This window comes from Achromobacter mucicolens (assembly GCF_902859725.1).
Classification (GTDB): Bacteria; Pseudomonadota; Gammaproteobacteria; order Burkholderiales; family Burkholderiaceae_B; genus Achromobacter; species Achromobacter mucicolens.
On the sequence record NZ_CADIJP010000007.1, the window covers coordinates 54,807 to 167,259 of the forward strand.

The following is a 112,453-nucleotide window of genomic DNA, read 5'->3' on the forward strand; positions in this document are numbered from 1 at the left end:
CGGCGTGAGCGCGAACGAAGACAGCGCGCCGGGATTCATGCCCAGCTTGCGTGCCTCGGCCACGATGGCCGTATCCGCATATTCGGACGGCAGCCGCACCGTCAGATGCAATCCGCAGTGCCCGCCCAGCACCTCGTGTTCGATCCCCAGATGCAGGGCCAGCGCCTCGCGCAGCGCCGACTGGCGTTCGCGGTACAGGCGCCGCATGCGGCCCAGGTGGCGTGAGAACTGGCCGTTTTCGATGAAGGCTGCCATGGTGAGCTGCTCCAGCCGGTGGCCGCCGCGCTGCATCTCGATGATGGACGGCATGGCCTCGCGCGCGATGGCCTCGGGCAGCACCAGAAAACCCAGGCGCAGGGCGGGGAACATCGTCTTGCTGAACGTGCCCACATACAGCACCGGGGCGTCCGGCAGCAGGCCCTGCATGGCGGCGATCGGTTCGCCCTGATGGCGGAATTCGCTGTCGTAGTCGTCTTCGATGATCCACGCGTGCGCGCGCCGCGCGCGTTCCAGAAGGTCGAGCCGGCGCGTCAGCGACAGCACCGCGCCGGTGGGATATTGGTGCGAAGGCGTCGTCTGGATCAGGCGGGGCGGCTGGCGCGCCCAGGCGCTTTCGGGGATGACGATGCCATCGGCATCCACGCGCATGGCCACGACATTCAGGTCGCCCGCATGAAAGGCGGCCTTGGCGCCGCGATAGCCCGGATCCTCCAGCCAGGCCGTGTCGCCCGGATTGGTCAGCAGTTGCACGCACAGCGCCAGCGCGCCTTGCGCGCCTTCCGTGATGACGACGCGCGAGGCGTCGCAATGCACGCCGCGCGAAACGCGCAGGTATTGGGCGATGGCCTCGCGCAGGGCGGGCTCGCCCGCCGGATCGCCATAGCCCAGCGCGGCGGCGGGGGCAGCCTGCAGCGCGCGGTCCTGCGCGCGGCGCCAGGCATTCAGCGGGAATTGGGTCAGTGCGGGCGTGCCGGGCGTCATCGGCAGCGTGGCGTCCACGGCATGGCGTGTGGAGACGATGCGGGCCAGGCGCCGGGCGGTCGCCGGGGCCTGCGTGGGGCTGGGCACGGACTGGCGGGCGGCGTTGCGGGCCGCGGCCGACAGCGGCGCCACGCGCGTGCCCTGGCGGTCGGCGATCACATAGCCCTCGGCCGTCAGTTGCTCGTAGGCGATCAGGACCGTGTTGCGCGAGATGGCCAGGTCCTCGGACAGCGCGCGGGATGACGGCAGCTTGCCGCCAGCCGGAAGCTGGCCGGCCAGGATGGCCTGCTTGAGCCGCTGGATGAGCTGGCGCTGGCGCGGCAGCGACCCCGGGCCGCGTACAAGCGGACTGGAAAGCAGTGAAGCATTGGCGGCGTCGCCCAAGGCAGATTCGGTCATGGCCCTATTAAATTCCCGGTTCGTGGCGCTTTTTATGATGCCACGGTTCCGATATCGTGAGGCCCTGGGTGTTGCGCCCGCCACTGTCGGCGGCGCGCCCTGAACCGATCTCCGAGGCACCGCCCGCATGCAACCGCGCACCAACGATTTCCAGCAACCCATCGGCCCGGCGCTGCCCGGCTGGACAACGCGGCCACGTCCGCCGCTCACGCCCGCCGTCGGCCGCTATTGCCGCCTGGAGCCGCTGTCGGCCGAGCGCCACGCGGCAGACCTGTACCAGGCGTTCAGCCAGGCACCCGACGACAGCGACTGGACCTACATGGGCGTCGGCCCCTTCGCGGACGAGGCCGCCTACCGGTCGTTCGCCGAAACCGCGCAGTCCACCCCGGATCCCATGCACCACGCCATCATCGACCTGGCCACGGGCCGCGCCGTCGGCACGCTGGCGCTGATGCGCATCGACGCGCCCAACGGCGTCATCGAGGTCGGCTTCGTGTCCTATTCGCGCCAGCTCAAGCGCACCCGCATTGCCACCGAAGCGCAGTTCCTGCTGATGCGCCGCGCCTTCGACGAACTGGGCTACCGCCGCTACGAATGGAAGTGCGACAGCCTGAACGCGCCGTCGCGCGCCGCCGCGCTGCGCCTGGGCTTTACCTTTGAAGGGATCTTCCGGCAGGCCACGGTCTACAAGGGCCGTAGCCGCGACACGGCGTGGTTCTCGATCATCGACAGCGAATGGCCCGCGCGACGCGCGGCGTACGAGCGCTGGCTCAGCCTGGACAACTTCGACGCCGACGGCAAGCAACGCCAGGGCCTGGCGGCGCTGGTCGCGGCCGAAGCGGCCGCCGTCGCGGGCACCGAGGCGGACAGCAATCGGCGTGGCAACGGCGCAGGAGACTCGGCCGCGTGCGCCTGATTCCGGTGGCACTGGCCCTTTTCTGGGGGCTGAACTGGCCGGCGGTGAAGATCATTCTGTCCATCTTCCCGCCGTTCACCTTGCGCGTGCTCGGCCTGGGCAGCGGCGCGCTGCTGCTATTGCTGCTGGCGGGCGCCAAACGCTTGCCGCTGTTGCCGCCGCGCAGCGCGTGGCCGGGGATCGTGGTGGCCGGCGTCCTGGCCGTGGCCGTCTTCAACCTGGCCGTGGCCTGGGCGCAGCTCAGCACCAGCACGTCGCGCGCGGCGGTGCTGACCTTCACGATGCCGATGATGTCGGCGCTGCTTGCGTGGCTGGTGCTGGGGGAGCGCCTGGATCGCCGCCGGGGTCTGGCGCTGCTGTTGGGCGCCTGCGGGGTGGCGGTGCTGGCCTGGCCGGTGCTGCAAGCGGTGTTCGCCGGCAACGACGTGGCCGCCGCCAAGGGGCTGGTGTTTCCGCTGGTGGCGGCGTTCGGGTGGGCGGCCGGCACCGTGTATCTCAAGCGCTGGCCGGTCGCGGGCGACCGCATCGTCATCACGGCGTGGCAGCTCGTCGTCGGCGCCAGTTGCGCATTGGCCGGCGCGCTGATCGCCGGCGAGTCCTTTCCCACGCGAGGCTGGACCGCCAGCGTCGCGGGCGCGCTCTCGTTTCACATCATCCTGGGCACCGCGGTTGCGTATTGGCTGTGGTTCGTGCTGAGCGAGCGCGTCAGCGCCACCGTCGCGGCGCTGACCACGCTGATGGTGCCGGTCGTGGGCGTGCTGGGCGCGATGGCGCTGGTGGGCGACCGCCCGGGCGCGTCGGACTGGTGGGGATTCGCTTTCGTGATGGCCGGTGCGGGGCTGATCGTCCTGAACCTGGGTCAGCGGCGCGCCTGACCGGCGCCTTCGGGCGGCGACGGCATCCACGTGCCGTGCAGCCCGGCGGGTACGCGCCGCGGCAGGCGAACCTGCGCGACAGGACCGGCGGCCAGGTCGCGGGCGTCCAGCACGATGAACCGGCCCCCGGTGTCGTTTTCCGCATGCACGAAGCTCAGGATGTAGCCGTCCGCTTCACCCGTGCCGGCCGGGTCGGCCGCAAACACCGGTTCGCACGCGGTCTGCCCGGCGGGCAGCCGGAATACGGACTTTTCACCCGTCTGCAGGTCGTAACGGGCAAAGGCTTCGAAGGCGCCGGGCTGCGGCGTTTCACCTGGACGCGGGTCGCGCAGGCCGGCATAGCAGAAGCGGGCGCGCCGCCCTAGCCACGCATCGTTGACCCGGCCGAACTCGCAGGGCTGATCGTCCAGCGTCTGATCGTCCACGCCTCCGCTGTCCAGGTCGATGCGCAGACGGTGCATCTCGAGCCGCTTGCGCGAGTTGGGTCCGTAGCCGTCGTGCCAGGGCAGCACCGCCTCGATCACATTGCCGTCCACGCAGGCATTGGCGACGTGCCAGTTGAAAAAGGGTTCCGCTTCGATCCACCGGATCTGCGCCGCGTCGTTGCAGTCGCGCGGCACGAGCAGCACGTGCGTGCCGCGTTGCGGCTCCCAGGCTGGCGCCGCGGGTCCGCGGCTGAAGTCGAACACCAGCGGGCAGACGAACGCGACCACGTGGGTGGCGGTCAAGCCGATGTCGTGGACCAGCGCCGGCCAAGGCGACGCGAAGGACACCTGGCGGTCCACTTGGCCGGCGGCGTCCAGCCGCATGTATTCCAGTGTGCCGGCCATGAGGTCGTAGTTGATCGCCAGCATTTCCCCGGTCAGCGGATCGACCTTGGGATGCGCCGAGAACGCGCCTGTGAGCTTGCCCTGGAACGTATTGGGACCCAGCGTGCCCAGCGCGTCGTTCACTTCGTAGGGGCTTCCCCCTTCGTATAGCGCGTGGATCCGCCCGGCGTGGCGCAGCACGTTGGTGTTGGCCAGGTTGGCTTGCGGGGGCGGGCCGAACGTCGGGTTGTACAGGCGGCGTCCGGCGTCACGTTCTTCCCGAAGCTCGGCGGTCAGCACCCAGCGGTTGCGGTAACGCGCGCGGCCGCCGTCCAGGTAGAGCGCGTGGATCATGCCCGTGCCGTCGTAGGGATAGGCGTAGCCCGGTCCCGGTTCGAATTGCGGGTTGGGGCCGTTGCGCATGAAGACGCCGGACAGGCCGGCGGGCAGGTCGCCTTCAATGGGCAGGTTCGCGTCGTCGCGTTCGTCAAAGACCGGTGCGAACGCACGGGACAGGGCGGGGATGTCGCTGTGCCAGGGTTGCATGGGGACTCCAGGCCGTGGCCCCGCGCCGGGGGGGGGGGGCAGCAAACGTCCGGGGCGGGAAAAGTCCGTTATATCCGCCTGGACCACCGGGTGAAAGCCGAGTTAACCATGATGGCCGGTTCAACCATGAGGCGCGCCGCCGCGCCGCCTGCGCAGCCGTTCCCGCACCATTTCCGCGCCGCTGACCAGCGTGATCCCAGCCAGCACCATCACCGCGCCGATCACGAATCCCGCATCCAGCGGCTCATCCAGGATCAGCACGCCAAAGCTCACGCCAAAGAGGGGCGTCATGAAGGACAGGATGGACAGGCGCGAGGCAAGATACCGGCGCAGCAGCCAGAACCAGACCAGGTAGCTGGACAGCGCCACGACTACCGACTGGAACGCGACGCTCAGCACGGCGGCCTGGGTATAGCGAATGCCGTGATGGCCGGTGGCCACGGCGAAGGCCAGCAGGCCCACCGCGGCCACGGCCATCTGATAGAACAACGTCTTGGCGGGGGCGGCCTCGGATAGCGCCGTCTTGCGGATCGCGACCGTCGTGGCGCCCCACAGCAACCCGGCCGCCAGTCCCATCGCATCGCCCAGCAGCATGTTGCGGGCGCCCTCGTGGACGGCGGGTTCGCCGCCCTTGACCAGGAACGCGACCGCGATGCCGCAGAAGGCCAGCGCCACGCCTGCCCATTGCAGCGGTTTGAGGCGCTCTTCGGGCAGCAGCCAGTGCAAGCCGAGCGCCGCGAAGATGGGGGCGGTGTATAGAAACACCGCCATGTGCGAGGCCGTTGTGTAGACCAGACCCTGCGCGACGAACAGGAATTCGCCCGCGAACAGCAAGCCGACGATCAGGCCGGGCAGGATGGTGCCGTCAGTGAACGCGCGCCCGCGCTCTGAACGCCACACCACCACCGCCAGCACCAATGCCGCGAACGTCGATCGCAGCCCGATCTGCATGATGGGGGCGATGTCATCGGCCACCAGCTTGATGGCAATCTGCTGAAAGCCCCAGCACACGCACAGCGCCAGCATGGCGCTGGTGGCCAGCGTGTCCAGGGGAAGGCGTTGCGGCCTTGCGGCGGCGACGCTCACGGCAGTTCAGCGGGGTAGCTGTCCAGCGCCAGCCCGATCTGCTGGCGCAGGTCCCATTCGGCCAGCGTGGATTGCACCGGTCCGTAGAAGGCGCCGTCGCGGGCGACGAACATGGCCGGCAGATGGAAGACCTCGTAGCGCTCGACCAGCCCGCGGTTGTCGCCGGCATCGATCCAGCAGATGCGCTCGACCGGCAGTTCAACGGCCGGAAGCTGCTCGCGCGCCACGCGGCAGGTGCCGCAGGTGCGGCTGTGAAAGACGATGAGCGACAAACCGGGCGCGTCCAGCAGATAGCGGTCGGCGGTGCTGTCGTTGAGGGTTATCTGTTCCATGGTGTGAAGACTCTCAAGCGCCGCGCAGCACGCGATCGAGTTCCAGCACCGACTGATACAGCACGCGGGTGCCGTCCAGGAGTTGCGCCGGTTCGATCCATTCTTCGGGGCAGTGGCTGCGGCCGTTCAGGCAGGGGATGAAGATCATGCCGATGGGGCCGGTGGGCGCCATGTAGACGGCGTCGTGACCGGCGCCGCTGGGCAGGCGCATCGACGCGTAGCCCAACTGGTCGGCGGCAGCCTTGACGGCGTCCATCACCAGGGGCGAACAGTCCGTGGGCTGCGCGCGGCTGAGCTGCGTGAAGCCGGCGGTCAGGCGAAGCGCCTTCAGGTCGTCCGCCACGCCGGCCATCAGGGTTTCCGGAAAGGCATCGAGCACGGCGTTGCTGTCGCTGCGCATTTCCAGCGTCATCTCGACCCGGCCGGGCACCGCATTGGCCGCATTGGGCGTCATGGCCAGCCGGCCCACCGTGGCGACGACGTAATGCGGATTGCCGCTGGCGGCGCTGGCCTGGCGGTGGGCGGCGTCGATGATGCGGGCCGCGCCCACCAGCGCGTCGCGCCGGATATCCATGGGCGTGGTGCCCGCGTGATCGGGTTGGCCCTCGACCACGATCTGCACGCGGCGGATGCCGACGATGTTGGTGACCACGCCGATCGGCAGGTTGCGGCGCTCGAGCACGGGGCCCTGTTCGATGTGCAATTCGACGAAGGCGGCGGTCTCGCCCGCGCGGCGCAGCGGCGCATTCAGCGCCGCCGGATTGCCGCCGATGCGGGCGATGCCCTGCGCCAGCGTCTCGCCCTGCGGATTGCGCGCGGCCAGCATGTCGGCGCTGAGCTGCCCGCACAACGCGCGGCTGCCCACGCAGGAAATGCCGTAGTCGCTGGGTTCCTCGGACAGGAAGTCGATGACCTCGAAGGGATGGTCGAGGGTGATGCCGTGTTCCTGCATCGTGTGCGCGACCTCGATGCCTGCCAGCACGCCGATGATGCCGTCGAAGCGGCCGCCGCTCATGACGGTGTCGCAGTGCGAACCGGTGGCGATCGGCTTGCGCGCGGCGTCGCGCCCGGCGCGCGTGCCGACCAGGTTGCCGCCCGCGTCCAGGCGCGTGGCCAGCCCCGCGGCTTCGAACTCGCTGCGCAGCCAGGCGCGCGCGTCATCGAACAGCGGCGAAAAAGCGCGGCGCGTCCAGGGCACGTCGGGCAGGGTGAATTTGGACAGGGTGTCGACGCGCGCCCAGAGGCGTTCGGCGTTCAGGGGAGGAAAGGCGGGCGGTGTGGCTTGCGGCATGAGACTTCCAGAAGATCCGCCCTGGATTATGGCATCAATGCCATGGCATTCATGCCGCCGCGCGCCGGGCCGCGGCCTACGTTGTTCTGCGCCAGGCTGGCTCGCGCTTTTCCAGGAAGGCGGTCACGCCTTCGCGCGCTTCCTCGGTGCTGCGGATGGCCGCGATGCGTTCGACCGAGTCGGCGATCAGGGCCCCATCCAGAGGCTGGCCCGCGAAGTCCCGCACCAGCCGCTTGCTGGCCTGCACGGCGCCCGGGCCATTGGCGCACAAGGTGCGGCACAGCGCTTCGGCAGCCGCGAGCGCCAGCGCTGCGGGAACCACCTCGTGCACCAGCCCCAGCCGCAACGCGGTGGCGGCGTCAAAACGTTCGGCGGTCAGGAAGTACCGGTTGGCCGCGCGCTCGCCCAGGGCGCGGATCACATAGGGGCTGATGGTGGCGGGCAGCAGGCCCAGTCGGGTCTCGGACAGGCAGAAGTGCGCGCTGTCCGCCGCCACCGCCATGTCGCAGGCGGCCACCAGCCCCAAGCCGCCCGCGTAGGCATCGCCATTGACGCAGGCGACGATGGGTTTCGGGCAGGTCCAGACTGCGTGCAGCATGTCCGCCAGCCGCGTGGCGTCCTGCCGGTTGTCCGCGTCGGTCAGCGTGCCCATTTTGCGCATCCAGTTCAGGTCGCCGCCGGCGCAGAACGCCTTGCCCGCACCCGTCAGCAGCAGGACCCGGACCTGGGCGTCTTCCACGGCCGTCTTGACCGCCGCCGTCAGCGCGGCGATCAGCGTTTCATCGAACGCGTTGCGCATGTCCGGCCGGTTCAGCGTCAGGCGGGCGATGGGGCCATCGAGGGCCAGGTCCAGCGGTGCGTTCGGCGTCATGCGCGGTCTCCGGTGTTATTGATGATGGCTCAATCGGCGTGGCCATTTGCCTGGCTGATTCTATGGGTAAAAGCGCGATTTCGCGATACTTCGTTTGGATATATTGAGTTATCCTCAATAAAAAATCCGGAGACAGACATGAGCCAGCATCAGGGCGGCGCGTCCGCCCGTCAGCGTTACGCATCGGTATTCCGGCCGGGATTGTTCGACGGCAAGACCGTCATGGTGACCGGCGGCGGCAGCGGCCTGGGCCGATGCACCGCGCATGAGCTGGCGGCGCTGGGCGCCGGCCTGGCGCTGGTGGGGCGCAACCCCGACAAGCTGCGCACCGTGGCCGAGGAAATCGCCGGCATCTACCCCGAAGCCGCCGGCCGCATCAGCCAGCATGCGTGCGACATCCGCGACGAGGCCGGCGTTCGCGGCGCCGTGGCCGATGCGCTGGCCGCGCACGGCGGGCTGGACGGCGTATTCAATTGCGCGGGCGGGCAGTTTCCCGCGCCGCTGGACCAGATCAGCCTGAACGGCTGGAACGCCGTGGTGCAGAACAACCTGCACGGGACGTTTTTGGTGTCGCGCGAGGTCTATACCCAGCACATGCGCCAGCACGGCGGCGCCATCGTCAACATGCTGGCCGACATCTGGGGCGGCATGCCGGGGATGGGGCATTCCGGCGCGGCGCGCGCGGGCGTGTGGAACCTGACCGAAACCGCCGCCTGCGAGTGGGCGCATGCCGGCGTGCGCGTGAACGCGGTGGCGCCGGGCTGGATCGCCTCCAGCGGCATGGACAGCTACGACGAGCATTACCGCGGCGTGTTGCGCGAACTGAAGACCAAGGTTCCGCTGCAGCGTTTCGGCACCGAGGCCGAGCTGGCCGCGGCGGTCGTTTTCCTGCTGTCGCCCGCGGCGGCGTTCATCAATGGCAGCGTTATCCGCGTCGATGGCGGCGTGCCCAATGCGCGCCATTCGTGGAACCTGCAGCCGGCCGAGCGCGGCCAGGCCTACAACGGCTTTCCTCAGTACGTGCCGCCGTCGCTGTTTTCGGAAGATTGAAGGCGATGCAGCGCATTCTGGACTTCGCCCCGGAACTGCGCCAGCGCCAGCGCATCCTGGCGCGGCGGCTGCAAGGCCTGCCACAAAAAGCCCACCAGGTGGTCGGCGGTGGCCGCCACATCCACGCCCGTGCCGCGCAGCATCGCGTCCCACAGCACGTGTTCCATCGGCCCATAGACTGCCGAGCGCAGCAGACGCAGCGGCATGTCCTGGCGGATGTCGCCATCCGCCTGGCCTTGGGCCAGGATGCGCATCAGCGGGGCGGTGTAGCGGCGTTGCAGGCCGGCGTAGATCTCGCCAAAGTCGTCGTTGCGCGCGCGCCCTTCGGACAGGATGAACGCGCACAGGCCGGGCCCCTCGGCCAGCAGATGGCGCAGGTGCGTATGGACCAGGTAATGCAGTTGGGCCCGCGTGCCGTGGATATGGGGCAGGTGATCTTCCACCCGCGCGATGATTTCGTCGTACCAGTCGCTGATCACGCGCACGCAGAGTTCGCGCTTGCCGCCGAAGTACGTAAAGACGGTGGCTTCCGAAACGCCCAGGCGCTGCGCGATCTCGGTGGTGGTGGCCGCCTGGAATCCCGCTTCGGAGAACACCTGGCGTGCGACCCGCAGGATGTCGCGGATGCGTTGCTCGGACTTGGCGCTGGCCGGCGGGCGGCGCATCGGGACGGCTGGGCTATTTTCCATGCAGGCAACAGGCGAAAAAAGGGGCGGGCGGCCTGTCTGGCCGTCCGCGCGAGCGCCTATTATTGAGCGAGGGTCAACGCCGTGGCAAGGCGGGATGCAACCGGCCGCCGCGGCCCCTTCATGGCAACAACCATAATCATCAAGAGACAACCATGCTGCATAGAGCAGATTCCTACGCGCAAGTCCTGTCCACGTTCCAGTGGCAGGTGCCCGCGGCCTACAACATCGGCGTCGACGTGTGCGACAAGTGGGCGGACGGCAGCGGCCGGCTGGCGCTGATCTATGAAAAGAGCGATGGGGCGCAGACGCGCTACACGTTCGACCAGATCAAGGCGCAGTCGAACCAGCTGGCCAACAGCCTGGCGCGCTACGGCATCCGCCGGGGCGACCGCGTGGCCATCTACCTGCCGCAGGCGCCCGAAACCGCCATCGCCCATGTCGCCGCCTACAAGATGGGCGCGGTGGCGGTGCCGCTTTTCACGCTCTTCGGGGTGGACGCCATCCAGTACCGGCTGGCCAACAGCGGGGCGTCGGCGCTCATCACCGACGCCGAAGGCTGCCGCAAGCTGCTCGAGATCCGCGACAGCCTGCCGGATCTGAAAGTGATCTATTGCATCGACGGCGCGGCGGGGGGTGTGGAAGACCCGGCGGCGGCCGTCAATGCGCTGCCGTTCCAGCAAAGCCTGGCGCTGGAGGCTGACGCGTTCGACCCCGTGGCGACGGCGGCCGACGATCCGGCGGTCATCATCTACACCTCGGGCACCACCGGCAAGCCCAAGGGCGCGCTGCATGCGCACCGTGTGCTGCTGGGCCATCTGCCCGGCGTCGAGATGTCGCACGAGTTCTTTCCGGAAAATGCCGTCCTGATGTGGACGCCGGCCGACTGGGCGTGGATCGGCGGGCTGCTGGATGTGCTGTTGCCGTCGTGGCACCACGGCGTGCCGGTGCTGGCGCGGCGGTTCGAGAAATTCGACGGCGCCTCGGCGCTGGAGCTCATGGCGCGCCACGGCGTCACGCACACTTTCCTGCCACCGACCGCGCTCAAGATGATGCGCGGCTGCGAATGGCCCGAGCACGCCGGGCCGCGCGCGCTGCGCTCGGTGGCCAGCGGCGGCGAATCGCTGGGCGCGGAACTCATCGACTGGGGCCGCCGCGTGCTGGGCGTGACCATCAACGAGTTCTACGGCCAGACCGAATGCAACATGATCGTGTCCTCGTGCTCGTCGCTGTTCGACCCCTGCCTGGGCGCCATCGGCCGCGCCGCGCCCGGTCACCGGGTCGCTATTGTGGATGACGCCGGGGCCGAGTTGGCCGATGGACAAGAGGGCAACATCGGCGTAATGCGCCCGGATCCGGTCATGTTCCTGGGGTACTGGAACAACCCGGCGGCGACAGCGGAAAAATTTGCCGGCGATTATCTTCTGACCGGCGATATCGGCGTGCGCGACGCGCAAGGTTTCATCCGGTTCGTGGGCCGTAACGACGACGTCATCACCAGCGCCGGCTACCGGATTGGCCCCGGCCCCATCGAAGACTGCCTGCTCGGGCATCCCGCAGTGCGCATGGCGGCGGTGGTGGGCATGCCGGATGCCGAGCGCACGGAAATCGTGGTGGCGTATGTGGTGCTGAAAGAGGGGGTCGAAGGCGACGAGGCGCTGGTCAAGGCGCTGCAGGCGCATGTCCGCACCCGGCTGGCCGCCCATGAATATCCGCGCGCGATCCGGTTTGTAACCAGTTTGCCGACGACCGCGACGGGCAAGATTATCCGCCGGGAGTTGCGCGCCGGTTACCCGGCCTGAGCCGTCTCACCCAGTGACAATCTCCTCCATGTGGATGGGTTGACGGGTTGCCCGGCGCTGCAAGTATGATGGCGCAAACTGGATACGGCCCCACTCAATTGGGGCCGTATCACCTTTAGCCAAAGTATGGAGATAACCCCAATGAATAAGCCTTTGGACGGGGGACTGGCAGCCTTGAACGTGCCCGCGTACGTCAAGCACCGCGGACTGATCGACTGGGTTGCCAGTTTCGTCGCGCTGGCCAAGCCCGATCGCGTCGTGTGGTGCGATGGCTCGCAGGAAGAGTACGACCGCTTGTGCGAGCAGATGGTCCAGTCCGGCACCATGCGCCGGCTCAACCCCGCCAAGCGCCCCAATTCCTATCTCGCGTGGTCCGACCCGTCCGACGTGGCGCGGGTTGAAGACCGCACCTTCATCTGCTCGGACCGCGCCGAAGACGCCGGCCCCACCAACAACTGGGCCGACCCGGCCGAAATGCGCGACACGCTGAACGGCCTGTTCGACGGCGCCATGCGCGGCCGCACGCTGTACGTGGTGCCGTTCTCGATGGGCCCGCTGGGTTCGGACATCGCCCACATCGGCGTCGAACTGTCCGACAGCCCGTACGTGGCCGTGAACATGCGCATCATGACGCGCATGGGCAAGCAGGTCTATGACGTGCTGGGCACCGATGGCGACTTCGTGCCCTGCCTGCATTCGGTCGGCAAGCCGCTGGCCGAAGGCGAGGCCGACGTGGCCTGGCCGTGCAACCCCACCAAGTACATCGTGCACTTCCCCAAGACCCGCGAAATCTGGAGCTACGGCTCCGGCTATGGCGGTAACGCGCTGCTGGGCAAGAAGTGCTTTGCGCTGCGCATCGCATCCACGATGGGCCGCGACCAGGGTTGGCTGGCCGAACACATGCTGATCCTGGGCGTGACTTCGCCCAAGGGCCGCAAGTACCACGTCGCGGCCGCCTTCCCGTCGGCCTGCGGCAAGACCAACTTCGCCATGCTGATCCCGCCGCAAGGCATGGACGGCTGGAAGGTCACCACCATTGGCGACGACATCGCCTGGATCAAGCCCGGCCCGGACGGCCGCCTGCACGCCATCAACCCCGAGGCCGGCTACTTTGGCGTGGCCCCCGGCACCAGCGAGCAGACCAACTTCAACGCCATGGCCACGCTCAAGGCCAACGTCATCTTCACCAACGTCGCGCTGACCGACGACGGCGACGTCTGGTGGGAAGGCATGACCGACACGCCGCCGGCGCACCTGGTCGACTGGCAGGGCAAGGACTGGACGCCTGAAATCGCGCGCGAAACCGGCCGTAAGGCCGCGCACCCGAACGCGCGCTTCACCGCGCCCGCCTCGCAGTGCCCGTCCATCGACCCCGAATGGGAAAACCCCAAGGGCGTGGTCATCGACGCGTTCATCTTCGGCGGCCGCCGCTCCACCACCGTGCCGCTCGTCACCGAAGCCCGCAACTGGGTCGAAGGCGTCTACATGGCCGCCACGATGGGCTCCGAGACCACCGCCGCGGCCGCCGGCCAGCAAGGCGTGGTGCGCCGCGACCCGTTCGCCATGCTGCCGTTCTGCGGCTACAACATGAGCGACTACTTCGGCCACTGGCTCAATCTGGGCAAGCAGCTCGAAGCCGCCGGCGCGACCCTGCCGCGCATCTATTGCGTGAACTGGTTCCGCAAGGGTCCGGACGGCAAGTTCGTCTGGCCGGGCTTTGGCGACAACATGCGTGTGCTGCGCTGGATGCTGGGCCGCATCGACGGCCAATCCAAGGGCGTGGACCAGGTGTTCGGCGTGTCGCCCAGCTACCAGGACATCGACTGGACCGGACTGGAATTCAGCCCGGACAAGTTCGAGCAGGTCATGTCGGTGGACGAGAACGCCTGGCGCGAAGAACTGGCGCTGCACCACGAGCTCTTCGGCCAGCTGTCGCAAGGCCTGCCCGACGAACTGCGCACCACCAAGACCGAGATCGAAGGCCGTCTGGCGGCTTGAGACTGCTGGATCCGGTGGTTTGAACAAACCCGCCTGCTTTGCGCAGGCGGGTTTTTTTGCGTGCAGCGGGTTCAGCCCAGGGGGCTTAATGCGTCTTGCTGGCCGCGATGCCGTCCAGCGCCTTGGCCACGTCGTCCGGCAACTGCAGCGACGCGGCTGCCAGGTTTTCCCGCAGGTGTTTCGGGGAAGACGTTCCCGGAATCAGCAGGATGTTGGGTGAGCGGCGCAGCAGCCAGGCCAGCGCCGTCTGCATCGGCGTCGCGCCGATCCGCGCCGCGGCGTCGTTCAGGACGGACGACTGCAACGGGCTGAAGCCGCCCAGCGGAAAGAACGGCACATAGGGGATCCCTTCGCGCGCCAGGTCGTCGATCAGCGCATCGTCGGCCCGGTGCGCGACGTTGTACTGGTTCTGCACGCACACGATGTCGCAGATGCCGCGGCCCTGCGCCACCTGCGTGGGCGTCACGTTGCTCAGCCCGATGTGCCGGATCAGGCCTTGCTGCTGCAGGCCCGCCAGCACGGACAGCGGTTCCTCGATGGAGCCTTCCGCCGGGCCGTGCACGTCGAACATGGCGCGCAGGTTGACCACGTCCAGCACGTCCCGTCCCAGGTTGCGCAGGTTGTCGTGCACCGCGCGGGTCAGCTGTTCGGCCGAGAACGCGGGATTCCAGGACGCATCGTCGCCGCGCACCGCGCCCACCTTGGTCACGATCACCAGCTCATCGGAATAGGGGGCCAGTGCCTCGCGAATCAGCTGGTTGGTGATGTGCGGGCCGTAGAAATCGCTGGTGTCGATGTGGTTGACGCCCGCGGCCACGGCCTCGCGCAGGACGGCCAGCGCGGCGTCGCGATCCTTGGGCGGCCCGAAAACGCCGGGGCCGGCAAGCTGCATGGCGCCGTAGCCAAGCCGATAAACCTGGCGCGAGCCGAGGGCGTAGGTGCCGCTGTCTGCGAGTTGAGTCATGTCTGATCCTGTTTGAAATGAAAGGGGGGGCATGGGCCAAACGATAGAACTTCCATCGCCGCCTGATAAGCCAATACAATCCGCACGGCTTGTACGGAAAAATGAACAATGGCGACCGACCTCGATGACCTCAACGCCTTCGTCGCGGTGGCGCGCGCGCAGGGCTTTCGCGAAGCGGCCCGCACGGCCGGCACCAGCGCCTCGCGGTTAAGCGACACCGTGCGCCGCCTTGAGGCGCAACTAGGGGTGCGGCTCTTTAACCGCACCACGCGCTCGGTCGCGCTGACGCAGGCCGGCCAGGAACTGCTGGCCCGGCTGGCGCCCGCGCTGACGGAAGTGGAGGCGGCGCTGGACGCCGTCAACGTGTTTCGCGACAAGCCCGCCGGCACGCTCAGGCTCAATGTGCCGCTCAGCGCCGCGCGGCTGGTGCTGCCGTCCATCGTGCCGGCCTTCCTTGCCGCCTATCCCGACATCCGCCTGGAAGTCGTGGCCGAAGAGAGCTTCGTCGACGTGCTGGCCGCCGGGTGCGACGCCGGCATCCGCTACGACGACCGGCTGGAACAGGACATGATCGCCGTGCCCATCGGCCCGCGCGTGCAGCGTTTTGCGGCCGGCGCCTCGCCCGCCTACCTGGACCGGCACGGACGCCCCGCCCATCCCGAAGCCCTGATGCAGCACGCCTGCCTGCGCGGCCGGTTCCCCAGCGGGTCAATGCCGCCGTGGGAGTTCGAGCGTGACGGGGAATCGGTGCGCATCGACGCATCGGGTCCGCTGGTCGTGCAGATCGGCGGCGCGGTCGACCTGGCCGTGGATGCGGCCATCGCGGGCGTCGGTGTCGTGTATCTGTTCGAAGACTGGCTGCGCTTGCACTTCGAAAGCGGCGCGCTGGAACCCGTGCTGGAGCCCTGGTGGCCGCAGTTCTCGGGACCGTTTCTGTATTACTCCGGCCGACGGCTAGTGCCTTCGCCGCTCAAGGCGCTGATCGACTTCATCAAGGCGCAGCCGATTTCCTGAAAGGTGCGCTCGGTCTCGCCGGCCTGCGCCGTTTGATGCACAATCGCCCCATGCACCTGGATCCCGAAGACCTCGCCAAGATTACGTCCCTGACGCTCGCCCATTACGAAGAGAACGCCGATTCGTTCCAGGCCGGCACGCAGGACCACGACGTCAGCCAGAACATCGCCGCCTTGCTGCGTCACATCGACGGCGAGCCGCCCTTCGATATCCTGGATCTCGGGTGTGGACCGGGCCGTGACCTGAAGACTTTCCTGGCGATGGGACACCGGCCCGTCGGCCTGGACGGCACGCCGCGGTTTGTGCAAATGGCGCGCGCGGCAAGCGGTTGCGAGGTCTGGGAGCAGGATTTCCTGCAGCTCCAACTGCCCGCGGCGCGCTTTGACGGCATCTTCGCCAACGCCGTGCTGTTCCATGTGCCGGGGCAGGAATTGCCCCGCGTGCTGCGCGAGCTCCATGCCACGCTGCGGCCGCGCGGCGTGTTGTTCAGCTCGAATCCGCGGGGCGGCAATCAGGAAGGCTGGAATCGCGGGCGCTATGGCGCGTATCACGATCTTGAAGGCTGGCGGGCGCTGATGCAGGCCGCCGGCTTCGAGGAGCTGGAGCATTACTACCGGCCCGATGGGCTGCCGCGCGAGCAGCAGCCGTGGCTGGCGAGCGTCTGGCGGCGCGATTAGCGCCGGCTTCACGCCGGTGCTGGAAATCTGCTTCCTTTCTTGACGTCTCTCTCATGGTTGCCTCCACGCTCGTTGGCATGCTGTGCGCACACCTGCTGTGCTTTTCCGGCATGTTTTTGCTTATCAGCCGTCGTCTGCCTGGCAACAGGATGGGGATGGACTTTTTTGCCGTCGGCAACCTGCTGCTGGCGGCCGCCTACATCCTTCAACTCATCGAAGGCGGCCCCGCGTGGAGCCTCATGAGCGTCGTCAACCACTGCCTCACGCTGGCCGCCCCAATCGCCTATCTGCTGGGCGCCATGCTGTTCTTCGGACATCAGGTCCGCTTGTGGCAGCCGCTGCTGGCATTCTGTCTCGTGTACGGCATGGCGCAATGGTGGGTGCAATGGCAGATGGGCCCGGAAGCCCGCTACGCCATGCTCGCCGCTTCGGCCACGCTGCTTTTCTTTGCGATGTCGATCACGGTGCTATGCGGCACAAGAACCTTCGCCAAGGACTTGCGCGCGGAAATGATCTTCTTCGCGTGCCTGATTGGCGGGATCTGCGTGCTGAACGCGTTGAAGTTCCTGAAAATCATGGAGGGCGGCCTGGATGCGCTGCACATGGACAGCCGCTTCCAGATGATTTTCTACATCTATATGTCCACCCTCGCCACCATCGTGCCGCCGTCGATTGTCTGGCTGGTGCTGCGCCGTTTGACGGACAGCCTGCGGAATATGGCGGCGCGGGATCCGATGACGGATCTGCTCAACAGGCGCGGTCTCTCGGATGCGCTCGTCCAGTATTTCAATGGGCGCAATGCAAAGCCGGCGTATTTACTGGTGTTGGACGTCGATCACTTCAAGCGCATCAACGACACCTACGGCCACCAGGCCGGGGACGAGGTGATCTGCCATGTGGCGGGGTTGCTGCGTGCGGGCGTGCGCCGGGGTGATCTGACCGGCCGGATCGGGGGAGAGGAGTTTGTCGCCATTCTGCTCGAATCGGACGTGGCCGATGTGATGGTGCTGGCAGAGCGCCTGCGGGCCAGCATCGAGAGCCAGCCGATCCGTGTCACCGGCGCGAACGAGCGGCTGCGCTGCACCGTGACCATCGGCGTGTCGTCACGGTTTGATGGGGCGGATGCGCTGGAGGAAGCGCTGCGCGAGGCCGATGCGGCGCTCTATCGCGGGAAGGCGGCGGGGCGCAATCGGGTGGAGGTGGACCTTTCAACTCCCGGTATCTTCGCCCCGAGCGGCGCGTAGCTTCTTCCATAGCGTCGTCCGCGAAATGCCGAGGAGTTTCGCGGCCTGGCCCATATGGCCACCAGACTCCGCAATGGCTTGCTGGATCGCACGCTGTTCGGCGCCAAACCGGGTGGCGGCCAGGTCCGGCGTTTCCACGAGCTTGCTTTCCGGGAAGATGTCGCCGCTTGTTATCGTCGTGTCATCCGTCATGACCGCTGCGCGGGCGATGCGATTCTTCAGTTCGCGTATGTTGCCCGGCCAGGCGTACTCGCGCATCGCCTCTATGGCGTCGGATGACAGCGCAGCCCCGGCGGGCAACTGCTGCGCCAGCAAGGCGCGCGCCAGGTCTGGCAATGCGCCGAGCCGATGCCGCAGCGGTGGCGTCGCGATGCTGGCCACGGTCAGCCGATAGTACAGATCGGGACGAAACGTGCCTTGGGTCATTGCGGCTTGCAGGTCCGAACTGGTGCTGGACACAATCCGGCAATGCGTTTGCCTTGCGGCGCCGTCGCCCAGCGGCCGGTATTGGCCGTTTTCCAGAACCCCCAGCAGGACGGCTTGTGCTCTGGGCGTCAGTTCAGCGACTTCGTCCAGATAAAGCGTGCCGCCGCTGGCTTGTGAAAACAAGCCCTCGCGCGCGGTGCTGGCGCCGCTGAAGGCTCCTTTCACGTGTCCGAACAACAGGCTTTCCACAAGCTCCGTCGCCAATGTGGCGCAATTGACCGCGACAAATGGGCCCGCCGCGTAAGGCGAGCGCGAGTGCATGTAGCGGGCGGCACGGTCCTTGCCCGATCCCGTCTCGCCTTCGAAGAGCACCGGCAGCGAACTGGCGGCCAGGCGTTCAAGCTCCTGCGCCACCGCGAAGGTCTCGTCGTGTGTGGCGAAGGGGTTCTCGACGACGTCATCGTGAGGGCCGGCGGGTTGCGCGGCGATGACCGACCGGATGCGCGCCACCAGCGCATCGGTGTCGTAGGGCTTGGTCAGATAGTCGTTGGCGCCGGCCCCCACCAGCCGTACCGCCTGCGCGATATCGCCATAGGCCGTCGCAAAAACCACGGTGGTGCTGGCCAGATGGGGAATGAGGCGCCGGTACAGGTCTTCGCCGGAGCCGTCGGGAAGCCGGATATCGGCCAACAGAAACGCCGGCCGCATACGCGTCCTGCGAAACAGTTCGACCGCTTGCGCGCAGCTCTGCGCCCACTGCGCGGAAATGCCTTCAAGCCGCAGTCGCTGCAACAACGCGCCACCCAGCAGTTCGTCGTCTTCGATCAGCAAAACCTGTATATCGTTCAAGGCGCTTGTTCCTGTATGCCAAAGGGTAGACGCACGGAAATGCGCGTGCCGCTTGCGAGGGACGTGACGCGCAGCCCCCCTCGCATGGCTTTTATCAGATCGGCCACGATGCCCAGCCCCATCCCGTCACCGTCTGTCGGGCATCCCGTCAATGCGCGTCGTGCGGCGGGCGGCAAGCCTCTTCCGGCATCGGCCACATGCAGCGTCAGGGCGCCATCGCGGGCACGCGCGAAGACGCGCACCAGTTCGCCTGGCGCCGACGCCTGGATGGCGTTGAGCACCAGATTGAGCAACACCTGCCGGACGGCGCCCGCGGGCAGCGCGAGACGCCGCTCCTGAAGGCCTTCGCAATGAAGTTCCACGCGCACGCCGCCCCGGCTGGCTTGTGCCCCCACCATCAGGCGGATGTCGGCGATATCCGCTTCACGCAACAGCGCGTTGCCTGGCCGAAAGGTGCGAAGGCTGGCGTCCACGACGGCTTGCAGAGTTTCGACGCCGCGTTCGATGAAGCCGAGCGACTCGCTGCGAACGTCGCTGCGGTCTCCGAATTGCCTAAGCGTCTGCACGGCGGTACGCAGCCCGCCCAACGGATTGCGCACTTCGTGAGCAAGCGCCGCCGACATCCTTCCCAGCACGGCCTCACGTTCGATGCGGGCGCTGCGTTGCGTCAGCGCTTCACGTTCCAGCACGCCTTCAATCATCCAGTTGTAGGCCGACAGCAGTTGCTGCAGTTCGGGGTCCGTGGTGTTTACCGGCATGGGGCGCAGGCGATTCTCCGGGCCGGCGCGCAGCGCTTCCGTCAAGGAAATGATCGGGCGTTGAAGCCGTCGTGCCATGCCAAAGCACAACGCCGCGCCAATCAGGCTGATTGCCAATCCAACCAGGCCCAGTTCCCAGGCAAGGGCCTGCCGTTGCCGAAGAAAATCACTGACATCAAGGTTTGCCACTACGGTTCCCAGCCCGGGCCGCGTGTCGTCCAGCAAGCGCCATGTCCACACGCCTTCCGATCGCGGGCTGACAAGCGTGCCGGCGGTGTCCACAAATGATGCCAGGGGAATCGGCTCGACCTCGGGATAGCGTGCCACGTGGGCCAGGATGCGGCGATCGGCGGTGACCACGGCAAGGGTTCGATCGACCACGCCCAAGTGCGTATCCAGTGCCCGGTTGAGCACGTCGTCCATCTGCGCGGTGTCTCCGGCGCGCACTGCCGGAAGAATCGCCGCGGACAGCCCGTCCAGATAAACCTGTCCCAAATTGGCGACCTGCCTGTCGAACTGGCGTGACACGCCATGCAGCGCCAAGGAAATCAGCGCGGCGGATATCACGAGGAACAGCAACGAGACGGCAAGCGGAATTCTTGCAGTGAGGGGCAATCGGAGCATGCGGGGCGCCAGCAGGCGGAAAAGGGCGATTATGCCTTGGACGATTCGGGCATTGCAGTTGCAAGCAATGGAAAGCGAGCGGCGCGTGGACAAGATCCGTGCCAACCGCTTATTCGATGAGGAATCGTCGGCCGTTGTTCACTTTTGTGAACATGCCGTGTGAACGGCTGTTCATTCATTCACGCCAGCGTGAACGTATCTGGCCGCCGCTGCTGGTTTACCCGAATTTCGCGTGTCCAGCCGTGAAAGCGAATTGCAAGGCGTCCTTCTTAAAGTGCCTCCTCCTTCGGCTCGCGACATCCCGCGCGCCAGGATCTTTCGACAACAAACAGGGGAGCAAGCCGTGGGCAGCACCATATTTTCCAGGAAGCGCGATTTATGGGGCGGGGCGTTCATCGCCCTGTGCGGCGCGCTGACTATTCTTGAAGCGATCTCGTACAACATCGGGGAACTGGCCCGGATGGGCCCCGGTTATTTTCCGTTGATGGTCGGCTGCTTTCTGGTGGCGCTGGGCATCCTGGTCCCGCTTAGCCCAGATCCTGACGAAGTGCAGGAAGCGATGTTGGAAGAGCAATTGCCCCAGCCGACGCGGCGCGAACGCGTGCGCGGCATGGCGTGCATTGCGGGCGGCATCGCGCTGTTCATCGTCCTGGGCAGTTTCCTGGGGTTCTTGCCAGCCACTTTCGCGCTGGTGTTCGTCTCTGCGCTGGGCGATACGTCCAACTCGGTCAAGTCTGCCGCCATCCTCGCGCTTGCGATGACCGTCTTTGGCGCGGTGGTGTTTTCCTGGGCGCTGCAATTGCAGTTTCCGATGCTGCGCTGGGGTTGAATCATGGATCTTTTTGACAACGTATTGCATGGCTTTTCCGTGGCGTTGCAGTGGGAAAACCTGCTGTGGTCACTCTTTGGCGTCTTCATGGGCAACATGATCGGCGTGCTGCCGGGCATGGGCGTGCTGGCGGCCATCTCGATCCTGCTGCCGCTGACGTACGCGATGACCCCGGTGGCCGCGCTCATGATGCTGGCCGGTATTTATTACGGCGCGCAATATGGTGGTGGCATCACCTGCATTCTGCTGAATTTGCCCGGTACGCCGTCACACGCGGTGACGTGCCTGGACGGCAATCCCCTGGCCCGGCAGGGCAAGTCAGGATCGGCCCTGTTCATGCTGGTCATGGCGTCCTTCGTCGGCGCCAGCGTGGGCATCGTCATCATGATCCTGTTTTCGCCGCTGCTGGTTGAGGTCGCATTTCAGTTTGGCCCGGCGGAATATTTCTCGATGATGATGCTGGGCTTGTTTGCCGGCGCAACGCTTGCCAAGGGCTCGGCGATCAAGGGCATTGCGATGGTCTTTCTCGGGTTGTTGCTGGGTGTCGTGGGCACTGATGTCAACACGGGAACCATCCGCTTCGGCTTCGGCGTCATCGAACTGAGCGACGGCATCCCGCTGGTGGCGCTGGCGATGGGCCTGTTTGGTCTTGCGGACTTCTTTGCCAACGTCAATCGCATAGGCAAGGCCACCACCGTGGGCGCAGGCCCCAAGATGTCGGTGCGTCCGGAACCCGGCGATATCAAGAGCTCGGCCATGCCGATCGCACGCGGCAGCGCCATCGGCGCCGTGCTGGGCATCCTGCCCGGGACGGGCGCGACGATCGCTTCGTTCATGTCCTATGCCGTCGAAAAGCGCGTTTCGAAAACCCCCAAGCGCTTTGGCAATGGCGCCATTGAAGGCGTGGCGGGTCCGGAAGCGGCCAACAACTCGGCCGCGCAGACCAGCTTCATTCCCACCATGAGCCTGGGCATTCCCGGCGACTCGGTGATGGCCCTGATGCTGGGCGCGTTGATCATCCACGGCATTCAGCCTGGCCCGCAGATGGTGACCGAGCACGCCGACCTGTTCTGGGGGCTGATTGCCAGCTTCTGGATCGGCAACATCATGCTCGTCGTGATGAACCTGCCGCTGATCGGCATGTGGGCAAGACTGTTGAAAGTCCCCTACAAGTATCTTTTCCCGTCTGCGCTGTTCTTCGTGTGTGTCGGCGTCTACAGCACGAACAACAACCTGTTCGACGTGGGCATGGTGCTGGTGCTTGGCCTGGTCGGCTACCTGTTCCTGAAGCTTCGGTTTTCCCCCGCGCCGCTCTTGCTGGGTTTCGTGCTGGGTCCGATGGTCGAAGAGAACTTCCGCCGTGCGTTGCTGTTGTCGCGCGGCAGCATGAGCGTTTTCGTTGATCGTCCGATCAGCGCCGGCTTTGTCTATGCGATCCTGGCGCTTGCCGCCTGGCTGGTGTTCTCGACGGTGCGCAATCGCAAGCGCGTCCGTGAGCTTGAGCGCGTCCAGGCCAACGCCTGACCGCCAAGCGGCGAAGCGCCGATATTCGGGGGCCACTGGCTGGCCCCTTTTTTTATTTACAGGAGGGAGTGATGAAGCAACTGGGGCTGAGTCAGGACACCAACAAGGCCGCAGAGGCGCTGACGGTCGTTCGCGAGCTTCCCTTTGTGGAATTCATCGAACTGCTTGAATTCAGCCACTTGCGCTTTGACCTTCCAAAGCGCGGCTCCACGGCAACCTTGGTCGGTTCTCAGGAGTGGAATCGGCGAATCCAGGATGACGCGGCCGATCCGGGTTCGGTCTATGTCTGCACGACACTCGACGCGCTGCATCACGCCGTGCTGCCCCCGGAAGACGCCGTACTGAAAATCGACATGCCTTCAAAGAGCCGCGTGCGCCTGCGAACGCTTTCACGCCAACGCGTGCGGCCCGCGTCTCAGCCGTGCGTGCGTGTGGATTTGCAGGGACTGATACGGCGCGTTTTGGTGCCCGCCAATGCGCCTGCCCATTTGTTCGACCTGGTCAGGCATGTCGTCATGACGCGTCTCTGGGTGGAAGTTGCGCGGGTCTCGTCCGCTCGGTTCTGAAATCCGGGTCACAAACACTCATCCCTTTTTTACACAGGAACGCCAACGTGACAGAGTCCGGACTGCAAATCATCGCCGCCATTGTTTTTGCGATTGCCTTGCTGCACACCTTTTCCGCGCCGATCTTCCTGCGCCTGGCGCATCGCAGCAAACGTCATGGCGGTCTGCTGCATCTCTTGGGTGAGGTCGAAGTCGTTTTTGGATTTTGGGCGGCGATCCTGCTCATCCTGATGGCGTTGGCCGCGTCGGGCGGCTCGGCGCTGGCGTATGCCGAATCGCGCAACTACACGGAACCGGCTTTCGTATTTGTCGTGATGGTCATCGCGGCCTCGTTGCCGGTGTTGACGGTGGTGATGCGGCTTGTCGAACGCGTGGCGCGGGTCCTGCCCGTTCAGGACCAGACCGCCAAGGCGTGGCTATGCCTGGCGCTGGTCCCGTTGGCGGGATCCCTGGTGACCGAACCGGCCGCCATGACGATTGCGGCCATGATGCTGGCGCCGCAGGTCTTCCATCGCGACATGCCGGAGCGGCTGAAGTACCTGGCGCTGGGTGTCCTGTTCGTGAACATCTCGATTGGCGGCACGCTGACATCCTATGCTGCGCCGCCCGTTCTGATGGTGGCCTCGACCTGGGGGTGGGATAGCGCTTTCATGTTCACCACGTTTGGCTGGAAGGCGGCGCTGGCCGTGCTGGTCAATGCCACGCTCGTGACCGTGTTGCTGCGTCCTTACCTGCGTTCTGGGGATGTGTTGTCGACCAAGAAGGCCGCGGCCCCAATGTCGCCGGTCGTCATCGCCGTGCACTTGTTCTTTTTGGCCGCGGTCGTGTTCACCGCGCACCACCCGATCATCTTCCTGGCGCTGTTCCTGTTCTTCATCGGTTACACGCAGGCTTACAAGGGCAGTCAAAGTCCGCTCATCATCAAAGAGGCGCTGTTGGTCGGCTTCTTTCTTGCAGGGCTGGTGGTGTTGGGCGGCATGCAACAGTGGTGGTTGCAACCCATCGTGAGCGGGCTCGAACCCAACGTGCTGTTTGTGGGCGCATTGGCGCTGACCGCAATCACAGACAACGCCGCGCTGACCTATCTGGGTTCGCTCATTGACGGCATTTCCGGCCAGGCCCAGTACATGCTGGTGGCCGGCGCGGTGGCAGGCGGCGGGTTGACCGTCATCGCCAACGCGCCCAACCCGGCGGGCGTGGCGTTGCTTCGAGGCGGCTTCGCCAATGGCGCCGTCAGCATGCTGGGGTTGTTGTCTGGTGCGCTGGTGCCCACGGCCATTGCCGCTGCGTTCCTCTTTTTTCTTTGAGAAGTCGATTCGGTCCCCTTAGCGAACAAGCCCGCGCAGGGAGGGGCCAAAACGCGCAAAGCCGCACAAGAATGCGCGGCTTTGCCCTTCACATTGTGGCAACCCTTACCCCATCTGCCCATACTTTCCGGCATTGAAGTCCTGGATCGCCTCGACGATCTCCGCTTGCGAGTTCATCACGAACGGCCCATACCCGACCACGGGTTCATCAATCGGCTCCCCGCTCAAGATCAAAAACACCGCGTCGTTATTCGCTTCGACCGTGATGTCTTCTCCCTCTTTGGAGAACAGTGCCAATTGCGCATCCCGCGCGACGGATTCGCCGTTGACCAGCACCGTGCCGCGCAGCATCACGAGCATGCTGTTGCGGCCCGCGGCAACGGGGAAGGTTGCCGTCTTGCCCGCCGCCAGTTTCACGTCCCACACGTCCATCGGCGTGAAGGTCCGGGCGGGACCCGCGTGGCCGGCGTAGTTGCCGGCGATCACGCGTAGCGTGCCGGCGTCGTCAGGCAGGGGCACGACCGGGATGTCTGCGTTCAGAATGCCTTGGTAGCCGGCCGGCGCCTTCTTGTCCTTGGCGGGCAGGTTGACCCAGAGCTGCACCATTTCCAGTTTGCCGCCCGTGCGGGTGAAGGCGTGGGAATGGAATTCCTCGTGCAGGATGCCGGACGCCGCCGTCATCCATTGGACGTCGCCGGGGCCGATGACGCCGCCGTTGCCGGTGGAGTCGCGATGTTCGACTTCGCCGCTGTAGACGATGGTCACGGTCTCGAAGCCGCGGTGCGGGTGCTGGCCGACGCCGCGGGGCTGGCTGGCCGGACCGAATTCGGCGGGGCCGGCGTAGTCCAGCAGCAGGAACGGGCTGGTGTCGCGGCCTTTGTCGTTGTACGAGAACATGGAGCGCACCGGAAATCCGTCGCCCACCCAGTGGGGACGGGGGCTGGCGTGCACGCCGAGGATCTTCTTCATGGTGAGGTTTCCTGTTGCGCGGCCCCTTCGGGGCCGTTCGTCATAGGGAAGAAGATAAGGGCGGATCGGCATTCCCGGTAGTGCTCGTGATTGATAAGCACCGTTCCATGTGGCGAACGATCAATGCGGGCGAGGCGGGCGGGCCAGCGTCGCGGCGGGTATTCTTCCGGGCATGGACAAGATCAGGAATGACATCGCGGCGGCGCGGCGCGAGGCGGTGGTTACGGGATTTGCCCCGGTGGCGGGGGACGGCCCGCGCGTGCTGGTGCTGGGCTCCATGCCGGGCGTGGCGTCGCTGCGGCAGGCGCAGTATTACGCGCATCCGCGCAATGCATTCTGGCCGCTGGCGGCGCAGATCTTCGGGTTCGATGCCGGGCTGGGCTACGACGAGCGGCTGCAGGCACTGCGGGCGAACCGCGTGGCGCTGTGGGATGTGCTGCAGGCTTGCGAACGGCCGGGCAGTCTGGACGCCGATATCCGGGGCGACACGCTGGTGCCGAACGATTTCAACGCCTTCCTGGGCCGATATCCCTCGATCACGCGCATCTGTTTCAACGGCGCGAAGGCCGCAGCGATGTTCCGGCGCCATGCGTTGCCAAACCTGCCTGCGGCCGCCTCAATTCAGTTTTTTGAACTGCCTTCGACCAGCCCCGCGCACGCTTCGGCCAGCTTCGCGCAGAAACTCGCGGCGTGGGCACCGGCGCTGAAGCTTCCGTCCCCCAATTGACACTTATCAAGGCTCTATATAACTCCAAGTGATAAGTTAATTTCCGTAACACCTAAACGTTTCGGAGTTTAACGATGCACACCCCCACCAGTCCCCCGGAAACACCGCTGCCGGGCAAGCGTGGCTTTCTGAAAGGGCTGCTCGGCCTGGGCGCCGCGGCCACCGTCATTCCCATTCATGCCGACGCCGCGCCCCAGCTTAATGGCCAGCCGCCGCGACGGCCCGGCATGGCCGGCAAGCGCTACGGCATGGTTGTCGACATGCGCAAATGCATCGGCTGCCAGTCCTGTACGGTGAGCTGTTCGCTGGAGAACGTGCCGCCCATCGGGCAGTTCCGCACCACCGTCCTGCAATACGAGGTCACGCCCGACGCGGGCGGGCCGTGTTCGATGGTCATGCTGCCGCGCCTGTGCAACCACTGCGACAAGCCGCCCTGTGTGCCGGTCTGCCCGGTGCAGGCGACCTTCCAGCGCGAAGACGGCATCGTGCTGGTCGACAACGCGCGCTGCGTGGGATGCGGTTACTGCGTGCAGGCCTGTCCCTACGATGCGCGCTTCATCAATCACGAGACCCAGACGGCCGACAAGTGCACGTTCTGCGAGCACCGGCTGGAAGCGGGGTTGCTGCCGGCGTGCGTGGAAAGCTGCGTGGGCGGCGCCCGGGTGATCGGGGACATGAACGATCCGGACAGCGCCATTTCGCGGTTGCTGGCCGAACACAAGGCGGACATCAAGGTGCTCAAGCCCGAGATGAAGACCGATCCCCATGTTTTTTACATCGGCCTGCCCGATGCGTTTGTTCACCAGGTCGACGGCCAGGCCGGCGTGCGCCTGGCGGGCGGCCATTGAGCCAAGGAAGGAGACACTCATGCAAATCTCTGAACTGCTCACGCCGGTCTACGACGCTGCCTGGCTGCCTTGGGCCGTGCAGTATTTCTTTCTCATCGGCATCAGCGCCACAACCGCGCTGACCGCCGCCTTCGCGGCTTTCGGCCGGGCCGACTCCGACGCGCGCCGCCTGCTGCCGGCGGCGGTGACGGTGCTGCTGGTCAGCGCCATCGCCGCGCCGGTGTCGCTGTTGGCCGACCTGCACCAGCCCGGCCGCTTCTGGCACTTCTATGCGCACATCACGCCGTGGTCATGGATGTGGCTGGGGGCGTTGCTGCTGCCGGTCTTCGTGACGCTGGCGCTGCTGTTCTGCGCGGTGTGGTGGTGGGGCCGGATGGGGTGGCTGCGGGTGGTGGCGGCGGCGCTGGCGCTGTCGGCGCTGTCCATCCTGGTCTACACCGGCGCCGAGGTGATGGTGCTGCGTTCGCGGCCCTTGTGGCACACCGTGTTCCTGCCGGTGAACTTTGCGCTGACCGCCTGGCTGGGCGCTCTGGGCGCGATGTTCCTGGTGGGCCGCTGGCTGCCCGGCGGACTGCGCGTGCTGCCGGTGGCGATGCTGCGCCGGCTGAGCGTGACCGCGGTCGTGATGATGGCAATGGGCGCGGGTGCGTGGGCATTGCTGGGCCTCTCGGGACTCGATGCGTCTTTCGAGGCGGCGCTGCGGCTTTTCGCGGACTTTCCGATCTGGCGTCTGAGCCTGGCGGGCGCCGTCATCACGGCCTTCTGCATCGTCGCGCTGCTGCAGCGGCCGGCACGCACGCTGGCCGCGCCGCTGCCGTCGGCCGCGTTGGCGCTGACCATGCTGGGCGCGGCGTGGATCTTCCGGTGGGTGGTCTTCATGAGCGTGCAGGGCGTGCCCAAGTACGGTGCGGGGCTGTACCTGTACGACATGCCCTGGGGCAGCGATGGGCTGCTGGGCATGGTGGGCGTGCTGGGGCTGTGCGTGGCGCTGATCACCGTCGTGACCTGGGCCCTGGACATCTACCCCGCGCGCGCACGCGCCGTGGCCGCCTGAGCGCGCGCCGAGACGAAAGCACATGGATAAGAACGCAATGGACAAGCAACACAAAGACGACAAGCCCGGCGCCGCGGACGATGGCCCGGATCTGCCTCGCGACGAGGCCCGCCGCAAGCTCATGGTGCGCGGCGGCCTGGCGGCCGGCGGCATGGCGGCGTTTGCCGCGGGCTACGGCGACACGGTGGTCAAGGCGGTCAAGGGGCTGGCGCAAGGCACGGCCGGCGTGCCGACGGCGCATGCCGTGCGCGGCAACTCGCTGCCGCCGGAGTTCCGCATCGACCCGCTGACCGGTGCGCTCAGCGCCCAGCCGGGGCAGACGGTCAGCCCGTCGAGCTGTCTGGGCTGCTGGACGCAATGCGGCGTGCGGTTGCGCGTGGACACGGCAGAGAACCGCATCCTGCGCGTCGCTGGCAACCCGTATCACCCGCTGGCCACGACGCGGCCCGCGGCCATGGAGACGCCGGTGCGCGAGGTCTACGCGCAGCTGGGCGGCGACAGCGGCCTGGAAGGGCGCGCCACCTCGTGCGCGCGCGGCTCGGCCATGCTGGAACAGATGGACAGCCCGTATCGCGTGCTGCAGCCCTTGAAGCGGGTGGGCAAGCGCGGCGAGGGCAAGTGGCAGACGATCAGCTTCGAGCAATTGGTCGAGGAAGTCTGTGAAGGCGGCGATCTGTTTGGCGAAGGCCACGTGGACGGCCTGCGCGCGATCTACGACCGCGAGACGCCGCTGGACCCCGACAATCCCGAGTACGGCGCGAAGGTGAACCAGTTCCTGTTCACCGACGCCTCCAACGAAGGGCGCACGCCGCTGATCCAGCGCTTTGCGGGGCAGTCCTTCGGCACCGTCAACTTCAGCAATCACGGCTCGTACTGCGGGCAGAGTTTCCGGGTGGGGGCGGGCGCGGCGCTGGGCGACCTGAAGGGCATGCCGCACGGCAAGCCGGACTGGGACAACGCACGCTTCGGGCTCTTCATTGGCGCGGCGCCGGCGCAGGCGGGCAATCCCTTTCAACGTCAGGCCCGTCAGCTGGCCGAGGCGCGCGTGCGCCCGCAGGAATCGGGATTCAGCTACGTGGTGGTGTCGCCCGTGCTGCCGGCCTCGTCCAGCCTGTCGGCGGGATCGGGCAATGAATGGGTGCCCGTCAATCCGGCCAGCGATCTGGCGCTGGCCATGGGGCTGATCCGCTGGATTCTGGACAACGAACGCTTCGACGCGCGCATGCTGGCGCAGCCGGGCCCCGCAGCCATGAAGGCGGCGGGCGAAGCGGCGTGGACCAACGCCACGCATCTGGTGGTGGCCGAACCGGGCCATCCGCGCCTGGGCGCCTTTTTGCGTGGCGCCGATATGGGCTGGGCGCGTCCGGCCGATGCGGACGAGAAATGGGAGGACGTCTACGTCGTGCGTCTGGCGGACGGCACGCTGGCGCCGCACACGACGGCCTCGCCGGCCGCGCTGTTTGTCGACGAGCCGGTCGCCGCGCCCGGGTTGGCGGGTACGCAAGGGGCGCTGCGGGCGCGCACCTCGCTGGACCTGCTGCGCGAAGAAGCGCGCCGCAAGACGCTGGACGAGTACGCCGCGCTCTGCGGCGTGCCGGCAGCGAAAATCGCGTCCCTGGCCGAGCGTTTCACCAGTCACGGCAAGCGCGCCGTGGCCGATGCGCACGGCGGCACCATGAGCGGCGCGGGCTTTTACACCGCCTACGCCATCGCCATGCTCAACACGCTGGTGGGCAACCTGAACGTGGAAGGCGGACTGGTGCTGGATGCCGGGCCGTTTCCGCCTTACGGCGCGGGGCCGCGCTACAACATTGCCGGCTTTGCGAACAAGGCCACGCCCAAGGGCGTGTCGCTGTCGCGCAACCGCTTTCCGTACGAGAAATCCAGCGAATTCAAGCGCAAAAAGGCCGCGGGCCAGCCTGCCTATCCGGCAGCCGCGCCGTGGTATCCGGCGACGGGCGGCCTCAGTTCGGAGATGCTGGCCTCGGCGCTGTCGGGCTATCCGTACCGCGCCAAGGTCTGGTTCAACCATATGAGCAACCCGGTCTACGGCATTGCCGGGTTCAGGCACGTGGCGCTGGAAAAGCTGAAGGACCCGCGCATCCTGCCGCTGGCGGTGTCGATCAACCCCTTCATCAACGAGACCAACGCGCTGGCCGATTACATCGTGCCGGACACGGTCACGTACGAAAGCTGGGGCGTGTCGGCGCCGTGGGCGGACGTGGTGGCCAAGGCCTCGACGGTGCGGTGGCCCACCGTGCAGCCGCGCGTGGCGCGCTCGGCCACGAACGAGCCTGTTTGCCTGGAGACCTTCCTGATCGCGTGCGCCAAACGCCTGGCCATGCCGGGATTCGGCGAGGGCGCGATGTCGGACAAGGAGGGCGCCAAGTACGCGCTGGATACGCCCGAGGACTTTTTCCTGCGCGGGATGGCGAACATCGCGTTTGCCGCGGGACGGCCGGTGCCGCAGGCGAGCGACGACGACATGGCGCTGACCGGCGTCGACCGCTATCGTGACCTGCTGCAAGCCAAGCTCAAGCCTGCCGAATGGCGGCAGGTGGCCATGCTGATGAGCCGCGGCGGGCGATTTGACCGGATGGACGAGGCCTGGACGCAAGAAGGCGGCCAGACGCGCCGCACGCGCGTGGCGCACGCCAAGCCGCTGCAGGTGTGGAGCGAGGAGCTGGCGGGCTTTCGTCATGCGATGACGGGCGAGCGGTACAGCGGCTGTCCCACCTGGTACCCGACCAGGCTGGCGGACGGACGCGACATGCGCGATGCGTATCCACGGCAAGAGTGGCCGTTCCTGCTGAGTTCGTTCAAGTCCAATCTGATGAGCTCGTTGTCGATTGGCGTGAACCGCCTGCGCCAGGTGCATCCGCACAACCCGGTGTCGATCAACCGGCAGGACGGCGAACGGCTGGGCATCCGCAACGGCGATACGGTGCGCATCGTCACGCCGGGCGGGTCGGTGACAGGGCCGGCGTTGCTGCGCGACGGCGTGCAGCCGGGCGCGGTGGGCATCGAGCACGGCTACGGCCACACCGAGCTGGGCGCGCGCGTCCATGTCGTCGATGGCAAACCCATGCCGCATGATCCGGCGCTGGCCGCGGGCGTCAACCTGAACGACCTGGGTTTTGGCGACGCGACGCGGGGCCAGCACGCCAACGTCTGGATCGATTGGGTGTCGGGCGCTGCGGTGCGTCAAGGCCTGCCTGCCCGAATCGAGCGGGTCTGAAGGATGGGGGCCGGCCCGCGTGCGCGGCGGTAAGCGTCAGGGCACGACGGTGTCGGCCACCAGCGCCAGGCCGTCCGCCCGAGGCCCTACATCCGTCAGCACGCCGTTCAGGTCTCCGGGCTGGGCGGCGGCGTTGCCCGAGCGGCTGACGCGAATCTCCACACGCACCTTGCCGGCCTTGGACAGCGTGGCGTCCGGCGACATGGCGGTGCTGTCGTCCAGCACGAAGGCCCGCGGCAGGTCCGCGGCCTGCATCTTCAGGATGGCGACGGGCATGCGCGATCCTGTCATGGGGCGCGCCAGGATGAAAACGGTGTCGGTCGGGCGGACCTGATCGCGCAGGGCGTCGGCGATCCGCGCCTGGCCGGCGAGCCGGGCGGTCGTGACCGAAGCGCCGGCGGAAGGGGCGGGCGCCGTTGCGTCGCGCGCCGCTGCGCCGGGCGCCGCCCTGCCGCTTGCCGCCATGGCGCGCGCCTGCGCGATGTTCGTCTGTATCTGCCGCGTGGCCTCGGAGTCCGGGGGCAGCAGCGCGCGCAGCCGTTCCCAGTGCGTCAGCGCGTCGGCGGCGTCGCCGCGGCGCAGCGCCATCATGCCGGCCAGCGCCAGGGCCTTGGGCTGGTCGGCATCGGCCTGAAGCGCTTGCGCGACGGCGGCAATGGAGGTCTCGTCTGGCTGTCCCTGCCGCGCCGACAGCAGCGCGTCGGCCAGATCGGCCAGCACGGCGGGTTGGCCGGGGACCAGTCGCAGCACTTCCTGATACGCGGCGACGGCGTCGTTGTAGCGGCCCAGCGTTTCGTAGGAACGCGCCAGCATGTACCAGCCGTCGGCGTCATCGGGCGCGGCGCGCAGGCGCTGGGCCAGCGCGTTGATCGCCAGCGCCATGTCGTTGTCCGCCGCCTGCGCATGCGGCTCGGGCGCCTGCGACAAGGCGACGGTGGCGGCCGCGCGTGGATTGCCGAGCTGGCCGTACAGCAGCACCGCGGCCACCGGAACGGCCACCGTCAGCACGCAGGCCGCGGCCAGGCCGGCGCGCTGACCGCCCAGCCTCGCGCGCGGATCGCGGCGCATCGCCAGATCCTGCAGCAGGTCGCGCTGCAGCTCTTCGTCAGCCCGGGCGTGCGCCTGCGGGGTGAGGGCGCCGTTGGCGAGATCGCGGCGCAGTTGTTCGCGCTGCGCAAGGTAGAAGGCGCGCACGCTGGCGTCCGCCGCGGTCTCCGCGGCCGGCGTGCGGCGCAGCAGCGGCGGCACCAGACAGAGCAGGGTGGCCAAGAGCAGGGCCAGGACGATGAGCCAGAGCGTGGTCATGAGCCGGAATCCAGGAAGCGGGCGGCGCGGGCGCGTTCATCCGCAGTCAGCGGCGCACGCACGCCCGCGCGCCGCTTGAGCGTACGCACCAGCACTAGAAAGCCCAGCGCCAGCAGCGCGAAGGGGCCCAGCCAGAGCAGCCAGGTGACCGGCTTGAACGGCGGGTTGTAGCGCACGAAGTCGCCGTAACGGTCTTCGAAAAAGCGCATGATCTGCGCGTCGGTCTTGCCGTCGGCAAGCTGGCCGCGAATGAGGTTGCGCATGTCCTGCGCCAGCGGCGCATTGGATTCGGCCAGGGTCTGGTTCTGGCAGACCAGGCAGCGCAATCCATGCGCCAGCTTGTCTGCGCGCTGCTCCTGTTCGGCCGACAGCACGGCGGCGGGCGCGGCGTTGGGCGCGGGCGCGGCAAGCAGCGCGGCGGGCAGCAGCAGAAGGCTTAGCACTAGCGGCAGAAGCAGGCGGTGCAGACAGGGCGCGGCGGTCATTGCAGCGCCTCGATGACAGGTTGCAGGCGGGTGCGCCATAGCTCCGGCGTGATGAGGCCCAGGTGCTTGTAGCGGATGCGCCCGTCGCCGTCGATCACGAAGGTCTCGGGCACGCCATAGACGCCGTATTCGATGCCCACGCGCCCGTCGACGTCGCTGGCGGACGCTAGGTACGGATTGCCATTGCGCGCCAGCCATTGGCGCGCCTCGTTAGGCTTGTCCTTGTAATTCAGCCCGTAAAGCGCGATGCCGTGGCGCTGCGCAGCCTCGCGCAGCACGGGCAGCTCGTCCTTGCAGGGGCCGCACCAGGACGCCCACACATTCAGCAGCCACACCTTGCCGCGCTGCGACTCCACGTCCAGCGTCTTGCCGGGCTCCAGCAGGTCGGGCAGGCCGATGGCGGGCGCGGGTTTGTCGATCATCGCGGAAGGCACCGCGCGCGGATCGCGCGACAGCCCCTTCGCCAGGAACACGGCCATCGTCAGAAAGATCGCAAGCGGCAGCAGGTAGCGCAGCATCAATAGCCCTCCCGCGCCGCGCGGGCGGTCTCGGGCAGGCCGGCCTGCGCTGCCCGCTGTGCCTCTGCCTTGGTCTGCGCTTGCTGCGCACGCCGGTAGCGGCCGTCGCCCGCCGCCAGCAGGCCACCCAGCGCCATCAGGATGCAGCCGGTCCAGATCCAGGTCATGAAGGGCTTGACCTGGATGCGCACGGTCCAGGCGTTGTCGGCAACCGGTTCGCCCAGCGCCACGAAGAGGTCGCGGGTGAAGCCGCTGTCGATGTCGGCCTGGCTGAGCGCCATGTCCTGCACCGTGTAGTGGCGCTTTTCGGGATACAGCGTCACCACCGGCTTGCCGTCCCGCACGACGTGAAATACCGCGCGCTGCGCGGTGTAGTTGGGGCCGGAGGCCGGGCCGATGCCGGCAAACGTGAACTGATAGCCGCCGGCTTCCTGCGTGGCGCCCACGTCCACGCGCAGCTCGCGCTTGTCCTCGTAGCCGTTGGCAAGCGTGACGCCGGCGATGAAGATGCCCACGCCCACGTGCGCCAGCAGCATCCCGTACCAGGAGCGCGGCTGGCGCGTAAGGCGCCGCAGCACCTCGCCGTCGCCATCCATCAGGCGCTGGCGCGCGTGCGCCGCGGCGCTGGCGACAGACCAGGCGGCGAGCCACAGGCCCAGCACGATCATCGGCGAACCAAAGCGCGATGGCCCGGGCATTGCCAGCGGCACCAGCACCGCCGTCAGCACGCTGACCACGAAGGCCACGCACAGGCGTTTGCCCAGCTCCGGCACCTCGGCCTGTTTCCAGCGCGCGACGGGTCCCACCCCCATCAGGAAGATCGCGGGTGTCATCAGCGGCACGAACACGGCTTCGAAGTAGGGCGGCCCGATGGAGATCTTGCCCCACTCCATCACGTCCAGCACGACGGGGTACAGCGTGCCCAGCAGAACCGAACCCGCCGCGACCGTCAGCACCACATTGTTGGACAGCAGCAGCGATTCACGCGACAGCAGCGAAAAGCCGCCGCCCAGCCCGACGGTGGGCGCGCGCCAGGCATACAGGGCAAGCGAGCCGCCCACGATCAACGTCATGAACGCGAGGATGTACAGGCCCCGGCCCGGGTCCACCGCAAATGCGTGGACCGAAGTCAGCACACCCGAGCGGACCAGGAACGTGCCCAGGATGCTGAGCGAAAACGTGCAGATGGCCAGCAGCACCGTCCAGCTTCGGAATGCGCCCCGCCGCTCGGTCACGATCAGCGAATGGATGAGTGCGGTGCCCGCCAGCCACGGCATGAACGACGCGTTCTCGACCGGATCCCAGAACCACCAGCCGCCCCACCCGAGCACGTAGTACGCCCACGCGCTGCCCAGCAGGATGCCGATGGTCAGGAACGTCCACGCGGCCAGCGTCCACGGCCGCACCCAGCGCGCCCACATCGCGTCCAGCTCGCCCGACAGGAGCGCCGCAATGGCAAAGGCGAACGCCACCGAGAACCCCACGTAACCCATGTACAGCATGGGCGGGTGCACGATCATGCCGGGGTCCTGCAGCAGCGGGTTCAGGTCGCGGCCCGCCATGGCGGGCGGGATCAGGCGCTCGAACGGATTGGACAGGAACAGCATGAACAGCAGGAAGCCCACGCTGATCCAGCCCATCACCGCCAGCACCCGGCCGACGAAAGGCAAGGGCAGGCGCTTGCTGCACAGCGCTACGGCAAGCGTCCACGCGGTCAGCAGATACAGCCACAGCAGCAGCGACCCCTCGTGTCCGCCCCATACCGCCGCGAAGCGGTAGCCGGCCGGCAGGTCGGCATGGGAATTCGCGGCCACATACAACACCGAAAAATCGTTGTGGACGAACGACCACGCCAGGCAGGCGAAGGCCAGCGTCGTCAGGCCGAACTGGCCAATGGCGGCGGGCCTGGCCACGCGCAATCCGGCCTGCCAGCCGGTGGCCGCGCCGATGAGCGGCAGGGTGCCTTGCGCCACCGCGACCAGCAGCGCGAGGATCAGGCAGAAAAGACCGATTTCGGGGATCATCGCGCCTCCGCCTTGAGGGCCGGGGCATAGCCTGCCGCACCCTGCGCGCGTTGCTCCGCCTTCTTGATCGCGTCGGCGGCTTCGGGCGGCATGTAGTTTTCGTCGTGCTTGGCAAGTACCTCGGTCGCGCGGAACACGCCGTCCGTGCCCATCTTGCCGGCCACCACCACGCCCTTGCCCTCGCGGAACAGGTCGGGGAGCAGGCCCTGGTAGGTGACAGGCACGGCGTGGGCGGTGTCCGTCACCGCGAAACGCAGCGTCAGGCCGTCGGCGTCGCGGCGCAGCGAGCCTTGTTCGACCAGGCCGCCCACGCGGAAGCTACCGCTGGCGGGCGCCTCGTGCGCCACCACCTGCGTCGGGCTGAAGAAGAACACCAGGTTCGATTGCAGCGCGTTGAGCACCAGCGCGGTGGCCAGGCCCAACAGGCCAAGGCCGCCCACGATGGCGAGCGCACGGCGTTTGCGCGGGGTCATCGGCGTGGCCCTCCCGGTCGGCGCGCGCGGCGCGCGCGCCGCCACAGCGCCAGCACTTCCCATGCCATCAGCGCGATCGTGACGCCATAGGCGCCCATCAGGTAGGGTCCGTGGCCCTGCAGCGAAAAAAACGTATCCCAGTTCATGGCGCCTCCGACCGCGTACCGCGTTGCGCGCCGCCAGCCGCCGCGCTGTCCGGCGAACCGGCCGCCGGCGTGCCACCCGATAGCACGGCGCCCGGCTCGCGCTCCGCAATGATTCCGCGCACGCGCGCCAGCGCGACCGCCGCGCTGTAAAGCCAGAAGGCAGCCACCATCAGCAGCATGGCGGTCACCATGACGCGCGCCATGCTGGGGGCCGAAGTCAGGTTGATCGAGGCGCCCTGGTGCAGCGTGCTCCACCATTGCACCGAGAAATAAATGATCGGCACGTTCACCACGCCCGCCAGCAGCAGGATCGCGCCGCCGCGGTCCGCGCGCTGCGTGTCGTCGGTGGCGGCCTGCAGGGCCATGAAGCCCAGGTACAGGAACAGCAGAATCAGCTCGGACGTAAGCCGGGCGTCCCACACCCACCACGTGCCCCAGGTCGGCTTGCCCCACAGCGCGCCGGTCCACAGCGTCAGGAAGGTAAAGAGCGCGCCCGTGGGCGCCAGCGCGCGCATCATCATGAACGACAGGCGCGTATTGAAGATGAGGCCCAGCGCCGCATAGCCCGCCATCACCAGATACAGGAACATCGACATCCAGGCCGCGGCCACATGGATGAAGAGGATGCGGTAGACCTCGCCCTGCTGGCTGTCGATGGGCGCGACCACGAGGCCCGTGTACAAGCCGGCCGCGGCAAGCAGGGCGGCGCCCGCCGCGAAGAACGGAATCATCCGCCCGGCCAGCGGATAGAACAGCGCGGGCGACGCATAGCGCATCCAGCTAGACCGCGCGGCAGCGGGGCGGGGAGCGTCGAAGGTGGAGGGATTGTGCATGGATAACCTCAGTCCAGCGCCACGCGCAGCGCCGCCGATGCGCCCCAGGGGCAGAGCAGGATCGCCAGGCAAAGGCCCGCGCCCAGCAGCGACAGCTGCGGTCCCGCGCCCAGCCCGGCGTGCGTGGCCGTCACGGCGCCCGCGCCAAAGATCAGCACCGGCACATACAGCGGCAGCACCAGGAGCGGCAGCAGTGCGCCGCCGCGCAGTCCCAGCGTCAGCGCCGCGCCCAGGCCCCCCACCAGCGCCAGCGTCGGCGTGCCCAGCAGCAGGGACAGCACCAGGATGCCGATGGCGTGCGGCGGCAGGCCGAATTGCAACGCCAGCACCGGGCTGGCAAGAATCAGCGGCACGCAGGTGCTGAACCAGTGCGCGCCCAGCTTCACGCCCACCAGCATGGGCAGCGGATGCGGCGACACCAGCAGCTGCTCCAGTGCGCCGTTGTCGTAGTCTTGCGCAAATGGGCGATTGAGGCTGAGCAGGATGCCCAGGAGCGCGCACACCCACAGCACGCCGGGCCCGATTGCCAGCAGCAGCACGGGATCGGGCCCCACCGCCAGCGGGAATAGCGACCCCGTGACGATGAAGAACAGCGTCGCGCCCAGCGTGTCGGCCGGTCGACGCCAGGCCAGCCGGACTTCACGCAGTGCCAACTGAGACAACGTTGCCAGCATCCGCGTAGTCATCCATGTTCAGGGTTTGGGTGTGTTTGGCAGGGGTTGCCGGTCCGCGATGCGAGGCGACGACGGCCGCGCCGCCCGCGGCCAGATGGGCGGCAAGCGCTTCGCCCAACTGGTCCAGGCTGGCCGCATCCAGACCGGCGTCGGGTTCGTCCAGCAGCCACAGCGGCTTGGCGCCCAGCACCACGCCGGCCAGCGCCAGGCGGCGGCTCTGGCCTTGCGACAGGCGGGCGGCCGGCGTGTGCAGGCAGCCGCCCAGCCTCCACGTTTGCAGGCAGGCAGCGATCGCGTCGTCGCCATGCGGCGTGCCGGCCACGTGCAGCGCGCAGCGCAGGTTTTCCAGTGCGGTCAGGTCGCCCGACAGGCCGTTGCCGTGTCCCAGATAGGCCGTGCGCGCAAAGTGCGCCGCCGGATCGCGGCGGATATCGCCGCCCCAGCCGATGACGGCGCCGTCCAGAGGCCGCAAGAGGCCCGCCAGCATCCGCAGCAGACTGGTCTTGCCGCTGCCATTGGCGCCCTGCACGTGCAGCAGCTGACCGGCATGCACGTCGAAATCCAGCGGCGCAGACCCTTCGGGCGCCCCGCGCCGGCTGACCAGCCCGCGCGCGCTCAGCATCGGCGGCGGTGCGTCAGCGGGCCGCATTGGCGACCTCTTTGGACGCCCTGGCCGGCGGCGTCGCTTCAGAGGTCTGGCCAGGCGGTATGTGCGGCAGCGTGTGGGCGATGCCTTTGTGGCAGTCGATGCAGGTCTTGGAGCGGTCGGCCAGGTAGGTCGAGTGCATGTTCTGTGCGCGCACGCTCTGGCGGGTGAAATCCATGTACTCGTAGTTGTGGCAGTTGCGGCATTCCAGCGAGTCGTTCGCCTTGAAGCGCGCCCACTCGTGCTGCGCCAGCTCCAGCCGCTTGTCCACGAACTTCTCGCGCGTGTCGATGGTGCCGAAGATCTTGCCCCAGACTTCCTTGGACGCCTGCATCTTGCGGGCGATCTTGTCGGTCCAGTTGTGTGGCACGTGGCAATCCGAGCACAGCGCCCGCACGCCCGAGCGGTTGGTGAAGTGGATCGTGCCCTTCAATTCCGCGTACACGTTGTCGCGCATTTCATGGCAGCCGGTGCAGAATTTCTCGGTGTTCGTCAGCTCCATGGCGGTGTTGAACGCGCCCCAGAACAGGATGCCGCCGATGAATCCGCCCACGGTCAGAAAGCCCAGGCTGAAGTGCACGCTGGGCCGGCGGATGATGTTCCAGTAACGCTTGATGAGCTTGACCATGACGGGCTCCTGTCCCTCACTTCTTGTCGGGCGCCGGGGCGGAGAGGCGCTTGAGGATCACGTCGATGTCCTGGAAGTTGTTGGGGACCAGCGGCTTGGCCTCCGTTTGCGGAACGTGGCACTGCAGGCAGAAGTAGCGGCGCGGCGACACTTCGGCCAGCACGTTGCTGTCACGGTCCATGTAGTGCGTCACGCTCAGCGGCACCGCCTGCGTCTGCTCAGTGTTGACACGGGCGTGACAGGCCAGGCAGCGGTTGAAGTTCTTGTCGATCTGGTAGCCGTCGATCTTGTGCGGAATGGTCGGCGGCTGCATCGAGTAAGTGCGCATGCGCCGCACGTCGCGGTTTTCAACCGGGGGCATCAGGGGCGGCGTGGCCGATTCGGTCAGCGGCGTCGGCCCCCGCATCGGATCGACCATCGGGTCGGGCGGCGCGGCCCACGCGTTGGAACCGATCAGAAAGACGATGGCGATCGAAGTGGCGCGAATGTTCATGAGCGTCTCCGTCGGCCGTCAAGCCTTGGTGATCTTGACCGCGCACTTCTTGAAGTCGGTCTGGAACGAGATCGGATCGGTGGCGTCGAGCGTGACCTTGTTGATCAATTGGCCGGCATCGAACCAGGGCACGAACACCAGGCCGCGCGGCGGCTTGTTGCGTCCGCGCGTTTCCACACGGGTCTGCATCTTGCCGCGCCGCGACGCGATCTCCACCAGTACGCCGCGCCGCAGACCCATGGCCTGCGCGTCATCCGGGTGCATGAAGCAGACCGCGTCGGGGAAGGCGCGATACAACTCCGGCACGCGCCGCGTCATCGAGCCGGAGTGCCAGTGCTCCAGCACGCGGCCGGTGGACAGCCAGAAGGGATATTCCTCGTCCGGCACCTCGGGCGGCGGCTCGTAGGGCAGGGCATAGATGTTGGCCTTGCCGTCCGGGTTGCCATAAAAATTGAAGCCGGAGCCGACCTTTACGTACGGGTCCGCCTTCTCGCGGTAACGCCAGCGCGTCTCGACCCCGTCCACGACGGGCCAGCGCAGCCCGCGCACCTGGTGATAGGTGTCAAAGGGCGCCAGGTCGTGGCCATGGCCGCGGCCGAACTCGGCGTATTCCTCGAAGAGCCCCTTCTGCACGTAGAAGCCGAACGCCTTTGCCTCGTCGTTGGCGTACTCCGGGTCAAGCTCCGTGTTCGGAAACTTGTTGACCTTGCCGTTCTCGAACAGTACCTGAAAAAGCGTCTTGCCTCGAAGTTCGGGCTTTTTGGCCAGCAGGTCCGCAGGCCAGACCTCGTCTGTGGTGAAGCGCTTCGAAAACTCCATCAATTGCCACAGATCCGACCGCGCGCCGCTGGGCGCGTTGACCAACTGGTGCCAGAACTGCGTGCGGCGCTCGGCGTTGCCGTAGGCGCCTTCCTTCTCGACCCACATCGCGGTGGGCAGAACCAGATCCGCCGATATCGTCGTGACCGTCGGGTAGGCGTCGGACACCACGATGAAATTGGCGGGGTTGCGGTAGCCGGGGTAGCCTTCGTTCAACATGTTGGCCGCGGCCTGCATGTTGTTGTTGACCATCACCCAGTAGGCGTTGATGGTGCCGTCCTTCAACATCCGGTTCTGCAAGACCGCGTGGGCGCCGACCTTTTCGGGGATGGTCCCGTCGGGCAGCCCCCAGACTTCTTCGGCGCGCGCCCGGTGCTTGGGGTTGGTCACGACCAGGTCCGCGGGCAGGCGGTGCGAGAACGTGCCCACCTCGCGCGCCGTGCCACAGGCCGACGGCTGGCCCGTCAGCGAAAAAGGGCTGTTCCCCGGGGTGGAGATCTTGCCCGTCAGCAAATGGATGTTGTAGACCAGATTGTTCGCCCACACGCCGCGGGTGTGCTGGTTAAAGCCCATGGTCCAGAACGACATGACCCGGATCTTCGGGTCGGCGTACAGCTCGGCCAGCGCTTCCAGATTGCGCGCCGGCACGCCGGTCAGCTTGGCGGTGTATTCCAGGTCGTACTTGGAGACGAACTTCGCGTACTCATCGAAGGTGATCGGGCGCGACCCGCCGGCATTGTTGGCGTTCTTGGCGGCCTTTTGCAGCGGGTGCTCCGGACGCAGGCCATAACCGATGTCGGTATTGCCCTCCAGGAACCGGGTGTGCTCGTCGACGAACTCGCGGTTGACGCGCTTGGTCTTGATGATGTGGTTGGCGATGTAGTTCAGGATCGCCAGGTCGGTCTGCGGCGTGAACGTCAGCGACACGTCGGCCAGTTCATACGACCGGTTCTCGAAGGTGGACAGCACCACCACTTTGGTATTGGGCTTGCTCAGCCGCCTGTCGGTCACCCGCGTCCACAGGATGGGGTGCATTTCGGCCATGTTGGCGCCCCACAGCACGAAGGCGTCGGCGCTTTCAATGTCGTCATAACAGCCCATCGGCTCGTCGGCGCCAAAGGTGCGGATGAAGCCCACCGCCGCCGACGCCATGCAGTGGCGCGCGTTCGGGTCGAGGTTGTTGGTGCGGAACCCCGCCTTCATCAGCTTGAGCGCGGCATAGCCTTCCCAGATGGTCCATTGGCCCGAGCCGAACATGCCGACGGCTTCGGGGCCTTTGTCCTTGAGCACGCGCTTGAACTGTTCGGCCATGACGTCAAACGCCTGATCCCACGAGACCGGGGCCAGTTCGCCATCCTTGGCGTACTTGCCGTCCTTCATGCGCAACAGCGGCGAGGTCAGCCGGTCGTTGCCGTACATGATCTTGGACAGGAAATAGCCCTTGACGCAGTTCAGGCCGCGATTGACCTCGGCGTTGAAGTCGCCGTGCGTTGCCACCACCTGATTGTCCTTCACCGCGACGTTCACGCCGCAGCCGGTCCCGCAGAACCTACAGGGCGCCTTCGACCACTTCAGCTTGGCCGCTTCCGACTCGGTCACGATGTTCTGCGTGTAGCCCACGATGGGGATGCCGGCTACCGTGGCGGCAGCGGCGGCGGCAGATTGCTTGATGAACTCTCTACGAGCCATGGACATCGTCAATCTCCTCATTCATCGCGGCAAGCGTGTCGGAATGCTGATACACCAACGCCGAGGCCAGTACGCCATCCAGCCGCTGGATCTGCGCGATGCGTGCAAGCATGTCTTCGGTAGAGGGGGCTTCCAGCGTGACCACCAGCTTGCCGGTCTCGGAAGCGCCGTGGATTTCGCCGCCGTCGATCGCGAGGATCGCGCCGCGTACATCGGCCAGCCGGCGCGGGGCGGCATGCACCACCATGCTGGCGATGTGCAGCTCGGGCGCCGCGCTACAGGACGCGGGGGCGGGCCGATTGTCGGGGGAAGGGGGGAGGGCGGTTGTCATCAGCTTCCCGGGGGGCCTGCAAACATCTGGTAGATCCAGACTGCAAAACCGTACCCAGCCACGATGACCACTGCCAGCACCGGAGCCATGACTGCCGCCAGGAACAGGAAACTTCGGAATTCCTGGGCTTTTGTGTAGCCATCTGATTCGTCTTGCACACACCACCTCGCTGCGAAAGCTTGTAGGGGTATTGCGTCAAACGTACTGATGCGAAAGTTTGTAGCAGATGAGTTTGCGCCGCGTCAATGTTGCAACACAGCGAAATAATCGAGAAGTTAACGCGGACTGTTTACGCTGCGATGACGGGAAAGACGGTCCGTGCAGATGCCAGCGCAGATGTCCGCGATGCCGCCCGCGACCACGGCGGCCGCCCGCCGCCGCGTCAGGCGGCCGCGATCCGGCCCGCGGCTGCGTCAGCCGAGCGCGCCGTAAATGCGCCGGGCGTCCGCCGCCGTCGCCAGCGGCCGGCCCAATGCCCGCGCGCCTTGCGCGGCCTGCGCCACCAATGCCGCGTTGTCCGGGGCGATCGTCCCGTCGCGCAGCTTCAGGTTGTTTTCGAACCCCACGCGCATGTGTCCGCCAAACGCGGCAGCCGTCGTGACGCAGGCGTTTTCCTCGGGGCCGAAGGCGCAGATGGCCCACGGCAGCGAATGATCGTAGGCGGCCAAAAAGGGCAGCAGGTCGTACGCCGACGACGTTTGCCCAGCGCTGTAGCGCCCCAGCACGAACAGCACCGACCACGCGCCTGGCGGCACCAGCCCGCGCGCGCGCAGCGACAGCCAGCGGCGCACGTCGGCCTCGTCGTACAGGATGATCTGCGTCATGATGCGGCGCTCGGCCAGCCACGCCAGGAAGGCGGCCAGATCGGCTTCGGCAATGCCCGGCACGGCGATTTCGCGCAGGCCGATGGAGACGGCTTCGGGCTGCAGTTCGCGCACCATCGCGATCTGCTCGGCGGCCTGGTACACGCCCGCCGCTTCGCTGGTCACCTGCACCAGCAGTTCGTCGCCAACCGCCTTGTGCACTGCGGCAAGCGCGTCGCGATAGGCCTGCGCATCCAGCAGGTGGCTGCCGTCGGGCTTGCGCACGTGCATGTGCATCATGGCGGCGCCTGCGTCCAGGCAGGCCCGGGCCTCGCTGGCCAGCGCCTGCGCGGTCAAAGGCACGGCCGGGTGGTCGGCGGCCTTCTTGTAGGCGCCGTTGGGCGCGACGGTGATGATGACGGGCGAGTCGGCCAGCGCGGCGCGCGGCAGGACGGGGGAGGGGGCAGCGGCGCTCATGGCTGGATCTCCGGCAGTTCGGGGGCAATCAGGTCCAGGCCCGCGCGCAGCAGCCTGTCGTAGCGCGCGCGTTCGGCGGCGATGGTCTCGGGCGTCCAGACATGGAAGCCTTCGCCGGCCTTCATGCCGTGGCGCCCGTCGGCGGCGCGTTCGGTCAGGCAGCGCGCCGGGTGGTCGGCGTTGCAGAAGGTGGGATACATCGTGGCGCCGGCCGCCGCATGAACGTCGATACCGGCGTGGTCGCGCTGCATGACGGGGCCCGCCGCCAGGAACCGGAAGCCGAAGCCGAAGCGCACGGCGGCGTCCACGTCCTCGGGCGACGCGATGCCGCGGTCGATGAGGTCAAAGGCTTCGCGCGACAAGGCGTGCTGCAGGCGGTTGGCCAGAAATCCGGGCAGATCCTGCTTCACCTTGACCGGCACGCTGCCGCAACGCCGCATGAACGCAATCAGCGTGTCGGCGCAGGCCTCGTCGCTGGCCTCGCCCAGCACCACTTCCACCAGCGGCACCAGGTGCGCGGGCATGAAAAAGTGCAGGCCCAGCATGCGGCCGCGCGTGTCCAGCCCCTGGCTGATCGCACTGATCGGAAAGCTGGAACTGTTGCTGGCCAGGATGGCGTCCGGCCGCGTGCGCCGCGCCAGGTCCGCAAACAGGGCCTGCTTGATGTCCAGCCGCTCGGGAATGCACTCGATGACCAGATCCACGGTGGACCAATCCACCGCGTCCAGCGACGGCGCGGTGGCCAGCAGCGTGGCGTTCGCCTCGCGCCCGATGACCTTCAGGTTTTCCGCCACCCGCGCCGGCACGCCGGCCGAGCGCTCGGCATTCGATTCGATCACCGTCGTGCGGCACGCCGCGCGCGTCAGCACGACGGCCACATCCGCGCCCATCGTGCCGCCGCCCACCACCACTGCATGCGCCGCGCCCGGATTGGGCAGCGCCTTCGCGTCCTTCTGCATGCTGTTCTCCTGATTCTGGAAATCCGTCTGGAGGCGAGTGTAGAGAAGCTCGGTTGATTGATGAATCAGAATTTTTTAATAGAATGATCGACCAATCAGATCAATAACGCCCGGGGACAAACCATGCAGATCAATCTCTCCATGCGCGACATCGACACCACGCTCGTGCTGGGCCGTACGCTCAACTTCCGGCAGGCCGCCGGGCAGTTGCATCTGTCGCAGTCGGCGCTATCCACGCAGATCCAGCGGATCGAGGAGGCGCTGGGCGTGCGCTTGTTCGACCGCACGACGCGCACCGTGCGGCTGACGGCCGCGGGCGAGGTCTTTCTGCAGCAGGCCGCGACCCTGCAGGCGGCGTTTCGCGACGCGATCGCCGCCGTGAGCGGCATTTCCAGCGCGGAAGAGGGCCAGGTGTCGGTCGCCGCGCTGCCGTCGCTGGCGGCACGGCTGCTGCCGCGCGTGCTGATGACCTATCGCCAGGCGCACCCGCATGTCGCGCTGAAGGTGCGCGACACGCTGTCCGGCCCGGCCTTCGACCTGGTGCGCGCGGGCGAAGTGGACTTTGCCCTGACCGCCGCCGACCCGCAGCACGCCGACCTGCACTACGTGCCGCTGATGTCCGACAGCTTCATCCTGCTGATCCCCGAGGCGCATCCGCTTGCGCGCGCAAAGGGGCCGCTGCGCTGGGCCGACACGGCCGGCGCGGAGCATGTGTCCATGGTGCACCCGAGCAGCGTGCGCCAATACACGGAATGGGCCTTCCTGCAGAACCGCATCCGCTTCGCGCCCGCCTTCGAGGCCGAGCACCTGACCACCATCGTCGCCATGGTGGAATGCGGCTTCGGCGTGGCCGCGCTGCCAGAGATCGCCGCCGGCGCGGTGGCGCAGACCGGCATCGTGCAGCGCCGCCTGACGGCGCCGGTGGCCGAGCGCTCGATTGGGTTGGTGACGGCGCGCAACCGCAGCCTGTCGCCCGCCGCCGTGGCGCTGGTGCAGACGCTTCGGGAGTACGTGGCGGCGCAGCCGCGATGAAAAAAGCCGGCCTCGTTGCGGAGGCCGGCTTTGCGGCAGGCAGCGGATTCGCGGCGCGGGGGCCGCGGATCTTTGCACGCGTGCGGATCAAAAATCAATCTGCGCCGACAACAAGAACGTGCGCGGCGCGGCCACCGTCGCGTACGAGCCGCTGGCCAGCCAGAAGTCCTTGTTGAACAGGTTTTCGATATTCGCGCGGAACACCACGGAGCGGCCCAGGATTTCGGTGTTGTAGCGCGCGCCGATGTCGTAACGGGTCCACGAGGGCAGGGTCAGGGTGTTGGCCGCGTTGAAGTACATCGACGAGGTGTGGATCACGCGGGCGTTCAGGCTCAGGCCGCGCACCCAGGGGGTGTCCCAGTCCACGCCCAGGTTGAAGGTGTTCTTCGGCACGCCGTTGGCTTCGTTGCCGTCGTTCACGCCGCCAGCGGTGCGCTTGAGGGTGGCGTCGTAGAACGTGGCGCTGGCCATCATGCGCAGGCCGGGCATGGCTTCGCCGAAGGCCGACAACTCCAGGCCGCGGTTGCGCTGTTCGCCGTCGAAGCTGTAGATCCGCGTGTCGGGATCGGTCATCGAGTTGGGGCGCGTGATCTGGAACACCGAGGCGCTGGTGATGATCTTGCCCCAGTCGACCTTCACGCCCGCTTCGTATTGCTTGGACTTGTAGGGCGCAAACACCTGGCCGGCGTTGGCGGCCGTGGCGGGGGCGATGCCGCCGCGGGTCAGGCCGGAGGTGAAGTTGCCATACAGCGAGACGTTGGAAATCGGCTTGAACACGATGCCGGCGACCGGGGAAATCGCGCTTTCGTCATAGGCGTTCAGGCGCGCGCCGGTGGCGGTGGAATAGTTGTCCAGCGCGACGCGCTGGTTGCGCAGGCCGCCGGTGATCAGCAGGGTGTCGTCGGCGAAGGACAGGGTGTCGGTCAGCGTGTAGCTGGTCAACTCGGTCTTGGACGCCTTTTGCGGCGCGCCGCGGTAGGCCGTGACCGGGGGCAGCGGCGCGGGGCGGTAGATGCTGGACGGCACGCCCGGGCCCGAGGACGTGACGTAGGCGTTGCCGGACTCCTGGTCCAGGCGCGTGGCCGACAGGGTGACAGTGTGGCCGACGCCCCAGGTGTCGAAGCGGGCGCGCAGGCCGACGTCGCCCGTCCAGGTGCGCGAATACGAGTCGTAATAGGCGTTGGACACCGTGAAATTGCCCAGTGCATCGGCGGGGCCAGACGGGAAGGTCTGCTCGGCGGTGCCGTAGCGGTAGCCGGTCGCGCCGTAGACCATCAGGTGGTCGTTGATGTCGTACTCGAGGCGGGTGGCCACGGTCGAGTCGTTCAGCTTGAGCTTGGTGCCGGGATAGAAGTTGCGGTGGCCGGACGGCGGCGACGGCAGCGACGTCACGTTCGACTGGAAGCCGATCTGGGGGCGGAAATTGTCGATGTCTTCGTGCTGCGTGTAGGCGTCCAGCGACCAGCGCAGCTTCGTGCCGCGGTAGTCGAGCGCCAGCGCGCCCACGCCTTGCTCCTGCTTGCCGTCATCGATGTTGGTGTCGCCGTTGCTGTAGACGCCGTTGGCGCGGATGCCCCATTCGTTGTTCTCGCCAAAGCGCCGGCCCATGTCGAGTTGGCCACCCAGTTGCGATTTGCTCTGGTAGGTGGTGGTCAGGCGGGTCAGGGGTTCGTCGCCCGCGCGCTTGGTGACGATGTTGATGCCGCCGCCGATGCTGCCGCTGGGGCCGATGCCGTTCATCAGCGTGCCGGGGCCCTTCAGGACTTCGACGCGCTCCATCAAGGCCGCGGGCATGCGGCTGGCGGACGCCAGGCCGTACAGGCCGTTCAGGCCCACGTCGCCTGCCGCGACGGAAAAGCCGCGGATCTGGAATTCATCGGAGAAGCCGCCGCTGGACGTGGTGGTGCGCACCGAGGACTCGCTGATGACGATGTCTGCCAGCGTGCGGGCCTGCTGGTTCTCGATCATCTGCGCGGTGTAGTTGGTGGTGCTGAACGGCACGTCCATGATGTCGCCCGTGCCCAGCACACCCAGGCCGCCGCCGCGCGCCACCTGGCCGCCCGCGAAGGGCGCGGGCAGGGTGGGATCGGCGGCCGAGGCCGTCACCGTCACGGCGGGCAGTTGCGTCGTGGCGATGCCCGCGCCGGCCGGGCGGTCCAGCACATAGCTGCCATTGGACTGTGGCAGCACGCGGATGCCGGTGCCGGCCAGCAGGGCGTCCAGCCCTCCGCGCACGCCGTAGGCGCCACGCAGTCCGTTGCTTTGCAGGCCAGCCGTCACGTCGGGCCGGAACGACAGCACGATGCCGGCTTCACGCCCGAAGCGGCCCAGCGCATCCTCAAGCGTTCCCGCGGGAATGTCGTAGCTGCGCGTGACGGCGGCCTGCGCGTGCGCGGCGGTGGAGACGGCCAGTGCGGGCGCCGCGAGCAGCGTGGCGGTGGCGATGCGGCCCGCCAGGCGCGCCGTGGCTGCGCGGCGCAGGATGCGGGAGGGCTGGCGCTTGGGCGCCCGGACGTGATTCATGAACTGGCCTTTCAGAGAGGTGAGGTTGCTGTGTGCTCACCCTCCTTGACCCTTCGGATCGAAAAACGGATCAGCTTTTTTGTAACAGCGGCGACGGACGCGCCGTGTCGGGGCCGGCGATGAGGTGCAGACGGCGGCCGCGCCAGAGCCGCGTCTCGGTTTCCACGCGGATGTCCAGCGTGGCGCTGAGCGCGGCCAGCACCTTGTCCACGTTGTTGACGGGAAAGGAACCGGACAGCAGCCGGTCCGCTACGGCGGGATCGCAGCTCAGCGTATCGCGGCAATAGCGGCCGAGTTCGGCAATGAAATCGGCCAGGCGCATGCCGCGCGCCACGATGAAGCCGTCCTTCCAGGCGATCTGGTTGGTCTCGGCGGCGGCCGGCTGCGCGACGCCACGAGACGAGTAATGGGCGCGCAGTCCCGCCTGTAACGTCAGTCCGTGCGCGCCGTCGTCGCGCGGGCGGATCTGGACGGCGCCTTCGAACACGCTGACCTCGGTCGAGGTGTCCAGCAGCCGCACGGCGTATTCGGTGCCCAGCGCGCGCGCGGTGCCGTGCGCGGTCTCAACAAGAAAGGGACGGTGGGGTCCGCCTGTCTCTTGGGCGGTGGTGATCAGGATTTCGCCCGCGATGAGCGCCACGCGCCGCAAGCCCGCGCTGTAGCGCACGTCGATGGCGCTGTCGGTGTTCAGCACTACACGGGTTCCGTCCGGCAGCGTCAGGCTGCGGTGTTCGCCGACGGCGGTGCGATGGTCTGACGTCCAAGAGCGCCACGGGGCGCTCTGCCCGACACCCCAGGCCGCGCCGCTGGTGATACCCAGGACGCTCACGGCCTTCAATGCGCGCCGGCGCTGGGCGCAGGCGGGGGCCGCCAGCGCAGCCTGCGCGATGGCCGAGCTTCCCGGGCCGGCCAGCGGCTGCAGGCGGCCTTGCACGGATTCAATGCGCAGCCACGCGCGTTCGTGGTCGGGGTGCGCGGCGCGCCAGGAGGTCCATGCCCGCACCGTTTCCGGGGCGACGGGGTCATCTTGCAATTGCACCAGCCATTCCAGCGCGCGTTGCGCGACGGCGGGCGATACGGCAGCCGCATCGCGGGTGGCGCCGTACCAGGGCGAGGCGGACATGCGGCGGCTCATCCGGTAAAAGACAGATCGGCGAAGCAGCAGCGCTGCAAGGCCTTGACGAGATAGCGCTTGACCGTGGGAACCGAGATGCCTAGCGCTTCGGCCACCTGGGCATGCGTGTGCCCGTCCAGCTGCGACAGCAGGAATGCCTGCCGCACGATGGCGGGCAGCCCATCCAGCAGGCGGTCCAGTTCCAGCAGCGTTTCCAGCACGATGGCCCGGTCCTCGGGCGACCAGTGCACCGCCTGCGGGGCCTGGGCCAGCGCCTCCAGATAAGCGCGCTCCAATTTCTCGCGGCGCCAGTGGTTGGACACCAGGTGCTGGGCGACGGTGGTAAGAAACGCGCGCGGCTCGGTGAGCGTGGCCGGAATCCGGTCGCTGCTAAGCAGGCGGATGAAGGTGTCGTGCGCCAGGTCTTCGGCCTGATCGGCGTTGCCCAGGCGGCGGCGCAACCAGCCTCTCAGCCAGGAGTGGTGATCGCTATAAAGCGTTTCGATGGAGGAGGGGAAGGCGCATCCCGGCGTACTCAAGATCCAACCTTTTGATCAAGCCGCCGGCGCCTCGCAGTCGGAGGCGGGACAACTGCTCATGCGAATTACGGGAAATAGTAATTGTTATTATTACCGATTCCAGGCAGGGCTTGTCAAATTGTTGCCGGGCGAGGGCGGCCGGGCGTTGCCGGCAGGCGTCAGCGCGGCGCGCCAGCGACTGGGTGTGCGCCCTGCGTCTGCGCATACGCCTGTTGCGAGGCCAGATAGGCATCGCGCGACGGGATCAGGTGGTCGCGGCACACCGCCATCAGCGCGTCGCGGTTACCGTCGCGCAGCGCCTGGATCATCGTCCAGTGTTCCTGCCGCGCCCGCTCGCGGTGGCCGGCTGTCACCAGGGAGCCGAAGCGGATCGGGTGGGTGCGCCGCGCGTATTCCTCGATGGCCTGGCCCAGCACGGCGTTGTCCAGCAGGCCGACGAATTCGCGGTGAAAGTGCTGGTTGCTGCGGAACACGCGGCGCGCGTCGCCCGCGGCCACCGCGGCGTCGTGCTCGCGCTGCACCGCCACCAGCGCGGCCAGCCGCGCTTCGGGCACGGGCAGCGGCATCTGGCGGGCGGCGTGCACTTCCAGCACTTCGCGCAAGGCGTACAGCTCCATGACCTCGCGCACCGAGAAGGCGCGCACCACTGCGCCGATATTGCGCTTTTTCTCGACCACGCCCAGGAGCTCCAGGTCGACCAGCACCTGGCGCACCGCGTGCCGCTTCATGCCAAAGCGCGCCATCAGCTCGTCCTCGGTCAGGCGTTCTCGCGGATGCAGCCGGCCGAAGACGATGTCTTCCTCCAGCGCGGCCACCGCCGCCTGTACGGCGTCGGGGGCGGGTTCCTGCAAGGCTGCGGGCATGGTGGCGTTCATGGCAATGAGGGCAGGTTTACTTCTTGGGCACCGTGTCGTGCGTGACGCCGGCGCGCAGGAAGTCGAAGTCGACGCCCTGGTCGGCCTGGGTCACGGACTGCAGGAAGAGCTTGCGGTAGCCGCGGTCGGCGGCCGGCCGCGTGATGGGCTGTGCGGCGGCGCGGCGCGCCAGCTCGGCGTCGTCGACCAGCAGCGCGATTTCGCGCCGGGCCACCGACAGGCGGATGCGGTCGCCGGTCTGCACATAGGCCAGCGGACCGCCGATGGCGGATTCCGGCGTCACGTGCAGCACGATGGTGCCGGCCGCGGTGCCGCTCATGCGGCCGTCCGAGATCCGGACCATGTCCTTGACGCCGGCGCGCGCCAGTTTCTTCGGGATGGGCATGTAGCCGGCTTCGGGCATGCCCGGCGCGCCAGTGGGGCCGATGCGCTTGAGCACCAGGATGTCGTCGGCGGTCACGTCCAGCGCGTCGTCGTCGATGCGGCGCGCCATGTCCTCGGCGTCTTCGAACACCACCGCGCGGCCTTCGTGCTCCATCAGTTGCGGATTGGCCGCCGACTGCTTGATGATGGCGCCGCCGGGCGCCAGGTTGCCGCGCAGCACGGCCAGGCCGCCCACCGGATAGATGGGCGCGGCGGCCGTGCGGATGACGTCCTGCTTGAAGGGCGGGGGCGCATTGTCCAGCTCTTCGCCCAGCGTGCGGCCGGACACGGTGAGCACGTCCAGATGCAGGAAGGGACGCAGCTCGCGCAGCAGGGCGGGCATGCCGCCCGCGTCGTGGAAGTCTTCCATGTAGTGCTGGCCCGACGGCTTCAGGTCGACCAGCACGGGCGTCTCGCGGCTGATGCGGTCCAGGCCGGCCAGGTCGATGTCGATGCCCAGGCGGCCTGCGATGGCGGTCAGGTGGACGATGCCGTTGGTCGACCCGCCGATGGCGAGCAGCACGCGCAGCGCGTTTTCGATGGACTTGCCGGTCAGGATGCGGTCCGGGGTCAGGCGCGAAGCCGCCATGGCGACGGCGGTGGCGCCGGTGTGCTCGGCCACGCGCACGCGGTCGGCGGTGACGGCCGGGGCCGAGGCGCCGCCGGACACCATCATGCCCAGCGCTTCGGTGATGCAGGCCATCGTGCTGGCCGTGCCCATGACGGAACAGGTGCCCACGCTGGCGACGAGCTGGTTGTTCACGTCGGCGATCTCGACGGCGTCGATTTCCTCGGCGCGGTAGCGGCCCCAGTAGCGGCGGCAGTCGGTGCAGGCGCCGACGCGCTCGCCGCGGTGCGAGCCGGTCAGCATCGACCCGGTGACCAGCTGGATGGCGGGCACGCCGGCCGAGGCGGCGCCCATCAGTTGCGCGGGCACGGTCTTGTCGCAGCCGCCGATCAGCACGACGGCGTCCATCGGCTGCGCGCGGATCATCTCCTCGGTGTCCATGGACATGAGGTTGCGCAGGTACATGCTGGTGGGCTGCGAGAAGCTTTCGTGCACCGAGATGGTGGGAAAGTCCATCGGCAGGCCGCCGGCCAGCATGACGCCGCGCTTGACGGCCTCGATGAGCTGCGGGGCGTTGCCGTGGCAGGGGTTGTAGCTGCTGCCGGTGTTGACGATACCGATGATGGGACGCGCCAGGGCATCGTCCGACAGGCCGGCGCCCTTGATGAAGGCCTTGCGCAGGAACAGCGAAAAACCCTTGTCGCCGTAATTGGTCAGCCCGCGGGCGACGCCTTGCGCGGTGGCGCTGTCGCTGTCAAAGGGGCCCTTGCCGGGCTTGCCGCCCTTGGTCTCGTCCGTCATTTTCAGTCCCGATAATATTATTGATAATCCTGCGGCGTCATCATATCCAGCCCCTTGCAACGCTCGCAAGCGGTTTGTGCAGATGCCCTCTATTGATCTGAAATGAAGATCAGTCGATAGAAAAATGGCGATTCTTCAATCAAGCACGGACCCCTACACTGGCGCGGTTGACGAACCGGGCGTCCGTTCATTCCTATACCCATCCCGGCTTGGAGAGACCCTATGTCAGACCTGCGTCTGCGGCCGCGCCGCGCCGTGCTGTTTTCCCTGCTGGCCCTGTGCGCCGGCCTTTCCGCCCCGGCGCATGCCGCCGACGCCTATCCGGACAAGCCGATCCGCATGATCGTGCCTTATCCGCCCGGAGGCGCCACCGACGTGATCGGCCGCGTGCTCGCGCAGGAATTGACGGGCGCGCTGGGCCAGACCGTGGTGGTGGAAAACCGCGCTGGCGCTGCCGGCAACATCGGCGCGGACCAGGTCGCCAAGGCCCAGCCCGACGGCTACACGTTGCTGATGGGCGCGCTGACCAGCCACTCCATCAATGCCGCGCTCTACCGTGGCCGCGTCACGTACGACGTGGAAAAGAGCTTCGCGCCGGTGTCCATCGTCGGCACCGTGCCGCTGGTGTTCGTGGTGAACCCGTCGGTGCAGGCCAAGACGCTGCCCGAATTCATCGCGCTGGCCAAGTCCAAGCCCGGCTACCTGACCATGGCCTCGGCCGGCAACGGCTCGCCTCAGCATCTGGCCGGCGAAATGTTCAAGCGCGCGGCGGGCGCCGACATCCTGCACGTGCCTTACAAGGGCAGCGGCCCGGCCATGACCGACCTGATGGGCGGACAGGTGTTGAGCATGATCGAGACGGTGCCTGCGGCGCAGGCCAACATCAAGGCGGGCAAGCTGCGCGCCCTGGCGGTGACCTCGCCGCAGCGCGTCGATGCGCTGCCCGACGTGCCCACCGCCGCCGAGGCCGGCCTGAAGGACTTCGAGGTCAGCTCGATGTTCGGCATCGTGGCGCCGGCCAACACGCCGGCGCCGGTCATCGAGCGCCTGAATGCCGAGCTCAAGAAGATCCTGGCCAAGCCCGAAGTGAAGGCGTCGCTCCTGAATCAGGGCGCGATCGCCACGTGGACCACGCCCGCCGACGCCGGCGCGCGCGTGTCGGCCGAAGTGGCGCGCTGGACCAAGGTCATCGATGAGGCGGGTGTGAAGGGCGAATAAGCCCATTGCCGCGGGTGCCTTGCGCGCCATCGCCGCCATGCGCCGGAAATCCGCCAAGGGTTTCCGGCGTTGTCGTTTTTGCGGCTATTGAAAGGAACCGAAATAATCGATTCCCGTCGCACGACGGCTACGCCGGGGAAACACCTATATTTCAGACAATTGCAAAGCTGCGGGAATGGCTATGCAATAAATCGCAATAAACAGGTTTGCACCGCCGCAAAGGTGGTTGACCCCAAATTCAGTAGCCCGTAATGTGTTTCGCGGGCCTTAGGACGGCGGGGGGATACCAATGACTGAGAACCAGGACGAAAAGTCGATCCTGCACACGCATTTCGGTACGCAGAGCCCATATTGGCGGTTGTCCGCCGATAGCGATGCGATTGAACTCGCCGCAGTCAAAGGCGCGACCAACATCGCCATGGCCTTGCGCCCGGATCAGGCCGAGGCCGTGCGCAGCCTGACCGGCATCACGTCCAGCGTGCGCATCGACATCATGCTGTACGGCGATCTGCTGCACCTGCACCTGGTCGGCCGCAAGATCAACCCGAACGAATGGGCCGGCACCGCCTCGGCCCACACCGATACCGAATCCGTCGCCAAGGACCTCGTAGAAGGCCTGTCGTTCGCCGAAACGGTGGTGTCCGAAGCCAATTCGGTCATCGTCATCGTCGACCAGAACGGCCGCGTGCAGCGCTTCAACAAGCTCAGCGAGGAATACACCGGCAAGCGCGAACAGGACATCGTGGGCCGCAGCGTCTTCGAGATGTTCATGACGCGCGAAGAAGCCATCGCCTCGCGCCGCAATATTGCCGAGTTCTACAAGCGCGGACAGTCGTATGAGGTCGAGCGCACGATCAACACGGTCAAGGGGCCGCGCCTCTTTCTGTTCCGCAACAAGTTCGTCACCAGCGGCAGCGGCGAAAAGCGCGTCTACCTGATCTGCTCGGGCACCGACATCACCGAGGAACGCCAGGCGCAGGAGCGCCTGCGTGTGCTTGCCAACACCGACATGCTGACCAACCTGCCCAACCGGCACGCGATTACGTCGCGGCTGAAGGCAGCGCTGGACGCCGGCCGGGAAGGGCGGGGCGGGGTGCTGTTCCTGGACCTGGACAACTTCAAGCGCATCAACGACCACTACGGGCACGGCTTCGGCGACCGGCTGTTGAAAGCCGTGGCCGTCGCCATCTCGAACTGCCTTTCCGATGGCCAGACGCTGGCCCGCCTGGGCGGCGACGAATTCATCGTGCTGCAGGAAGAGGCGCAGGCCTGGCAGCTGGAGGCCACCGCGCAGCGCATCATCGACCGGCTGCGCGAGCCCTTCCGCCAGGGCCTCATCGAGGTCTACACCAGTTGCTCCATCGGCATCGCCATGTATCCCGACCACGGGGCCGACCTGGACAGCGTGGTGCGCAGCGCCGACATCGCCATGTATGTGGCCAAGGAAGCGGGCCGCCATACGTACCGTGTGTTCCAGCCCGACATGGACCGTCGCAACGCGGACTACGTGTGGCTGGACACCAATCTGCGCAAGGCGCTGGCCGAGAATCATCTGATGCTGTACTACCAGCCCAAGCTGGTGGGCCGCACCGGCGAGGTGGACGGCGTGGAAGCGCTGGTGCGCTGGCGCTCTCCGGAGCGCGGCATGGTCGGACCCGACACCTTCATCCCGTATGCCGAGGAGTCGGGCCTCATCTCGCCGCTGGGTGTCTGGGTGATGCGCGAAGCTGCGCGGCAGGCGGCGGCCTGGAAGCGCGACGGCCTGAACCTGCGCATCGCCATCAACATGTCGGCCCGCCAACTGGACGACAAGGGCGTGGTCAGCGAATTCATGCGGGCCATCAACGACGCCAGCCTCAATCCCTGCCTTCTCGATATCGAACTGACGGAAAGCTGCCTGATCGACGATGAAGACGCGGCCATCGAACTCATCAAGCAGTTCCGGCAACTGGGCGCGCGCGTGCACCTGGACGACTTTGGCACGGGCTATTCGTCGCTGTCGCAGCTGGCGCGCATTCCGCTGGACGCGATCAAGCTCGACGCCAGCTTCGTGCGCGGCGTCAACGAGAATCCGGTGTCGCAGGCGTTGGCGCGCGCCATCGTCGCCGTGGCGCGCACGCTGGAGCTCAAGGTCATCGCCGAGGGCGTGGAGACCCAGGAAGAAACGGTCTTCCTGGACACCCTGGGCGTGGACGCCAAGCAGGGCTATCTGTACGCCAAGCCCATGCCGGCGGAAGAGTTCACCGCCTGGCTGGCGCAACGCCGCCGGCTGCATCTCATTGCGTGACGCAACCGGCGGCGCGCCGCCGGATCAGTGCATGGTGGCCACTTCGGTGGCCTCTGAGCTGCCTGCCGTGCGGCGGTTCTGCGCCATCACCAGCCGTTCCATGTAGGCGCGGTCCTTCGGATCGATGGAGAAGGCCGCCTCGACCCAATCCTCGGTGATATCCATCAGTTCGGAACGCGACAGGCTCAGCACGCGCTGGCGGGCGCGCAGCATCGCGCGCATGCCGTTGAGCTTGGGCCGCATCACGTCGATGAAGGTGCGGGTGGCCTTGTAGGCATCGCCCGGCTCGAACAGCACGTCCACCAGGCCGCGGCCGTGATACCACTCGGCGGTGTGCGATTCACCGGTGCCGATCAGCTCTTCGGCCAGCTTCATGCCCGAGCGGCGCGCGACCAGCGAATAGCCGCCCATGCCGGGAAACAGGTTGAACGCCATTTCGGGAAAGCCCATGCGCGCATTGTTCTGCGCCAGCACGAAGTGGTGGGCCAGCGCGGCCTCGAAGCCGCCGCCCAGCGCGGTGCCTTCGATCATCGCCAGCGAAATGGCGCCGGTATCGAAACCGCGCGTGGCGGCATGCACGCAGTCCACGCAGGCGCGGGCATAGGCGCGCAGCGCTTCGCGCTTGCCGGTGCGGATGGCCTCGGCGAAAAAGTTCAGGTCGCCGCCAACGTTGTAGATCTGGGGCACCAGCGAACCGGTGACCCAGAAGTCGATGGGCAGGCCGGAATCCTTGGCGGCGCGCGCCAGGGTCATGATCTCGTCGATGAGTTCATGGTTAAAGCACGGGCGCGGTTGCGCGCGCAGCATCATCCACATGACACGGCGACCTTCCTCGTAATACGCGGAGATCTGCTTCAGATTGCCTGCGGCGGTAAAGGGGTGGCAGTCCGGATGAATGAGTTGATTCATTGCTTTCGTCCAATCGATCAAGGTGAGTCGGAGTACTGCCGGGTCAGGCTAAACCACGGCTTAGGCACTCCGTCTCATGCAAACCTCGTCCGACTGGCCAGACTTTTCCGTAATGCAAAGTCCCGAGCGCGCGATCGGAAAATTTCAAAACCCGCAACGGCCCCTCGGTCCATCGGCCGAGGCGCGCATGGGTAGAACGGATGAGGACAGCAGCAAATATGCGGCGTTCAGCGCCGTGAAAGAAAAGCCCGGCCGACTGGCCGGGCTCGTGCGTTGGGATGAGAGCGCGCCGCAGGAAGGCGCCGGCGCTGACGAAAAATTTTCAGGCCACGCCGCCATTGGCGCGCACGATCTGCCCATTTACCCACCCGCTGTCCGGTCCCGCCAGGAACGAGACGATGCCCGCGATGTCATCCGGTTGGCCCAGGCGTTCCAGCGGCGGCATCTTGGCGTAGTGCTCGATCAGCTCGGGGCTCTTGCCCTTGAAGAACAGCTCGGTGGCGACGGGGCCGGGGGCGACGGCATTCACCCTGATCTGGCGGCCGCGCAGTTCCTTGGCAAAGACCTGCGTCAGGCTTTCGACGGCGGCCTTGCTGGCGATGTAGACCGAGTAGCCGGGCAGGTTGAGCGCGACGGTGGTGCTGGACACATTGACGATGCTGCCGCCATCGGCAAGGCGGGCGGCGGCCTCGCGCAGGGTGTTGAAGGTGCCGCGGGTGTTGATGTCGAACGTCCGGTCGTACAGATCGTCGCTGGTGTCCGCCAGCGGCTGCACCTGCAGCACGCCCGCGCTGTTGACCAGCACGTCCAGGCGGCCGAATTCGGCCGTGACGGCATCGAACATCGCGCGCACCGCATCCGGCTTGGAGACGTCTGCACGCACCGCGAGGGCGCGGCCCCCGGCCTGGCGGATGTCGGCGGCCAGGGCGTCGGCGTCTGCCGCGCCGGACGAATAGTTGATGGCGACGGCAAAGCCGTCATTGGCCAGGCGGCGCACGATGGCGGCGCCGATGCCGCGCGATCCGCCCGTGACGAGGGCAACACGCTGGGAAGCTTGGTCGGTCATGGGATCTCTCCGTGAAGGGGTGAGGCGTATGATCGACTATTCCGTTCGAAAGATAATTAGCCTGCGTTTGCTAAGATAATTTCATTTGCTTTAACAATAGGCCTGCGTGGCAGGTAGCCAAAGGCATGGATCGATTCCAGGAAATGCAGGTATTCGTGCGCATTGCGGAGCGCGGCAGTTTTACCAAGGCCTCCGATGACCTGCGCATTCCGCGCGCCACGGTGACCAACCTGATCAAGCGCATGGAAGCCCGGTTGGGCGCGCGCCTGCTCGAGCGCACCACGCGCCAGGTGCGGCTGACGCACGACGGCGAGGCCCACTACCGGCGGTGCGTGCGGCTGCTGGCCGACCTGGAGGAGGCCGATGGGGCGTTCCTGGATACGGCTCCCAAGGGGCTGCTCCGGGTCAATGCGCAGGGCACGCTTGCCCGCTTTTTCGTGATGCCCGGCCTGCCGGACTTTCTGAAGCGCTATCCCGACATTGCCCTGCATTTGGGCGAAGACGACCGGCTGGTGGATCTGGTGCGCGAAGGCGTGGACTGCGTGCTGCGGGCGGGCGTGCTGCAGGATTCGACGCTTGTCGGTCGCACGATCGCGCAGATGCCGCAGGTGACGGTGGCCAGTCCCGCGTACCTGGCTCGACATGGCATGCCGGACAGCGTGCAGGCGCTGGAAAAGCACCTGGCCGTGGACTACGTGTCCAGCGCCACGGGCCGCGCGGCGCCGCTGGATTTTTGGATCGATGGGCGCATCGTGCAGGTGCGCCCGCGCGCGGTTGTCAGCGTGAGCGGCGCCGAGCTTTACACCAGCGCGGCATTGGCGGGCCTGGGAATGGTGCAGGTGCCGCGCTATCGCGTGGAACGCGAACTGGCGGCGGGGCACTTGAAGATCGTGCTGCCCCACGCGCCGCCCGCCCCGATGCCGGTGTCGGTGTTGACGCCGCAGAACCGGCAGGTGCCGGCGCGGGTGCGCGTGTTCACGCAGTGGCTGGCGGGCGTGTTTGCCGCCGCCTTCGATCAGACGATGCCGGTCAGGTAGAACACGCCGATCACCAGGAACACCGACAGCGTCGATATCAGGGTGATGGCGAAGATGTCGCCATAGGACTGGCGGTGCGTCAGGCCCGTGACCGCCAGCAGCGTGATGACCGCGCCATTGTGCGGCAGCGTGTCCATGCCGCCGCTCGCCATCGCAGCGACCCGGTGCAGCACTTCCATGGGAATGCCGGCCGCCAGCGCGCCGTCGATGAAGGTCTGCGACATCGCGGCCAGCGCGATGCTCATGCCGCCGGAGGCCGATCCCGTGATGCCGGCCAGCGTCGTCACCGCCACGGCTTCGCCCACCAGCGGATCGGGAATGGCTTTCAGGGCCTGCGCCACCAGCAGAAAGCCCGGCAGCGCGGCGATGACGCCGCCGAACCCATACTCGGCCGCGGTGTTCATCGAGGCCAGCAGCGCGCCCGACACGGCGCTCTTGCTGCCCTCGGCAAAATGCGACTTGATGGCGCGAAACGAGAACAGCAGGATGGTGACGATGCCCGCGATCAGCGCACCCATTACGGCCCACAGCGCCACCTGTTCATCCGCGTTGACGGGCAGGGGCTTGGGCAGGCCGGGCAGGTTCACTTCGGAGCCGGCGGGATACCAGCCCGGGATCCAGCGCGTCAGCAGAAAGTTCATCACACCCACCACGACCAGCGGCAGCAGCGCGATCAGCGGATGATGATTGCGTTCGGCGGGGGGCGTGGCGGGTTCGTTGCGCAGGTCCGTGCCGTAGGTCTCGCCGGCCGCGGCGGCGCGCTTGCGGCGCCATTCCAGGTAGGCGATGCCCGCGGTCAGCGTGAACGTGGCGCCGATGAGGCCCAGCCAGGGCGCGGCCCAGGTCGTGGTCTCGAAGAAGGTCGTCGGAATGATGTTCTGGATCTGCGGCGTGCCCGGCAGCGCCGTCATGGTGAACGTGAAGGCGCCCAGCGCAATCGCGCCCGGCATCAGACGCTTGGGGATGCCGCCCTGGCGGAACATCTCGGCGGCAAACGGGTATACCGCGAACACCACCACGAACAGCGACACGCCGCCGTATGTGAGTACCGCGCAGACCAGCACGATGGCCACGATGGCGCGCTCGGCTCCGATCAGCCGCAGCACCGCCTGCACGATGGCGCGCGAAAAGCCCGATAGCTCGATCAGCTTGCCGAACACGGCCCCAAGGAGAAACACGGGGAAGTAGAGCTTGGCAAAGCCCGCCATGCGCTCCATGAAGATGCCCGAGAACACGGGCGCCAGCGCCGACGGGTCCGTCAGCAGCACCGCGCCCATCGCCGCAATGGGCGCGCAAAGGATGACGCTATAGCCTCGATACGCCGCCAGCATCAAGAACGCCAGCGCCGCCACCACGATGAACAATCCGGTCATTCGGTACTCCAGGAATGAAGAGACAAGGGGTGTGGGGCTACACCTTAACGTATCGGGCAGTCAGCGCGCTGCCATCAACGCCGCCGCCTTGTGCGCCAGTTCCGCCACGCCGAAGCTGGTGGCCAGCGCGTGGGCGTCCAGGTCGTCCAGGGACACCCAGCGCGCGTCGCGGGCATCGTCGCCGGCGACCGGTTCGCCAGACACCCAGCGGCACAGCACCGCGATCAGGATGAAGTGGCGGCGCAGGGCGCCTGCGTCGTCGCGGTCGAATACGTCGACGGCGTCGAAGACGTGCAGCGGCTCGGCCGTGACGCCGGTCTCTTCCAGCAACTCTCGCGCGGCCGCATCGGGAAGGCGTTCGCCGGCATCGATCTTGCCGCCCGGAAACGCCCAGCGGTCCTGATCGGGCGGATTGGCGCGGCGCACCAGCAGCACGTGGCCGTCGCGCACGACGGCGGCGATGGTGGCGGCGATGGGGCGCGGGGCGGGTTGGGTCATGCGGGTCTCCAGCGGCAGTCAGGCATGCGGCAAGGATACGCCGGTCTGTTCACACCTCTTCGATGCGTTGGCTGGGGGCGAACGGCGTGCCCAGACCGAGCAGCGCGTAGATGCGTTCGGTGATGCGCTGGCGCCGTGTCGGCCTGCCCATGCGCCACCGCATGTCGAGCCACAGAAGCGGCAGCGCAAAGCACAGCCATACCAGCAGGAACATCCCCAGGATGAAGAGCGCGAGTTCCGGAAAATCTCCCTGTAGCGCGTCGGCGTCCATGAACCAGGTCAGGCCAATCAGAAACAGCCAGACCGCAAGCATCAGGCTGCCGATGGCCTTGAGCAGGGGCGCTCGCTGGTTCATGCCGACGCCGACCGGCGTGTCGCGGCCGGGAATGGCGCGGAATCGCAGATGACACATGTAGGCGCGCCCGTCCTCCAGATTGCGCAGCGCATACACCGCATGCGGTTCGCCCGGAACCGGCTGGGCGTTGACGGCCATTTCAACGGCATCGTCCTGCGCCAGGAACGGCTGCCAGCTTCCCAGCGATTCATCGACCGTCATCAGGAACGGGCGGCCCTGGATGGAAAAGCGATAGTGGCCGTAGGTCGGGCCTTTGTGCACATGCCGCGTTTCATGCGTGATCCCGTCGAGCTGCCCCCGGATCAGGAGCAGGGGCGGATCGCCATCCTGCATCAGCGCGGCCGGTTCCTGCCGGGGACGCGGGGAGGCTGGCGCGGCTGAAGCGGCCGCCATGGCCGCTGGCCGCCGGGCGGGATCGAACTGCGCCTCGCTGGCGAGAATGCGTGGCCGCTCGCGGTGGTTGTGCCAGAGGACATGCAAGGCATTCGCGGCAAGTACCAGCCCCATCAACGCGATCACCAGCGCGAACACCATCAGGAATACGCGCGGCAGCGTCGCGATCCCGGATAGCCACGCAGCACCCAGCGCGGTCACGCCCACGGCGCCGCAGATCGCGGCCTCGCGCCCGCTACGCCGTTGCGCGGTCTGGTAGGTAAGCGGGGCAATGGGATCGCCCTGCGCCGGCACGGCCCAACAGAATCGGTTCAGGCCATGCTGGGCCTCCAGCACGCCAATGCGCACGGCCGTGCCTTTGTCGTGGAAGGCGCGCAGCTGGGCGATGTGCGATGGGTCCAGCCCGGGACCCCAGATGGTTTCCGCGCCGATCCGCAGGAAGGCATCGTTTCGCCGGACTGGCGTTGCGAGCCGGATCTGGTCAATCTTTCCCTCGATGATTCGGGCTGCGCGTTGTGGCATGTCGGAGCGGCGAAGGCAAAGCCGCAAGGATAACGCGGCGGGCGTTACCCGCCGCTGATGCCATCAGCCGCGTCCGCCCGCCGCGGGAACGCCCAACGCTTTACTTCTTGACCAGCGGGCAAGTCGACCGGGACAGCGGCATGAAGGCCTGGTCGCCGGGCAGCGTGGCCACCAGCTTGTAGTAGTCCCACGGCCGCTTGGATTCCGACGGCTTTTTCACCTCGAACAGGTACATGTCGTGGACCATGCGGCCGTCTTCGCGGATGCGGCCGTTGGTGGCGAAGAAGTCGTTGATGGGGGTGGCCTTCATCTGCTTCATGACGGCAGTGGGCTCGTCGGTGCCCGCCGCCTGCACGGCTTTCAGGTAGTGCATCACCGACGAATACGTGCCCGCCTGGCTCATGTTGGGCATCTTCTTGAGCTTGTCGTAATAGCGCTGCGACCAGGCGCGGGTCTGGTCGTTCATGTCCCAGTAGAAGGCTTCCGTCAGCGTCAGGCCCGCGGCGGCGTCCAGGCCGATGGCGTGGATGTCGTTGATGTACAGGAGCAGGCCCGCCATCTTCTGCCCGCCCTTGGTCAGCCCGAATTCGCTGGCTGCCTTGATGGCGTTGACCGTGTCGCCGCCCGCGTTGGCCAGCCCGACGATCTGCGCCTTGCTGGCCTGCGCCTGCAACAGGTACGAGGCAAAGTCGCTGGAGCCCAGCGGATGGCGCGAAGCGCCCAGCACCGTGCCGCCGTTGGCCTTCACGACGTCGGTGGCCGAGGCCTGCAGCGTGTGGCCGAATGCGTAGTCGGCCGTCAGGAAGTACCAGCTCTTGCCGCCTTGCTCGACGGTGGCGCGCGCGGTGGTGTTGGCGAGCGACCAGGTGTCGTAGGTGTAGTGCACGGAATACGGCGAGCACAGGTCATTGGTGATGCGCTCGGTGCCCGGTCCGCTGAAGACGACGATCTTCTTCTTTTCGCGCGCCACTTCCAGCACGGCCAGCGCGGGCGCGGAGCCGGCGACGTCCATGATGGCGTCGACCTTCTGGATGTCGTACCACTCGCGCGCCTTGGCCGCGGCGATGTCGGCCTTGTTCTGGTGGTCCACCACCAGCAGGTCCACCTTCTTGCCCAGCACGGTCCCGCCGAAATCGGCGATCGCCATCTCGGCGGCGGTGGCGCTGCCCTTGCCGGTCACGTCGGCATAGACGCCGCTCATGTCCAGGATCAGGCCCAGCCGCACGACGTCGTCAGAGACGGCGGGCGCAGGCGATTGCGCGTGTGCGCCTGTGGCCGCCAGGGCAATGGCCGCCGCAGCGCTTGCGGCGAACAATTGGTTGATCTTGCTGCGGCACTGCATTGAAATCCGGGTCTTGTCGGCATGCTTCATGGTTGTCTCCCTGTATGCCGGATTCTTTTCGGATAGTGCGGGCGCGTGTCCTGGTTTTATTGATCTGGCGCCGTGTTTGTGATTCGGACAGCAATGGTGGGCGATGGGTGGGCGATGGTCTCCTTGGGGCGGGGCCGCGAGCTGGTCAGCGGTTGGTGAGCAGGTCGAATTCCATTCGCACCTTGCGAAATGGAAATTCCAGCCGCGCGAAATACACCACGCGGCCGTCGATGCAGGCATAGCGGCGCAGTTCGGCCACCGGCGAGGACACGGGAATCTGCAGCGATTCGGCCGACTCCTGGCCCGCCTCGATCACGTTCAGGACCTGGCGCGCCTCGGAGATGCGCGCCCCGTAGAACTGGTCCAGCACCGGCGCCACGGTGCTTTTCTGGATGCGGGCGCGATGCTTGCGAAATAGGCCGCTGTCCAGAAAGACCTCGCTATAGCAGAAGGGGCCCGCATCGGTCGTGTGGATGCGCCGCAGGTACTGGAAGCTGCCGCTGCGGTCGGCGCCGCACGGCATGCCCAGCGTGTCGGGCAGGGGGGAGTCGGCGTTGGACTCGACCAGCGACACGGTGCCCAGCTGGTTGCTCAGCTCGACGGTTTCGGCCCAGGTCTTGGGAATGAGCAGCGTGGGCGTTTCCGGCAGCTCGGCGTTCACGAAGGTGCCCGACCCGCGCGAGCGCCGGATGAGGCCGTCCTCTTCCAGCAGGCCGAACGCCTGGCGGATGGTTGCGCGCGAGATGCCGTAGGTTTCCATCAGCGATTCCAGCGGCGGAATCTGCTGTCCGGGCCGCCACGTCCGGTTCTGGATGTGGCTGCGAAAGAGCGCGGCGGCCTGCAGATAAAGCGGCTGGGGACTGCGCGAAAAAAGCTTGCGGGCGGGCATGGCGGGCGGATGGTTATGACGCGGAACCCGAGAGCATAGCGTCCGCCATCTCGCGCAGCCGGTGCTTCTGGATCTTGACCGAGTTGGCGCTCTCGACCGACGGAAAGGCGTCCAGCACGGTAAACCCGGCGGGCGCCTTGAAACCTGCCATCGCCGCCTTGCACGCGGCGGTCCAACCGGCCGGGTCGGCCTGGGCGCCCGCGTGCAGCAGCACGAAGGCGTAGGGCACGATCTTGCCGTGGCGCGTGGCGCCCACTACCTGGCAGGCGCGCACGCCCGGCAGGGTTTCGACGACCTGCTCGATCTCCACCGGATTGACCAGAAAGCCCGAGAGCCGCAGCGAGTCGCCCATCCGGGTCTGGAACACGAATTGGCGGTCGGTCAGCGTATAGCCCAGATCGCCGGTCTTGAAGTAGCCGTCGGCCGTCAGGGCGGCGCGGGTGGCGTCCAGGTTGTCCAGGTAGCCCTGCATCAGGCTGGGCGACAGGATTTCGATTTCGCCGGACTGCCCGTGCGGCAGCACCTGGCCGCTCTCGGGATCGCGGGCGCGTACGCGGGCGGTGGGGTAGATGAGCGTGCCGCCGGGCTGGTGGCGGGCGGACACGTCGCCGTCGGCGGGGTCGCGGGGCTGGCCGGCCACCAGCGCGATCAGTTCGCTGGAACCGTACAGGCCCGTGAGCGGGACACCTGCCGCGCCGGCCAGGTCCAGCATGTTGTCCAGCGCGGGCGTGAAGCTGGCAAAGCCGAACAGCTGCACGGACGAGAACGTGCCGGGCGCGGCGGCCTGCATCATGCCGACCAGCGCCTCGTTGTTGGCGTAGGTGTGGGTGACGGCGTGGCGGGCAATGGCCTGCGCTGATTGGGCCGCATCGAAGACGGGCGCGCACACGACGGGCACGCCGCGCGCCAAGCCGCCGGCCAGCGTCGCAAAACCGAAGGCGCCGCAGAACGGCGCGCTGGCCAGGACGCAGGCCCGGTCGTCATAGCCGAACGCCTGCGCGACCATCGCGCCGTGCCGCAGCAAGGTCTTTTGATCGTGCAGGACGAACTTGGGTTTGGACGTGGTGCCGGACGTGGTGAAGCACAGCACGCCGGCATTGGCTTGCGCGATGGGTGCGGGGTCGGCGCAGGCCAGCAGCGCGTCGTACCGATGCACCGGTTTGCCGTGAAGCGATGCCGGAGGGAGTTCGTCGGGCCCGGCCAGCGCGACTGCGCCCTGCAACTGATCCACATCCACCGGCGCCACGCCATCCAGGATGCCCTGGAAGTCGATGCCCTTGAAATCCGGCCAGTACACCAGCCAGTCGGCGCGGCCGCGCCCCAGGATGTCGGCCACCTCCACCGACCGGAAGCGCGTGTTGACGGCCAGCACCAGCGCGCCCAGGTGGGCGCACGCAAGAAAGGATTCGACCCAGGCCGCGCAATTGGGCAGCCAGACGGCGACGCGGTGGCCGGGCTGCACGCCAATGCGGGACAGGCCCGCCGCCAGCGCCAGGCTGCGCGTGCGCAGGTCTGCGAAGCTGACCGGCTGGTCGCGGTCGATCAGTGCAATGGCATCGGGCTTGCGGGCGGCCAGCGCATCCAGGTGGTCGGAGAAGGTCGAGTACGGCAGGGGCATGGCTTACACCGTGGCAATGGGCGTCACGGGCGAACCCACCGCGCCGGGCATGCGCAGCGGCGGGGCGGTCAGCAGGAACCGGCTGCGGCCGTTTGCGTGGAGCCAGTCGGCCAGGTCCTTCAGATACCACAGTTCGGCCAGCGGCACGCCCAGCTTGAAGAGGCAATGGTGGTGCAGCGGCAGAATGGAATGGCCGGGGCCGGACGTGCGTGCCGGATACGATTCCACCGCGTAGTTGTCGGCGCAGATGGCCGCGATGCCGGATTGCGTGATCCAGTCCAGCAGGGCGGGGTCGGACCCGTCCAGCACCGCGCCGGTTTCCTCCAGTTTGTGCGGATCGGGCTGGCCATTCATGGCCACGATGGCTTCCGCGAATCCGGTCCGCAGCACCAGCATGTCGCCGGGCTCGGGCACGGCGTCCTGCTCGCGCATGGCAGCCTGGAGCCGGTCATGGCCGACGAGGGTGCGGCCGGGGCCAAACGCGCGCGCCAGATCGACCAGCACGCCGCGGCCCTGCATGCCTTTTTCGGCGTAGCGGCTGACGCTGAGCTTGCGCGCAAAGGAGCCGCCCGGCGGGCAGCAGGGCGCCTGCGAGTTGTCGGGATCCGCGCCGCCAAACACATCCACCCCGGCTGCGTAGCCGTTGTAGTAGACGCGGCGCGCCTGGCCGTCTCCCTGGATGTCGAACATCGCGCCCACGTGGCACAGGCCGTCCCATTGCGTGGAGTACTGCATGGACAGGGTGACCTGATCGTCCGACAGCACGTCGACCGCCTCGGGCTGCACCTGCGACATGGCGAAGTTCAAATAAGGCGTGCCCTCGCGGAAGGTGGGCTTGAGGGTGGGCGCGTGGCGGCGCGGATTGAGCACGTTGCCGCCGGGCAGATCCAGCGGCAGCGACAGGCAGAAGACCTTGCCGGCTTGCACTTCGCGCACCGCCTGCAGCACCTTTTCCTCGGTCAGCAGGTTCAGGCGGCCCAGTTCGTCGTCGGGGCCGAAGTCGCCCCAGGTGGAACCTTCGGGGCGTTGCGTCCAGCGTTTCATCTGCTTGTCTCCTGTCGGTTTTCTATGTTCTTATGAATATAGTACGTATTTACGTACTTTAAAAAGAAATCCGCAATCAGCGGGTTCGATTGGAGACGAGACCATGACGCATTTGCCGCAGCCGCGCGCCGGATGGCGCATTGCCCTTGCCGCGCTGGCCGTTCTGGCGCTACCCGCAGCCCACGCAGCGGGCTATCCCGAGCATCCCGTGACCGTCGTTGTGCCGTACCCACCGGGCGGGGGCGCGGACCTCTTTGGCCGCGCCATCGCCAACGCGCTGCAGCCTGGGCTGAAGCAGACGGTGCTGGTCGAGAACAAGCCGGGCGCGGGCGGCAACATCGGCATGGCTTACGTCGCGCGGGCGAAGGCCGACGGCTACACGTTGGGGCTGGGCACGATCGGCACGCAGACGATCAACCAGTTTCTCTACGGCAACATGCCGTTCGATCCCGAGCGCGACCTCGTGCCGATCGCGCTGGTGTCCACCACGCCTAATGTCATCGCCGTCAGCGCGAAGTCGCCCTACAAGACGGTGGCGGACGTGATCAAGGCGGCCAAGCAGTCCGCGGACAAGAAGCTGACCTATGCGTCGCCCGGCATCGGTTCGTCGGTGCACCTGACGGGCGCGTACTTCGAGGCGATGGCGGGGGTGACGATGCTGCACGTGCCATTCAAGGGCACTTCGGCGTCGCTGCCGGCGGTGGCGGGCGGGCAGGTGGATCTCCTGTTCGACAACCTGCCGGGCGCGTTGGCGCAGATCAAGGACGGCAATCTGGTGCGCGGGTTGGCGGTGACGTCGGCCGCGCGCGATCCGTCGGTGCCAAACCTGCCGACTGTGGCCGAGTCCGGATTGCCGGGGTTCGATGTCACCGCATGGTTTGCGCTGTATGCACCGCGCAACACGCCGGCCCCGGTCGTCGAGCAATTGATCGCTGCCGCCCGCAGCGGCTTGGCGACGCCGGCCATCGCCGCCAATTTCGCCACCATGGGCGCCAAGCCAGGCACGCTGTTCGGCAAGGATTTGGCCGCGTTCGAATCCGCCGAACGCAAGAAGTGGGGCGGACTCATCAAGGACCAGGGAATCAAGGCGCAATGAACCCACCTACCGCTCTCGTCACCGGCGCAAGCCGGGGAATCGGCCGTGCCATCGTCGCGCGGCTGATCGAAGACGGCTTTCACGTCGTTAATTTCAGCCGTACGTCGCCCGAGACACTGCTTCCGGGCGAGACTTTTCGCTCGGTGGATCTGTGCGACGCGGCGGCGACCATCGCCGCGGGTCGTGAGCTTGCCGCGCAGCAGCCGGTGCTGCATCTGGTCAACAACGCGGGGATGATCCAGGTCGCCAACATCGAGGACATCACGCAAGAGGAACTGGCGCGCACGATGGCGCTGAACCTGACCGCGCCGATCCTGCTGATGCAGGCGCTGTTGCCGGGTATGCGGCAGGCGAAGTACGGGCGCGTGGTGAACATCGGCAGCCGGGCCGCGCTGGGCAAGGGCGGGCGGTCGGTGTACGGGGCGTCCAAGGCCGGGCTGGCGGGCATGACGCGGACCTGGGCGCTGGAGCTGGCGGGCGATGGCATTACTGTGAACACCGTGGCGCCTGGGCCCGTGGCGACTGAGCTGTTCAATCAATCCAATCCGCCGGGTGCGCCGAAGACGCTGGCGCTGGAGGCGGCGATTCCCGTGGGGCGGGTCGGCCAGCCGGATGAGGTGGCGCATACCGTGTCGATGTTCCTGGATCCGCGTGCGGGGTTTGTGACGGGGCAGGTGCTTTATGTTTGTGGGGGGATGTCGGTGGGGTTGGTGGGGTGACTGGGGAATAGGGCTTGGCGTTGATGTTGCCGTTGCTGGTGACGGGCTCGGTTCTTTAGACGCCCGGCGCGGCGTGGGCCTGGGGCGGGCGGGGCTCCGATTGCGGTCCGGAGCCTTCGCTCCGGACTAGCCTAGGCGGCCCCCCCCGCGCACAACCTCGTCCGCCTTCGGCTCCCTTCGGTTTCCGCCGGGCGCATCTAAACGCCCCGCCCACCCCAGGCCCACGCCACACCGGGCTCTATGGTTGAATCTTTACGGGCGGCGGGGGGAGTTGGGTTCTTGAGGTTCTTGCACACAGTTGGGTGGGAGAGAAAGGTCTTGCGGGGCCAGCCCCCGGGCGGCCGCGCGGGCGGCCTTCGTGGGCTTACGCGGTGTCTTGCGTCGTCGCGATGGCGCGTCGCGTGTGGCTGCTTCTGCTCCTGGTGTTTGACACCCTGGTGGCAGCAATTGTCCTAGGTGTCTGACACCCTGGTGAGATTGGCTTCATATCAAGTTCATCTACCAAGGGTGTCAGACACCGGCAGCGGCGGACGATCGGCGGCCGCGCAGAGGTGCTGCCCCGACCACGGTGACCGCAACGTCGGACGGCCTACGACGATCTGACGCTGCCTAGCCGTTACTGCCGGGGGCGCTTGTGCACCGGGCCCACGTGTTGCTCGACGGCCTTCCTTGTCATCTTGCCGACGCTCTCAAGGGCACCTGCGCGCTCCTCGCGCAGGCGTCGCAGGACTTCGGTGGGTGCGACGCCGAAGTGGGCCGCGAACTTGCGTTGGAAGGTGCGCCGCGACATCTGGCAGGCGTCTGCCATGTCGTCCACCGACCAGCGGGCCGATAGCCGCGCTTCCATTTTTTCGACCAGTTCGCGAAACGGCGCGGCCACGCGGTCCTGCAGCCGCAGCGTCTGGCTGTATTGGCGCTGGTCGCCGTTGCGGCGCATGAAGACGACGAGGCGGCGCGCGACCTGTTGGGACAGCGCGGCGCCGAAGTCGCGCTCGATGAGCGCCAGCGCGAGGTCGATGCCGGCCGTGACCCCCGCTGACGTCCAGTATTTGCCGCTTTCGATGAAGATGCGGTCGTCGTCGACGCGCAGGCCGGGGTAGAGCTGGCGCAGCCGGTCGGCCGAGCGCCAGTGCGTGGTGACCGCGCGGCCGTCCAGCAGTCCGGCCGCCGCCAGTACGAACGCGCCGGTGCAGACGCTGCTGGTGCGGCGCGTGCCGGCGTCGCGCCGCCGCAGCCAGGCGCGCGTTTCGCCGTGCGCCGCGGCCCGGTCTACGCCGGGGCCCCCGGGCACCAGCAGCATGTCGATGGGCGCATCGCCGTCGGCCTCGAAGGTGCCGTCGACCTGCATGCGCAGCCCCTGTTCCCACGTGGCGACGATTGGCGTCGCCGCGATCGTGTGCAGGGCGTACAACGGGCGGCCCGCCTCTTCGTTGGCCGAGCTGAAGGCCTGCCACGGTCCGGCCAGGTCCAGCGGCTGGAAACCGTCGTACAGCACGAAAATCACGCGTTGTGGCGCGATTGGCGCATTTGGCGCGCATTCTGGCGCGCCGCGCGTGGCGCGTTCGCCTATGCTGGGCTCTGGCGTTTTCATGGGAGCAACGTCATGCAAGTAAATATCGTCTTGTTCGAAGGGCTGACCCAGCTCGATATGACTGGGCCGTACGAGGTGCTGGCGAACGCGCCGGGCTTCACCGTGGATTTTGTCGCAAAAACGATGGAGCCGGTGCGGTGCGACCGGGGGCTGCGCTTCGTGCCCACGCAGACGATCGACTCGGCGCTGCCTTGCGACCTGCTGGTCGTGCCGGGCGGGCCGGGTACGGACGATGCCATCGTCGATCCGGCGTGGGTGGACTTCACACGCAGGCAAGGGCAGGGCGCCAAGTACCTGTTCGGAATCTGCACGGGTTCCTTGCTGCTGGGCGCGGCCGGGCTGCTGCGGGGCAAGCGTGCGTCCAGCCACTGGCGCGCGCGCGAACTGTTGGCCCGCTTCGGGGCTACGCCAAGCGACGAGCGCCTGTGTGTGGACGGCAATGTGTTCACGGCCGGCGGTGTGACGTCGGGAATCGACATGGGGTTGAAGGTGGTGGCGTCGCTATGCGGCGAGGACGTCGCCAAGCTGATCCAGTTGCAGATCGAATACGATCCGAAGCCGCCGTTTCCGGGCGGCACGCCCAAGACGTCCGAGCCGGCCATTGTGGAGCGCTATCTGGCGATGTCGCAGGCGCGTTTCGAGCGGCGCAGCGCGGCGGTGGACCGGGCGGCGGCGGCCATGCCGTGAGGTGACGAGCCTTATCGGCCCAGATGATCCAGCGGCAGGGGACTTTGCGGCTTAACCGTCTGGATCGCGAAGTTGCTGCGAATATCTTTGACGCCCGGCAGTTTCAGCAGGGTATGCAGCAGGAAATGCTCATACCCGCGCAGATCGGGCACCACGACCTGCAACAGAAAGTCGGATTCGCCGGACACGAGGTGCGCGGCGATCACCTCCGGTAGCGCGCTGACCTCGTTGCGGAACATCTCGGCGTCCCGTTCGTGGTGGCGCTCGACCTTCACGCCCACGAACACCGTCAATCCCAGCCCGACCTCGTGCGGATCCAGGCGCGCTTCGTAGCCCTGGATGACGCCGGCTTCCTCCATCATCCGCACGCGGCGCAGGCAGGGCGACGGAGACAGACCGATCTGGTCCGCGAGCTCCACGTTGGTGAGCCGGCCGTTCTTCTGCAATGCCTCCAGAATGCGGCGGTCGTAAGCGTCAAGTTGGCGTTTTGGCATGGATGAACGGAATTCGAGTTTGGAGTGGTGTGTTGTGCCAGGAATGGTATCGAAGTTGGCAAGAATGGCAAGCACATGCCAGCCCCTTTTTTCTAGAATTTCGCCATTGAAAACTTGTGGTGGAGCGCGGTCATGGCCGATATGGCATTGTTTCTCGGGGCCCTGCTGATCGTGTATGTGGTGCCCGGGCCGGACATGATCCTGCTGTTGGAAACCGGTCTGCTGCGCGGCCGCGGGCAGGCGCTGGCGGTGGCGGCGGGCTTGGCGATCGCACGCGCGGCGCACGTGACGCTGGCTGCGCTGGGTCTGGCGGCCTTGTTCAAGACCCACCCGTGGGCGTTCGACGCGGCGCGCACGGTGGGCGGTTGCTATCTGGTGTGGCTGGGGATCCGTCTGCTGCGCGCGCCGCTGGCGATTCCGCCCTTGAACGGCGAGGTCGCGCCGCGGCATGCGGGCTGGGGACCCGCGCTGATGAGCGGGGTGCTCACCAACGTGCTCAACCCCAAGGCGCTGCTGTTCTGCTCGGTGCTCCTGCCTCAGTTCGTGTCCCCCGAGCGCGGCCCGATCGGCCAGCAGTTCGCCGTGCTGGGCGTCATCCTCGTCGGTTTGGGCCTGACGTTCGACGTGCTGTGCGCGCTGGCGGGCGGCGCGGTAGGCCGCTGGATGTCGGCAAGTCCGCGTGCGCAGAAGATTCAGGGCCTGGTCTTCGGCACCGCGCTGATCGGCTTCGGCCTGCGCCTGACATTCGCCAACCGCCCGGGCTGACGGGCGCGGCAACTTGCCAGGTGTATGACACCGGGGGGGAGGGGATCGGCAGACACCAGCCCAATGCGGTGAACCGCCAACAAGAAAGGCCCGGCGCGCAATTGCGCCGGGCCTTGTTGCTTCGCACCGCGCCAGCGTTACTTGCCGAAGGCGAACGAAGCTGCGTCGACTTCGTCGGTCTTGGCGGGTCGCGGGACGGCGCCGTCTTCCAGCAGTTCCGCCGGATCCAGGCCCTTGGTCAGTTCCAACGCCTGGCGCTCGAAGAGCCGCCGGTACAGGCCCCCCTTCAGGCGGATCAGCGCGTCGTGGCTGCCTTCCTCGATGACGCGGCCATGGTCCATCACCAGCAGGCGGTCCAGGGCGCGGACCGTCGACAGGCGGTGCGCCACGACCAGGGTCGTGCGGCCTTCCATCAGGCGGTCCATCGCGCGCTGGATCAGCACCTCGCTTTCGCTGTCCAGGCTGGACGTGGCTTCGTCCAGGATCAGGATGGGCGCGTCGGCCAGGAATGCGCGCGCAATGGCCACGCGCTGGCGTTCGCCGCCGGACAGCTTGACGCCGCGTTCGCCCACCAGCGTGTCGTAGCCCTTGGGCAGCGCCATGATGAAATCATGCGCGCTGGCCAGCCGGGCCGCCTGTTCGATGTCGGCCTGCGACGCGCCGGGCCGCGCGTAGGCGATGTTCTCCGCCAGCGTCCGGTGAAACAGCACGGGTTCCTGCTGCACGATAGCGATCTGGCTGCGCAGCGACGCCTGTTTTACCTGGGCGATATCCTGCCCGTCGATGGTGATGCGCCCGCCGTTCACGTCATACAGGCGCTGGATCAGCTTGATGAACGTGGTCTTGCCGGAACCCGAATGGCCGACCAGGCCCACGCGTTCGCCCGGCGCGATCCGCACGGAGAACCGGTCGTACAGCGCGGTGTGGTGCGATCCGTAGCGGAACGTCACGTCCTCGAAGCGGATCTCGCCCGCCGTCACGGCGATGGCGCCCGCGCCCGGCCGGTCTTCCACGCCAAGCGGCTGCTTCTCCAGCGACACCAGTTCCTCCATGTCGTTGACCGACCGCTGCAGGTTGCGGATGTGCATGCCGACGTCGCGCAGATAGCCCTGCAGCACGAAGAACATGGTCAGCGTGAACGTGATGTCCCCCACGCTGGCCTGGTTGCGCGACCACAGCAGCAGCGACGCGCCCAGGATGGACGCCTGCATGGCCACCAGCATCGCGCCCTGGATGCCGCCGTTGAACGTGGCGCGGATCCAGGTGCGGCGCGTGCGGCGGCGCCACTTGTCGATGACCCGGTCAAGGCGCGCTTCCTCACGCGTCTCCGCCCCAAAGGCCTTGACCACGGCGTTGCAGCTGACGGCGTCGGCCAGCGCGCCGCCCATGCGCGTGTCCCAGGCGTTGCCCAGGCGCGCCGCGGGCGCCACATAGGCCAGCGACAGCGTGGCGGTGACGGCGATGTACAGGACCGAGCCCAGGCCCACCACCAGCCCCATCAGCGGCCAGTGCGCGCCCAAGAGGGCGGTGGCGCCCACCAGCATGACGACCGACGGCAGCAGCGCCACCAGCAGCGTGTCGTTCAAGAGGTCCACCGCCCACATGCCGCGCGTGATCTTGCGCACCGTTGAGCCGGCGAAGCTGTTGGCGTGCCAGTCGGTGGAAAACCGCTGCACGCGGTAGAACGCATTGGAGGCGATGCCGTTCATCATCTTCAGGGTGAAGGTGATGATGTTCTGGAAGACGGCCTGGCGCAGCAGCGTGCCGCCCACGCCCAGTGCGACCAGCAGCCAGAAGGCCGTGATGGCGGCATTCCAGGCAAGCTGGTCGCCGGCCGCGCCCGACGCCACTGCGTCGACCAGACGGCCGGCGTACATCGGCGTCAGCACGTCGGCCACGGCGGACAGCAGGGCCAGCGCCACGATGACCACGATGCGCAAGGGTTGCCGGCCCCAATAGCGGAAGGTAAAGCCCAGGACATCCTTGAAGGCCTGTCCTCGAAAGTCGATTTTTTTTCTAGCCATTGCCATGGTCTGGCGGTACGAACGCGCCAGGTTCCTTGTAAGGAAAGAGGGGAAAACACGCCGGGCGCCTGTTGGGCGCTGGCCACTGCGTTCAAGGGTTCAGATAGGCACGGCGGACCGGTCGCCAGATACGGAACTGGCGACGGGGCCGCGCGGGCGACGACTTAATGGCGTCGCGGGGACACGCGCGGGACGGCGTTCGGCATGGGGTACATCATGCAGCCTCCCTGTCGGTGGGTGAGGGGGAAAAAAAGAATGGGCAACGGCCCGAATTGCCGATTCTATCGAAGTGATGTAGGCGAATCAACGGGCCGTGTGCAGGGACGGAATGGGCTGTCGGTTTTTTTCAACGCGGCGCTAGCCGGCCTGCGATGCCGCGGCCGCGTAGCCGCCCTGATGGCTTGCCAGCCGCGCATACACGCCTTGCTTGCGCAGCAGCTGGTCATGCGTGCCAGACTCGGCCAGCGTGCCGCGGTCCAGCACCAGGATCAGATCGGCATCGCGGATGGTGGACAGGCGATGCGCAATCACGAGCGTCGTGCGGTGGCGCATCAGCACGTCCAGCGCGCCGCGCACCTGCATTTCCGATAGCGTGTCCAGGTGCGAGGTGGCCTCGTCCAGAATCAGCACCGGCGCGTTCTTCAGGAAGGCGCGGGCGATCGAGATGCGTTGGCGCTGGCCGCCCGACAACTGCATGCCGCGTTCGCCCACGCGTGTGGCCAGGCCCTCGGGCAGGCGCTTGACGAAGTCAGCCAGCGCCGCCTGTTCCAGCGCGCGCATCAGGTCCTCGCGGCTGGCCTCGGGACGGGCCAGCCGGATGTTGCCTTCCAGCGTGTCGTTGAACAGGTAAGTGTCCTGCGTCACCAGCGCCACGCGCTCGCGCAGGCCGTCGAGCCTGAGCTGGCGCACGTCCACGCCGTCCAGCTTGACCGCGCCTTCGCGCGGGTCCCAGAAGCGCAACAGCAGACTGGCCACCGTGCTCTTGCCGGCGCCCGAGGCGCCCACGACCGCCACGGTGGCGCCGGCGGGCACGGTGAAGCTGAGGTCGTGCAGGGTGTCCTGGCGCTTGCCGGGATAGGCAAAGCTGACGCGATCGAAGGCGAGCGACAGGCCGTGGGCCGCCACCGGCGCGGGCAGGGGGCCGTCCACGACCGGTTCGGGTTCGTTGGCCACCACGTGCAGGCGGCGCGTGGCGGCGATGGTGTCGGCCAGCTGCCGGCTGACCTGCGAGATCTCAGACACCGGCAGGAACGTGGCCAGCGCAATCAGCACCAGCAGGGGCAGCATGCCGGCGGACAGCGCGCCCGCCTGCACCTGCAACGCGCCCACGACCGCCACGGCAAGGCCGCCCAGGCCCATCGCGGTTTCGAACCAGGCGGTCTGGCGCGACAGGTCGCGCAGAATGGCAAGACGCCGCTCGCGGTAGTGGTCCGCCACCTTCAGGAACTGGTCGCGGCGCCGGCCGGTGGCCTGGAAGGCCGTCAGGTCCGCCAGGCCCTGGATGGTGTCGGTGGTGTGGGCGCTCATTTCGCCCAATGCCTGGCGCGCCTTGTCGCCCAGGGCGTCCACGCGCTGGCGGCCGCGCACCGGCGACAGCAGTGCGTAGGCCAGGAAGGGCAGCAGCGCCAGCGCAACCGGCCAGCTGTAAAACCCCAGAAAGCCCAGCACGGACAGCGGCACCAGCACCGACACGATGGCCGGCGCGATGGTGTGCGCGTAGAAATACTCCACCATCTCCACGTCTTGAGTCGCCAGCGCCACCAGGTCGCCGGAGCGGCGCTGCAGCAGATAGGCGGGCGCCAGCCGTTCGAGTTTGTCGTAGAGCTTGACGCGCATGTCGGCAAGCAGCTGATAGGCCATCGCGTGCGCCAGCCACGATTCCAGCCAGTGGAACAGGGCAGCCAGCGGCGCGGCGATCAAGAGGCCAGCGACCAGCGCGCCGGTCTCGCGGCCATCGCGGATGGCGGCCACGATCAGGGCGCTGAACACGCCCACGCCGATGAAGGCGGCCACGCGCGCCACGCCCAGCAGGATGGTCGCAATCAGCGTGCCGCGCCACGGCCGCACCACCGACAGCAGCGTGCCCAGCGTGGCGCGCCAGCCGACCTGTTCGGCGTCGGCGTCCAGCGGGCGCAGGGCAGGGCCCTGGCTGTTGCCGTCGTCGGGGACAGCCGCCCGCGCCGTGTCGGGCCGCGCGGCAGGCGGCGCGCCCGCGGCGGGATTCCGATGCGCGGCGGCCTGTTCGTGCATCAGCCGGTGGTACAGCCCGCCTTGGCGCATCAGCGCGGCATGGGGTCCCGATTCCGCCACGCGGCCCTGGTCCAGGACCAGGATGCGGTCGGCGCCGATCACGCTGGCCAGGCGGTGGGCCAGGATGAGCGTCGTGCGGCCGGCCATCAGACGGTCAAGCGCCTGCTGGATCAACGCCTCGTTCTCGGTGTCCACCGAGGACAGCGCCTCGTCCAGGATCAGGATGGGCGCATCGCGCAGCAGGGCGCGGGCGATCGCCACGCGCTGGCGCTGGCCGCCCGACAACTGCAGGCCGCGTTCGCCGATGCGCGTGGCGTAGCCGTCGGGCAGCGCCATGATGAAGTCGTCGATGTTGGCAGCGCGCGCGGCCGCACGCACCTCGTCCTGGGTGGCGTCCGGGCGGCCTAGCCGCAGGTTGTCGTCGATGGTGCCGTGAAACAGCGTGATGTCCTGGCTGACCAGCGCAAAGTGCGACAGCAGGAACTGCGTGTCCAGCGTGTTGATGTCGTGTCCGCCGACCCGCACCACGCCGCCTTGCGGCACGCATTCGCGCAGCAGCAGCCGCACGATGGTGGACTTGCCCGCGCCGCTGGGGCCGACCACGCCAACGCGCTCGCCCGCGGCGATGCGAAACGCCAGGCCCTGGTGGGCGGCGCGTTCGGGCGTGTACGAAAACGCCACGTCGTCGAATTCGATGGTGGGCGCCAGGCGGGCGGCGTCCGCTCGCCCGGCGGTGTCCGGGGCGGGCGTCAGCGGCTGGGCGTCCATCAGCGCGTGGATGCTGGCGGCGGCCGATTGGCCCAGCATGCCCCGGTGCAGCACCGCGCGCAGGTCGCGCAGCGGCCGGAAGATCTCGGTGCCGGCCATCAGCACGATCAGGAGCGCCTCGACGCTCATGTCGCCGGCGGCGACGCGCCATGCGCCCAGCGTCAGCGCCAGCGCGGCGCCCAGCGCCACGCCCAGATCGCTGATGCCGCGCGTCAGCAGGCTGACGGACAGCACCCAGAAGGTGTTGTCCGACAGGCTGCGCGCGCGGGCGGCCAGCCGTTCGCCCCAGGCCTTGCCCTGGCCATACGACTTGAGCGTGGGCAGGCCCTGCACGGCGTCCAGGAATTCTTCGCCAAATTCGTTGAGCGACCGGCTGCGCGCCAGGCTGGCGCGCCGGTCCAGCATGTGCACCGCCATCGGCCCGAACAGCGCGAACAGCGCCGCGGCCAGAAACACCAGGGCGGTCGGCACGTCCCAGAAGGCGATGACGGCAAAGATCGCGAACGGCGCGGCCGCGGCGATGGCGACCTGCGGCAGGTACTGTCCGAAGAACGTCTGCAACTGTTCGACGCCGTCCACCACGGTTAGCATGACGCCGCCGGTGCGCTGGTTGGCAAACCATGCCGGCCCCAGCGCGACGATGCGGTCGTACAGCCGCGCGCGCAGCGTGTGCTGGATGGCGGCCGACGTGCGGTTGGCCTGAACCGTGCGCCAGTCGTCCAGGAACGCTCGTAGCAGCACCATGGCCGCCACGCACAGCGCGGGCGCTGCCCAGTCCTGCCACGGCGCACCGTCGAACACGCGGGCCAGCAGCTGGCCCAGGAACACGTAGCGTGCAATCCCGGCTGCCAGGGCCAGCAGGCCCAGAAAGATGCCGCCCGCCATGCCGGCGCGCAGACCCTCGGTCAGGCGCCACAGCCTCGAATCGAAATACATAGCCATTACTCCATCCAGAGCCTGCATGGTCCCCGATCCGGCCTGCATGCGAAAGCGATGAATTTTCAATCAAGGGTTGAGATAAACTCAACCGATGTCCGACGCCTCCTCCCGCACTCCGCCGCTGGCCGCCTTGCGCGCCTTCGAAGCCGTGGCCCGCCTGGGCAGCCTGAGCCGCGCCGCCGCAGAGCTGAACGTCACGAAAAGCGCCGTCAGCCATCAGTTGCGGGCGCTTGAGGCCGATCTGGGGGCGCCCCTGCTGCGCCGGGGCGGCACCGTGCGGCGCGCCGAGACCACCGAGGCGGGCGCCGCGCTGCTGGCATCCGTACAACAGGCCTTGACCCTATTGGAGACAGCCTGCCGCAATGTCCGGGCCAGCGCCCGCGGCAAGCGGCGCTATACGTTGAACGTGTCCGCCAACCCCTCGCTGGCCGCGCTATGGCTCGCGCCGCGCATCGGGCGGTTCATCGAACTGCATCCGGACATCGACATCCAGGTGTATCTGCACGCCAGCCAGGATCCGGCCTGGAAGACCCAGGACATCGATCTGGCCTTCCTGCACGTGCGCGCGATGGGACCGCACATCGCCGCGCCGGGCGACATCCCGCTCATGACCGAGACCGTGGTGCCGGTGTGCAGCCCGGCGCTGGTGGCCGAGGCCGAGCGCAACGATCCGCGCGTGTTCCTGCGTCATCGCTGGCTGGAGGAAAAGCACATCGACAGCCCCGAGACCGACTGGCGAACCTGGCGTCCCAGGCTGGGTCTGGCCCCGGACGACTGGCAGGACCCGATGGTGTTGAGCGGCCTGAGCACCGTGGTGGCCGCCGCGGCGGCAGGCGTCGGCATCGCGCTGGGCCGGGCGCCGCTCATCGACGAAGACTTGGCAAGCGGCCGGCTGGTGCCGTTGACGCCCCACCTGCGCATGGCGGGTTCGTGGGGCTATGTGATGCGCATCCATGCCAACCGGCCGATGGATCCTTCGTTGCCGGCGCTGGTGGAGTTCCTGGCCGAGGAAGGCCGCCGCGCGTAGCAGGGCGCGGGGCAAGGGCGGGGCGCCCATCGGAGCCCCCCCGCCACTAGTCGGCCGCCAGCTCCATGCTGCGCGTGACCTCCTCCTGCACGCGCTCCCAGATGGCGCGCTTCAGTTCCACGAAGCGGGGCGACAACTGCACGTCCGCGCTGCGCGGATGCGGCAGGTCGTTCTGGATGTCCTGCACGATGCGGCCGGGCTTGGAACCCATGACGGCCATGCGCGTCGACAGGGTCAGCGCCTCGTCGATGGAGTGCGTGATGAAGACGATGGTCTTGCCGCTCTGCTCGTAGATCGACAACAGCTGATCCTGCAGCACTTGCCGCGTCATCGCGTCCAGCGCGGCGAAGGGCTCGTCGAACAGCATCACGTCCGGGTCGTTGGCGAGCACGCGCGCGATCGACACGCGCTGCTTCATCCCGCCCGACAACGCATGCGGATACTTGTCCGCCGCGTGCTTCAGTCCCACCATCTCGATGAAGCGGCGGGCGATCGGCGCGCGTTCCTGGCGGGACATGCCCCGCATCTTCAGGCCGAACTCCACGTTCTCCTGCACCGTGCGCCACGGAAACAACGCGTACTGCTGGAACACCATGCCGCACGCGGCGGTCACGTCGGTGACCTCTCTGCCGTTGATCTGCACCGATCCGGTGTTGGGCGTGATGAAGCCGGCCATCAGGTTCAGCAGCGTCGACTTGCCGCAGCCCGAGGCGCCCAGCAGCACCAGGAATTCCCCGCGCTTGACCTCCAGATTCACCTTGTCCAGCACCGGCACGTCGCCGTAGGCCTTGGAGACGTCCGTCAGCCGGATCATCGTGTCGTTCATCGCTGCCATGCCAGCACCCACCGTTCAAGAAGCCGCAAACACAGATCGGTCACCAGCACGGTGAAACTGATCAGCACCATGCCCAGCACCACCGTGTCGGTCTGGAAGAATTCCTTGCCGTTCATGATCATGAACCCCAGGCCTTCTTTGGACGCCACGAGCTCGGCCGAGATCACGCAGGTCCAGGACAGGCCGAGGATGATCTTCATGCCCGACAGGATCTGCGGCAGACAGCCCGGGAACAGCACCTCGCGCATGACCTGCCAGCGGTTGGCGCCCAGGTTGCGCGCGGCGCGCACCAGCACCGGATCGATGCTGCGCGAGGCTTCCATCACGTAAAGCAGGGCGGGCACGAAGGAACCCATGAAGACGATGCTGTACTTCTGCGTTTCGGTAATGCCGAACCACAGCAGCGACAGCGGGATCCAGCTCATCGATGGCAGCGGACGCAGGAACGAGATGATGGGATCGAAGACGGCGCGCGCCACCTTCGAGGTGCCCAGCAAAATGCCCAGGGGAATCGCGACGATCACGGCGGCCAGAAAGCCCACCATGACGCGCCGCGTCGAAGCCAGCACGTTGTAGAACAGCGTGCCTTGGTCCGACATGGACAGCGCCCGCGCCAGGACCTGGGACGGCGCGGGCAGGAAAATGGGATCGACCGCGCCGGCGCGGCACAGCCCCTCCCACAGCAACAGAAAGCCGAGCAGCGAAAACACGCTGACCCAGAGCAGGCGTGTTTCGCGTGAAGAAGAACGTGCGGACATAGGCAGAATGTCCCGGGTTCAGAGATACGCGGACTGGACCCAGTCCTTGACGGCGGGCGCGCGGTCGATCTGCTTGAGCGACACCAGCATTTCGGCCAGCTTCTGCATGCCGTTCACGAAGTTGCCCGGCTCGATCATCAGGGCCTTCTGGTCCTCGGCCGAATACCACTGCGTCTGCTTGATGACCGCAAGCTGTTCGTCCTTGGACAGGCCCGTCAGCTCCAGCAGCACGCCCGCGGCCTCTTCGGGCTGGTTCGTCAGCATCGCATTGGCCTGGAACACCGCAGTGAGGAACTGGCGCACGGCCTCGGGGTTCTCCTTGCCCAGCTTGGCATGGGTCAGCAGCACGTCCGGACCCGGGGTGATGGCGTACTGCTTGTAGAGCGAGAACGCCGTGTCGTCCAGCAGGACATGCGTGTCCGGCACAGCCTTGATGCGGTCAAAGGCCGGCGTCCACGCCACGGCGGCGTCGATCTGCCCGCCTTGGTAGGCCGACAACAGGTTGGTGGCCGGCAGGTTGATGATGGCCACGTCGCGGTCGGGGTTCAGACCCGCCTGGCGCAGCACGTCCAGCAGCAGCACGTGGGCGCTGGAGGCGTAGGTGACGCCGATCTTCTTGCCCTTCAGGTCGGCCACCGACTTGACGTTCTCGCGCACCAGCACGCCCTCGGCGCGGCCGAAGTTGTTCGGGGTCGCGATGACCTGGAATTGGCGCGCGCCCGCGGCCATCAGCGCCAGCGACGACACCACGCCGGTGCCCGCCAGATCGATGTTGCCGGCCATCACCGCGCTCATGCGGTCGGACGACGTGGCAAAGCTCTGCCACTTGATGTCCAGGCCCTGCTTGGCGAACAGCCCCGTCTTCATGGCGATGTAGGCGGAGTAATGGCCCAGCCAGGCGGAGCCGCCATAAGTGTAGGACGCGCCCGCGGCGCGGCCGATCATCGGAAAGCCCAGGGCGCTGGCGCCCGCGAGCGCAGCGGTACGCACCAGCATGGCGCGGCGATTCATGTTCATATTTTTCCCCTACTGTCTGTAGATTGACCGATGGATTCCATGTCGCCGGCACTCTGGGGTGCGGCAGACGAGACTTTCGCCCGAGCATCCGGCCGCGGCATGAATATAAGGAGCGGCGATGGTCAACATCAGCGGCGCTTAATCGGCGCGCCGCAGGCAGGTAGGGAAAGGCGGGCGCCGCCGCCAGCGCAGCCGCCTGACGCCCGGCGCGCTTTTCCAGAACGCTTTTATTAAGTATTCGCGGCGCTTATATTGCCGCGGCTCCGAAAGGCCGGGCCCACACTCGCGGCACTTGTCCTTGGAGCCTTGTCGTGAAAAGTTATGACGTGATCGTGATTGGTGCCGGCGTGATCGGCAGTTCGGTGGCCTTTCACCTGGCCGAGCTCGGCGCGAAGAGCGTGCTGGTGCTGGACCGCGAGACCATCGGGGCGGGCACCACGTCGCAGTCGTCCGGCATCCTGCGCACGCACTATTCCGTGCGCGAGAACGTGGAGCTGGCCCAACGCTCCTGGAGCGTGTTCAACAATTTCGCCAGCTACTTGGGCGACGACGAGGCCTCCTGCGGACTGGTCAAATGCGGCTACCTGATCACCGCCGCCGACGACGACAAGCTGGAACCGCTGCGCGGCGCGCTGGCGCAGCAAAAGGCGCAGGGCATCGCGCTGGAATTGCTGGACGCCGCGCAGGCCCGTGAACTGCTGCCCATCGCGTCTTTCGACAATGCCGCGCTGATCGGCTACGAGCCGGAAGCGGGCTTTGCCGACGCGTACCTGGTGGCCACCAGCTTTGCGCGCGGGGCGCGCCGCCGTGGCGTCACCATCCGCGAGAACGTCAACGTCCAGCGCTTGCTCATCGACAACGGCCGCGTGACGGGCGTTTCCACGTCGGAAGGCGACTACCACGCCCCATTGGTCATCAGCACGCAGAACATCTGGACGCCCGAGCTTGCCGGCTGGACGGGCGTTGCCATGCCCGTGGTGCCTGAGCGCCACGCCGTGCTGGCGCTGGAATGCGACGCCGCGCCTTATACGTATTCGATGCCCGTCTTCAAGGACCTGGCTTCGCCGGGCATGCTGTACTGCCGCAGCTATGGCGGCAACCAGATGCTGGTGAGCGAGGGCATCGTGGGCGAGGCGCTGCAAAAGAGCGACGCCGAACAAGGGGACATTCCGCTGGACTACGTGGCCGAAGTCGGCGCGCAGGTCGCCGACCGCTTTCCGGCCTACGAGGCGGCCGGATTGGCGTCGTCCTGGACCGGCGTCTACGACGTGACGCCCGACTGGAATCCCGTGCTGGGCCGCGTGCCCGGCGTGCAAGGCCTGATCGTGGGCTTTGGCTTCTCGGGCCACGGCTTCAAGCTGTCGCCCACCGTGGGCCGCGTGCTGGCGCAGGAGGCGCTGGGCCTGGCAACCGACGTGTCGCTCACGCCTTATGAACTTGGCCGCTTTCAGCGCGGCGCGTTGTTGACCGGGAAGTACGGCCTTGGCGCGGTGTCCTGAGTTGGCCGAGCCGCAGCGCGCCAGCTGGCTGGCGCTGCCGCCCGAGCCCTGGAAGAACGGCGGCGGCGTCACGCGCACGCTGGCAGCTGACCCGGACGGGCGCTGGCGCGTCAGCATCGCCGATATCGAGCGCGATGGACCGTACTCGCGCTTTCCCGGCTACGACCGCGTGTCGGTGGTGCTGTCCGGGGAAGGCGTGACGCTGCAAGGGGAAGGGGTTTTGGTGGCGCTGCGGCCTCGCGAACCCGCGCCGTTCGGGGGCGATGCCGTGCTGCAGTCCACGTTGATCGGCGGGCCGGTGCGCGTGCTGAACCTCTTTGTCCGGCGTGGCGAGGCGGTGGCGTCGGTGACTTGCGCGGGCGTGGCGGCAGGCCGATGCGACGTGGGCGGCTTGCCCGGCGTGATGGCCGGGCGCACGGTCACGCAGTTGATCGTGGCCGCGCAAGCAGGTGGGACGGGCGGTCAGGTTGGTTTTCCGGGGGAGCTGGAATCAGGCGAATACCTGCTGTGGCGGGGCGTCCCCGCACCAGACACCCACCCGCTGCCTGCCACCCCCGCCGCCGGATTCGCCGTGATCCTCACCATCGCCGTCTCCGCTGCCAGCCCCGGCTGAACAAGCTGCATCCGTTTCCGCCCCGACGCGGTAACGGCCGTTGATTCCTTTCACTCAGGAGTGTTTCCATGAAGGTACTTGCCGCGGTCAAGCGCGTGGTTGACTACAACGTCAACGTACGCGTCAAGGCCGACCAGAGCGGCGTGGACATCGGCAACGTCAAGATGTCGATGAACCCGTTCGATGAAATCGCCGTCGAGGCCGCCGTGCGCCTGAAAGAGCAGGGCGCTGCCGCCGAGGTCGTGGCCGTGTCCTGCGGCACGGCCCAGTCGCAAGAGACGCTGCGCACCGCGATGGCCATCGGCGCCGACCGCGGCGTGCTGGTGCAGACGGACGCCGCGCTGCAGCCGCTGGAAGTGGCCAAGCTGCTGCGTGCCGTCGTGCAGCAGGAAGCGCCCGCGCTGGTGATCCTGGGCAAGCAGGCGATCGATGACGACGCCTGCCAGACCGGCCAGATGCTGGCGGCCCTGCTGGGCTGGCCGCAGGCCACCAATGCCAGCGCCATCGCCATCGGCGACGGCACGGCGCGCGTCACGCGCGAAGTCGACGGCGGGCTGGAAGTGGTGGAACTGACCCTGCCCGCGATCGTCACGGCGGACCTGCGCCTGAACGAGCCGCGCTACGTCACGCTGCCCAACATCATGAAGGCCAAGAAGAAGCCGCTGGATGTCCAGACGCCCGATGCGCTGGGCGTGGATCCCGTGTCCCGCCTGCAGACGCTGCGCGTCGAGGAACCCGCGGCGCGCGCGCCCGGCATCAAGGTGGCGGACGTGGCCGCGCTGGTCGACAAACTGAAGAACGAAGCCAAGGTGATCTGATGACGGTCCTTGTTATTGCCGAACACGACAATCGGGCGCTTACCGGCGCCACGCTCAACAGCATCGCCGCGGCCACCCGGCTGGGCATGCCCGTCCATGTGCTGGTGGCGGGCGGGGACGCGCAGCCCGTGGCCGACGCCGCCGCGCGCGTTGCCGGGGTGGACAAGGTGCTGCTGGCGCAGGCGCCGCAGCTTGCCGATGGCTTGCCCGAAACCCAGGCCGCGCAGGCGGTCGCGCTTGCCCCCGGCTACTCGCACCTGTTCCTGCCCGCGACGGCGCAGGGCAAGGGCGTGGCGCCGCGCATCGCCGCCTTGCTGGACGTGGCGCAGATCTCGGATGTCATTGAAGTGCTGGCGCCAGACACGTTCAAGCGTCCCATCTACGCCGGCAATGCCATCGCAACGGTCAAGAGCGGTTATCCGGTTATCGTCGCCACCATCCGGCCCACGGCCTTCGACCCCGCGTCCGCCGAGGGCGGCAGCGCCACGGTGGAAACGGTCGAAGCCGTTGCTGGAAGCGGGTTGGCTCGATTCGTCAGCCGTGAGATCGCGGTGTCCGAACGCCCCGACCTGGGCGGCGCCCGCGCCGTGGTCTCGGGCGGACGCGGCCTGGGCAGCGCCGAGAACTTCAAGCTGCTGGATCCCTTGGCCGAAAAGCTGGGCGCCGCACTGGGCGCCTCGCGCGCCGCGGTGGACGCGGGCTACGCGCCGAACGACTGGCAGGTCGGCCAGACCGGCAAGATCGTCGCGCCGGAGCTGTACGTGGCGGTCGGCATCTCGGGCGCCATCCAGCATCTGGCGGGCATGAAGGACTCGAAGGTCATCGTGGCCATCAACAAGGATGGCGATGCGCCGATCTTCGGCGTGGCCGACTACGGGCTGGTCGGCGACCTGTTCGAGGCCGTGCCGGCGCTGACGGCATCGCTGCCGTAATCGGGGGCGTCAACGCCGCAGGCTGCGCCACAGCGTGGCCGGCGGCAGCCCCAGGGCCGGCGCAAGTTCCTTCTGGATCAGGCGTTCCATGGCCATCAGGATCACGTCGCGCGCTTCAAAGGGCAACTTGCCCACTTCCTGCTGGCGCGCGGCCAGGAACAGCGTGCGCGACAGGCTGGGATCGTCGGCCCGCGCCGCGCCCAGGTAGGGCGCCAGCGGCAACACGCGCAACTGATCCAGAAAGTGGCGCGACTGCCAGATGCACAGCGGCGTGCTGATGCCAAAACCCAGGCTCGCCGTGACCAGGCTGAGCAGCGGATCGGTGTTGTCGAACTCGTAGGTGCGTTCAATCGTCACGCCGTGCGACTCGACCAGCCGGTCGATCTCGGCGCCGATGAACGAACGCGCGCTGTAGCGGATGAACTGCGCGCGCTTGCCCAATTCCTTGAGCGTATCGATCCGGTCCATGTTCATCGAGCGCGGAACGATCAGCACGTAGGGCTCGCTGAACAGGCTGTACTTGCGGATGTTGGGTTTGCCCGCCGACGCGCTGGTGGTGACGACGAGGTCCAGCTGCCGGTCCTCCAGCTGCTTGTCCAGCACGGGCGTAATGCCCGACCACAGCCGGATCTGCCGCGACGCGCCGGACAGGCCGTGGATCAGCGTGGGCCCCAACGTGCCCGCAAAGGAATCCACGCAACCGAAACGCACGATGTTGCGCTTGGCCCGGCTAAGGTTGCGCACGCTTTCGGTCATGTCGCCGGCCTGCGCCAGCAGCCGCGCGGCGTGTTCGAACAGCAGCTCGCCGGCCGGCGTGGGCCGGGCCGGGCGGGTGCTGCGGTCCAGAAGTTCGGTCGCCATGGCGGCTTCAAGCTGCTTGATCCGCTGCGACACCGCCGCCTGCGAGAACCCCAGCAGCCGCGCCGCGCCGGACACCGACGCGGCCTCCACCACCGCCACCCAGGTCAGCAGCAGGTTCCATTCCGGATAGTTTTCCGTGGTGCTGAACGAAAAGCGGGTCATGGCGTTGGCGTCCGGCTGCGAAGGGCGGGGGTTAGCGTTGGCGCGCGGTGGTCTGGCGCAGCGCGGCAGTCACCATGCCTTCGACCACCGGAATGACCTTGCCGGCCAGGTCGGGGCGATAGCCGTACGGGTACGTTTCGTCCATGTAGGTGGACTGGCACATCTCGAGCTGGATGGCGTGGACGTTGTCCGCCGGGGCGCCGTAGTGGCGCGTGATGTAGCCACCCTTGAAGCGGCCATTGACGGCCCAGGTGTAGTCGGTGCACGCGTCCAGCCGGCCTTGCACGGCGGCCAGGATATCGGGCGCGCACGATGCGCCGTCGGACGTGCCGATGTTCAGGTCCGGCAGCTTGCCTTCGAACAGGCGGGGCAGGACGCTGGCGATCGAGTGGGCTTCCCACAGCAGCACCGTGCCGTGCTCGGCCTTGATGCGGTCCAGCTCTTCGCGTAGCTTGGCGTGATACGGCTTCCAGTACGCCTCCAGCCGCTGGGCGCGTTCGGCGTCGGTCAGCACGGCCTCGTTCTGGTACAGGGCATCGCCGCGAAACGCCTGGGTGGGGCACAGGCCGGTCTTGGTCTGCCCGGGATACAGGCTTTCGTCGTTGGGCGGACGGTTCAGGTCGACCACGTAGCGCGAATAGCGCGCGCCCAGCACGGAGGCGCCCAGCGCCTGGGCAAATTGGTACAGGGTGTCCAGGTGCCAGTCCGTGTCGCCCGACTGCAGGGCGACGGATGTCATTTGCGGCTGTTGCGCCTCGGGAATCTGGCTGCCGAGGTGGGGAATGGAGATCAGCAGCGGGGCGGTGCCGCGGCTGAAGTGATAGATGTCGCTCAAGAGAAACTCCGGGTGGCAATGGCAATGCGCCGCGGCAGAACCGCGGGCGGCGGGCGCTTGTATGCTAGGCAGCGCGGCCCGCCGCGGGAATTGCATCAGTTTAATGGATGCTGATGATTAGCCAGGACGATGCTGAACGCCTTGACCAAGGCGCGGACGCGAAGGGCCGCACCCGCTTCGTGACCGTGCGGCAGCAAACCGCCGGCCAGGGTGAGGTAGAGTAGATGGCTCGCACACTCTAGCGAGCCTTCATGATCGATGAACTGATTCAACTGGGCAAGCTGGTCAGCCTGGGTCTGGCACTGATGCTGCCGCTGGCCAATCCGCTGACTTCCATGACGCTGCTGCTGTCGCTCGGAAACCAGATTCCGTTCAAGGAACGCCAAAAGCAGGTGACCCAGGCGGCGTTCTATGTCGTCGGGATCATGCTGGTGACTTACTACGCCGGCGCGCTCTTGATGCACACCTTCGGCATTTCCATCCCCGGGTTGCGCATCGCGGGCGGGCTCATCGTGGTCACCATCGGCTTCAGCATGCTGTTTCCGTCGGATCATCCACGCGCCCTGGAAGCCGAAGCCACGGCCGATGCGCTGGAACGCGAAAGCCCGAACATCGCCTTCGTGCCGTTGGCGCTGCCGGGCACAGCCGGCCCGGGCACGATCGCGATGATCATCAGCGGCGCATCCTCGGTCGAATCCGCCATTGCGCCCGACTATGTGCGCTGGGTGGTCGCCGTGACGCCCATCATCGTGTTCTCGCTGCTGGGGCTGCTGTTCTGGATCTGCCTGCATTGGGCGGGCCGCATCGTGGCCGTGATCGGCAAGAGCGGCGTCGAGGCCATCTCGCGGGTCATGGGCTTTCTGCTGGTCTGCATGGGGGTGCAGTTCGTCATCAATGGCGTGCTGGAGATCGTGGGCAAGTACCCCAATCTGTAGATAGGCTCGCCTGCGACAGCGGCATCACTCCGAAGTCTTCTTTAACGCCTGCTCAAGCCGGGCCCGGTCGACGTCACTCAGTTGCGGCCGGTCGACGATTAGTTTCAAGCTGTCGATGGTGCCCGTGAAGACGAAAGGCACTGCGTACGCCGCGTCATCAACCGGTGTGCCGGTGTCCGAGCCGATGTCCATGTTTTCGTCCCAGGCGAGGATGATAGGAACAGTGTTTTTCATCTTTTGCGTCGCCACGACGGCGCCGTCGACCTTCAATTCTCCTGTACCGCCTTGTCCAATCCCGCTGAAGTCATTGAAGGCGAGCGTCTCCGCGCCGAGCCCGTCATACTTGAAATCGAACGCCAGCGTGTGTTTGCCTGGCGCCAAGGGTTCGGCCGCTTCCCAAACCACCTTTTGCAGGCCAAACAGATTCCAGACAAAGGTAGGCTTGCCCTTGTTGACGAACAAGCCGTAGCCGGTGAAGCGGCCGCCCTGCGTGATGATCATCCCTTCGCCGCCGCCCTGCGGCACTGTCACCTCTGCGGTGAAGGTGTAGGAGGCATTCAGGATGGAAGGGGCGACCCCATTCGAGATGCCCGTCATCCTGCCGGGAAACGTGAAGGTCGAGCGCCCCGCGGTGGTCGACGGCCGTGGGGTGACCAGGCGGCTTACCACCGAGGCGTCGAGCGGCATCACGTTGTACTTCTTGGCTTCCCGCCACCAAATCGCTTCCAGCTCCTTGACCTTATCGGGATGGCGGGCAGCCACGTCGTGGCTTTGGGTCCAGTCCGTATTGATGTCGTAGAGCTCCCACTCGGCCCTGGCTGGATTGACGTCCTGCGGCCCCGTCGTCACCCATGACGGACGGCTGACCTTGTCCACCAGCATCCAGCCGTCGTGGTAAATGGCGAAGTTGCCAAACATCTCGAAGTATTGAGTGAGATGGCGAGCAGGCGCATTGGCGTTCGCCGCATCGAACGTATAAACCAGGCTTGAGCCTTCCATCGAGCTTTGTGCAATGCCATCCACCACCGAGGGCTCGCGAATGGCGGCAGCCTCCAGTATCGTCGGGGCGATGTCGATGACATGCGCGAACTGGTTGCGTATGCCGCCCTTGTCGGTGATTACCTTTGGCCACGCGATTGCCATGCCTTGCCGGGTGCCGCCAAAGTAAGAGGAAATCTGTTTGGTCCACTTGAAGGGGGTGTCGAAAGCCCAGGCCCAGGGGACGGCCATGTGGTTGTAGGTATGTTCGGAGCCCCAGAGGTCGTAATAGTTGTTCAGCTGCACGCTGACCGGCACCTCGACGCCGTTGAACATCGCCACCTCGTTCGGCGTGCCTTGCATCGTGCCCTCCGCCGACGAACCGTTGTCGCCCGAAATGTAGATGATGAGCGTATTGTCCAACTCACCCGAGTCCTCTACCGCCTGGATCACCCGGCCGATTTCGGCGTCGGAGTAGGCGAGGTAAGCCGCGTAGACATTGGCCTGCCGGATAAACAGCTTCTTTTCGTCTTCCGTGAGCTGGTCCCAGTTTTTCAGGAGGTCCGATGGCCATGGGGTCAGCTGCGCCGTCTGTGGAATCACACCGAGCTTTTTCTGATTGGCGAAGATTGTGTCCCGCAGCTTGTTCCAGCCTTCATCAAAGAGGTGCATGTCTTCGATTTTTTTGATCCATTCCGACGTGGGATGATGCGGCGCGTGGGCGGCGCCTGGCGCAAAGTAAATCAGCCAGGGCTGATCGGGCGACAGCATATTCAGTTGGGACATGTAATCGATGGCTTCGTCCGCCATCGCGGTAATCAGATTGAAGCCCTTCCGGTTTTCAAACGGGTATATCTGCGTTGTGTTGCGGAAGAGATTTCCGGGCGTCCACTGGCTTGTGTCGCCACCCATGAAGCCGTAGAAATAATCGAAACCCATGCCGACGGGCCACTGATCGAATGGCCCGGCCATGCTGACCTGATAGCCCGGCGTGTTGTGGTTCTTGCCGTACCACGATGTGTTGTAGCCGTTGTCCTTCAGGATCCTGCCGACTGTCGCCTTGTCGCGGGTGATGACGCTGTCATAGCCCGGGTAGCCGGTTGCCTGTTCCGAGATGACGCCGAAGCCGGACGAATGGTGGTTGCGCCCGGTGATGAGAGCGGCCCGTGTTGGCGAGCAAAGCGCGGTGGAATGCATGTTGGTGTACCGCAAGCCCATCGCGGCGACCCTGTCCAGGGCTGGCGTCGGGATGACGCCGCCAAAGGTCGACGGTGCGCCGAAACCGACGTCATCGGTGATGATCAAGAGTACGTTCGGCGCGCCCTCGGGCGGGGCAATGCGGGCCTGCCAGAACGGGGTCGATTGCATCGCGTTGCGTTCGATCTTGCCGCCGAACGGCATGCTGGGAGCAGGCAACTGCCGACCGTCGATGGTTCGCGTTGCAGCGGGAGAGCCCGGCGGCGCATTGGACTGCTGCGCGGCCGCCACTCCCGCGGTGGCCAGGATCAGCCCCACCACCGCAGCGGAGTGGCGCAGTAAATACCCCACAAGCTTACCCAGGTTGTCAATCATGGCGGTCCCCGATCTCACATGGCCTGAACAGCGTGGGCTTACGCTAACAGTTGAATCCTGGCGCTACTTGATAAAAGTCAAGATTTGGGCGGAGGCTTCAGAAACGGATGCCAACACGCACACCGGCAATGTACGAGGTGCTCAAATCCTGAAAATTATTGTTCGCGCCCACTGTTTTGCTCATCGCGGGGAAGATGATCTGGAGGCTGGGGCTGATGCTAAGCCATGGGGTCACGGGCGCATCGTAGTAAAGCTCCACCACGTCCTCGCGCTGCAGCCCGAGGGAAAAATTGTCGCGCAGGAACGGAACGAAGTTATCGCTGAACTTTGTCCGTGCCCATCCGATTCCGAACTCGTCGTCCGGCCTTCCTGGAACCATGCCCTTGCCGACCACGCCCAAGGAGAAGCTGGCCTTGACCGGATTCGCCTTGCCGTCGCTGACGCCAGCACTGAAGAAAAGGCCGAGTCCGCGATCGGGAGCGCCCTTCGGTTGCCAGAGAAACTGTTCGAAGCTATAGACGGCGGCCCAAGTTCTGTTCTCCGTGTTCAAGGGCTTGGATGACGTGGGTATGCCAGGGTACTGAGCGAGGATCTTGCCAAGTACAGGGCCTGGATCGCCAAGCCGCGGAAAGCGTGTCGTGAGCAGAAAGGCGGCGAGATTTCCCGGGTCCTGGGTCAGTGAATTGCGCGTCTTGTTGCTCCAGGCCAGCGTCAGGTTCTGGTGGCCGGGAAGGTCCCAGGGCTTGACCTTCATGTCCATGGTGGTGAGGGCCATCACGCCGTCGTCGAACGCATTGCCCAGGTCGTTATCCATGATGGTGCCGTTTGGGTCCAGCACCATCGCCGCAAAGGTCAGGTCGTGCGAGGGGAGATAGATTGCCCCTGCACCGTAGGCCGAAAGCGGGACCAGGGCCATGGCCAGCGGCAGATTCAATGCCGTGTTCTGGAAACCGGTGTAGTAGTTGCCATGCAGTACGTTGGTTGGCGCGATCGAATTGATTTTGCCCACGGTCACGCCAAATTTTTGGCTGAAGAACTGCGTATAGGAAAGCTCCTGCACGCCGGTGTCGGTCTTGGTCGGGCTGGGTAGCATCCAGGTGATATTGGCAGGAACCAGGGCGCCCGTCTCCTGCATGATGTTGTGTCCGAAGCTGGATACCGTCTGGAGCTTGAAATGGCCCCCTGCCCAAAGGCCCGCTTTGCCGGTATCGAGTTCTAGCGTGGCGGTGGCATTTCCCCAGGCCCCTCCCACGGTGTCCGTTCCGCCGCTCATGATCGTTTGCGGCATCCAATAGAGATCGACGTCGAGCGTCACGCCCTTTCGGGCCATGTCATCCCGCAGCCCGAACCAATTGCCCGTGAGCCGGGGGCGCGACATCAGCCCGCCACCCAGGGTGTCCGGCTGGGCAGGTTGCTCGGCATGTAAGGGGAGCGCGGCGCCCAGCGTGGACAGTAGTGCGATCTGCATGAATCCGCATCTCATATTCGCGGCCTCTTCAGGAAATCAGGACAGCAATCCGGCGGTTCGGAAATTACCCATCACAGGTCGTATATGGCGGGCGTTGCGACCCATCCGCCCTCGACGCCGCCCGGCAGCATCTGCCCGGCGTCCTCTCCCACTTCTGCGCTGATCAGCCGATTCAGCTTGGCATTCATGGCCATCAGCAAGCTGGCATGTTTGCCAGGATCCCGTGCGAGGTTGTGCATTTCATCGGGGTCCTCTTGCAGGTCGAATAGTTCAACGTCGTTCAGCGCGAACAATGCTTCCATCGAGGCAGGCATGTTGTGCTGCTTTGGGGAGAAGTAGCGCGTGAATTGGTATCGGCCGTCAAATACGGCGCGGATCGCGCCGCGTTTCCTCAAGTCCGGGCCGAGACCGGCTTCCTTGATCTTGGCCGCGCTATCGGGCTGCCCGAGCAACTTTCGGGCCTTATCAAGGAAATCGCCGTCCAATGACGCGAACATGTTGAAACAGAACAATTGGCCGTCCCGTACCGCATCCAACGCCGCCTGCTCGGGCGAGGCCAGCACTTGGGAGATGTCCTTGCCGGGCAATGACTGCAGGATGGCAGCCTTCCTTTGGGGACTGGCATTGGTCAATGAGACGAGCGTGGGCGCCAGGTCAAGGTGCGAGGTGACCGCACGGCAGCGCTTGCCGCCTGGATAGGCAGGGTGCGACACAATGAGCGGCACGTTGTTCTGCTCGCGGTATGCCGTGGCGCCCTTGCCGGTCATCTGGTGTGCGCCGTCAAGGTCTCCGTGGTCCGAGGTCAGGACGACGATCGTGCTGGAGGCAAGACCGCGATCTTCCAGTTCATCCAGCACCGTCATGATGTGCCGATCCACGTCGCGCAGTGCGTTGAGATAGAAGTTGTGGCGCTTGCGCCAACGCCATGGCTCGCTGGCAGCAACCGGCCCGGTCATGACGCTGTCGGCCAGGGCGAAGTCGGCGTGCGCGGCAGGACGGCCGGGGGCGTCGATCGCTTGCGAAAAACTGGTGGGTAGCTCGAAGTCCCATTGCCTGGCGTACATCGCGTGCGCGGGATCGCCTGCGAGATGGGTCAGGGCGTGCCTGGCCTGAACCGGCTGCCCGCGTTCATCGGTGTCGTAGAACATCACGTCATGCGGATTGACCAGGTTCACGGCAAGGAACCAAGGCTTGTTCGCTTTCGCCAGATCGGCCGTCTTGCCGCGCAGCCAACTGGCCGCCGACGCGGCAATCATGCCATCGTGCAAGTAGCCGCCCTGGGTATGGCCAATTATGTCGCCTACGCCCAGGTAATCCGAGAAGCCGTAGGCCTCCATCTCCTGAGTGAAGATCTTTGTTGGCGCGGCGAGCGTGTTGCCGGTCTCGAACTCTCGCGTGAGGTGCCATTTTCCCTTGTAGGCGGTGTAGTAGCCGGCTTCGCGAAGCAGGTGACCGAGCGTCTTGATGTCGGTCGACAGACTCTGCATCCACGGGAAATTGATGTTGTCGAACATCCGTGTCTGCTGGATGTGGCGGCCCGTATAGATCACGGACCGCGAAGATGTGCAGACACAGGAGCTGATGCGGTGATTCTCGAACGTCACACCGCGCTGCATCAGCCGCTCGTGCGCAGGGAGGCGGTAATTCCGTGGTAGTTCACCCGAACGGAACATGCGTTCCTGATCAGTAAGGATGAAAACAATGTTGTAGGGTTGACATGCGGCTGCGAGGACCTTCTGCATGATGGTAGTTCCCCTGTGTCAGAAGCTGAATAACGGTCCGAGAAACAGATACACGCTATTGCTCCCCGTGCTGGTGTGTCCCGCGCCGAGATATAGAGGACCGATAGGGGTATCTGCGCCGACGAACACGCTGCCCGCGAAAATTGATCGATTGAAGATCGTCCCGGAGTTCTCCCAGACATTACCCGCCTCCAGGCTTGCTCCCGCGTAAGCCTTGAAAAGTTTGGTGTCGTTGAGGTGTCGAAGGTAGACCACCCGTGCCAAACCCGTTTGCTGGCCGGATAACTCGTCCTGTGAAAAGCCCGATAGCCGCAGAAAGCCTCCTAGCCGGTAGAGACTCTGAATCGGCGCATTTTCATTCATGGTGAGGTTCACCACCAACCCGCCGAATAAGGTATTGCGTCCCCAACTGTAAGCGTGCTGATAGCCGAGCGTCATCTGCTCGAAATCGGTGTCGGCGCCAAACGCCTTGCGAGACAAGCGGTATTCGACCTTGCCGATATGCCCTTTGCTGGGGAAGTACAAGCTGTCGAGCTTGTCATCGGTCAGACGTAAGAAGACCATTCCCGTGTCGTAGTTCTGGCTGGCGGTCGGTGCGCCAATGCCGTTGTCGATTTTTCCCGTCTCGTAGTAGTAACCGAGCCGCGCTTCGCCCCAGGTGCCGAACTGGCGGCCCGCGCCAAGTTCAAGGCCATAACCCTTTGTGCGGGCCTGGGCAATATTGTTGCCCGAGCTGTCGAACAGGTTGACGTTTCTTGTCAGGTAGCCCAACCGTCCACTGACGAAATATCGGGCAGCGGGGTCGATCGGCTGGAAAATTTCGCCGAAGATCGAGGGCTCGTCGCCGATCTGACCGCCCAGACGCAGTTCGCCGTTGAGCGAGTTGATCTGTGTTCTTGTATAGGCCACGCCCAGACGGAAAGGCGCGTCACCCTTGAAATTGCTCGAGGTAATCAACCCGCCCTGAAGATAACCGGGACCCCACGGTCTTTCCTTGGCACGGACGACCAACCCGGTCTCGCCGTCCTGCTCGACGAGTTCGTAGCGCACGGATTCAAATATCTCCAGACCATAGATCTCCTGTATATCCTGTTCCAACTGGGCGACATTGATCGGTTCGCCTGGTTTGGCACGTATATGGCTGGCAATGACAGCGTCACTGACCTTGGACTGGTTTTCGATGCGCACGAAGGCCAACGTGAGATCTTGCTTCGGGGGCTGTGCATGCGAGGCCAGGTAGCGGGCGTAATCCTGCTTGTTAAGCGCGTACTGCCGGAGTGATTTCGCGGCTTGGCGCGCGGCCCGTTCCCCGATGACGATGGTCTCGTTGACGCGGTCAAAGCTGCTGGCGCCAATGTCGCCCAGGTCGGAGGTGATGAGGACATCCCGAGGACCGAGACTTCTGAGTTGTTCCTCGGAATTGAGCGCAAACAGAAAGTTGACGATTTGCTCGGTCACATCGACGGCGGAGTTGATCTGGTCGCGCTTGAGGAGTCCGCTGCCGAGATCGGAAACGATCACGATATCCGCGCCCATGGCTCTTGCCACGTTGACGGGAACGTTGTTGCTCGTGCCGCCGTCGATCAGCAGTTTGCCGTCGATTTCGACCGGATCGAAGGCCAGCGGTACCGCCATGCTTGCACGCAAGGCACGCGCGAGATTGCCGGACTTGAGGACTACCTCGCGGCCCGTCTCCAAGTCGGTCGCCACAGCGCGGAACGGAATGGGAAGCCGTGCGAAGTCCTTGATGCCGCTCACGCGCGCGGTCAGGCGGTTCAGTTGCAAGTCAAATTTTTGGCCATGGACGTACGCCAACGGCAACTTGATCTCGCCTTCATTAAAGCCGGGCTTCATTTTGAAGACATACAACAAGTCGTCTTGCTTGCGCCGGAATGAGAGATCTTCCCTGTTCGGGGAATCGATAAAGATACCTTGCCAATCGATGCTCTCAATTTCCCGCTCGATTTCTTGGGGACGCATTCCGGATGCGTAAAGACCGCCGACAATCGAGCCCATGCTGGTGCCCGCCACGTAATCAATCGGGATCTTGAGTTCTTCCAGGACTTTGAGCACACCGACGTGTGCGCCGCCCTTGGCGCCGCCGCCAGCGAGCACCAAGCCAATCCTGGGCCGGGTTGGCAGCTTTGCTTGCGAATCGGTTGATGCGTCGGCCGACGCGGGGCAGGAGGGCGCGGCGAGCAAGACTGCCAGGACCAATGTCGACACCCAATACAGGAAACTCGGGGCAGTTGTATCGAGTGCGTTCACGACTTACTTCCTCGAATGCCAGGCATATCGGTGCACAGTCAGCGTGAATAAACCTGATCGCTACGTTGTCAGCGTCCGGTTTGGCCTGTCTCGAACGAGTCAGGCATGCCACGTTTAACGAAGCTTGTCTTTGGTCCTCAATGTCGTTAATGCGCTGGTTTGACAACAAGCGTAGATTGGCCGCTACGATGCAAATTGACCAAAGTCAAAATCAGACCAATTGGCCTCGCGGGCGTAACATTAAGCCAACCCGTGGGCGAGCAAGACGGGGTGCCCAGGGCACCCGTCAAACCGCCGGGGGTATCGTGGATTTGCTCGTCCGCCGTCCCGGCCGTTCCAATCCCAGATGCCCGCGCAGCGTGGCGTGTTCGTAGTCTTTACGGAACAGCCCGCGCTTTTGCAGCACCGGCACCACCTGTTCCACGAAATCGTCAATGCCGCCCGGCAGTGACGGGGGCATGAGATTGAAGCCGTCGGCGCCTTCGTTCCTGAACCAGTGTTCCATCCGGTCGGCGATCTGCTCTGGCGTTCCCACCATCGTGCAGTGCCCGCCGCCCGCGGCCAGCCTGCCCAGCAACTGGCGCACCGTGGGCTGTTCGGTCTCGATGATGCGCAGGATCGTCGCGTAACGGCCTTTGGGCCCCTTGAACTCGGACAAGGGGGGCAGGGGCGGCACGGGGGCGTCCAGTTCCCAACCCGAGCAATCCTGCAGGACGAACATGCCCAGTTGGCGCAGCGAGGCGTCCGCGGGCAGCAGCTCGTCCAGTTCGCGCTGCTTGGCGCGGGCTTCGGCTTCGGTCGAGCCGACATAGGTCACCAGCCCGGGCATGATCGGCACGAAGGCGTCGCGGCCCGCGGCCCGCACCCGCTGCTTGATGTCGCGGTAATAGGATTGCGCGGCCGGCAGGTCGTAGGCCACCGCGTAGATGGCTTCCGCGCGCCGCGCCGCCAGATCGCGGCCCTGGTCCGAGGCGCCCGCCTGGAACAGCACCGGATGGCCTTGCGGCGGTCGCGGCACGGTCAACGGGCCGTCCACCAGGAAATGCTCGCCGTGGTGATCGATCTTGTGCAGGCGGTCGGGCACACCAAAGTAACCGTTGCGGTCGATGGCCAGGGCGTCGTCGTCCCACGAGTCGAATAGCCGCAGCGCGACGTCGACAAACTCCTCGGCGCGCGCGTAGCGCCAGTCGTGGCCGGGCATGGCTTCGTAGCCGTGGTTGCGCGCTTCGGCGTCGAACATCGACGTCACCACGTTCCACCCCATGCGGCCGCCGGAGATGTGATCCAGCGAGGCCACCATGCGCGCCGCATGAAAGGGCGTGAAGAACGTGCTGGATACCGTGCTGATCAGGCCGATGTGCGTGGTGGCGCGGGCGATGGCCGCCATCGTGGTCAGGGGTTCCAGGTACCAGCGCGGACCGTCGCCGATGTTGTCCATCGACTGGCCGTCGGCAAAGAAGATGGCGTCCAGCTTGCCGCGTTCGGCCGTGCGCGCCAGGCTTTCGTAATAGGCGATGTCGCCCAGCCGCTCCGCCGCCGAGTCCGGGTGGCGCCAGGCCGCGCGGTGGTGGCCGCAGCCGAAAATGAACAGGTTCAGGTGCATCATGGCGATCAGGTCTTCGTTGGCGTCATCGGTTGCCGCGTCCGGCACGCCCGCCGGTGCCGCAAGCGGGCGAAATTAGCATAAATCGCCCGCGCGGGCGCCCGCCACCCTTGCCAGCCACCCCCTGCCCGCCACACCGGCCAGCGCCGCGCGTTGACATCGCCGCGCCGCTCTCCTAACCTTGCGGCAATTCCTGGGGGAGCCCTGCATGGGCTGAGATTCCGCGGCAACGCGGTAACCCTTTGAACCTGATCCGGGTAATGCCGGCGAAGGGAAGGACTCCGCAAGTCTCGCGCGCCCTCCCTGATTCCACTCATCTTGCGGCCTTCCGACGGCGGGCCGCCGCGTTACGCGTGTGGCCGCAGGCCGCCCGCGGGAGGACCGACCTTCATGTTGACCCAAACCACCGCCCTGATATGGCTGTTGCTGTTCTCGGGCGGCTTCGCCGTGGCCAGCGTGCTGTACACCCGGCGCAAGCGCAGCACTTTGGAAGACTACATCGTCGCGCGCAACAGCCAGGGCTCGTTTGGCACGATCCTCACGCTGATGGCGTCCACGCTGGGCGCCTGGATTCTTTTCTCGCCCGCGCAGGCGGCCACCTGGGGCGGCCTGGCGGCCGTGATCGGCTATGCGCTGGGCTCGATGTCGCCGCGGCTGGTCATGATTCCGCTGGGACGCCGCATGCGCGAACTGATCCCGCACGGTCACACGCTGACGGAGTTCCTGATGGCGCGCTACGGCCGGCCCATGTATGGCCTGGCGCTGTTCATCATGCTCTTTTATCTCTTCATCGCGCTGTCCGCCGAGGTCACGGCCATCGCCAAGCTGGTCGCCATGCTGGCGCCCGTGCCGTTGTGGGCCACCGCCGCCATCGTGATGGGGACGACCTTGCTCTACACCACCTACGGGGGGCTGCGCTCTTCGATCTTCACCGATCAGGTGCAGATGATGATCATCGTGCCGCTGCTGGTGGTGTTGTGCGTCGTGGGCTGGCAGGCGGCCGGCGGCGCATTGCCCACCATCGAGGCGCTGCAGGCCAAGGCGCCGCAACTGCTGGATGTGACCGACCCGGTGGGCGTGAAAGCCGGCCTGACCTTCTTTGTCGCCATCCTCTTGACCGGCATCTTCCACCAGGGCAACTGGCAACGCATCTACGCCGCGCGCGACGCGCGCACGATGCGCAACGGCTTTCTGCTGGGCGGCGTGCTGGTGGCGCCGTTCATCTTCCTGATGGGCCTGTTCGGCCTGGCGTTTGTCGGCCTGGCCCCGGCGGGCGACAGTTCCATTGCGCTCTTCAGCGTCATCATGCCGCACGCTCCGGTGTGGTTCGTCATCGCCCTGATCCCGCTGGGCCTGGCGCTGGTTATGAGCACCGCCGACACCGCCATCAGCGCGGTGACCAGCATAATCGCGGTCGACCTGCGCCGCCTGATGCCCAACGCCACCGCAGGCACCATGAAGCGCCTGGCGCGCTCGCTGGTGCTGCTGATGGCCATTCCCGTCATGATCGTGGCCTCGCAGGGCTACAGCGTGCTGTACCTGTTCCTGCTGGCCGACCTGCTGTGCTCGGCCGCCGCGTTCCCGGTGTTCTACGGCCTTTTCAGCCGCAAGCATGACGGTTTCACCGCCACGCTCTCGACCATCACCGGCCTCGTCGCCGGCCTGTTCTTCTTTCCCGCACCGGGCGACAAGCCCGTGTTCCTGCTGGAATCGTTCCTGCTTGCGGCCTTTGTGCCGGTGGTGACGACGGTGCTGATCCGGCTGGTGATGCGCAGGCGCAAGGAGTTTGATTTCTCGACGCTGAGCGGGGCGGTGCGCAGGTTGGATCAGGAGCGGGTTTGAGGGGAGGGGCCTAGCGGATAGGCATGGGCTTGGCAGGCGTCTTGTCCCGAACAAGATTGAAGATTTCGACCTCTTCGTCACTTAGTGGGCCGGCTTCATGAGCGATGGCTGCCAACAGCGAGCCTAGGCATGTCTGGCGGCTTGGCCGGACGGTTGGCGCGGGATTGTCGAAGAGGTGCAAATCGCTTCTGCGACTTTGCTCGGCTATGCGATCTGCCGCTGCGGTATACCGCGCTTCGGACGTGTGCTGAACTTTGATGAAAGCCATAAAGAGAGTCCGCTTGGCCATTGCGGCCGGATGGCGAACATTCTGGGCCCGCCAGTGACGGCGGCCAACGCCTACACGAAGCAAATCAGACGCACAGAAACAAAAAAGCCTTGGCACACAAAGTGTCCAAGGCTTTTCCGTCTGGAATTTGGTGGAGCGGAGGAGGATCGAACTCCCGACCTTCGCATTGCGAACGCGACGCTCTCCCAGCTGAGCTACCGCCCCAAATCAAGCAAGAGCAGAAATATACAGGAATTCGGCCTGGGTGCGCAACATGCGCCGGTACCGAATTTTTTCAAACGAATTGCAGGGTGGCGATGACCGGGGCGTGGTCCGAGGGCTGCTCGTTGCGGCGGGGTTCCTTGTCGATGACGCAGGCGACGCAGCGCTTGACCAGCGGGGCGGACAGCAGCACGTGGTCGATGCGCAGGCCGGCGTTGCGGCGGAAGGCGAATTGGCGGTAGTCCCACCAGCTGAACGACTGTTCCGGCTGTTCGAACAGCCGGAACGAATCGGTCAGGCCCAGGTCCAGCAGCGAGCGCAAGGCCTGGCGTTCGGGTTCGGACACCAGGACCTGGCCTTCCCACTTTTCGGGGTTGTGCACGTCTTCGTCGGCCGGGGCGACGTTGTAGTCGCCCAGCACGGCAAGGCGGGGGAACTGCTTGATCTCTTCGGCCAGCCACTTGCGCATGGCTTCGAACCATTCCAGCTTGTAGGCGTACTTGTCGGAACCGACCGACTGGCCGTTCGGGCAGTAGGCGCAGACGACGCGCACGTCGCCTTCGGGGCTGGGGAAGGTCAGGGCCAGCACGCGCTGCTGCGAATCCTCAAAGCCGGGAATGTTGCGCACCATCGTCGTGCCGGGCATGCGCGAGATGATCGCGACGCCGTTGTAGGTCTTCTGGCCGGCCCAGACGGCGTGATAGCCGGCTTCCTTGAACGCCGCCTCGGGGAACTTGTCGTCGGTGAGCTTGAGCTCCTGGATGCACAGCACGTCGACGGGATTGGCGGCAAGCCAGTCGAGGACCTGTTGCAGGCGCACGTTCAGGGAGTTGACGTTCCAGGTGGCTAATTTCATAATTTTTATAGATCGTTTATTTATGCGGCTCTCAGGCCATCGAGTTTTGAAATTCTGCCGCTAGCTACAAATCTAGCTACAAAGTCGGCGTGAGGTAGGGCAGCGGGCCATTCCCGGCGGATGGGGAATGATACCGCGCCCCTATGCCGCCTTCTTCTGTTTGCTGCGCTCGATCAGAGCCTGGACGCTCGATACCGTGATCCGGGTGGCGTCGCCGATCTGGACTTTCTCCAGGTCGCCGCGCTTAATGAGCCGGTAGATCATCGTGCGCGACAGGCCCAGGGCTTCCTCGGCCTCGCGCAGACGGTAAAGCAGCTTCGGCGCCGCGGCCGGTGCTTGGTGTTGGGCTGCGTGTGCCATTCAATTTTCCTCCTTCAATTCATCCAGCAGCTTCACCGAATCGGCATAGGCCCGCATGGCGCGCTGCTCGTCGATCTGGTCGGCCCCGAGGGTTTCGGCGCACTCGCGGAGCTGGGCGGCCAGGCGAGCGTCTGGAGTGCGGCGGTTCCACGCGTTGACGGCGCTTTCCTCGCTGTAGTGAGTGACGCAACTGCCGCCCATCTGTGCGCCGCAGCGCCCGCGGCAATGCACCGAATGACGGCGGATATCATCGTCATCATCGGTCTTGTAGGTCGCAAACGCTTCGGAGCCGCAGAACGGGCAAGGTTTCAGGTCAGCCATTACTGCTCCTTGTTGTCGGTGTCAGCCAGGGCCTGTTTCAGTGCTTCTTCGCTCGATCTGAACGGCCAGTGCAGGTAATTGCGGATGGCGGCGCGAAGCAACTCCACCTTGGCGCGCTCTGCCGCCAGATCCGTATGCAGGTCATTCATAGACCGCGCCTCCGTCCTTGTGGTCGGGGTGGGCCTGGGCAAGTTCGGCGGCGGCGCGGACGATGGCGCGGCGGGTGGCGGCGTATTTGTCTTCCTGGAAGCCTTCGGCAAACACAAGTGCGCCCACGGCCAATTTCAAGTCTGTGATGCACAGCTTCACCGCCAGCCGCAGCGCGTCGCCGTCGTCGGTGAGCGGATTCCACGATTCCTCGCTCCTGCTGCCCGGCTCAGAGGCTTGCATCAGGCTGCCTCCGTCAACCTTGACCCAGTGATATTCGAGTCCAGCCGCCTTCGCCGCCAGTTCCAGCAATTCGCGGTCACTCTGCATCGCTGCCTCCGTTCATCTGCGCGCCCGGTTGCGCGGACAGGGCGGCTCTCTGGGTCTTGAGAGCGCGAATTTCAAAGGCGGCTCTGGTGGAGACCCACGTCGACCGGTTGCGTTCCAGGAAGGTCGCCGCCTCCTCCAACGCCGCATCGCGCACCGCCTCGCTGGCCTGGGGCGCCGCAGGTGGCTCCGTACCTGCGCGGGCCTGCGTTTCACGGCAGTGGGTCATGTTGGATGCAAGGTTTTCCAGGGCTTCCTCCGCCGTCGAAATACCGTCCCTGATGTTGCGGATCCACTGCACGCCGTTGCAGGCCATATCCGCCCATTCATTGGCGGCGTGGCGTTGTAATTCCCAGCGCGCCAGCAGTTCACGGATATGCGCCTCCCCGGCTACAGGGGCGCTATGCCGTTCGATGATGTGCTGTAGGTCAGCCACGGTGACACTGACCGTATCCGGGCCTTCGTCCGCAGGGTCCAGTTCGCACACGTCGCGGATGATCGCCGACGTATCGGCTACAGGGGCGCTTGCCAGGGCGGCGATTGCTGCGTCCAAGGCGGCAGCTTTCAATTCACTCGCGGGGCCGTTGCTGGGGTTGTAGTCGGCGCGCATACGTTGAAGCGTCGCAATGCGTTCCGCCGCCCGCTCATCGGCTACAGGGGCGCGCAGCTTGGACAGCAGGGCGCGTAGCCTGTCGATTTCGTCGGCGGCTTCCCGTTCCAGGCGAATGACAGCCGGGTTTCCGTCTTCTGCGGCGTCAAGGTCCGCGTTCTCGCGCAGTCGCGCGGTGATGTCGTCTTCCCCAGGGTGGGCGGCGTTGTTCTCGTTGGTCATTGGATCGGCTCCATTTTTGCCGGGCTTAGCGGCATCGTTTTGCGGATAAACTCGGCGGTCCCCTCCAAGCGTCGGCAAGCCATCTCCGAACCCTCGGCCTGAGCCATCACCACGCCCGAGACGCTGCACAGCTTCATCAGATAATTCCCGATCTGCGCGCGGTCGGTCATGCGGCAGGAGGTCAGGTATTCGCCCACGAAGCGGGCGGCCAGCTTTTCAGCCTCGGCGGCCGTGGCCGGTGATTTCGGGTCGACTGCCATCTACCCTTCCTGCTGCTGAGAGGCTGCCATTTCGGCGTCGATGGCGGCGTCGATGGTCGGCTTGCCACCAATCGTGTCAGCGGCAGTAATGTCGTTGCCGGTGTCGCACCACCATCGATACCGTGCCGCGTCCTTAGCCTCCCGCTGGCTCAGTTTGGATAGCAGATCGTGTTCGATCTCTCGGGAGAAACAAAGCTTGTCGGACTCGGTTATCGGCGAATCTCCCACATGGGTATCCCACCGATCTAGGATTTCTTCATCGGTCAGCACCTCCAGCGAATCGCCAGCAAGGGGAGCGGAAGCCCGGGCCTGCTTCCATGTGAGCCACGCGGCCTGCACATAGGCCGAGTCGTATTCGGTGCCGTCGAAATAATTCATGCCGCCCGCGCCGGGCCCGAGCAGCACTCGCAAAGGTTCGCCCATCGCTGCCTCGAACGCCTGCCGCTCGTCCTTCGCATCGTCCTGTGCGCTGGCGGGAGGGGTTCCAGGAGCGGGGGGCAGCGGCATCCAGTGGCTCGGTTCCAGAGACTCCCAGCCATCGCCAAAGCCGTGATACCACTGAGCGCCGTTCCACTCGCATTCGTACTGAAACGGTTTCGTGTATAGCTGCCCGATTGCCCATATAGCCGTTCCGTCCTTCGGCGCAGAGGCTATCGGCTTCCATTGTTGTGTCATTTGTTCACGCTCCAGGGTAGAAGGGAAACGAGGTGGTAGGCGACGCAGAAGCAGGCCAGGGTCGCGGCGGCCATGAAGATCGCCACGCCGGTCGGGCCCAGCTCAAGCATGAAGTTCGCGATCGGGTCGTCTTCGGGGTCGCGGCGGGTCATGGGCGGGCCTCCAGCTCGGCCTTGATCTGCGTCTGGCGCAGCAGGTCCGATGCGTCGGCCTGCGTCAGCCCGGCGCCGATGCGGCGCAGCGCGGGGATCTCGGCGTGCAGCGCGGCCATCAGCGGTCCATCGATGGGCATGCCAACGTCGAGCCGACGGGCGAGCTGGCGCAGCGCCGCAGCCTTGAACGGGCTGCCGTGCCGCGTCGCCCACATGTCGAAGAAGTCCGCCATGCCCGCAATCGCCGGAGCGCTGGCGTACCACTCGCCGTCCGCGACGCAGTGGAAGACCGGCACGCCGCGCGGGTCGACCGTCACGGTGCCGTCGCGCTCGATCTGGTCGATGATGGCTTCCAGCGGCGCCAGGGTCTGCTGGGTATTGATGAGCATGGGCAGGCGGGCCGGGCGATCAGGCCGGCGCGTGGCGCGCACGCGGGCCTGCTGCTTTTCCATCATGCGGCGCTGCTGGCGGTTCATGGCGGGGATCATGGCTTCACCGTCACGATGTAGCCGTCGCCTTTGCAGCACTCGCACACGCGCACGCTGCCGGGCTTGATGTACGACAGCACCAAGTCGATGAAGCCGTTGATCTTGGATTCCAGATCGGCCCAGTCGCTGCCGGAAAGGCCGCGGCAAACGATGTCGGCACTCTTCGCATAGTTGGACGCCGCCGACGCGAGTTCCATGATCCTGAATTCGGATTTGGTCTGCGTCCGGCGCACGGTTCGGCCGCCAACCTTGTAATCGTTTTGCTTCGGCTCATGGTGCATATACCCCATGAGGGTGACCGTTCCAATGTTGCGATGGTCGGTGACGGCAAAGTCGCCGCTTCGTTCGCGCGCAGCCTCTACCAACGCGGTTGCCGCGCGCCCGAACAAGGCATTGCCATCGATGGTCACCGGGTGCTTGTGCCACGTTTCGGGGTACTCGCGCAGACTGGCGGGGAATTCGACCTTGACGTCGTCCGGTTTGGACTTCGGGGCGCAATCCCGGTCAATGACCATAAACTCGAGCGGCTCCGGCTCGCGCTGGACGTTCTGGTGCTTCTTTTCGTAGAAGACCGATTTGTAGACAGCAGTAGGATCCGTGGGGATGTAGCAGTCCTCTTCGTCTTCGTCGTATTCGTAGCGGAACGCGTCCGCGCCCAGCTCGGCCGGGAACGTCGTGACGTCGCGGTATTCAGGCTTCAGGATCCATCCGACAAGCTCGAGGCCGGGAGCGGGGATTCGCGCGAGAGTCTGAATGCTGCCCGAGACCATGAGCCAACGGGGATTACCTGGGCAGGTCTGAGCGGCCCCGGCTTGGCCGTTCACCAGCATGTTTTCCGGACTCACCGTCTGGTAGCCGGTGCGGATGTACGACGTGCCTTCGTGCTCAAGGATGATGATCTTGTCGCTCATGGTCTTCTCGGTATAGGTGGCCGGCGGGCAGCGCCGCGCCGGCCGTGGGGTTATGCCGCTTCCAGGTCCAGGCCGAGCGACTGCTGCTTCTCCTGGGCGGGCGTGATGCTGATCGTGATTTCGTTGCCCAGCACCTCGTACAGCTTCTTGATCTGCTCGCCGCTCGGGTGGCACTTCACGCGGAAGGTGATGACCACGCTCCCACCTTCCATGAGTTCTGCGGCAAAGCCATCCACGTCGGCGGGGTCCAGTTCGATATCGGAAGCGCCGCCCAGGCCGAACCCGATCAGCACCTTGGCGCCGACGAGCTCGTGCTTGAGGCGGATCTTCTCGATGAGGTCGCCAAAGCGGCGCACAGTCAGCGCATCGCCCACGGGCATTTCGCCCTGGTCCGGGGACTCTTCTTGCTTGTAGAGAAACGAGCGCAGCACCGGGTGGAATTCGGACAGAACGCCGTTGCCATCGGTGAAGTTGATCTTCAGGTCGGCCGCGCCGGCAGGCTCATCGCCGTGGCGCTCGGTGCGCACGTTGATGTGCGCCAGGGTTGCGGTTTGCTCGCTGATCGAGAACATGCGGGATTGCTCCGTAGGTTGTGCTGCTGGGAAAGGGTTAGCGGATCGACAGGCGCAGGCCCTGGCGCAGTCGCGCACCGGGCACGTCGTGGTTGTCCTTCAGCGCCTGCGCGATCAGCTTCTTGTCCAGCACGGGCGGCGGCGCGGGCGGGCTGGTGAAGTAGTCGGCCGGGATCTGCTTCTCGTCGAAGACTTCCACCGCGGGCGGGTTCTTGGCGATGCTGATGCGGAACAGCGGGCACTCGATCTCCTGGATGTCGCCGGCGATCATGTTGCGCAGCAGGTAGTCGCGCAGCGCATCGGCGCGGGCCTGGCGCGCCTTCTTCAGTTCCTGCAGGCGCTTGATTTCCGCGTCGATGGTCGGGATGTCGGCTTCGAAGGTGCGCGCGACCATTTCGCAGCCCTGGGCCTTCTCTCCGATCTGCTCGGGCAGGCCGCTGGCCTCGATGGTGTCGGCCACCGTCTTCTCGTCGAATTCACCTTGGGCCAGGAGCATCGCAAGCGTGCGGTATTCCTGCGTGAGGGCGTAGAGGGGCATGTTCATGGCGGGCCTCAGAAGTAATGAGCCTTGCGCCCGAAGGCTTGGGCGAACGGGATGTCGTCGTCGACGGCGGAAGCGCCGGCTGCCGCCGCGGCGCGGTTGCCGTCTTCCAGGGAGCCGCCACCGGTGCGCAGCGGCTTGTCCCGCAGTGCCTGAACCATCTTGGCGAGCTGCAGCGGCTGGGTCTTGCGGTCCAAGATTTCGGAGGCGACCAGTTCGGTGCTGGCTTGGAAGGCGCCTGCGAGGTTGGGGCGCCACTTGCCCGGCTTGTACTCTTCCAACGTGAACAGCAGGCCGATGGGCTTGCCCAGCAGCTCGGTGAACTGGGGGACGACGGTGTCCACGTCGCGCTGCTGGTCGAAGTCGTACACCTTGGCGGGCGTGTCCTTGGGGTTGTCGAGGTTGCGCAGCCCCAAGCAGCCGCACGTCCTTCCCTTGGCGACATCTTCGGAAACTGACATGGCTTCCCCTCAAGAATTTGCGCAGCAGTACGGCCCGCAGGCTGCTGCGGTCGGCAAAGCGATTGGCGTTGATCCTTCCGTCCTGCTTGGCCAGTGGGGGCTGGAGACGGGCTGGGGTCGTAGTGTCGTCCCCGGCACCAACAACCTGGGCAACATCAAGGACTTCGCCGGCGGCGGCGTGGCGGCCGTGGACAACATGACCGGCAGCAACGACCGCTACCGGGCCTACGACACTCCGGACGCATTCGGCCAGGACTTCGCCGGGCTGATCAACCGACGCTACCAGAGCGCGATCAATGCCGGTACGGACGCTCAGGCATACGCCCGTGCGCTTAAGGCCGGCGGCTACGCGGAAGACCCGGACTACGAACGCAAGCTGGTCGCCGCGACCGACCTGGTTCGGCGCTCCGGCGGGTTCTTGGACCGGGCCGCCCAGGCGATCCTGCCGTCCGCACAGGCCGCGCCTGCTCCGGACTTCGCCGGAAAGGTGAAAATCGCCAAGGAGGCCGGATACAGTGACGCCGATATCATCGGGCACCTGTCGCGGAATTCTGGCTTTGCAGACCGCATCAAGCGCGCGCGGGAGGCTGGCTACTCCGACTCGGAGATTTATCAGCATCTGGGCCTGACGGCACCGGCCGCAGCGCCGGCCGCGACTGGAGCGACTGAAACGCGCGGCGCGGACGGCGTGCTCAAACTGTCTATGGCGCAGGAAGAGCCCGTTGTTACGGCACCGAGCGAGGGTCGTGGCGGGTTGGCTGGCGGGGCCTTCATGGGCGCGGTCCGCGACCCTCTGGACGCTGGCGCGCAGATGCTGGTGCGCGGCGTGCGCGCGGCCAGTGGCCTGATCCCCGACGCTCTCGGCGGTGAGACTGCGAGGCGCTTCATGGACGAGCAGGTCGCGGACGTCGACCGTCAGGTACGCACCGCCAACCAGGAATATGCCCAATCCCGCGAACTCGCCGGGCGCGATGGGTTTGACGCCGCGCGCCTGGCCGGCAACGTGGTCAGCCCGGCGAACATCCCCGTGGCGCGCCTGATGGGCGGCGCCAACAGCCTGTTCCAGTTGGCCAGCCGCGGGGCCGCCGCCGGAGCCACAGGTGCGGCCCTACAGCCAGTGGTGACCCCGCGCGCGCAGGATGAATTCTGGGGCACGAAGGGCAGCCAAGCGTTGGGAGGCGCGGTGGCAGGCGTGGTGCTTTCCCCGGTCGCTGCGCGCGTTGGTGACTTCGTGGGCAATCAAGTCGCGGCGATTGCCCAGCGGGTCCGTGGCAGGTTCGCCAACCAGGCGGAGCTGGACGCGCAGATCCTGCGCGCCATCCAGGAAGCGGGGCCTGAAATGGGCATCCGTGATCTGTCTGAAATCCCGGAGAATATTCTGGCTGGCGTTCGGCAACAGGTTCAGGCGGCCATGCGCAGCGGCGACGTGCCCGACCCGGCAGCCCTTGTGCGGCGCGCGGACTTCGATTCCCTTGGCGTCGCGCCCACTCGAGGTCAGGTAACCCGTGACCCGATGCAATTCGCCGCGGAACGCAACATGCGCGGCATCGACCTGGGCGGCGGGCGCAACCCGCTGGCGGATCGGTTCTCGGAGCAGAACCGGCTGCTGACTTCGGAATTCGACCGCATCGGCGCGGCGCAAGCGGACACGCCGTTTTCAGCAGGGAACAGCCTGATGAACGCCCTGCGAGAAGCGGATGCGCCCGCGCGCGCTGCGGTGGACGAAGCCTACACGGCAGCTCGCGGCATGGCCGGGGTGAACGCCGATATCCCTGCTGTGCCCCTGGCCCAGCGCTATGGCGAGGTGCTGTCGGACTTTGGCGCGGACGTGATCCCCGGCGCGGTGCGCCAGCGTCTGGATCGCCTGGGGCTGACCGGCGGCCGGCAGACCGCTGCGCTGACGGTTGGCGACGCCGAAGACATTATCAGGGTCATCAACCGCAACTATGACCCGATGAACCGCGTGCAAGCGCGTGCCCTGGACGAGCTGCGCGCCGGCGTGCTGGCGAGCGTTGATGACTTGGCGAGCGCTGGCAGCCAGATCGGACCAGACGCCGCCCAGGCCTTCAGCGCGGCGCGCGGTCTCGCGGCTGATCGCTTCGGCCGGATCGAAGGATCGCCAGCCCTGAAAGCTGCACTGGACGGCGCCGACCCCGAGAAATTCGTGCAGAAGTACTTGCTGAACGCCACCACCGAGGAAACCCGCGCGCTGGGTCGAATCCTATCCGCAGATGAGGGCGCCATCCAACAGGCGCGCGCGCAGGTGGCTGAGTATCTGCGGTCGGCCGCGTTCGGGCCGAATGCTACGGGCGACACGCCGATGGCGGTGTCACGCTACATGAGCGCGCTGCAGCGGATGGGGAGGGAAAAGCTGTCGGCGCTGTTCTCGCCTGAAGAAGTGGCGCGCCTGGAAGCGGTTGGACGGGTGGGCCAGTACATCACCACGCAGCCCGCCGGCTCGGCGGTGAACAACAGCAATACCGGGTCTGCGGTGATGAACCTGCTTGCGGAGGTGTCGGGCCCGGTTGGTCAGATTCCGTTCCTGCGGATCATCCGGGACCAGATGCGCGCGTATGGGAATGAGCGCGCGGCGAATGCGGCGCTATCGGGCCAGCCGGCCAGCCAGGCGGCCCAGCTTCCGCCCGAACTCCGCAATCGCCTGCTTCCGTACTTGGCGACGGTGCCAATTGCGGGCGGCGTTGCGACGGGCTCGGCGCTCAAATAGGCGAATGATCGGAAGCCAGAAAAGAACCCCCAGAACGGGGGCTGCAGCCTTCAACCAGAACTCGATATCCATATTTCACGCCCCTCACTGAGGGGCTTTCCTTTTTGGGGCTTGCAATGTCGCAATCTTACGTCTCCCCCCGGTTTAACGCCATCGACCTGAACGGCCGGCCGTTGGTTGGTGAGCGCCTGTACACGTACGTGAACACCACCACCACGCCGGCCGTGACCTATCAGGATGCCGCGGGCCTGGCCGCGAACACGAACCCCATCATCCTGGACGACCGCGGCGAGGCGGTGATTTTCTTGCAGGACGGCGTGAAGTACACGTGGGTGCTGAAGACCGCAGCCGACGTGCTGGTGTGGTCCCAGGACGACATTTCGGGCTCGGCCGGTGGCACGACTGGCGGGATCACGGTGGTGAACTCGCTCCCGAGCAGCGATATCGGCGTGGTCTACCTGGCGGGCCAGGGGCTGTTCTATTGGAGCAGCGGCGGCTACGTTTCCGACTTCCAGGGCGGATTCGGCAACGGGCCTTTCTCGCACCGGAACAAGATCATCAACGGCGATTTTCGGATTGCTGAGCGCGGCACGTCGTTCACCATCACCAGCGCCACCACGCAGCCGTACACGTTGAACCAGTGGCGCGCGAACGTCGCCGGTACCGCGTCCGTCACGGTAACCCAGCAGGCGGCTGGTTCCGATTTCGGGCAGAACCGCGTGGGCGGGTTCACGTGCCGCTTGACGTCCAACGCTGCCGCAACGCCGGGCGCCGCCGACAAAAACGTTTTCGAGCAGCGCCTGGAGGGTCAGAACTTGCTCGCGCTGGCGCTGGGCACACTGTGGGGCGGCAAGTTCACGATTGGCTTCTGGGTGAAGGCCTCTATCGCCGGCACTTACAGCCTGGCGTTCCTGAACGGAGGCAGCCCTGGCTGGCGTGCCTACGTCGCCAACTTCACCATCGCCAACGCTGGCGCCTGGGAATTCAAGACTGTCACGGTTCCTATTGACGCTAGCGGTATCGCGAACTGGAACCGCACCAATGGGATCGGCATGCGCGTGGTGTTCGACCTTGGGAGCGGCACGAACGCCGAGGGAGCCATGAACACTTGGCTATCCACCGAGACCACGCGCTCCACGGGTTCGGTGCGGCTGGTCGGCACGAACGCGGCGACGCTAGAAATCGGGAATGTGCAGTTGGAGGTTGGGTCGGTATCGTCTCCGTTTATCGAAAGACCGATTTCTGATGAGGTGGACGCGTGCGTGCGGTACTTGGAAGTGCAGGCCTCAGATACTACGTTTACCCCATTCGCTACGCTGCAAGCTATCTCAACAACAACCGCGCAGGGCTTTCTTCGGTATTCTCCTAAACGAGCGGCGCCTTCCATCAGTGTTGGCGGAAACACTAGTTTTGGGGTGACAACTGTAGGCGGCGGTAACGTTGGCGCAAGCGGCGTCGCGTTCGCTCAAATTTCCAAATCGTTGGCGGCGGTTTCTGTCACTGTGGCCAGTGGGTTGGTGGCAGGCAATGCTTCTATTCTCCAGTCGAACGCCATTTCATCCAGCTTTATTATCTCGGCGGAACTATGACTATGTACAAGATCATTGATGAATCTTGCGTTTGCAGAGTGGGCGACGGTTTGTACATCCCTCGCGACGAGCAAAACTCCGACTATCGCGTCTACATGGAATGGTTGGCGGAAGGAAATTTGCCGATACCTAAGGACGATCTGCCGCAAGAAGGCCATTCCTGAAGATGGCTTTATGCAGAAATAGGGCAAGCCCGTAAGTAATGGCCAGGTCCACTGCCGTCTTCAATATAGGCGCCTGGGCCAATGGGGATGTCCATGTGATCACGAAGGCTTGTAGGCAGTAGACGGAAAGGGAGTACTTCGCCAGGAAGGTAACCCACGCAGGCGCTGGGCTACGAATTCTGAGAAGCAGCAGCGTAGCGACAACGGAAAAGATCATCGGGGAGATACGCGTGTATGCAGGCATCGCGTACCCATATGAACTGATGAAAATACGGCCTGGAAGGAGCAGCCACTCAAGGATTGCACTCAGGACGAAGAAGGCAGTAGCCCCTAGCGCAAACCAGGGTGCGATCTTGTCTTTGCTGGTGTAGCGAACTAAGAGAACAGCGGCAGGGGCTGTAGGAAGGTAGTTCAGGGGATTCCAGAATGCAGCAGCCCATGTGTTCCAGCCCGTGATCGCCGCAA

Annotated in this window: 103 protein-coding genes, 1 tRNA gene and 1 riboswitch (2 of these 105 only partly in view); of the genes, 33 read left to right on the forward strand and 71 right to left on the reverse strand. The window is 66.3% G+C overall.

Annotated elements, in window-relative coordinates:
• Nucleotides 1-1,380: the 5' portion of a MocR-like pyridoxine biosynthesis transcription factor PdxR gene (gene pdxR / locus HV786_RS10400; RefSeq protein ID WP_175210759.1), read on the reverse strand. The gene continues 126 nt to the left of window position 1, outside the view; 1,380 of the gene's 1,506 nt are visible here — the first part of the coding sequence; it begins with the start codon at nt 1,378-1,380; the stop codon falls past the left edge of the window.
• A 127-nt stretch (nt 1,381-1,507) separates the two neighbouring features.
• Here pdxR and HV786_RS10405 point away from each other — a divergent pair, with 127 nt between their 5' ends.
• The gene (locus HV786_RS10405) at nt 1,508-2,296 is read left to right on the forward strand and encodes a GNAT family N-acetyltransferase (RefSeq protein WP_128828021.1); all 789 of its coding nucleotides are present in this window, start codon (nt 1,508-1,510) and stop codon (nt 2,294-2,296) included.
• Complete coding sequence (locus tag HV786_RS10410) at nt 2,287-3,171, forward strand: DMT family transporter (protein WP_175210769.1); 885 nt, start codon at nt 2,287-2,289, stop codon at nt 3,169-3,171. The genes HV786_RS10405 and HV786_RS10410 overlap by 10 nt, the downstream gene beginning before the upstream one ends.
• Here the strand turns inward: HV786_RS10410 and HV786_RS10415 are convergent.
• From HV786_RS10415 to HV786_RS10435, 5 genes are all read right to left on the reverse strand, one after another.
• Nucleotides 3,156-4,526: a carotenoid oxygenase family protein gene (locus tag HV786_RS10415; protein ID WP_128828022.1), complete on the reverse strand. Its 1,371-nt coding sequence runs from the start codon at nt 4,524-4,526 to the stop codon at nt 3,156-3,158. The genes HV786_RS10410 and HV786_RS10415 overlap by 16 nt on opposite strands.
• A 120-nt stretch (nt 4,527-4,646) precedes the next feature.
• On the reverse strand, nt 4,647-5,552 hold the full coding sequence (locus HV786_RS10420) for a DMT family transporter (protein ID WP_175210909.1): 906 nt from the start codon (nt 5,550-5,552) through the stop codon (nt 4,647-4,649).
• 56 nt (nt 5,553-5,608) lie between these two features.
• Nucleotides 5,609-5,944 (reverse strand): thioredoxin family protein, encoded by a 336-nt coding sequence (locus tag HV786_RS10425; RefSeq protein ID WP_062841814.1) that lies wholly within the window; start codon nt 5,942-5,944, stop codon nt 5,609-5,611.
• A gap of 13 nt (nt 5,945-5,957) precedes the next feature.
• Nucleotides 5,958-7,235: a Zn-dependent hydrolase gene (locus HV786_RS10430; protein WP_175210771.1), complete on the reverse strand. Its 1,278-nt coding sequence runs from the start codon at nt 7,233-7,235 to the stop codon at nt 5,958-5,960.
• Nucleotides 7,236-7,311: 76 nt separating this feature from the next.
• Nucleotides 7,312-8,106 carry an enoyl-CoA hydratase/isomerase family protein gene (locus HV786_RS10435; RefSeq protein WP_175210773.1) on the reverse strand — a complete coding sequence of 265 codons (795 nt, stop codon included), beginning with the start codon at nt 8,104-8,106 and terminating at the stop codon, nt 7,312-7,314.
• Between the two features lie 138 nt (nt 8,107-8,244).
• On the opposite strand from HV786_RS10435, the gene HV786_RS10440 reads away from it, so the two are divergent.
• Nucleotides 8,245-9,156, forward strand: coding sequence for an SDR family oxidoreductase (locus tag HV786_RS10440; protein WP_175210775.1), 912 nt, complete (start codon nt 8,245-8,247; stop codon nt 9,154-9,156).
• Here the strand turns inward: HV786_RS10440 and HV786_RS10445 are convergent.
• Nucleotides 9,120-9,845, reverse strand: coding sequence for a TetR/AcrR family transcriptional regulator (locus tag HV786_RS10445; RefSeq protein ID WP_056316137.1), 726 nt, complete (start codon nt 9,843-9,845; stop codon nt 9,120-9,122). The two genes, HV786_RS10440 and HV786_RS10445, sit on opposite strands and share 37 nt — an antisense overlap.
• Before the next feature lie 152 nt (nt 9,846-9,997).
• Here HV786_RS10445 and HV786_RS10450 point away from each other — a divergent pair, with 152 nt between their 5' ends.
• Both HV786_RS10450 and HV786_RS10455 read left to right on the forward strand, forming a co-directional pair.
• Nucleotides 9,998-11,644 (forward strand): acyl-CoA synthetase, encoded by a 1,647-nt coding sequence (locus tag HV786_RS10450; protein ID WP_128828024.1) that lies wholly within the window; start codon nt 9,998-10,000, stop codon nt 11,642-11,644.
• 141 nt (nt 11,645-11,785) lie between these two features.
• Nucleotides 11,786-13,642: a phosphoenolpyruvate carboxykinase (GTP) gene (locus HV786_RS10455; RefSeq protein ID WP_056316142.1), complete on the forward strand. Its 1,857-nt coding sequence runs from the start codon at nt 11,786-11,788 to the stop codon at nt 13,640-13,642.
• Between the two features lie 85 nt (nt 13,643-13,727).
• On the opposite strand, the gene HV786_RS10460 is transcribed toward HV786_RS10455, so the two are convergent.
• A complete protein-coding gene (locus tag HV786_RS10460) occupies nt 13,728-14,606 on the reverse strand; it encodes an aldo/keto reductase family oxidoreductase (protein ID WP_128828025.1) in 879 nt (292 codons plus the stop codon).
• 108 nt (nt 14,607-14,714) lie between these two features.
• Here HV786_RS10460 and HV786_RS10465 point away from each other — a divergent pair, with 108 nt between their 5' ends.
• The 3 genes from HV786_RS10465 to HV786_RS10475 are packed head-to-tail and all read left to right on the forward strand — an operon-like array spanning nt 14,715 to nt 17,541.
• Nucleotides 14,715-15,620, forward strand: a complete 906-nt coding sequence (locus HV786_RS10465; RefSeq protein ID WP_128828026.1) for a LysR family transcriptional regulator — start codon at nt 14,715-14,717, stop codon at nt 15,618-15,620.
• 50 nt (nt 15,621-15,670) lie between these two features.
• Nucleotides 15,671-16,297 (forward strand): class I SAM-dependent DNA methyltransferase, encoded by a 627-nt coding sequence (locus tag HV786_RS10470; protein ID WP_128828403.1) that lies wholly within the window; start codon nt 15,671-15,673, stop codon nt 16,295-16,297.
• 53 nt (nt 16,298-16,350) lie between these two features.
• Entirely contained in the window at nt 16,351-17,541 is a 1,191-nt protein-coding gene (locus HV786_RS10475; protein ID WP_128828027.1) for a GGDEF domain-containing protein, read from the forward strand.
• Here the strand turns inward: HV786_RS10475 and HV786_RS10480 are convergent.
• Both HV786_RS10480 and HV786_RS10485 read right to left on the reverse strand, forming a co-directional pair.
• Nucleotides 17,506-18,816 carry a sigma-54-dependent transcriptional regulator gene (locus tag HV786_RS10480; RefSeq protein WP_128828028.1) on the reverse strand — a complete coding sequence of 437 codons (1,311 nt, stop codon included), beginning with the start codon at nt 18,814-18,816 and terminating at the stop codon, nt 17,506-17,508. The genes HV786_RS10475 and HV786_RS10480 overlap by 36 nt on opposite strands.
• Nucleotides 18,813-20,198 (reverse strand): sensor histidine kinase, encoded by a 1,386-nt coding sequence (locus HV786_RS10485; RefSeq protein WP_128828029.1) that lies wholly within the window; start codon nt 20,196-20,198, stop codon nt 18,813-18,815. The genes HV786_RS10480 and HV786_RS10485 overlap by 4 nt, the downstream gene beginning before the upstream one ends.
• A 343-nt stretch (nt 20,199-20,541) precedes the next feature.
• On the opposite strand from HV786_RS10485, the gene HV786_RS10490 reads away from it, so the two are divergent.
• The 4 genes from HV786_RS10490 to HV786_RS10505 all read left to right on the forward strand — a co-directional run bounded on the left by HV786_RS10490 (nt 20,542) and on the right by HV786_RS10505 (nt 24,424).
• Nucleotides 20,542-21,027 (forward strand): tripartite tricarboxylate transporter TctB family protein, encoded by a 486-nt coding sequence (locus tag HV786_RS10490; protein ID WP_252870088.1) that lies wholly within the window; start codon nt 20,542-20,544, stop codon nt 21,025-21,027.
• Between the two features lie 3 nt (nt 21,028-21,030).
• Nucleotides 21,031-22,551 (forward strand): tripartite tricarboxylate transporter permease, encoded by a 1,521-nt coding sequence (locus HV786_RS10495; RefSeq protein ID WP_128828030.1) that lies wholly within the window; start codon nt 21,031-21,033, stop codon nt 22,549-22,551.
• A 71-nt stretch (nt 22,552-22,622) separates the two neighbouring features.
• Nucleotides 22,623-23,117 carry a hypothetical protein gene (locus tag HV786_RS10500; RefSeq protein ID WP_128828031.1) on the forward strand — a complete coding sequence of 165 codons (495 nt, stop codon included), beginning with the start codon at nt 22,623-22,625 and terminating at the stop codon, nt 23,115-23,117.
• A gap of 47 nt (nt 23,118-23,164) precedes the next feature.
• Nucleotides 23,165-24,424, forward strand: coding sequence for a putative Na+/H+ antiporter (locus tag HV786_RS10505; protein ID WP_128828032.1), 1,260 nt, complete (start codon nt 23,165-23,167; stop codon nt 24,422-24,424).
• A 105-nt stretch (nt 24,425-24,529) separates the two neighbouring features.
• On the opposite strand, the gene HV786_RS10510 is transcribed toward HV786_RS10505, so the two are convergent.
• Entirely contained in the window at nt 24,530-25,393 is an 864-nt protein-coding gene (locus HV786_RS10510; protein ID WP_128828033.1) for a pirin family protein, read from the reverse strand.
• Between the two features lie 172 nt (nt 25,394-25,565).
• Between HV786_RS10510 and HV786_RS10515 the strand changes: the two genes are divergently transcribed.
• The 4 genes from HV786_RS10515 to HV786_RS10530 all read left to right on the forward strand — a co-directional run bounded on the left by HV786_RS10515 (nt 25,566) and on the right by HV786_RS10530 (nt 31,260).
• Nucleotides 25,566-26,120 (forward strand): DNA-deoxyinosine glycosylase, encoded by a 555-nt coding sequence (locus HV786_RS10515; RefSeq protein ID WP_128828405.1) that lies wholly within the window; start codon nt 25,566-25,568, stop codon nt 26,118-26,120.
• Between the two features lie 74 nt (nt 26,121-26,194).
• The gene (gene dsrO / locus HV786_RS10520) at nt 26,195-26,968 is read left to right on the forward strand and encodes a sulfate reduction electron transfer complex DsrMKJOP subunit DsrO (protein WP_128828034.1); all 774 of its coding nucleotides are present in this window, start codon (nt 26,195-26,197) and stop codon (nt 26,966-26,968) included.
• Between the two features lie 19 nt (nt 26,969-26,987).
• Nucleotides 26,988-28,022, forward strand: a complete 1,035-nt coding sequence (nrfD, locus tag HV786_RS10525) for an NrfD/PsrC family molybdoenzyme membrane anchor subunit (RefSeq protein ID WP_175210777.1) — start codon at nt 26,988-26,990, stop codon at nt 28,020-28,022.
• 37 nt (nt 28,023-28,059) lie between these two features.
• Complete coding sequence (locus HV786_RS10530; RefSeq protein ID WP_420809637.1) at nt 28,060-31,260, forward strand: tetrathionate reductase subunit A; 3,201 nt, start codon at nt 28,060-28,062, stop codon at nt 31,258-31,260.
• Nucleotides 31,261-31,296: 36 nt separating this feature from the next.
• Here HV786_RS10530 and ccmI read toward each other — a convergent pair whose 3' ends face one another.
• The 16 genes from ccmI to HV786_RS10610 all read right to left on the reverse strand — a co-directional run bounded on the left by ccmI (nt 31,297) and on the right by HV786_RS10610 (nt 44,563).
• Nucleotides 31,297-32,565, reverse strand: a complete 1,269-nt coding sequence (ccmI, locus tag HV786_RS10535) for a c-type cytochrome biogenesis protein CcmI (RefSeq protein ID WP_175210779.1) — start codon at nt 32,563-32,565, stop codon at nt 31,297-31,299.
• Nucleotides 32,562-33,050: a cytochrome c-type biogenesis protein gene (locus HV786_RS10540; protein WP_128828035.1), complete on the reverse strand. Its 489-nt coding sequence runs from the start codon at nt 33,048-33,050 to the stop codon at nt 32,562-32,564. Before HV786_RS10540 ends, ccmI begins: the two co-directional genes overlap by 4 nt.
• Nucleotides 33,047-33,568 carry a DsbE family thiol:disulfide interchange protein gene (locus HV786_RS10545; protein WP_128828036.1) on the reverse strand — a complete coding sequence of 174 codons (522 nt, stop codon included), beginning with the start codon at nt 33,566-33,568 and terminating at the stop codon, nt 33,047-33,049. Before HV786_RS10545 ends, HV786_RS10540 begins: the two co-directional genes overlap by 4 nt.
• Nucleotides 33,568-35,592 (reverse strand): heme lyase CcmF/NrfE family subunit, encoded by a 2,025-nt coding sequence (locus HV786_RS10550; protein ID WP_128828037.1) that lies wholly within the window; start codon nt 35,590-35,592, stop codon nt 33,568-33,570. The genes HV786_RS10545 and HV786_RS10550 overlap by 1 nt, the downstream gene beginning before the upstream one ends.
• A complete protein-coding gene (ccmE, locus tag HV786_RS10555) occupies nt 35,589-36,065 on the reverse strand; it encodes a cytochrome c maturation protein CcmE (protein WP_128828038.1) in 477 nt (158 codons plus the stop codon). The genes HV786_RS10550 and ccmE overlap by 4 nt, the downstream gene beginning before the upstream one ends.
• Nucleotides 36,062-36,211: a heme exporter protein CcmD gene (ccmD, locus tag HV786_RS10560; protein ID WP_056316183.1), complete on the reverse strand. Its 150-nt coding sequence runs from the start codon at nt 36,209-36,211 to the stop codon at nt 36,062-36,064. Before ccmD ends, ccmE begins: the two co-directional genes overlap by 4 nt.
• On the reverse strand, nt 36,208-37,044 hold the full coding sequence (gene ccmC, locus HV786_RS10565) for a heme ABC transporter permease CcmC (RefSeq protein WP_254599472.1): 837 nt from the start codon (nt 37,042-37,044) through the stop codon (nt 36,208-36,210). The genes ccmD and ccmC overlap by 4 nt, the downstream gene beginning before the upstream one ends.
• 8 nt (nt 37,045-37,052) lie before the next feature.
• A complete protein-coding gene (ccmB, locus tag HV786_RS10570) occupies nt 37,053-37,718 on the reverse strand; it encodes a heme exporter protein CcmB (protein ID WP_056316187.1) in 666 nt (221 codons plus the stop codon).
• Nucleotides 37,684-38,367 (reverse strand): heme ABC exporter ATP-binding protein CcmA, encoded by a 684-nt coding sequence (gene ccmA / locus HV786_RS10575; RefSeq protein WP_175210781.1) that lies wholly within the window; start codon nt 38,365-38,367, stop codon nt 37,684-37,686. Before ccmA ends, ccmB begins: the two co-directional genes overlap by 35 nt.
• Nucleotides 38,354-38,992, reverse strand: a complete 639-nt coding sequence (locus HV786_RS10580; RefSeq protein WP_056316193.1) for a cytochrome c3 family protein — start codon at nt 38,990-38,992, stop codon at nt 38,354-38,356. Before HV786_RS10580 ends, ccmA begins: the two co-directional genes overlap by 14 nt.
• A gap of 16 nt (nt 38,993-39,008) precedes the next feature.
• Complete coding sequence (locus tag HV786_RS10585) at nt 39,009-39,485, reverse strand: nitrate reductase cytochrome c-type subunit (RefSeq protein ID WP_062841791.1); 477 nt, start codon at nt 39,483-39,485, stop codon at nt 39,009-39,011.
• 18 nt (nt 39,486-39,503) lie between these two features.
• Nucleotides 39,504-41,999 carry a periplasmic nitrate reductase subunit alpha gene (gene napA, locus HV786_RS10590; RefSeq protein ID WP_056316199.1) on the reverse strand — a complete coding sequence of 832 codons (2,496 nt, stop codon included), beginning with the start codon at nt 41,997-41,999 and terminating at the stop codon, nt 39,504-39,506.
• Nucleotides 41,983-42,324 (reverse strand): chaperone NapD, encoded by a 342-nt coding sequence (locus HV786_RS10595; RefSeq protein WP_128828039.1) that lies wholly within the window; start codon nt 42,322-42,324, stop codon nt 41,983-41,985. Before HV786_RS10595 ends, napA begins: the two co-directional genes overlap by 17 nt.
• Nucleotides 42,324-42,482, reverse strand: a complete 159-nt coding sequence (gene napE, locus HV786_RS10600; protein ID WP_056316205.1) for a periplasmic nitrate reductase, NapE protein — start codon at nt 42,480-42,482, stop codon at nt 42,324-42,326. Before napE ends, HV786_RS10595 begins: the two co-directional genes overlap by 1 nt.
• Before the next feature lie 255 nt (nt 42,483-42,737).
• Nucleotides 42,738-43,604 (reverse strand): beta-keto acid cleavage family enzyme, encoded by an 867-nt coding sequence (locus HV786_RS10605; RefSeq protein WP_175210783.1) that lies wholly within the window; start codon nt 43,602-43,604, stop codon nt 42,738-42,740.
• Nucleotides 43,601-44,563, reverse strand: a complete 963-nt coding sequence (locus HV786_RS10610; RefSeq protein ID WP_175210785.1) for a 3-hydroxyacyl-CoA dehydrogenase family protein — start codon at nt 44,561-44,563, stop codon at nt 43,601-43,603. Before HV786_RS10610 ends, HV786_RS10605 begins: the two co-directional genes overlap by 4 nt.
• 123 nt (nt 44,564-44,686) lie before the next feature.
• On the opposite strand from HV786_RS10610, the gene HV786_RS10615 reads away from it, so the two are divergent.
• Nucleotides 44,687-45,595, forward strand: coding sequence for a LysR family transcriptional regulator (locus HV786_RS10615; RefSeq protein WP_062840807.1), 909 nt, complete (start codon nt 44,687-44,689; stop codon nt 45,593-45,595).
• Between the two features lie 87 nt (nt 45,596-45,682).
• On the opposite strand, the gene HV786_RS10620 is transcribed toward HV786_RS10615, so the two are convergent.
• The 5 genes from HV786_RS10620 to HV786_RS10640 all read right to left on the reverse strand — a co-directional run bounded on the left by HV786_RS10620 (nt 45,683) and on the right by HV786_RS10640 (nt 52,438).
• Nucleotides 45,683-48,118 (reverse strand): TonB-dependent receptor, encoded by a 2,436-nt coding sequence (locus HV786_RS10620; protein WP_175210787.1) that lies wholly within the window; start codon nt 48,116-48,118, stop codon nt 45,683-45,685.
• Between the two features lie 70 nt (nt 48,119-48,188).
• Nucleotides 48,189-49,241, reverse strand: coding sequence for a FecR family protein (locus HV786_RS10625; protein ID WP_175210789.1), 1,053 nt, complete (start codon nt 49,239-49,241; stop codon nt 48,189-48,191).
• Nucleotides 49,242-49,249: 8 nt separating this feature from the next.
• Nucleotides 49,250-49,771 carry a sigma-70 family RNA polymerase sigma factor gene (locus HV786_RS10630; RefSeq protein ID WP_128828040.1) on the reverse strand — a complete coding sequence of 174 codons (522 nt, stop codon included), beginning with the start codon at nt 49,769-49,771 and terminating at the stop codon, nt 49,250-49,252.
• A 158-nt stretch (nt 49,772-49,929) separates the two neighbouring features.
• Nucleotides 49,930-50,646: a GntR family transcriptional regulator gene (locus HV786_RS10635; RefSeq protein ID WP_175210791.1), complete on the reverse strand. Its 717-nt coding sequence runs from the start codon at nt 50,644-50,646 to the stop codon at nt 49,930-49,932.
• Nucleotides 50,647-50,662: 16 nt separating this feature from the next.
• Entirely contained in the window at nt 50,663-52,438 is a 1,776-nt protein-coding gene (locus tag HV786_RS10640) for an IlvD/Edd family dehydratase (RefSeq protein WP_175210793.1), read from the reverse strand.
• Between the two features lie 222 nt (nt 52,439-52,660).
• On the opposite strand from HV786_RS10640, the gene HV786_RS10645 reads away from it, so the two are divergent.
• Both HV786_RS10645 and pdeR read left to right on the forward strand, forming a co-directional pair.
• Nucleotides 52,661-53,656 carry a Bug family tripartite tricarboxylate transporter substrate binding protein gene (locus HV786_RS10645; RefSeq protein ID WP_128828041.1) on the forward strand — a complete coding sequence of 332 codons (996 nt, stop codon included), beginning with the start codon at nt 52,661-52,663 and terminating at the stop codon, nt 53,654-53,656.
• 289 nt (nt 53,657-53,945) lie between these two features.
• The gene (gene pdeR / locus HV786_RS10650; RefSeq protein ID WP_128828042.1) at nt 53,946-55,943 is read left to right on the forward strand and encodes a cyclic di-GMP phosphodiesterase; all 1,998 of its coding nucleotides are present in this window, start codon (nt 53,946-53,948) and stop codon (nt 55,941-55,943) included.
• A 24-nt stretch (nt 55,944-55,967) separates the two neighbouring features.
• On the opposite strand, the gene HV786_RS10655 is transcribed toward pdeR, so the two are convergent.
• Together HV786_RS10655 and HV786_RS10660 are read right to left on the reverse strand one after the other, a co-directional pair.
• Complete coding sequence (locus HV786_RS10655) at nt 55,968-56,852, reverse strand: crotonase/enoyl-CoA hydratase family protein (RefSeq protein ID WP_056316258.1); 885 nt, start codon at nt 56,850-56,852, stop codon at nt 55,968-55,970.
• A gap of 322 nt (nt 56,853-57,174) precedes the next feature.
• The gene (locus tag HV786_RS10660; protein ID WP_128828043.1) at nt 57,175-57,918 is read right to left on the reverse strand and encodes an SDR family oxidoreductase; all 744 of its coding nucleotides are present in this window, start codon (nt 57,916-57,918) and stop codon (nt 57,175-57,177) included.
• Nucleotides 57,919-58,043: 125 nt separating this feature from the next.
• Between HV786_RS10660 and HV786_RS10665 the strand changes: the two genes are divergently transcribed.
• Nucleotides 58,044-58,955 (forward strand): LysR family transcriptional regulator, encoded by a 912-nt coding sequence (locus HV786_RS10665; RefSeq protein WP_128828044.1) that lies wholly within the window; start codon nt 58,044-58,046, stop codon nt 58,953-58,955.
• Here the strand turns inward: HV786_RS10665 and HV786_RS10670 are convergent.
• From HV786_RS10670 to HV786_RS10700, 7 genes are all read right to left on the reverse strand, one after another.
• Nucleotides 58,934-60,328, reverse strand: a complete 1,395-nt coding sequence (locus HV786_RS10670; RefSeq protein ID WP_062840816.1) for a GntP family permease — start codon at nt 60,326-60,328, stop codon at nt 58,934-58,936. The two genes, HV786_RS10665 and HV786_RS10670, sit on opposite strands and share 22 nt — an antisense overlap.
• Nucleotides 60,329-60,388: 60 nt before the next feature.
• A complete protein-coding gene (locus HV786_RS10675; protein WP_128828046.1) occupies nt 60,389-60,826 on the reverse strand; it encodes an NUDIX hydrolase in 438 nt (145 codons plus the stop codon).
• Nucleotides 60,827-60,875: 49 nt separating this feature from the next.
• Nucleotides 60,876-62,096, reverse strand: coding sequence for a hypothetical protein (locus HV786_RS10680; protein ID WP_128828047.1), 1,221 nt, complete (start codon nt 62,094-62,096; stop codon nt 60,876-60,878).
• Nucleotides 62,097-62,196: 100 nt separating this feature from the next.
• The gene (locus HV786_RS10685) at nt 62,197-63,438 is read right to left on the reverse strand and encodes an ABC transporter substrate-binding protein (protein ID WP_175210913.1); all 1,242 of its coding nucleotides are present in this window, start codon (nt 63,436-63,438) and stop codon (nt 62,197-62,199) included.
• A gap of 175 nt (nt 63,439-63,613) precedes the next feature.
• Complete coding sequence (locus HV786_RS10690; RefSeq protein ID WP_108696996.1) at nt 63,614-64,357, reverse strand: GntR family transcriptional regulator; 744 nt, start codon at nt 64,355-64,357, stop codon at nt 63,614-63,616.
• A 13-nt stretch (nt 64,358-64,370) separates the two neighbouring features.
• Nucleotides 64,371-65,975, reverse strand: coding sequence for an AMP-binding protein (locus tag HV786_RS10695; RefSeq protein ID WP_175210795.1), 1,605 nt, complete (start codon nt 65,973-65,975; stop codon nt 64,371-64,373).
• A 3-nt stretch (nt 65,976-65,978) separates the two neighbouring features.
• Nucleotides 65,979-67,019 carry a cyclase family protein gene (locus HV786_RS10700; RefSeq protein ID WP_128828049.1) on the reverse strand — a complete coding sequence of 347 codons (1,041 nt, stop codon included), beginning with the start codon at nt 67,017-67,019 and terminating at the stop codon, nt 65,979-65,981.
• A gap of 103 nt (nt 67,020-67,122) precedes the next feature.
• On the opposite strand from HV786_RS10700, the gene HV786_RS10705 reads away from it, so the two are divergent.
• Complete coding sequence (locus HV786_RS10705) at nt 67,123-68,115, forward strand: Bug family tripartite tricarboxylate transporter substrate binding protein (RefSeq protein ID WP_128828051.1); 993 nt, start codon at nt 67,123-67,125, stop codon at nt 68,113-68,115.
• Complete coding sequence (locus HV786_RS10710; protein ID WP_128828052.1) at nt 68,112-68,834, forward strand: SDR family NAD(P)-dependent oxidoreductase; 723 nt, start codon at nt 68,112-68,114, stop codon at nt 68,832-68,834. The genes HV786_RS10705 and HV786_RS10710 overlap by 4 nt, the downstream gene beginning before the upstream one ends.
• A 616-nt stretch (nt 68,835-69,450) precedes the next feature.
• Here HV786_RS10710 and HV786_RS10715 read toward each other — a convergent pair.
• The gene (locus tag HV786_RS10715) at nt 69,451-70,338 is read right to left on the reverse strand and encodes a GlxA family transcriptional regulator (RefSeq protein ID WP_175210797.1); all 888 of its coding nucleotides are present in this window, start codon (nt 70,336-70,338) and stop codon (nt 69,451-69,453) included.
• 99 nt (nt 70,339-70,437) lie between these two features.
• Between HV786_RS10715 and HV786_RS10720 the strand changes: the two genes are divergently transcribed.
• Nucleotides 70,438-71,112, forward strand: a complete 675-nt coding sequence (locus tag HV786_RS10720; protein WP_128828055.1) for a DJ-1/PfpI family protein — start codon at nt 70,438-70,440, stop codon at nt 71,110-71,112.
• 11 nt (nt 71,113-71,123) lie between these two features.
• Here HV786_RS10720 and HV786_RS10725 read toward each other — a convergent pair whose 3' ends face one another.
• On the reverse strand, nt 71,124-71,681 hold the full coding sequence (locus tag HV786_RS10725) for an Lrp/AsnC family transcriptional regulator (protein ID WP_420809636.1): 558 nt from the start codon (nt 71,679-71,681) through the stop codon (nt 71,124-71,126).
• A 57-nt stretch (nt 71,682-71,738) separates the two neighbouring features.
• Between HV786_RS10725 and HV786_RS10730 the strand changes: the two genes are divergently transcribed.
• Nucleotides 71,739-72,371, forward strand: a complete 633-nt coding sequence (locus tag HV786_RS10730; RefSeq protein WP_056570579.1) for a LysE family translocator — start codon at nt 71,739-71,741, stop codon at nt 72,369-72,371.
• 137 nt (nt 72,372-72,508) lie between these two features.
• Here HV786_RS10730 and HV786_RS10735 read toward each other — a convergent pair whose 3' ends face one another.
• Nucleotides 72,509-74,395: an ABC transporter ATP-binding protein gene (locus HV786_RS10735; protein ID WP_175210799.1), complete on the reverse strand. Its 1,887-nt coding sequence runs from the start codon at nt 74,393-74,395 to the stop codon at nt 72,509-72,511.
• A gap of 357 nt (nt 74,396-74,752) precedes the next feature.
• Nucleotides 74,753-78,349 carry an ABC transporter ATP-binding protein/permease gene (locus HV786_RS10740; RefSeq protein WP_175210801.1) on the reverse strand — a complete coding sequence of 1,199 codons (3,597 nt, stop codon included), beginning with the start codon at nt 78,347-78,349 and terminating at the stop codon, nt 74,753-74,755.
• A 94-nt stretch (nt 78,350-78,443) separates the two neighbouring features.
• Between HV786_RS10740 and HV786_RS10745 the strand changes: the two genes are divergently transcribed.
• The gene (locus HV786_RS10745) at nt 78,444-79,379 is read left to right on the forward strand and encodes a LysR substrate-binding domain-containing protein (protein WP_175210809.1); all 936 of its coding nucleotides are present in this window, start codon (nt 78,444-78,446) and stop codon (nt 79,377-79,379) included.
• 46 nt (nt 79,380-79,425) lie between these two features.
• On the opposite strand, the gene HV786_RS10750 is transcribed toward HV786_RS10745, so the two are convergent.
• From HV786_RS10750 to HV786_RS10760, 3 genes are read right to left on the reverse strand one after another with little or no spacing between them, the layout of a single operon-like run.
• Nucleotides 79,426-80,214 (reverse strand): ABC transporter ATP-binding protein, encoded by a 789-nt coding sequence (locus HV786_RS10750; protein ID WP_056316298.1) that lies wholly within the window; start codon nt 80,212-80,214, stop codon nt 79,426-79,428.
• A complete protein-coding gene (locus tag HV786_RS10755) occupies nt 80,202-80,972 on the reverse strand; it encodes an ABC transporter permease (protein WP_056316301.1) in 771 nt (256 codons plus the stop codon). Before HV786_RS10755 ends, HV786_RS10750 begins: the two co-directional genes overlap by 13 nt.
• An 18-nt stretch (nt 80,973-80,990) precedes the next feature.
• Nucleotides 80,991-81,989, reverse strand: coding sequence for an aliphatic sulfonate ABC transporter substrate-binding protein (locus tag HV786_RS10760; RefSeq protein ID WP_175210811.1), 999 nt, complete (start codon nt 81,987-81,989; stop codon nt 80,991-80,993).
• A 311-nt stretch (nt 81,990-82,300) separates the two neighbouring features.
• On the opposite strand from HV786_RS10760, the gene HV786_RS10765 reads away from it, so the two are divergent.
• From HV786_RS10765 to HV786_RS10780, 4 genes are all read left to right on the forward strand, one after another.
• Entirely contained in the window at nt 82,301-83,488 is a 1,188-nt protein-coding gene (locus tag HV786_RS10765; protein ID WP_128828058.1) for an NAD(P)/FAD-dependent oxidoreductase, read from the forward strand.
• Nucleotide 83,489: 1 nt separating this feature from the next.
• The gene (locus HV786_RS10770; RefSeq protein WP_254599473.1) at nt 83,490-84,101 is read left to right on the forward strand and encodes a HutD/Ves family protein; all 612 of its coding nucleotides are present in this window, start codon (nt 83,490-83,492) and stop codon (nt 84,099-84,101) included.
• A gap of 68 nt (nt 84,102-84,169) precedes the next feature.
• Nucleotides 84,170-84,919, forward strand: coding sequence for an electron transfer flavoprotein subunit beta/FixA family protein (locus tag HV786_RS10775; RefSeq protein ID WP_175210815.1), 750 nt, complete (start codon nt 84,170-84,172; stop codon nt 84,917-84,919).
• A complete protein-coding gene (locus HV786_RS10780; protein WP_175210816.1) occupies nt 84,919-85,851 on the forward strand; it encodes an electron transfer flavoprotein subunit alpha/FixB family protein in 933 nt (310 codons plus the stop codon). Before HV786_RS10775 ends, HV786_RS10780 begins: the two co-directional genes overlap by 1 nt.
• A 9-nt stretch (nt 85,852-85,860) precedes the next feature.
• On the opposite strand, the gene HV786_RS10785 is transcribed toward HV786_RS10780, so the two are convergent.
• On the reverse strand, nt 85,861-86,874 hold the full coding sequence (locus HV786_RS10785) for a LysR family transcriptional regulator (RefSeq protein WP_175210818.1): 1,014 nt from the start codon (nt 86,872-86,874) through the stop codon (nt 85,861-85,863).
• A gap of 31 nt (nt 86,875-86,905) precedes the next feature.
• Complete coding sequence (gene hutG / locus HV786_RS10790) at nt 86,906-87,709, reverse strand: N-formylglutamate deformylase (RefSeq protein ID WP_128828059.1); 804 nt, start codon at nt 87,707-87,709, stop codon at nt 86,906-86,908.
• 251 nt (nt 87,710-87,960) lie between these two features.
• On the opposite strand from hutG, the gene HV786_RS10795 reads away from it, so the two are divergent.
• Nucleotides 87,961-88,644, forward strand: coding sequence for a MarC family NAAT transporter (locus tag HV786_RS10795; RefSeq protein WP_128828060.1), 684 nt, complete (start codon nt 87,961-87,963; stop codon nt 88,642-88,644).
• 24 nt (nt 88,645-88,668) lie between these two features.
• On the opposite strand, the gene HV786_RS10800 is transcribed toward HV786_RS10795, so the two are convergent.
• From HV786_RS10800 to HV786_RS10820, 5 genes are all read right to left on the reverse strand, one after another.
• The gene (locus HV786_RS10800) at nt 88,669-91,194 is read right to left on the reverse strand and encodes an arylsulfatase (RefSeq protein ID WP_128828062.1); all 2,526 of its coding nucleotides are present in this window, start codon (nt 91,192-91,194) and stop codon (nt 88,669-88,671) included.
• A 97-nt stretch (nt 91,195-91,291) separates the two neighbouring features.
• Complete coding sequence (locus HV786_RS10805) at nt 91,292-92,662, reverse strand: carbohydrate porin (RefSeq protein ID WP_217284656.1); 1,371 nt, start codon at nt 92,660-92,662, stop codon at nt 91,292-91,294.
• A gap of 71 nt (nt 92,663-92,733) precedes the next feature.
• A complete protein-coding gene (locus tag HV786_RS10810; protein ID WP_128828065.1) occupies nt 92,734-94,404 on the reverse strand; it encodes a sulfatase family protein in 1,671 nt (556 codons plus the stop codon).
• Nucleotides 94,405-94,422: 18 nt separating this feature from the next.
• Complete coding sequence (locus HV786_RS10815; protein WP_128828066.1) at nt 94,423-96,672, reverse strand: patatin-like phospholipase family protein; 2,250 nt, start codon at nt 96,670-96,672, stop codon at nt 94,423-94,425.
• Nucleotides 96,673-96,958: 286 nt separating this feature from the next.
• On the reverse strand, nt 96,959-98,278 hold the full coding sequence (locus HV786_RS10820; RefSeq protein WP_175210917.1) for an LLM class flavin-dependent oxidoreductase: 1,320 nt from the start codon (nt 98,276-98,278) through the stop codon (nt 96,959-96,961).
• 182 nt (nt 98,279-98,460) lie between these two features.
• Nucleotides 98,461-98,567: riboswitch (TPP riboswitch) on the forward strand.
• A gap of 98 nt (nt 98,568-98,665) precedes the next feature.
• Here HV786_RS10820 and HV786_RS10825 point away from each other — a divergent pair.
• Complete coding sequence (locus tag HV786_RS10825) at nt 98,666-100,117, forward strand: sodium:solute symporter family protein (RefSeq protein ID WP_128828067.1); 1,452 nt, start codon at nt 98,666-98,668, stop codon at nt 100,115-100,117.
• Nucleotides 100,118-100,534: 417 nt separating this feature from the next.
• Here the strand turns inward: HV786_RS10825 and HV786_RS10830 are convergent.
• The 15 genes from HV786_RS10830 to HV786_RS10900 form a co-directional block, all read right to left on the reverse strand.
• Nucleotides 100,535-100,610: transfer RNA gene (locus HV786_RS10830), tRNA-Ala, on the reverse strand.
• Nucleotides 100,611-100,680: 70 nt separating this feature from the next.
• Nucleotides 100,681-101,463 carry an exodeoxyribonuclease III gene (xth, locus tag HV786_RS10835; RefSeq protein WP_128828068.1) on the reverse strand — a complete coding sequence of 261 codons (783 nt, stop codon included), beginning with the start codon at nt 101,461-101,463 and terminating at the stop codon, nt 100,681-100,683.
• 141 nt (nt 101,464-101,604) lie between these two features.
• Nucleotides 101,605-101,823, reverse strand: a complete 219-nt coding sequence (locus HV786_RS10840) for a helix-turn-helix transcriptional regulator (protein ID WP_128828070.1) — start codon at nt 101,821-101,823, stop codon at nt 101,605-101,607.
• Nucleotides 101,824-102,144, reverse strand: coding sequence for a Lar family restriction alleviation protein (locus HV786_RS10845; protein ID WP_128828071.1), 321 nt, complete (start codon nt 102,142-102,144; stop codon nt 101,824-101,826).
• Nucleotides 102,144-102,293 (reverse strand): hypothetical protein, encoded by a 150-nt coding sequence (locus tag HV786_RS10850; RefSeq protein WP_158216676.1) that lies wholly within the window; start codon nt 102,291-102,293, stop codon nt 102,144-102,146. The genes HV786_RS10845 and HV786_RS10850 overlap by 1 nt, the downstream gene beginning before the upstream one ends.
• The gene (locus HV786_RS10855) at nt 102,286-102,621 is read right to left on the reverse strand and encodes a hypothetical protein (protein ID WP_128828073.1); all 336 of its coding nucleotides are present in this window, start codon (nt 102,619-102,621) and stop codon (nt 102,286-102,288) included. The genes HV786_RS10850 and HV786_RS10855 overlap by 8 nt, the downstream gene beginning before the upstream one ends.
• Nucleotides 102,611-103,450 carry a hypothetical protein gene (locus HV786_RS10860; RefSeq protein ID WP_128828075.1) on the reverse strand — a complete coding sequence of 280 codons (840 nt, stop codon included), beginning with the start codon at nt 103,448-103,450 and terminating at the stop codon, nt 102,611-102,613. The genes HV786_RS10855 and HV786_RS10860 overlap by 11 nt, the downstream gene beginning before the upstream one ends.
• Complete coding sequence (locus tag HV786_RS10865) at nt 103,447-103,710, reverse strand: hypothetical protein (protein ID WP_128828081.1); 264 nt, start codon at nt 103,708-103,710, stop codon at nt 103,447-103,449. The genes HV786_RS10860 and HV786_RS10865 overlap by 4 nt, the downstream gene beginning before the upstream one ends.
• Nucleotides 103,711-104,385: a hypothetical protein gene (locus tag HV786_RS10870; protein ID WP_128828083.1), complete on the reverse strand. Its 675-nt coding sequence runs from the start codon at nt 104,383-104,385 to the stop codon at nt 103,711-103,713.
• Nucleotides 104,382-104,537 (reverse strand): hypothetical protein, encoded by a 156-nt coding sequence (locus tag HV786_RS10875; RefSeq protein WP_158216677.1) that lies wholly within the window; start codon nt 104,535-104,537, stop codon nt 104,382-104,384. The genes HV786_RS10870 and HV786_RS10875 overlap by 4 nt, the downstream gene beginning before the upstream one ends.
• Nucleotides 104,534-105,025, reverse strand: a complete 492-nt coding sequence (locus tag HV786_RS10880) for a hypothetical protein (protein WP_128828084.1) — start codon at nt 105,023-105,025, stop codon at nt 104,534-104,536. The genes HV786_RS10875 and HV786_RS10880 overlap by 4 nt, the downstream gene beginning before the upstream one ends.
• Nucleotides 105,022-105,936 (reverse strand): hypothetical protein, encoded by a 915-nt coding sequence (locus HV786_RS10885; protein ID WP_128828086.1) that lies wholly within the window; start codon nt 105,934-105,936, stop codon nt 105,022-105,024. The genes HV786_RS10880 and HV786_RS10885 overlap by 4 nt, the downstream gene beginning before the upstream one ends.
• Before the next feature lie 50 nt (nt 105,937-105,986).
• Nucleotides 105,987-106,508 carry a hypothetical protein gene (locus tag HV786_RS10890; protein WP_128828087.1) on the reverse strand — a complete coding sequence of 174 codons (522 nt, stop codon included), beginning with the start codon at nt 106,506-106,508 and terminating at the stop codon, nt 105,987-105,989.
• Nucleotides 106,509-106,545: 37 nt separating this feature from the next.
• Nucleotides 106,546-107,052 carry a siphovirus Gp157 family protein gene (locus HV786_RS10895; RefSeq protein WP_128828088.1) on the reverse strand — a complete coding sequence of 169 codons (507 nt, stop codon included), beginning with the start codon at nt 107,050-107,052 and terminating at the stop codon, nt 106,546-106,548.
• An 8-nt stretch (nt 107,053-107,060) separates the two neighbouring features.
• Nucleotides 107,061-107,510 (reverse strand): hypothetical protein, encoded by a 450-nt coding sequence (locus tag HV786_RS10900; RefSeq protein WP_158216678.1) that lies wholly within the window; start codon nt 107,508-107,510, stop codon nt 107,061-107,063.
• On the opposite strand from HV786_RS10900, the gene HV786_RS10905 reads away from it, so the two are divergent.
• Both HV786_RS10905 and HV786_RS10910 read left to right on the forward strand, forming a co-directional pair.
• Nucleotides 107,509-110,235 (forward strand): glucosaminidase domain-containing protein, encoded by a 2,727-nt coding sequence (locus HV786_RS10905; RefSeq protein ID WP_175210820.1) that lies wholly within the window; start codon nt 107,509-107,511, stop codon nt 110,233-110,235. The two genes, HV786_RS10900 and HV786_RS10905, sit on opposite strands and share 2 nt — an antisense overlap.
• 116 nt (nt 110,236-110,351) lie before the next feature.
• On the forward strand, nt 110,352-111,824 hold the full coding sequence (locus tag HV786_RS10910) for a hypothetical protein (protein ID WP_128828090.1): 1,473 nt from the start codon (nt 110,352-110,354) through the stop codon (nt 111,822-111,824).
• 129 nt (nt 111,825-111,953) lie between these two features.
• On the opposite strand, the gene HV786_RS10915 is transcribed toward HV786_RS10910, so the two are convergent.
• Nucleotides 111,954-112,453, reverse strand: partial view of an acyltransferase family protein gene (locus HV786_RS10915; protein ID WP_128828091.1) — the 3' end only. It continues 514 nt past the right edge of the window; only the last 500 of its 1,014 coding nucleotides appear in the window; the start codon falls outside the window, past its right edge; it ends in the stop codon at nt 111,954-111,956.

What these genes read in the sequence shown, in the direction of transcription:
- ccmB (WP_056316187.1), bottom strand. Translation starts at nt 37,718, where the DNA reads ATGCTGGCAACGTTGTCTCAGTTGGCACTGCGTGAAGTCCGGCTGGCC.
- HV786_RS10695 (WP_175210795.1), bottom strand. Translation starts at nt 65,975, where the DNA reads ATGCCCCTGCCGTACTCGACCTTCTCCGACCACCTGGATGCGCTGGCC.
- HV786_RS10750 (WP_056316298.1), bottom strand. Translation starts at nt 80,214, where the DNA reads ATGGCAGCGATGAACGACACGATGATCCGGCTGACGGACGTCTCCAAG.
- HV786_RS10820 (WP_175210917.1), bottom strand. Translation starts at nt 98,278, where the DNA reads ATGATGCACCTGAACCTGTTCATTTTCGGCTGCGGCCACCACCGCGCG.
- HV786_RS10905 (WP_175210820.1), top strand. Translation starts at nt 107,509, where the DNA reads ATGGCTTCCCCTCAAGAATTTGCGCAGCAGTACGGCCCGCAGGCTGCT.
- HV786_RS10550 (WP_128828037.1), bottom strand. Translation starts at nt 35,592, where the DNA reads ATGATCCCCGAAATCGGTCTTTTCTGCCTGATCCTCGCGCTGCTGGTC.
- HV786_RS10890 (WP_128828087.1), bottom strand. Translation starts at nt 106,508, where the DNA reads ATGTTCTCGATCAGCGAGCAAACCGCAACCCTGGCGCACATCAACGTG.
- ccmA (WP_175210781.1), bottom strand. Translation starts at nt 38,367, where the DNA reads ATGCGGCCCGCTGACGCACCGCCGCCGATGCTGAGCGCGCGCGGGCTG.
- HV786_RS10705 (WP_128828051.1), top strand. Translation starts at nt 67,123, where the DNA reads ATGACGCATTTGCCGCAGCCGCGCGCCGGATGGCGCATTGCCCTTGCC.
- HV786_RS10670 (WP_062840816.1), bottom strand. Translation starts at nt 60,328, where the DNA reads ATGACCGGATTGTTCATCGTGGTGGCGGCGCTGGCGTTCTTGATGCTG.
- HV786_RS10805 (WP_217284656.1), bottom strand. Translation starts at nt 92,662, where the DNA reads ATGCAGATCGCACTACTGTCCACGCTGGGCGCCGCGCTCCCCTTACAT.
- HV786_RS10415 (WP_128828022.1), bottom strand. Translation starts at nt 4,526, where the DNA reads ATGCAACCCTGGCACAGCGACATCCCCGCCCTGTCCCGTGCGTTCGCA.
- nrfD (WP_175210777.1), top strand. Translation starts at nt 26,988, where the DNA reads ATGCAAATCTCTGAACTGCTCACGCCGGTCTACGACGCTGCCTGGCTG.
- HV786_RS10465 (WP_128828026.1), top strand. Translation starts at nt 14,715, where the DNA reads ATGGCGACCGACCTCGATGACCTCAACGCCTTCGTCGCGGTGGCGCGC.
- HV786_RS10800 (WP_128828062.1), bottom strand. Translation starts at nt 91,194, where the DNA reads ATGATTGACAACCTGGGTAAGCTTGTGGGGTATTTACTGCGCCACTCC.
- HV786_RS10500 (WP_128828031.1), top strand. Translation starts at nt 22,623, where the DNA reads ATGAAGCAACTGGGGCTGAGTCAGGACACCAACAAGGCCGCAGAGGCG.
- HV786_RS10855 (WP_128828073.1), bottom strand. Translation starts at nt 102,621, where the DNA reads ATGCAGAGTGACCGCGAATTGCTGGAACTGGCGGCGAAGGCGGCTGGA.
- HV786_RS10780 (WP_175210816.1), top strand. Translation starts at nt 84,919, where the DNA reads ATGACGGTCCTTGTTATTGCCGAACACGACAATCGGGCGCTTACCGGC.
- HV786_RS10640 (WP_175210793.1), bottom strand. Translation starts at nt 52,438, where the DNA reads ATGACGGACGAGACCAAGGGCGGCAAGCCCGGCAAGGGCCCCTTTGAC.
- HV786_RS10510 (WP_128828033.1), bottom strand. Translation starts at nt 25,393, where the DNA reads ATGAAGAAGATCCTCGGCGTGCACGCCAGCCCCCGTCCCCACTGGGTG.
- HV786_RS10450 (WP_128828024.1), top strand. Translation starts at nt 9,998, where the DNA reads ATGCTGCATAGAGCAGATTCCTACGCGCAAGTCCTGTCCACGTTCCAG.
- HV786_RS10720 (WP_128828055.1), top strand. Translation starts at nt 70,438, where the DNA reads ATGCAAGTAAATATCGTCTTGTTCGAAGGGCTGACCCAGCTCGATATG.
- HV786_RS10875 (WP_158216677.1), bottom strand. Translation starts at nt 104,537, where the DNA reads ATGACCCGCCGCGACCCCGAAGACGACCCGATCGCGAACTTCATGCTT.
- HV786_RS10455 (WP_056316142.1), top strand. Translation starts at nt 11,786, where the DNA reads ATGAATAAGCCTTTGGACGGGGGACTGGCAGCCTTGAACGTGCCCGCG.
- HV786_RS10755 (WP_056316301.1), bottom strand. Translation starts at nt 80,972, where the DNA reads ATGTCCGCACGTTCTTCTTCACGCGAAACACGCCTGCTCTGGGTCAGC.
- HV786_RS10655 (WP_056316258.1), bottom strand. Translation starts at nt 56,852, where the DNA reads ATGAATCAACTCATTCATCCGGACTGCCACCCCTTTACCGCCGCAGGC.
- HV786_RS10495 (WP_128828030.1), top strand. Translation starts at nt 21,031, where the DNA reads ATGGATCTTTTTGACAACGTATTGCATGGCTTTTCCGTGGCGTTGCAG.
- HV786_RS10685 (WP_175210913.1), bottom strand. Translation starts at nt 63,438, where the DNA reads ATGCAGTGCCGCAGCAAGATCAACCAATTGTTCGCCGCAAGCGCTGCG.
- ccmD (WP_056316183.1), bottom strand. Translation starts at nt 36,211, where the DNA reads ATGAACTGGGATACGTTTTTTTCGCTGCAGGGCCACGGACCCTACCTG.
- HV786_RS10675 (WP_128828046.1), bottom strand. Translation starts at nt 60,826, where the DNA reads ATGACCCAACCCGCCCCGCGCCCCATCGCCGCCACCATCGCCGCCGTC.
- HV786_RS10485 (WP_128828029.1), bottom strand. Translation starts at nt 20,198, where the DNA reads ATGCTCCGATTGCCCCTCACTGCAAGAATTCCGCTTGCCGTCTCGTTG.
- HV786_RS10585 (WP_062841791.1), bottom strand. Translation starts at nt 39,485, where the DNA reads ATGAACATTCGCGCCACTTCGATCGCCATCGTCTTTCTGATCGGTTCC.
- pdeR (WP_128828042.1), top strand. Translation starts at nt 53,946, where the DNA reads ATGACTGAGAACCAGGACGAAAAGTCGATCCTGCACACGCATTTCGGT.
- dsrO (WP_128828034.1), top strand. Translation starts at nt 26,195, where the DNA reads ATGCACACCCCCACCAGTCCCCCGGAAACACCGCTGCCGGGCAAGCGT.
- HV786_RS10845 (WP_128828071.1), bottom strand. Translation starts at nt 102,144, where the DNA reads ATGGCTGACCTGAAACCTTGCCCGTTCTGCGGCTCCGAAGCGTTTGCG.
- HV786_RS10620 (WP_175210787.1), bottom strand. Translation starts at nt 48,118, where the DNA reads ATGAATCACGTCCGGGCGCCCAAGCGCCAGCCCTCCCGCATCCTGCGC.
- HV786_RS10405 (WP_128828021.1), top strand. Translation starts at nt 1,508, where the DNA reads ATGCAACCGCGCACCAACGATTTCCAGCAACCCATCGGCCCGGCGCTG.
- HV786_RS10515 (WP_128828405.1), top strand. Translation starts at nt 25,566, where the DNA reads ATGGACAAGATCAGGAATGACATCGCGGCGGCGCGGCGCGAGGCGGTG.
- xth (WP_128828068.1), bottom strand. Translation starts at nt 101,463, where the DNA reads ATGAAATTAGCCACCTGGAACGTCAACTCCCTGAACGTGCGCCTGCAA.
- HV786_RS10730 (WP_056570579.1), top strand. Translation starts at nt 71,739, where the DNA reads ATGGCCGATATGGCATTGTTTCTCGGGGCCCTGCTGATCGTGTATGTG.
- HV786_RS10825 (WP_128828067.1), top strand. Translation starts at nt 98,666, where the DNA reads ATGTTGACCCAAACCACCGCCCTGATATGGCTGTTGCTGTTCTCGGGC.
- HV786_RS10865 (WP_128828081.1), bottom strand. Translation starts at nt 103,710, where the DNA reads ATGGCAGTCGACCCGAAATCACCGGCCACGGCCGCCGAGGCTGAAAAG.
- HV786_RS10775 (WP_175210815.1), top strand. Translation starts at nt 84,170, where the DNA reads ATGAAGGTACTTGCCGCGGTCAAGCGCGTGGTTGACTACAACGTCAAC.
- HV786_RS10885 (WP_128828086.1), bottom strand. Translation starts at nt 105,936, where the DNA reads ATGAGCGACAAGATCATCATCCTTGAGCACGAAGGCACGTCGTACATC.
- ccmE (WP_128828038.1), bottom strand. Translation starts at nt 36,065, where the DNA reads ATGACCCCGCGCAAACGCCGTGCGCTCGCCATCGTGGGCGGCCTTGGC.
- HV786_RS10610 (WP_175210785.1), bottom strand. Translation starts at nt 44,563, where the DNA reads ATGCAGAAGGACGCGAAGGCGCTGCCCAATCCGGGCGCGGCGCATGCA.
- HV786_RS10470 (WP_128828403.1), top strand. Translation starts at nt 15,671, where the DNA reads ATGCACCTGGATCCCGAAGACCTCGCCAAGATTACGTCCCTGACGCTC.
- napA (WP_056316199.1), bottom strand. Translation starts at nt 41,999, where the DNA reads ATGTCCATGGCTCGTAGAGAGTTCATCAAGCAATCTGCCGCCGCCGCT.
- HV786_RS10615 (WP_062840807.1), top strand. Translation starts at nt 44,687, where the DNA reads ATGCAGATCAATCTCTCCATGCGCGACATCGACACCACGCTCGTGCTG.
- HV786_RS10880 (WP_128828084.1), bottom strand. Translation starts at nt 105,025, where the DNA reads ATGATCCCCGCCATGAACCGCCAGCAGCGCCGCATGATGGAAAAGCAG.
- HV786_RS10760 (WP_175210811.1), bottom strand. Translation starts at nt 81,989, where the DNA reads ATGAACATGAATCGCCGCGCCATGCTGGTGCGTACCGCTGCGCTCGCG.
- HV786_RS10710 (WP_128828052.1), top strand. Translation starts at nt 68,112, where the DNA reads ATGAACCCACCTACCGCTCTCGTCACCGGCGCAAGCCGGGGAATCGGC.
- HV786_RS10420 (WP_175210909.1), bottom strand. Translation starts at nt 5,552, where the DNA reads ATGCTGGCGCTGTGCGTGTGCTGGGGCTTTCAGCAGATTGCCATCAAG.
- HV786_RS10690 (WP_108696996.1), bottom strand. Translation starts at nt 64,357, where the DNA reads ATGCCCGCCCGCAAGCTTTTTTCGCGCAGTCCCCAGCCGCTTTATCTG.
- HV786_RS10435 (WP_175210773.1), bottom strand. Translation starts at nt 8,106, where the DNA reads ATGACGCCGAACGCACCGCTGGACCTGGCCCTCGATGGCCCCATCGCC.
- HV786_RS10785 (WP_175210818.1), bottom strand. Translation starts at nt 86,874, where the DNA reads ATGACCCGCTTTTCGTTCAGCACCACGGAAAACTATCCGGAATGGAAC.
- HV786_RS10910 (WP_128828090.1), top strand. Translation starts at nt 110,352, where the DNA reads ATGTCGCAATCTTACGTCTCCCCCCGGTTTAACGCCATCGACCTGAAC.
- HV786_RS10530 (WP_420809637.1), top strand. Translation starts at nt 28,060, where the DNA reads ATGGACAAGCAACACAAAGACGACAAGCCCGGCGCCGCGGACGATGGC.
- HV786_RS10850 (WP_158216676.1), bottom strand. Translation starts at nt 102,293, where the DNA reads ATGAATGACCTGCATACGGATCTGGCGGCAGAGCGCGCCAAGGTGGAG.
- HV786_RS10540 (WP_128828035.1), bottom strand. Translation starts at nt 33,050, where the DNA reads ATGACCGCCGCGCCCTGTCTGCACCGCCTGCTTCTGCCGCTAGTGCTA.
- HV786_RS10460 (WP_128828025.1), bottom strand. Translation starts at nt 14,606, where the DNA reads ATGACTCAACTCGCAGACAGCGGCACCTACGCCCTCGGCTCGCGCCAG.
- HV786_RS10635 (WP_175210791.1), bottom strand. Translation starts at nt 50,646, where the DNA reads ATGAACGCCACCATGCCCGCAGCCTTGCAGGAACCCGCCCCCGACGCC.
- HV786_RS10895 (WP_128828088.1), bottom strand. Translation starts at nt 107,052, where the DNA reads ATGAACATGCCCCTCTACGCCCTCACGCAGGAATACCGCACGCTTGCG.
- HV786_RS10810 (WP_128828065.1), bottom strand. Translation starts at nt 94,404, where the DNA reads ATGCAGAAGGTCCTCGCAGCCGCATGTCAACCCTACAACATTGTTTTC.
- HV786_RS10430 (WP_175210771.1), bottom strand. Translation starts at nt 7,235, where the DNA reads ATGCCGCAAGCCACACCGCCCGCCTTTCCTCCCCTGAACGCCGAACGC.
- HV786_RS10605 (WP_175210783.1), bottom strand. Translation starts at nt 43,604, where the DNA reads ATGAGCGCCGCTGCCCCCTCCCCCGTCCTGCCGCGCGCCGCGCTGGCC.
- HV786_RS10545 (WP_128828036.1), bottom strand. Translation starts at nt 33,568, where the DNA reads ATGCTGCGCTACCTGCTGCCGCTTGCGATCTTTCTGACGATGGCCGTG.
- HV786_RS10595 (WP_128828039.1), bottom strand. Translation starts at nt 42,324, where the DNA reads ATGACAACCGCCCTCCCCCCTTCCCCCGACAATCGGCCCGCCCCCGCG.
- HV786_RS10745 (WP_175210809.1), top strand. Translation starts at nt 78,444, where the DNA reads ATGTCCGACGCCTCCTCCCGCACTCCGCCGCTGGCCGCCTTGCGCGCC.
- HV786_RS10860 (WP_128828075.1), bottom strand. Translation starts at nt 103,450, where the DNA reads ATGACCAACGAGAACAACGCCGCCCACCCTGGGGAAGACGACATCACC.
- HV786_RS10580 (WP_056316193.1), bottom strand. Translation starts at nt 38,992, where the DNA reads ATGGTCAAGCTCATCAAGCGTTACTGGAACATCATCCGCCGGCCCAGC.
- HV786_RS10795 (WP_128828060.1), top strand. Translation starts at nt 87,961, where the DNA reads ATGATCGATGAACTGATTCAACTGGGCAAGCTGGTCAGCCTGGGTCTG.
- HV786_RS10735 (WP_175210799.1), bottom strand. Translation starts at nt 74,395, where the DNA reads ATGGCTAGAAAAAAAATCGACTTTCGAGGACAGGCCTTCAAGGATGTC.
- ccmC (WP_254599472.1), bottom strand. Translation starts at nt 37,044, where the DNA reads ATGCACAATCCCTCCACCTTCGACGCTCCCCGCCCCGCTGCCGCGCGG.
- HV786_RS10440 (WP_175210775.1), top strand. Translation starts at nt 8,245, where the DNA reads ATGAGCCAGCATCAGGGCGGCGCGTCCGCCCGTCAGCGTTACGCATCG.
- HV786_RS10870 (WP_128828083.1), bottom strand. Translation starts at nt 104,385, where the DNA reads ATGACACAACAATGGAAGCCGATAGCCTCTGCGCCGAAGGACGGAACG.
- HV786_RS10700 (WP_128828049.1), bottom strand. Translation starts at nt 67,019, where the DNA reads ATGAAACGCTGGACGCAACGCCCCGAAGGTTCCACCTGGGGCGACTTC.
- HV786_RS10660 (WP_128828043.1), bottom strand. Translation starts at nt 57,918, where the DNA reads ATGACCGACCAAGCTTCCCAGCGTGTTGCCCTCGTCACGGGCGGATCG.
- ccmI (WP_175210779.1), bottom strand. Translation starts at nt 32,565, where the DNA reads ATGACCACGCTCTGGCTCATCGTCCTGGCCCTGCTCTTGGCCACCCTG.
- HV786_RS10445 (WP_056316137.1), bottom strand. Translation starts at nt 9,845, where the DNA reads ATGGAAAATAGCCCAGCCGTCCCGATGCGCCGCCCGCCGGCCAGCGCC.
- HV786_RS10680 (WP_128828047.1), bottom strand. Translation starts at nt 62,096, where the DNA reads ATGCCACAACGCGCAGCCCGAATCATCGAGGGAAAGATTGACCAGATC.
- HV786_RS10425 (WP_062841814.1), bottom strand. Translation starts at nt 5,944, where the DNA reads ATGGAACAGATAACCCTCAACGACAGCACCGCCGACCGCTATCTGCTG.
- HV786_RS10625 (WP_175210789.1), bottom strand. Translation starts at nt 49,241, where the DNA reads ATGTCCGCCTCGCCCTGGTACGGCGCCACCCGCGATGCGGCTGCCGTA.
- HV786_RS10665 (WP_128828044.1), top strand. Translation starts at nt 58,044, where the DNA reads ATGGATCGATTCCAGGAAATGCAGGTATTCGTGCGCATTGCGGAGCGC.
- HV786_RS10900 (WP_158216678.1), bottom strand. Translation starts at nt 107,510, where the DNA reads ATGTCAGTTTCCGAAGATGTCGCCAAGGGAAGGACGTGCGGCTGCTTG.
- HV786_RS10645 (WP_128828041.1), top strand. Translation starts at nt 52,661, where the DNA reads ATGTCAGACCTGCGTCTGCGGCCGCGCCGCGCCGTGCTGTTTTCCCTG.
- HV786_RS10475 (WP_128828027.1), top strand. Translation starts at nt 16,351, where the DNA reads ATGGTTGCCTCCACGCTCGTTGGCATGCTGTGCGCACACCTGCTGTGC.
- HV786_RS10740 (WP_175210801.1), bottom strand. Translation starts at nt 78,349, where the DNA reads ATGTATTTCGATTCGAGGCTGTGGCGCCTGACCGAGGGTCTGCGCGCC.
- HV786_RS10840 (WP_128828070.1), bottom strand. Translation starts at nt 101,823, where the DNA reads ATGGCACACGCAGCCCAACACCAAGCACCGGCCGCGGCGCCGAAGCTG.